This window comes from Lacrimispora xylanisolvens, assembly GCF_002934545.1.
GTDB classification, from domain to species: Bacteria; Bacillota; Clostridia; order Lachnospirales; family Lachnospiraceae; genus Lacrimispora; species Lacrimispora xylanisolvens.
The window spans coordinates 57672-173014 of record NZ_PTJA01000011.1 but is presented as its reverse complement, the minus strand read 5'-3'; the positions used below and the strand labels follow the sequence as shown (position 1 = coordinate 173014).

Here is a 115343-nt window from a genome sequence, read left to right as displayed (position 1 = left end):
GGTAATCGTCCTTTGGGGGGTAAACATTTCCCAGCTCTCTTCCTACCATCTGTTTTACAATCTCTTCGTCAGAGATATCTGCCACTTCCCATGAACCAACGTAAGTTCCATCCCGCATGATGGTGATGTCATCCGCAATCTGCCTGATCTCTGCCATTTTATGGCTGATATATATCATAGAAACTCCGCGGGACTTTAAGTCCCTGATAATACGGAACAGTGCTTCTACCTCATTATCAGTCAGTGATGAAGTAGGTTCATCCAGAATCACCAGTTTTGCATTCTGGCTGACTGCCTTTGCAATTTCTACTGACTGCATTTGTCCGATTGATAAGGTCCCAAGTTTTGCTTTGGGATTGAATGTCATTTTAACATCTTTTAACCACTTTTCTGCTTCTGCATTCATGGTTTTATGATCGATTACTTTAAGCGGTCCTATTTTATATATTGGAAACCGTCCGAGATACATATTCTCTGCTATAGAGCGAGCCGGTACCGGCTGAAGTTCCTGGTGTACCATGGCAAGGCCTTTGTGAAGTGCATCATCCGGATTGGCAATACTCACCTTCGCACCATCAATCAGAACCTCACCTTCATCCATCTTGTATATGCCAAACAGGCATTTCATCAGTGTTGACTTACCTGCTCCGTTCTCTCCCATCAGAGCGTGAACGGTACCGGGACGTACTTTTAAATTGATTTTATCGAGCGCTTTGACGCCAGGGAAGGATTTGCTGATTCCAACCATTTCCAGTCTGTAATTCTCTGCCATCCCGCTTCTCCTTTCATTGATTCGTCCGTTTTTCCGGACATAAAGGGATACCTGTTAAGGTATTTCATTAATCTGTCCGCTTTTCCGGACATAAAGGGATACCTGTTAAGGTATTTCATTGATTCGTCCGCTTTTCCGGACATAAAGGGATACCTGTTAAGGTATTTCATTGATTCGTCCGCTTTTCCGGACATAAAGGGATACCTGTTAAGGTATTTCATTGATTCGTCCGCTTTTCCGGACATAAAGGGATACCTGTTAAGGTATTTCATCTAACTTTTAAAAATCGGGTGTGCCTTACCGACACACCCGCAATTTCGGCTGCTGGATATTATTTTTTTAATTTGTCAAGAGTATCCTGTGCATTTGCCTTGGTAACCTTGATATAGTCTACCATGTTAACGTTTTCAACAGAATCACCCTTTAAGAACTTAACAGCCATATCGCTTGCTGTCTGAGCCTGAGAGAAATGATCGTTAAATACGGTACCGGTCTGTTTGTCATCAATAACGTTCTGAACTGCTTCTGTTAACGCATCAACACCTACTAAATAGATATCTTTGTTTACAGTACGTCCTGCTGCTTCGATTGCCTGAAGTGCACCAAGTGCCATAGCATCGTTGTTGCAGAAGATAACTTCGATCTGATCGCCATACTGTGTCAGAGCATCCTGTGCAATCTGCTGTGCTTTTGCCTGATCCCAGTCACCACGCTGTTTTAAGAGCTCTTTTACTTTTACGCCCTTGTCAGTCAGTGCTTTTACAGAGAATTCGGTTCTGTACTGAGCATCTACGTTCTCCGGGTCACCCTGGATCATGATGTAGTTAACTACGCCATCGCCGTTGATATCGCCCTTGTTGGAAGTTTCAAGAATTTCTTCACCCTGATAGGTTCCGGACTGTCTTGCATCGCATCCTACATAAGTTGCATTGATTTTTTCATCTTTCCATCTCTGCTCTTCTTCTGGATCTGGCTCACGGTTAATGTAAACAACAGGGATTCCTGCTTCCTTACACATATTTGTGATTTCTGGAGCGGAAGAAGCCTGAACAAGATTTAAAATAAGTACGTCATATTTCTGGGTAATGAAGTTCTGGATCTGGTTGGTCTGTTCTGCCTGATCGCCCTTACCATCCTGAATTACCACATTATCTTTCTTAAAGCCCAGGTCTTCAGTTAAATAACGCTGAAGTTCTGTACGATAAAGTGTCATGAAGTTATCATCGAATTTGTAAATGGAAATACCAACTTTTTTATCAGCTAAATCCCCGCCTACTGCTTCTTTAACAGCTGCTGCAGTAGTTTCTGCTGATTTGGTCTCTTCCTTCTTTGTTTCTGCTGCAGTGGTCGCTGCCTCAGATGCTGCTGTTGTGGCCTTTGAGCTGGAACCGCAGCCTGCCATGGAAAATACCATTGCAGAAGCGAGACCTACTGCTACTACTTTTTTGAGTAATCTCATGATAAATCCTCCCTTATCATTATATAATTGTGTTCGATTGGTACTTTTACCTCATCGACATGCACATTATATCTTTATTTTGTGCACTATTCCATATAATTTTCTTGGTATATGTATCGAATTTTTTAGATTTTTCATGATTTACTCAGTTTTTTTATAATTTTTTATTGATAAATACCAGTTTTCCTATTTTCCTATTTGGCAGTCAGGGTATTTTGTCTGCATTCATAATACTTATCCCGGCTTAAATCCACTGTTTCCTGTACATTATTACCAAGAGCCTCCGCTGCCGCAATTTTAAAAATCACTCCGGCATATTCATCGCTGTCACATTGTACTGTACCAAACAGTTTTCCTTCCCGGACGCCTTCAATTCCCTGGGGCGTGCCGTCTATACCAACTACCTTGATTGGCCTGGAACCTCCCTTGCGCTCAATGGCATCTGCTGCTCCCAGTGCCATATCATCGTTATTGCAGATCACTACCTCAATTTCATCCGGATACTGGGTCAGCCACTGCTCCATCCAGGCAGAAGCCTGGCTTCTGTCCCAGTTTGCTATGGCGCCCGTAATCTTTTCCAGAGGTACCCCTCCATCCTTTAGTGTCTGGATCGACCACTCGGTTCTGATCAGAGAATCCTGATGGCTGCTCTCTCCCTCCAAAAGGACATAGCTCACCTTACCATCTCCGTTTATATCCAGAGAAGTTGGGTCAGACTTATAAGCTTCTACCAGCATATTTCCCTGTAGCGTAGCGGACTCTTTTGCATTTTCCCCTACATAATAAAGCTTTTCCCAGCGCCGCATATCCTCTTCCACCGGCTCCCGGTTAAAAAATACTACCGGCGTATCTGCATCCATTGCCTTTCCAATAATATTTGATGCAGCCGACCGGTCAACCATATTAACACAGATTGCATCATATCCCAGAGAAATAAAACGGTCTACCTGGCTGTTCTGAGTATTCTGGTTTCCCTTTGCATCCACGATTTCCATAACAACCTTAATCCCGGTGTTCTTTTCATATTCCTTGGCCTGATCTTCTAATTTCCCCCTTATGGTATTAATAAATGAATCATCTCCCCGGTATAAAGTCACCCCAATGCGAACTGCTTTGTTCCCTTCTTTTTTCCCGGATTTATAGTTCTGATAAAAAAAGCCCAGTACAACAACAAACAAAAGTATAACCGCTGCCAGCACTCCATATTTTTTTTTCATTTCTATTCCCCCATTTAGTCAATCGGATATAAGATTTTTTCATATTTGCTCTCTCTTAAATCTTCTCTTCGGATATAATAAGAATCCAGTACAATCTGCTCCTTTTGAAATCCTCTGTGGACCGACTCAACTGCTTTTTCAATGCTCCTGTACCCTGCATCAAACTGATCACTTACCACCAGACCTTTTATCACCCCGTTGTCCAGATCAGTCAAAAGCCTGGTGGTACTTCCTACCCCGTAAAGACCATCCACATAACTGCCATAAACCGGACTTCCTGCTATAATTTCTGCCGTTTCGTCAAGACTTTTCGTATCTATCGCCGCTATAATCACTTTTTCACTCCCTGGATAGACCAATCCTTCTATGGCTTTGCGAAAGGTCTCTTCCATGGTCTTATTATAAATTTTCACAGTAAAACCCGCGTTTTTCAGTTCACTTTCAGCACCTGCATAAATATCCCGGTTGTATCCATAGTCTAACCCTTCCATAAAGATCCATACCGGTTTACCAGGAGAATTCTCCCTTGCTATTGCCTGTCCCAGCTTACGCCCTTCCTCTTCAAAATCCGGTGCAATCCCGCTTTTCACCTTCTCATTGGGAATTAAGTTACCAACAATGACTGCAGGACAGTTTAAAACCATGTCATCCATTTTTTTTGCGCATTCTTCCGGCTTTACCGGAACTAACACAACCGCTAACGCTCCGTCATTAATCTCCCGTTTTACCAGTTCCAGCTGCTGATCCTGATCTCCCTTTTCATAAAGGGTAATAAAACTGACGTCAACATTATATTCTTCCGCTGCTTTATCCGCACCTTTTCTGAAATTAGCAAAATAATCATCTGAGGTATCGCTGATAATAATGGAAATCGGATAAATGACCGTCTTTTTTTCCTTAATGATCAAATCCGTAGAAGACAAAAGAAACAGGATCACAAGCACTACCGGCAAAATAACCCACAAAATTTTTTCCTGTTTTGTCATGATTGCTTCTCCTTTTCTAAAACGGAATCATAAGGTACGGCAGGGAGGAGAATGGTAATGGTGGTTCCCTCATCAGGCTCGGAATCAATGGTTAACCCGTAGTTTTCCCCAAAATAAAGCTTGATTCTTTCATTTACATTCTTCACTCCAATACCGGAACCCTTTTTCGAGGTAACATGAACCTCATGGGAAAAGAGGCTTTTCACTTGTTCCTCTGTCATACCCAGACCATTATCAGAAACCTGGATAATCAGATTATCTTCCTTTCGCATCACCGATAATTTTATCTCCCCCTCCCCATCCATGAATTCCATGCCATGATAGATGGCGTTCTCCACCAGCGGCTGCAGAATCAGTTTTAAACTGGTTAATTCCATACATTCTTCCTCTGCCTGAATTTCATAGGAAAATTTATTTTTAAAACGCATATGCTGGATCATTAAATAGCTTCTTACATGCTCCAGTTCATCCCGGACTGTAATAATGCTTTTTCCTTTGCTTAAGCTGATCCGGAAAAACCGGGCAAGTGCTGTCACTGCCTTAACCGCTTCGTTCTTTTGTTCATTTTCAATCATCCAGACGATAATGTCCAGAGTATTGTATAAAAAATGGGGATTAATTTGTGATTGCAGGGTATCAAATTCCTGTTTTCGTTTGGCTTCGTGTTCCGTTACGATGTCATCCATCAAAACCCGGATCTGAATTGCCATGTTTTTAATGGAATTACCCAAATGCTGAATTTCATAAGAGCCTCCGATGGAAACTGCAGTTTCCAAATCCCCTTCTTCCAGGATTCCTACGGATTTTTCCAACTCCTTGATAGGATTTGTTATACGAGATGAGATATAGGAGTTGATCAGTACAAGTATAAATAAGATAAGAGTAATCATGAATACAATAAACAACCTGGTTTTGATGGTATTTAAGGAAACCACGCTATTAGGCGTAACACCAACGATTTTCCAGCCTGTATAGCCCACTGACTTAACCGTTATAATTCGGTTATCCCCTTCAAAAACTTCACGGTGAATTCCATCCTTATAGCCGGATGCCACTTTATTGTTTTCCTTCAGCCGGCCTGAGTCAATCAACTGAATTCTTGGGTGATACAGGATTTCTCCGTCGCTTCCCATCAGATAAACATAACCGCCTTTACCTGTGGTGACTCCTTCAAATAGATGCTCCAGACTGGAATAGCTTAAATCCACCAGCAAAACGCCCTGGGTGGTAGACGTTCCTTCCGTCAGCTCCACCGCTCTGGACAGGGAGAACACCCATCGGTACTGGTTTTCATTGTTTTCAAATATATACTGGACGTGGGGATCGGAAAAATGCTGGTTTTCCGTTTTTTCAAGAGCATTGGAAAACCATTTCTCCCCCGTTATATTAAGATTCTTTTTCAGTCTTGCTGCAGGAACAGACTCCACCATTGCTCCGTCCTGGGTGAAAAGGGCAATGTTATCCACATTGTCCTTATTGTTGTCATACAGAAGGGTGATCTCATTATTAATGGACTGGGAAGAAAGGTCCGCATTCTTCACAGCTCCATAATAAAGAGAATCAGATAGTTTCATAACGGTTCGCAGGTAGGATTCCACAGACCGTGCCACCTGATTAATCAGGCTCTGATTTTCCTCCTGTACCACCTCTGCAACCTGAGAGGAAAGACGCTGGTACAAGGAAAGAGAAATAAGCAGACCTGCTGCAAGCGCCGTTATGGTAAAATATACGAAAATGGTATAACGAATGCTGTTATTCTTCTTTTCCATTACCTCACTCCGCGAAATTTAGTAGGTGAAACTCCAAATTTCTTTTTAAACACATAACTGAAATAGTTTTGCTCCGGATATCCCACCTTTGCCGCAATGACATAGGTTTTATCCTCGGTTTTGTTTAACAGCTCCACTGCCTTGTTTAACCTGAGATCAGTTAAATAGGCGATATAGGCCTGTCCGGTTTCCTTTTTAAACAGTGTAGAAAAATAAGCGGGGCTCATATGCAGATGGCGGCAGATCATTTCAACGGATAAATCCGGATTCTGATAATGATCCATAATATACTGTCTCGCCTCCTGAATCACCTGTCTTGTAGTAAGATCACGTTCCTGATTAATCGCCTGATTGATTTTTTCTGCAGCCTTGTAAAGCCAGGTGCCAAATTCCCCTTTCTGAATCTTGTCAAAGAATGTCATGGACTCCAGATCCCAGCCCATGATTTCTTCCAGATCAAGATCATACTGCTGTACCATCTGTATCACACTGTTTAATACTCCGAACATATAAACCTGCTGCTGTCTGAAATGTACTTTTGCAGATTCCATTTTCCGAATAATCTGTGTCACAGCAGCTTCAATCTTTCCATCAGGACCAAACTTGATCGCTGAAATCAGATCCGCCTCCAGAACACTGTCAAATTCCAGCTTTCCGCTTCCCACTGGTTCCATATCATTGATATAGATGGTACTGCCTTTTCCAACTATGGCTTTATAACCAAGAGCATCAATCGCCGATTGGTAAGCGTATGGGATATTGGATAATTCCTCACAGCTGTGACCGATTCCTATGGTAACGGGAACCTCCAGAATCCTCTTTGTTTCCTTGCAGATATCTCCAAATACATCAATCAGCCCGGTGATGAAATCGTCATCGAGCGCTACCACCACTACCATTTCGGCCTCCAGAACAGACTGAAACAGCGCAAATCTGCAATATCCTTCCAGCTTCTCCCGAATAATCTGCATAACGGATACAGGGATCAGCTCCTCCTCACTGTGAAGACTCAGGGTATCATTCACCTCAGCCCGTTCAACCGAAACGGCTGCTATAATCCATTTCCACGCGCCTGCAATGGGGATATCGTATTCTTTTAGCTTCTGCTCTGCTATTTCATTGGAAAGATTCTTGTGTACCAGATCATTAAAGAACTGCTCCCGAAATACAGGAAGGCTCTTTCTGTAATTTTCCCTGAGCCTGTTAATATTACGTTTTTCCTCAATTTCCCGGTCAAGATTGCTTTTGATTCTTTTTAAAATAGAGGTAAGCTCTTCCACATTGACAGGCTTTAAAATGTATTCGGTCACATTTAGCTTAATTGCTTTCTGGGCGTATTCAAAGTCGTCGTATCCGGAAAAAATAACAACTTTCATAGACGGATAACGCTGTCTTATCTTCTCTGCCAGTGCAAGTCCATCCATATAAGGCATCCGGATATCCGTCAGTACTACATCCGGCTCCAGTACCTCTATTTTTTCAATGGCATCTTCCCCGTTTTCTGCGTCACCCACCACTTTAAAGCCAGCTGACTGCCATTCAATTTTCTTTATAATGCTTTTGCGGACTTCTTCCTCATCATCCACTAAAATGATACTGTATAGATCCATGCTGTTTTACCCCTTTAAGAAACCTTACTGTTATGAAATCTGATAAAGCATTGCGTTGACAATTGCTGCAGCTACATTACTGCCGCCTTTTCTTCCTCTGGCCACAATATAGGGCACATCGGGAAGAGATAAAATCATCTCTTTGGACTGGATTACATTGACAAACCCCACTGGCACGCCGATGATTAGTCTGGGTTTGATGATTCCTTCCTGAATCAGCTCATGAAGATGAACCAGAGCAGTGGGTGCGTTGCCAATGGCAAAAATACATTCCTTTGACAATCTGGCCGCCTTATCCATACTGGCATGAGCTCTCGTCGTCTGCCTGTTTTTCGCATCCTCCGCTACATCCTCATCAGCCATAAAGCAGTGGACGCTGCTGCCTGCCCGCTCCAGCGCTTTTTTATTGATTCCCGCTTTTCCCATGTTGGTATCAGTAATTACCGGAATTCCTTCTTTTAATGCTTCTATTCCAAGTTTCACCGCGTGGGGCGAAAATATCAGCTGATCGGCATAATCAAAATCTGCCGTTGTATGAATCACCCGTTTGATTACCAGTTCCTGCTCCGGGTCCAGTTTCTTATCTCCCAGTTCCTGTGTTATAATTTCAAAGCTTCTCTTTTCTATTTCTTCAGGGCGAACCCGTTCCAGTTCTCTAAATTCCATTCTTTCCTCCGTTGTCACCGGTTAATCCCATCAGGCTGTAAATCCGGTCCATATTAAGACTCTCCCGCAAAAGGTCTGCCAGTCTGTCATACTGTTTTTCTTTGTAATCCTGGTAACTGAAAGCCGTGCCTGGCTGGCTGGGCAGCCCTTTTTTCTTTCTCAGTGCCCCTACCATGGTATCTGCTATCTGCTCACTGTCAAAGAAACCGTGAATATAGGTTCCGTATACGTTCTTTCTCTGGCAGCCATCCATCTTTGCCAGATGAGAACCGGACTGGCTTTCCATCACATAGGATAAAGGCGGCAGCGCACGTTCCGTCTGACCCATATGAATTTCATAACCTTCTATATTCATTCCTGATAAATCTTCAAAGATCCCTTCCACTGCCGTACAGGAACCTGTCACTCTTGTTCTGGTTTTTTCTGCTCCGAATTCAGTCCGTATGGGTAGCAGCCCCATGCCCCGTACAGAGGAAAGACCGGAAGAAGACTCCACTGCCAGCGGATCCTTTAACTGTTCTCCAAGCATCTGAAAGCCGCCGCAGATACCAAACACCGGAACTCCTGATGCACTCAGCTTTAATACTCCGGCCTCCAGACCATTCTGACGCATCCAGAGAAGATCCTCTATGGTATTCTTGCTTCCCGGTAAAACCACAAGATCCGGTTTTCCAAGAGCCGATACAGAATCCACATAGCGAACCGCCACAGACGGTATGGTAGAGAATACAGAAAAATCTGTAAAGTTAGAGATTCTTGGAAAACGGATGACCGCTATCTCTACCTCCGCCCCCTCTGTTTTTCCAGCTATGGAAAGATGATTTCCAAGGCTGTCTTCATCCTCGATATCCACATCCATGTAAGGGACCACCCCTGCCACGGGTATGTGAAGCCGTTCTGTTATCATGTCAAGGCCAGGCTCTAATATGGATTTATCTCCACGGAATTTATTCACTATCAGGCCGCCGATTCTGTCTCTCTCTTCCTCCTCCAAAAGCATAACAGTGCCATAAAGCTGAGCAAACACTCCGCCCCGGTCAATATCTCCCACAAGGAGCACTGGTGCATCCGCCATCTTAGCCATTCCCATATTGACAATGTCTTCCTGCTTTAGATTAATCTCTGCCGGACTTCCTGCGCCTTCAATTACAATAATGTCGTATTCCTCTGACAATGTATCAAACGCTTTTTTTATTTCCGGTATCAGTTTCTTTTTATAGGCAAAATACTCTTTTGCTGGCATATTGCCGATGGACACACCACCTACAATTACCTGGGAACCGGTATCATTGGTGGGTTTCAGCAAAACCGGATTCATGGCTGCTACTGGCTTGACGCCTGCTGCCTCAGCCTGCACTACCTGCGCCCGCCCCATCTCAAGCCCTTCCTCGGTAATAAAGGAATTAAGTGCCATATTCTGGGATTTAAAAGGAGCAACCCGGTATCCATCCTGCTTAAAAATACGGCATAGTCCTGCCGTAATCAGACTTTTGCCTGCATTGGACATGGTCCCCTGAATCATAATCGTCTTTGCCATGTTCTCATTCTCCTTTTGTCAGTATGGATTTTAATACTGCAAGAAATGCATCATTTTCCATTCTCTGTTTGACACAGATCCGGTAATAAGTATGATCAAGCCCTCTGTAATTGGAACAGGATCTTATCAGTACCTGCCTGTCAAGCAATTCATTGTATAAAAGCTTTTCCACATTACAGGCGTTCTTCCTTGTATCTTTAAAAAACAAATAGTTTGCCATGGAATCATATACCAGAAAGCCTAAATCGTTTAAGTTTTCCTTTAAGTATTCCCGTTCTCTGGAAATCAGCTGCCTTGTTTCTTTTACATATTCCGTTTCACCAAGAGCTGCTTCACCGGCTGCCTGAGCAAGAGCAGACACGCTCCATGGCTGGCGGATCCGGTTCATGAGTTCTATGGTTTTTTCTCCTGTGGATATCCCGTACCCAAGGCGGACTCCTGCCATGGCATAAATTTTTGTAAATGCTTTTAAAACAAATACATGGTCATAGCCGCCTTTTGAAATCAGTTCCAGTACGGAATAAGATCCCGGATTATCAAGGAATTCATTAAAGCATTCATCTATTACACAATAGATTCTTTTTTGTGAGCAGACATCCAGGAGTTCTTTCATTTCCTCTTTGGGAAGTGCAAACCCGGTTGGGTTGTTGGGATTACACAGGAATAACATTTCTATTTCCTGATCGTTTTCTTTCAGCCATTTGGTTATTTCTTTTACAGATAAGCGAAATCCATCACTCTCTTTTAAATCATACCATACAACCTCTGCAGAAACTGTCTCTAAAGCCTGCTCATATTCCAGAAAAGAGGGGGCTATTAACAGAGCCCTTCCGGGTTTTATAACCTGTACAATCTGAAAAATCAAATCGGCCGCTCCATTTCCACAGATAAGCTGCTTTTCGGAAAAACCATGGAAAGCTCCAAGTTCTGTGATCAGTTTGCTGCAGCGGCTGTCCGGATAGCAGGAACAGTTTTCAACCGCCTGTAATAATGCCTTCTTAACACCTTTTGCAAGCCCAAGGGGATTGATATTCGCTGAATAATCCATGGTAACCTGATTGGTGTAAATGTCTCCTCCATGCTGATATTCCATATTTATTTCTCCCAATTATGTGTATCTTCTAAAATGTGATGAAAAGCAGGATTCCAACGGGAATCAGCGCCAGTATGTAAGTAACTGTCATCAGGACGTTAGCCCTGACTATATCTTTATACTCCACTGCCCTCACCGGATCTCCGATCACAGGTTTTTCATATAAGGTTCCAAAATACCATGCATTTCCAGCCAGTTCTATCTGAAGAATTCCGGCGCAGGCAGATTCCGTCTGTGCGGAGTTGGGACTTTTGTGATTAAAACGGTCCCGTTTCCAGATCCGCAAGCCATTGTTCCCATTAAATTTACTGCTGAAAAACAGCTGGCATAAATAGCCTGCCGCCAGCATGAAAAAGGCGGATATGCGGGCAGGAATAAAATTAACCAGATCATCCAGTTTTGCAGCACACCGTCCAAACCAGAGATACCGGTCATTTTTATAACCTACCATGGAATCCATGGTGTTCACTGCCTTATATAGGAATACACCGGTTCCTCCAAAGAGGGTCATGAAAATCAAAGGTGCAATCACACCATCAGATGTATTCTCTGCCACAGTTTCCACCGCTGCCTTTGTAATACCGATATCAGTGAGGGTTTTCGTATCCCGGCCCACGATCATGGATACCGCATGTCTTGCCTCTTCCGTATCCTGTTTTAAAAATCCGCGGTATACCTTCATACTCTCTTTTCTTAAGGAATGCCACGCCATCATCTGGTAACACATGATACTTTCCACAGCAAGTCCGGCGATGGGGGAAATTCCATAAGAAACAGCCAGGATCGCAAAGGAACTCCCTCCTGCTGCAAACAGGACCAACAAAACCAGCCATACACCTGCCTGTCTTTCCCCTGCTTCATTTTCCGGAAACCGGGGTCTTAATTTTTTCTCCAGCCAGCTTATCAGGTTTCCAATTCCGCAAACGGGGTGCCACAAGAATAAGGGATCTCCAAAGCACACATCCAGAAAGCAGCCAATCAGAACCGCTATTATATGATATTTAAACATAAGTCAGTCCTTTTTCTCTTCTATTTTATCCGGGCAGGTATCCCACATACCATGCGGTAAACTTCGTCGCTGTGCTTCGCCAGCTTCACTGCCGCTCTGCCGGCGCTTTCCCTCCACCGCCTGTCAAATGGATCTTCGGGTACGATCCCGCAGCCAAGCTCATTTATGGTAATAATCACATCCGGATTATGATCCACAATTTGCCGGATCATTTGGTCAGGGTCTTTTTCTTCTTTTAACAGTCTTCTGACGTATTCATGAAAATCATGAATGATTGCGCATTCAAGGGCCGCCTCACAGGGATCTGTGGCGCCCTCTGCAACCTTTTCACTCTCTTTCGATTCTATATTTGCGATTTGCAGGGCATAGGTAAGCTTCCCCTGCCATGCTCCTCCGATAATTAATTTCATTCCAATTCCTTTCTGATTCCGGTATCATTTCATATGGGACAGAATCGCCAGTCCCATCACAAGAGCCAGCTCCAGAATCTGGAGAAAGTATCCCGCAAGATCTCCTGTGATACCCCCAAATTCCCGTTTTGACATGTGATAATAATATAAAAACACTACGAATGATATGGCAATAACTCCTGATACTGCAAAAGCTCCTGTGAAAAGCCATATTGCAATCAAAGAAATAATAAGATAAAGAACCATAACAGTTCCAACCACTCTTTTATGAGCTCCATCTGAAAAAGCTGCAGCCAGGCCGCTTTTTTTTGCCATGGGGAAGGTAACAACAGAGAGCCCGCTTAGCGCTCTGGTTATAACAAACGTAATACAAAATGCAGGAATCATAACTGGTCTCATTTCTATAAAAAATGCCAGATATAAAAGGAAATAGATTCCGCATCCAATGATCGCAAAGGCTCCTGTATGGGGATCTTTTAGTATCTCCAGCTTTTTCTCTGTTTCACCGTGGGATGATTTTGCATCAATTACATCTAATAATCCATCCATATGGATTCCGCCTGTAACCGCTACAGGGATAACAACAGGCAGTATCTGTGCCAAAAAGGGGAATCCCATAGTACGAAAAAGGAGGATGGCACCGTATTCCATCAAACCGATTACAGCTCCTATGAGGGGGAAAAAACACATGGCATATTTCATCCGTTCTTTTGTCCACTGAACCTGGGGCACAGGAATCCTGGAATACATGGAAAACGCTATCATCATACTGCCGGGTAGATTCATGGCACTGCCCCTTTCTTTCTATTAAACAGCTTAGTATTTAGCATCTTACAGCCATTAAAAAATATAATATCACAAAATCTGGTAAATGTCATTTCCTAATCATGAACCAGTTTAGACTGAAGAGATTCAGAGGGGTACAGCTTAGGTTTTGAATATCTTTATAGGGCATAGGAAGAGAACTGTCTGCTGCTATGCCTCAAATAGTATAGAAAAGGGATATTGGGCATGTGTAGGAAAAAGACTTTGTCTTGCCTCGCAAGCTGCAAGACGGCGGGGCAAGAATAAAGAGTCAATTGCTTCTATGCCAAAATTAGGGATTAGAGAGGTCGGAAAGTCAGGAATACGTGGCAGGGGAGCCGAAAAGAAGTCATCTCTGCCCCTGCTCATAACGACGGGCAAAAATAAACAGCAATGCTTTCAACTTTTTCATCTTTTTCAACTTTCAATCATGGTTCTTTTCCTTTTTCATCTTTTATGATAAACTTGAATCATCAATTATACAGGGGGAAATGTATGTTATTGGAATTCACTTATACAAAAAAGGAGTATGCAGACGGTTGGAGGAGATTTTTCTTCCTGACAAAAGTAATTAAGAAATTTGATTTGGTTGTTATGGCATTTTCTTTACTGATTCCGCTCTATTTGTTCTACCAGTATGGCTTTACCAGGTTTTATATCATGCTGGCCTTGGTAATATATTTTTTTAATCTTGTCATTGTTGCAGTCTTTTTCATTCGTCCTTACATGTTTTATCAGGAGTATGAACAACTTCATCATGCCTATAAGCTATTGTTTGAAGACGATAAAATCACCTTTGACGCACACGCCATCCATTCAACCTTATCCTGGGATATCTACAAACACTATATGGAGAACAAGGACTATTTTTATATTATACAGAAAAAGCGTACCTACACCTTAATACCAAAACGTATTTTTGCATCAGAAAATGAACTCAGCGCATTCCGGCAGCTTTTAACTGATCATTTAACAACTCCTTAAAACACTCAGGCTGCCGCATTCAAAGACATCATGGTCCTTGATGCGGCAGCCCTGTTAATGATTCTGCCTAAATCAGTTTTTCCAGATCCGGAAGCACCTCTAAGCTTCTCTTTAAAATCCCCTTCATGTAAGCAATGGCAGTTCCATAGTTGGTAAAGGGCACTCCTGCATCCGCCGCTGTCTTTCTGCGGTAAACCATCTCCCTTTCATTTAACATACAGCTGCCGCAGTGAATAATCAGCTTATAGTCGGAAAGTTCTTCCGGGAACTCTCTGCCTGAAGACGTTTCAATCACAAGATCCTTACCCGTAAATTCCTTCAGCCACCGGGGAAGCTTCACCGTGCCGATGTCATCACACTGTCTGTGGTGGGTACAGCCCTCTGATATGAGAACTTTATCTCCATCCTTTAGGGTGCTGATTGCCGCCACTCCTTTGATTGCATCCTCTAAAAAGCCTTTGTACCGTGCCATCAGGATAGAAAATGAGGTCAGTAGAATGTCATCTGGCGTATCCTTATTCACCTGTTCAAATGCCTGACTGTCTGTTATAACCAGATAAGGTCTGGTTCCAAGCTTTTCAATGGTCTGCTTAAGCTCCGTATCTCTTACGGATATGGCAACCGCTCCGGCCTCTAATATGTCTCTCATGGTCTGCTGCTGCGGCAGAATAATTCTGCCCTTTGGAGCTGCAGAATCAATGGGGATAACCAGAATTACAAGATCACAGGGCTTTAGCAAATCCCCTACAATCCGCATCTTCATGTCTCCTGTATTGACCAGAACTCCGATCCGTTCTTTCAGTTCATGAATTCGAAACCCTGTCTGGGCACTGACAGAAAGACCATCTTCATAATCTCCCTCTCCCACAAGATCCGACTTGTTATACGCAACTACATAAGGAATATTCTTCTCTTTAAACAATCCGATCAGCTGCTGGTCCACTTCTGTCTTTCCTGCAGTTCCATCCACCACCAGGACTGCACAGTCTACGCGGTTTAAGATCTGTTTTGTCTTACGCACACGCATCTCACCCAAAGCACCTTCATCATCGAAGCCTGGTGTATCGATAATCACTACTGGTCCCATGGGAAGAAGTTCCATGGATTTATGAACGGGATCTGTTGTGGTTCCTTTGATATCTGATACCACAGACAACTCCTGTCCGGTTACTGCATTGACTACACTTGATTTTCCTGCATTACGGCGGCCAAAAAAGCCGATATGAATTCTCTCAGATGACGGCGTCTCATTTAATCCCATGTTTATCTCCTCATTTATGTCGTCTGCGGGGTATCAGAACCGGAAATCCCGGATTCCAGCTTCAATATTTTCCAGATGATCTTCACAGATCGTCCGTACCTTCTCTTTGGGAATATTATTTAATTCAGCAGCAATTAACGCCTCGCCTACTTTCCGTGTATCCTGGGAAGCGTAGTCCATTAAATATTCCTTTAATGTCATCAATGCGTTTGGCTGGCAGCAGTTTTGAATCTGACCGCTTTTACAAAGACTCATAAAACGGTCTCCGGTTCTTCCTTCCCGGTAGCATGCCGTACAGAAGGAAGGGATATAGCCTAAATCCATGAGCCAGTGTACCACTTCATCAAGAGTTCTCTGGTCCGAAACGTCAAACTGTTCTGTATCCGTAGGACGAACCTCTTCCTCGTAACCGCCTACACTGGTTCTGGAACCGCCGCTGATCTGGGAAACTCCAAGGCGAATCACCTTTTCTCTCACGCTCTGGCTTTCCCTGGTGGATACGATCATGCCTGTGTATGGAACGCAGACACGGATCAGTGCGCACAGCTTTGCAAAAATCTCGTCGCTGATTCCGTTAGAAAAAGCATTGGGATCAATATCGTCAGCACTCTTAATACGTGGGACACTGATGGTATGAGGGCCTACTCCATGAACTGCTTCTAAGTGCTCCGCATGCATTAACAGGCCTGCAAATTCATACTTGTACCGTTCCAGTCCAAATAAAACTCCAATTCCTACATCGTCAATACCGCCCTCCATAGCACGGTCCATGGCCTCTGTATGGTAAGCGTAATTATGCTTTGGTCCTGTTGGGTGAAGGCTTTCATAGCTTTCCTTGTGATATGTTTCCTGGAATAAAATATAGGTTCCGATTCCGGCATCTTTTAATTTCCGGTAATTTTCCACGGTGGTAGCTGCTATGTTAACATTTACTCTGCGGATGGCACCATTTTTATGCTTGATGGAATAAATGGTATTGATACATTCCAGGATGTATTCAATGGGGTTATTAACCGGATCTTCTCCAGCTTCAAGGGCAAGCCGTTTATGCCCCATGTCCTGAAGGGCAACTACTTCTCTGGCAAGTTCTTCCTGTGTCAGTTTCTTTCTTGCAATATGTTTGTTCTTTAAATGATAGGGGCAGTAGGTACAGCCATTTACACAGTAATTGGACAGATAGAGAGGCGCAAACATAACAATCCGGGTACCGTAAAACTTCTTTTTAATCTCCTCTGCAAGATCATAAAGTTCTTTGATCTTTTCCGGGATATCGCAGGCTAAAAGAACGGAAGCCTCCCTGTGGGTCAACCCTTTTAATTCTCTGGCCTTTGCAATAATCTGATCAATCAGTTCCACATTGTTTTTGTTTTGTTCCGCATAATCAAGAGTTTCCAGAATTTCTTCATGAGAAATGAATTCTTCCGCTTTCAGCGATTTTGGATCATACATCGTAATTCACCCTTTCTTTTGGGTCAGCATCTGCTTTCCCGTCAGTGTTTTTTTGTACTTCTAAGCATTCACATTCTGATAGGCTGTTTTGGAACTGATTCCGCTTAACTTCCCGATCTTTCCGGTAAGTGCGGATATGGTACTTTGAGGAGCATCTACCGCAATGCTGATGACGCTCACTCCTTTTTTCGGATATGGAATTCCCATACGTCCAATGATGTAATGTCGGTATTCATGCAAAATTTCGTTTAAAATTTCTACAGAATCTTCCTCCTCCACAACAATACCGATCACAGCAATTCTTGTTTCCATGCTTATCCCCTTCTTTCCGTCTTCCTTTTCTCATTTGAACAAGAAAAGCCGCGCCAATCAGGCGCGGCAAACAAACAATTCCTCAATTGCCGAACCTTCTACCTCAAAACTGGTTTTTGGTATCAGGATGCTACTATGTGATAAATATAACATACTTGAGGATTTTTTTCAATTAATTCCTTCTTTGATTTTTATGGGGATCCCTGCCACTACTTCCACCACCATATGAGCCCTGTTTGCTGCAAGCTGATTGATGTTTCCAAGGACCTTGCGGTATTCATTGGTTTCGGGGCTGTATTGATCTCCATCAGAAAAAACTTCATTTGTCACGATAACCAGATGATCGGTCAGTAGCTCTAAATGAGAGATTCCTTCAGCAATCTCTGCTGCAGCCGTTTTTTTATCAAGAACCGGTAAATCTCCTTCTTCCCACAGGCCAAACAGTTCATTGGAAACCAGATTGGACATGCATTCCAGAAGAATAACGGAAGGTCTTGATTTGAAAACCAGATTTTTTAAACTACGGTAACATTCTACTGTCTCAAACTGCTTTTTTTCCCGCATTTTCCGGTGTCTTAAGATTCTGTTTCTGCACTCCTCATCCCACGGTTTCATGGTGGCAATATAGACGTTTCTGTCTCCACCCAGAGATACCGCCAGATTTTCTGCATATTCTGATTTTCCGCTCCCGCTTCCTCCGATAATCAGGGCAGTCATGACGGTTCCTCCATGGGTTTATAAGCCTCGATCTCGATATCTTCAAAAGAGCTCATGGTACTATATACATCTGCCGCCATTTGGAGCAGCGGAACAGCCGCAATCGCTCCTGTCCCTTCTCCCAGACACATACCAGCCTGAATAAGAGGAGACAATTCCAGTTCTTCCAGAAGAATGCGTCCTGCGGGTTCTGCAGATACATGAGAGGCAATCATAAAATCCCGGCACCCCGGATAAATCCGTTCTGCCAAAAGTGCCGCAACTGCTGATATAAAGCCGTCTAAAAGTACAGGAATGCGGTAAATGGCTCCTCCTAAAAAGATTCCCGTCATGCCGGCCAGATCAAAACCGCCCACTGCTGACAGGATATCAATTTCATCCTGACAATTGGGACTGTATCTGGCTACCGCCTCCTGGATTACCTTTCGTTTCTTTATCAGTCCAGCATCATTTAACCCGGCACCCCTTCCAGTCAGCCCCATGGGATCCTGCTTTAGCAGAAGGGCTGCAACCGCACTGCTGGTGGTTGTATTTCCAATTCCCATCTCACCAGTTGCCGCCAGATCATATCCTTTTTCTGAGAGTTCTCCCATTAGTTGGATTCCTGTTATGATTGCCTGTACAGCTTCATTTCTGGTCATTGCATTGGTTTTACTAAAATTTTTGGTTCCATATGCAATTTTTCTGTTTATTAATGGATAGGTGGAACCGGACTCCAGATCTCTTGCAACTCCCATATCAACCGGAAACACATCCACTCCAGCCCGTTTTGCCATAATACACACACTGCTGTTGCCTCGTGTCATATTTTCCGCCACTACTGCAGTCACTTCCATACCGGTCTGGGTAACACCCTCTTCCACAATTCCGTTATCTGCACACAGAATCAGAAGTCCACGTTTTTTTAATGTTACCAGTGAGTTTTCCCTGATCCCCGCTATTTTTACAATATCATCTTCCAACACACCAAGGCTGTTTAAGGGCTTGGCTACATGAGCCCAGCGAAGACGTGCTGTCTCCATTGCTTTCTTATCAGGCTGCTGTATCGCTGATAAATAATCCTTTAGTTCTTCATTCATTCTTTATGCCTCTCTGGTTAAGATCTTTTCATAGAGTTCAAACCATGGGATTCCATACTCTCCGTAACCTAAATCCGCCTTTCCGGCAAAACAGTAACCAAGCTTCCTGTAAAGCTGAATGGCAGGCGTATTCCTTTCATTTACATCAAGGCGGATTACGGTTCTCTTCTGCTCTCTGGCTTTTTCTTCTGCAAATTCCAGTAATATTTTTCCAAACCCTCTTCCAAGGAAGTCCGGATGTACCAAAAAGGTATGGATAACTGCGACATCCTCTGGTTTCGCCTCCTGACTCCAGGATCCAGTTTCATATCCCTTTTCCTGTAACCGGTTAACGATTACGGAACCAGCTATTTTACCCTCTGCCCAAAGCACATAAAGAGTTCCCTCTTTCACTCCTGCCTGTGCATCTTCTTTTGTAGGATAGATTCCTTTTCTCCAGCCCGGATAATTGATATGACTTTCCAGGTAGTCATTTACCGAATCGTAAAGCTCTGCAATCTGCTCTATATCCTCTGAACTTCCCTGTACTATGGTAAATTCCTTCATAATTTCTTCCTCTGCTGTGTCATAACCTGTCTGCAAGCTTCTAAAAACCGTTTGGGAAGCATGGGATTGGAAGGGTAATAAAAATGAGGAAAGCCTGCCATTACATTATCTCTGGTTAGGACACAATCCCAGCCCGCATCCCTGCCAGGCTTTCGTGCCTGCATCTGTTCTCCATTGTTAGTACTGTCCCAGTAATGAAATTCATGTCCCCTGATAGACTCACCCTTTTTTAAAAACGGCATATCTTCTTTCGCCGCTGCTTCTATGTATCCAAACCGTTTTAATTTCCCTACAGGAAATGCTCTGCCGGGAATAATCCCTGCCATCAAAAAGACATCATGCTCCTGTGATTCCAGTTCCTCGTGGAGATAGAGGAAACCACCGCATTCCGCCAGCATGGGAATGTGGCTTTCGCTGGCCTCCCGGATTTCCTTAAGCATATTCTGATTTTCGGACAGCTGTTTTAAATATAGCTCCGGATAACCTCCCCCCAGAATCAGTCCGCAGATTCCATCTGGAAGATGGCTGTCCCGAAGGGGACTGAAGGGGATCAGCTGTGCCCCCATATCCTCTAACATCTTTCTGTTTTCCTGATAATAAAAACAAAAGGCCTCATCAACAGCGATTCCCACCGGTATCTTCTCACCGTATGTGGTTGGTTCATCCCGTTCTTCCTTTCCAGATTCCAGGGATAATTCCGGGGCAGTTCCTGATAACCAAAGAAGTCCGTCTATATCAACTGTTTCCTCCATCTTACACGCCAGTTTTATTAGTTTGTCTTTCAGTCCTTCCACTTCTCCCGGAAGAACCAGCCCCAAATGGCGGCTGGAAAAATCCGCCTCGTCGCATTGAGGAAGATATCCGAACACCCGGATTCCCAGCGCTTCTATCTGAGGAGTCAGCCGTTGTGCCATAACAGGTGAGATCCTGTTTAAGATCACGCCTTCGATGCGGCTGTCATTTCTGTATTCCAAAAAACCTTTTAATACAGCAGCCAGAGACAGACTGGCGCCCCTACAGTCAAGAATCAGTACTACCGGTGTTTTCACAGCGCAGGCTACTTCATAGGAGCTTGCCCATGTACTGTCTCCACCCATTCCGTCGTAATATCCCATGACACCTTCTATTACAGATATTTGAACTTCTTTTGATTCTCTGAGAAAAAGCTCTCTCACCGATTCATGATCCAGGAAAAATGTATCCAGATTTCCTCCGTTTATGCCGAGAACCGCCTTATGAAACATGGGATCAATATAATCTGGTCCGCACTTAAAAGAACGGCAGGCAATGCCTCTTAAAAGTAACGCCTGTAAAAGTCCACAGGTGATCATGGTCTTTCCGCTGCCGCTTTTGGGTGCAGCAAGCATGATTCTTTTATTTTCCTGACTCAAAAGACATTCCTCCCTCCCCTCCGAAGGAAATAATATAAACTGGGTTCTGCCCCATCATCATATGATAGGTGCCTGCTGTTTTTGCTTTTGAAACCTGCATCTGAACGATCTCTGCTTCTATGGAGTGTTTTTTCAGCCACAATAACATTTCAGATAAAGATTCCAAAGCAATGAAATTAGCAACTACCCTGACCCAGGGATTTTTTTTCAAAACAAGATCTAAAACTTCTTCTAAATTTCCTGATGTGCCTCCCAGGAATACGTGAGTAGCAACTTCCAGTCCGGACAGCGCTTCCGGAGCAGTCCCTTTTACGACGGTAACGCAGTCCGCCGCAAATTTCTCTTTATTTGCCTCTATGAGAGCCTGTGCTTCCGGCTTCTTTTCCACAGCATAAACCTTCCCGTTGGTTAAATACCCCGATGCTTCTATGGATACGGAGCCAGTACCAGCTCCGATATCATAAAGAATCGAGTCCGGACACAGTTCCAGTTTGGATACACAGACTGTCCGGACCTCGCTTTTGGTCATAGGGACATCGCCTCGGATAAACAATTCATCTCTCATTTTTACCTCTCAATCAATACTGCCGATAAGATATCAAACGTCTGGTTCTTAAGCGTTACAGGTGTGCCAGTGGTAATCCTCTCATCTTCGTAGGATAACCGCTCGCCTACAGATAAACGTGCATGCTCATATCCATTCTCCTCCAAAAGACTGCACAAAGCATTTACGGAATTACGCTTATCCAGCAGGGCGAATATTCTCTGGTGATGGTTCAGTTCTTCCAGAAGATCCCAGTCTCTTCCATGAAGGCTGATCAGCCGCACGTTCTCCCAGCCGGTTTTAAGTCTGGCGCATAGATAGGATACGGAAGAAATTCCAGGAAGAATCTTAGTCTCATAAAGCTGGGAATAGGGTTCTTCTAAAAGAGCCGCTGCCATTTTCTCCGCACCGCTGTAAAAACCGGCATCACCAGAGAAAAGAACGGCAATCCGCTGATACTCTCCATGTTCATTCAGCCAGGGAAGGATATCCTTGCTTAGATAATAGGGAAGCTTTAATATCTCAGGGTTTAAGTCTCCAATATCATGAAGAATCCGCTTAGCCCCGAATACAACCTGACAGTTTTTAAGAGTATTTAATGCTTTTACCGTCATCTGCTCCGGCCCGCCCATTCCGGTTCCTATTAAATAAATGGACCCTTTACAGATAGAGGTCTCAGAGGACTTTCCCTTTATTAAAATCTCCTTTACTTCATCTAATCCCACGCCCTCTTCGTCAATGGGGCGTCCGATTACAACGGCTGTAATGTTGCATAAAGAAGTTGCCTGCAGCTTTTCTAAAAAACCGCCTGCCTGACCTGCCTCTTTTGTGACGAGATAACGGATATTTAACTGGCGGATCATAGCCTGATTCAGTTCCAGAGAAAATGGTCCCTGCATTCCAATAATCCGGTTTCCCTTAAATCCAAGCTGTTCACAGGCAGCCAGAACGGCGGAAGAAGAAAGCACTCTTGCATAGACCCGTTCCTCCCAGTTCTCAACCTTTGTATACCAGTCAAGTTCCTTACTTCCTGTAGTTGCCAGCACATTGCCTGTATTCTGGTTTAAAAAACGGATGGCCTCCTCCATGGAATCCACCCAGACCACATGATCTCCATCCCCGCTGCCTTTTAATGATTCCCGCAGGATCCTTAAGCGTTTCGTTCCTGTCTTAGTACATGCAAGAAGAATATTCCGGCTTACTTCTGCTGCATAGGGGTGGGTGGCGTCTAATACAAGGGTAATTCCCTGTTCCCTGATAAATGCTCCCATCTCTTCTGCGTCCATGGGAGTATTGTGAATATGGAGAAACCTGCTTTCCAAAAGGAGCATCTTCCCATATCCGGTAGCAACGCTGACCCATGCTTCAAGCTGGTTTTCATGACAGAATTCGGCCAGAAGCCGTCCTTCTGTTGTCCCTCCAAAAATCAGTATTTTACACATTTTTATATCCTCTCGGTGTGACCATTCGTCCATTGATCTCTCTGGTCATGGAATTTCCTATGTAAACGGTTGTAAACATATCCACATTGGTATCTTTTAACTGGGAAAGAGTCAAGACCTCCATCTCTTCTCCGTCTCTGCCAATGTTTCTTACAAGCCCGCAGACCGTCTCCGGTTTCTGGTGCTGCAGTACAATATCGCAGGCATTTTTCAGATAATCCGCCCGTTTTTTGCTTGAAGGATTGTATAAACAGATCACCATATCAGAACGGGCAGAATTCTTCAGTCTGTCTTCAATCAGTTCCATAGGCGTAAGAAGATCGCTTAAACTAATCACTGCAAAGTCATGGCCAAGAGGAGCGCCAAGTACCGCTCCGCCGCTTAAGGCTGCTGTAACACCGGGAATCACTTCAATTTCTAAGTCTGGTGACTCTTTTGCCAGCTGAAGAATAAGGCCGCTCATTCCATAGACACCGGAATCACCGCTGCATACCATGGCAACCCGTTTTCCTTCCAGTGCTTTTAAAATAGCCATCTGGCACCGTTCCTGCTCCTGGCGCATAGGGGTAGTAAGCATTTCTTTTTCCGGAAAATGTTCCCGCAAAAGATCGACATACACCGTATATCCCACAATGATTTCACTGTCATTTAACGCATTCACCGCCCTGATTGTCATATCCTCATAGGATCCGGGGCCGATTCCTATTACATATAATTTACCTGTTGTTTTCATATCATTACCTTCCAATCTAAGACTGCAGCAGCAACTGTCACGCCGGCAGCCGCTTCTTTTTTAACGATCAGTTTTCCGCCCCCCAGTTCCTTTACACAGCAAAGTGCTGCCCGCTCGCATACATTGTCCACACCTGTAATCTGCTTCACAAAGGAAGAAGAGGTAAATTCTCCCTCTATTCCTGCAAGAATCTCTGCGGGATAGGTATAAAAGGGAACGCCTGTATCTCTGGCAAATTCACAGAGTCCTTCTTCCTCTTTCTTTAAGTCAATGCTTGCACACCCCGCTATGGCAAGAGAGGATATATTATGTTCCTTTAACACACGGGTTACCCCGTCTTTTATGGCAGTGACAGAGGTGTTTTTTCTGCATCCGATTCCCAGTATCAGAATCTTTGGAATAAGCCTGAGGAGATGATCTGTTTTTCCCTTCTCTCCAGAATCTGCAATTGTGATATACAGACCGGTATCCCCTTTTGCATCTAAGCTTAATTCCTCCGGCAATCTTCCATCTATGGGAAAATCACTGTGAAACCCAACCGTTTCTCCCCTTAAAACAGCTGCTGATACTTTTTTAACCATGTTAAGTTCTGAAATGGCAAGTCCCAGCCTTTTGGCAAATAAATCAGCTGCAAATTTTCCATGTATATCGGTAGCAGTGGTAATCACCGCCTGACCGCCTGTAATTTTGGCACTACGTTCTGCCAGTTCATTGGCTCCCCCTAAATGCCCGGAAAGCACGGAAATACTAAATCTCCCCTGATCATCTAATACCACCACTGCAGGGTCAACCGATTTCCCTTTTATATAGGGAGCAATGGAACGGACTGCAATCCCCATAGCTCCAATAAACACAATTCCGTCTTTATCAATAAATTGCTCTTTTGTCCACTCTCCCAAAGACGAAGTCAGAGGCTTTAGTCCCGGTCCTTTTCCAAAGCCCTCACAAAGCTCTCCCTCTTTTAGAAGTCCTTCCATCAGCGTAATAGCTGTACTGGCTCCTGCCTCCGTAAAGCAAATGACAGCAATTCTCATTCCGTCTCCCCGGTTCCTTTCCGAAATTCAGTGGTAAACGATGGATCATAAAGAAGAGAACGGCTGTAATTGCTTTGTGACACCGCATCTCCCACCAGGATCAGAGCTGTTTTTCTTATCTGCTCTCTCTGGGCGCATTCATCCAATGTGGAAACGGTACAGACCACAGTCTTTTCCTCCGGCCATGTTGCCTTATAGCAAATGGCTGCCGGTGTTTCTGGTGAGTAACCGCCACGAATCAGTTCCTTTGACAGTTCCTTTAACATTCCTGTACTTAAAAAGATCACCATGGTTGCACCATGGGCTGCAAAAGACGCGATGGATTCCCGTTCCGGCACCGGAGTACGCCCTGCCATTCTGGTAATAATCACACTCTGTGTTACCTCAGGAAGTGTATATTCCATCTTCATTGCAGAAGCCGCGCCGCAAAAGGAGCTGACACCCGGGCAGATTTCATAGGAAATCCCCCTGTGATCAAGCTCATCCATCTGCTCTCTGATGGCACCGTAAATGCATGGATCTCCTGTATGGAGTCGTACCGTCATTTTCCCACTTAACTCTGCCTGTACTACTACTTCAATCACCTCTTCCAGGGTCATCTTTGCACTGTCATAAACAGCACAGTCTGGCTTTTTATAATCCAGAAGAGCGGGATTTACCAGGGAACCTGCATAGATAATGACATCCGCTTTTTCTAAAAGTTCTTTTCCTCTGACTGTTATTAAATCCGGTGCTCCCGGACCTGCTCCAACTATATGTACCATATTTACCTCACTATGATCAATGAATAATAACCTGCCTCGTCGGGTATCTCCCCAAGGGAATGATAGACCCGCTCATCTGACATGCCGCAGTTCTCCACCATAACAGCCTCAAAACCTCCGGCACCGATCTCTTCCTTAACCGCTTTCATCTGTCTTCCTGCTTTCATAAGAACCTTAACACCAGGAAGCTTTAATGCATCTTTTATCTGATAAGAGGCTGGGATGACATGAAGCTCTTGTGCTCCTGTTACCAGAGGAGTACCAAGCCTGGCGGCAACGGCACAAAATGATGTGATACCGCTTTCCAGCCGGGTGGCATAACCTTCCTTCCACAGCCGTTCTAAAAGATAACTGCAGGTGGAATAAATCGTAACATCTCCAAGGGTAATAAATCCCACATTTTCCCCTCTGTCCAGCCGTTCCATCACCGCTTTTGCAGCAGATTCATGGCTGTCTTCCAAAACCTTCTTATCTTTTGTCATGGGCATGGGCAGATAAAGGCATTCCTTTTCCTCAATTTCAGGAACTGCCGCTTTTGCAATCTGGTATGCCGTACAGATATTTTTATCGCTGTGAGGGATGGCAATTACATCCATTTCCCGGATTCTTCGTACCGCTTTTAAAGTCATCAGTTCCGGATCTCCCGGTCCTACTCCAATCCCATACATGATTCCAGCCATTTGTTATCCTCCTGTATCCAATTACTGATCTATTGTTCTATCATCTTAAGAGCATCCGGCGTCATGGAAAGGATACCAAGCGTATTGGAAAATGTGATTACTTCCACTGGAATTCCTCCTGTCCACTCTGTCATATATGCCTTTATTCTGTTTACCACCTCAGACATCACCGGTTTTAGGACTCCCATTTCTTCTAATATCCCGGCTGCCGTCTCCATGGTGTTGGATCGTAGAATTACTTCTTTTTTATCGGTGTCCAAAAACTCTCTGGCACAATCCCAAAGCACCTCCATACGACGGTCGCCGTATCTGGAATGAGTATTTTCCACCCCTCCCGCCACCTTAATCAGCTTACCGATATGCCCCACAAAAAGGATCTGCTCAAACCCTTCTTCCTTCACCATCGTACAGGATTGCCGGATAAAATTACTGATGGTAACACCTTCCCCGACCGGAAGATTTAACTGTTCTTTTATGAAAGACTCTCCATAATTGCCAGGTGTGAGTATCACCCGTTTCACACCAGCCACCGCTTTCATATGAAGTTCCAGGGAAATGGTGGCAGTCAGAGCCTCTTCACTCATAGGTTTTACAATTCCGGTTGTTCCAAGAATAGACAGTCCGCCCATAATTCCAAGTTTGGAATTAAAGGTCTTTTCTGCAAGTTCCCTGCCTTCTGGAATCCAGATACAGATGAGCAGGGCACCTTTATAATCCGCCGCTCTTCTTACTTCATCCACCTCATCAAAAATCATGGTTCTGGGGACTGGATTAATGGCCGGATATCCCACAGGTGAAGAAAGGCCGGGTTTGGTTACCCGGCCCACACCTTCCGACGCTGTTAAAATCAGCTGCCCGAATTCTCCGGTCTTTTCTCTGACAAAAGAACAGCCGGCCGGAGATGCTCCTTCTCCGGTTTCATCGAATAATTCCACAGACGCATAGATCAACGCCCCGTCCGTTACATCAGGGTCGTCACCTGCATCTTTTTTCACCGCACACCACACCTTGTCCGGCTTTATGACAACATGAAAAAGGGGCAGATCAGCTTCCGTCCCTTTTGGCGTCATTAGCTTCATATGTTGTAACTGGTTTCCCATAAGCAGCATTGCTGCCGCAGCTTTGGCAGCAACAGCCGCACAGGTACCAGTGGTAAATCCGCATCGCAATTCTCTTTTATCCATATTTCTCTTCCTCTTCGAAAAATATTATAAAAGATTTTTGCTTCCGGTGCAAGGAATTTCCTGCTTTTTACCTATACTTCCTCTTTTTTCTCCATTGCATCATTCTTCATTTCTCTTTTTCTCTTGGTAATCAGACCGCCGATACGGCCGCTTTCCTTTGCACTTAAACAGCGCCAGCCTCCTTTTATTACTTTCTCATCAAGACCAAGCTCTGTAGCTATTTCAAATTTAAGTACCTCCTCCGGTTTTAAATTGCGGGGGTCGAAGGGTTCTGTTTTCTTTCCTTTTGGCATACTGTCGTTCTCCTTTCATAAATCTAAAAAGAGTATGCCCGTTTCAAATGGAAATAAACTCCATTTTACGAAAACAAAAAAGAAAGAAGCAAAAAAGCTTCTCCCTTCTTCGTTTTCGTTATCTTTTTGGTATAATCACGGCTGCAATAATATAGGCTACAATTCCGGAACCTGTACAGGCAAGAATTGCCCATAAAAGGCGGATAATTGTAGGGTCTACATCAAAATATTCTGCAATTCCACCACATACACCACACAGCATTTTGTCCGTATCAGAACGGTATAATTTTTTCTCCATGTTTTAATCTCCTCTCTTGTTGTCAACAGGCTAATCTATTATTCATAAAATTTTACTTCTATCCCACCTGTGCTGCAATCTAAATTCATGTCCTTACTGGCGGAATAATCCCAGCTATCTTTGCCAGAAATGGCTGCCATCTGCTGACCTGCGATTTTTATCCCTCCAACCCTTGACTGAATCTTATAATTGTAATCTTCCTTTTTGCCTGAAAGAAGCAAAAGGATTGCACCTACTTTGCAATCTCCGTTAATATCACCGGTGGTTGTACCGGTATATTCCACGGCTCCAACGCTGCAATTAATGTCTAAATCTCCTACATTGCTCTGCTTCACGGAAAGTGCACCCGCCTTTACATTAAGGCTCATGTCATCAGCAGATATGGAACGGCAGGCTATAATCGGATCCAGACCATGCATCCCTCTCTTCTTGGAAACTGCTAAATCCACATCTGTAAAACGATACCCCTGGGGCACGCTGATCGTCATAACAAGATCCGTTTCATCTGACAAAAAACCGGTCCCGGTAGACAGATCCAACTCATCATTCTCATCTTTCAGATTCCAGTTACCATCCTTTTTGTTGCAATAGATGGTTAACTCACTTACTGACGGATCCTCTACTATAAAAACCCTTCCTGCTCTGATATCTACACTCAGGCTTTTTGCAGTACCGGTGGTATAAATTTGCTGGCCTTTTTCTTCTGGAACTTCTAGATCCGAATCAAAATCATAATAATCTTCTGTACCTTTAGACTGGTTTTCATAATCCAGATCCTCAAATGAGAAATCAGAAAATGAATCTTTCCAGAACCCGCTTCCCCTTGGAATAATATCACGAAGATCAGCTCCATAGGTTACCGCTGTAGCAGCCATAATACCGCCCGCAACTACAAGGATTATTCCTGCAATCACACATTTTTTCATAAATTTGCTCATGTCCGCGCCCTCCTTCCGTGTAACAATCGGTTAAACAGATCGATACAGCTTCGAAACAGAAACGGTAAAAACTTACCATAAAATACGCCGCAAACGGCCAACGAAACAAGACCAAGGCCAAGAATCAGTATCCCCAGACCCAGCAGCAATATTCCGTTCAGAGGGTGAATGATCATGGTAGTAAACCCAGCTACCGCCAGGGCAAATCCTGCTGCCAGGAAGGCGAACGTGACCGCTCCGATTGCAACCACCGCTGCAAACAGCACTCCTATCAGACCTGCCAATAAGCCCAGTATTCCGCCTCCAATGCCAAAAAGCATGGGAGAAGCCGCAATGATCAGAACAATCCATAAAATAATTTTTATCGTACGTCTGTCATCCTTGCGTCTTTTTCGGACGGGTTCACTTTCCTGTTCATAAAACCCGCTGTCTTTTTCCGGCTGCGCCGTAACCTCCGGGAGATCGTAACGCTTTGCCATCTGGTAATTGGGATCCCGAAAGCGCTCATCCTGATAACCACTTTCCGTGAATTCACCGCCTTCTTTTAAATGACCGTTCATATCCGCCCGGATCATGGCAGCAATTCGTTCCGGGCTTCCAAACTCCCGTATTACAGAATCCTCATTCTCCGGTCCTGCTTCTTCCAGATAATCTCTGTAATATTCAATTGCATCTTCTTTTTCTTCATCAGGAATATCCGCCAGCAGATATTCCAGCTCTCTCATAAACTCATCCCTGTTCATATATGTGCCTCCTCAAAAATTCGGGATATCTTCTGCGAATAACCCGCCCATTCGCTTTTATAGAGATTTAACTGTATCCGCCCTTTCTCCGTAATCTTATAATACCTGCGGTTCCTTCCATCGTATGCAAGATCATATACTTCCAGACATTCTTCCTTCTGAAGTCTTCGAAGCACAGGATAAAGGGTTGATTCTGAGATCTCAATAACATTTCTTACATCCTGGGTGATCTTGTAGCCGTAAGTTCCCTCCTGGTCTTTTGATACGACTGCCAGGACAATGGCGTCCAATAATGCTGCTCCTGTGTTAAAAACCATACGTCCACTCCTATCTTTTCTGCCTGGGTATTCCTTTACTCTCTGCCTTCTCCCGGATCCTTTGGTATGATCACTGCTGCAAGTATATAAATGGCAATACTTCCGCCGATTAAGGATGCCCCGGTTATCAGGTGAAACAAATGCCTCCATGTCTGAAACAGCATAAGCAGAATCCATATCAGCCTTATCATAACCGGATCCACAGCCAGATACTCACCAATTCCTCCACAAACTCCACATAAAACTCTGTTCTTTACTGAACGGTACAAACGCTTTGCTCCCACGATTGACCACCTTTCCTCTGACTTTTAATTTTCATTTATAATATTATTTATGTTTTTATATTATATGTTGTATAATATAGTGTTATTATATGCTATATAATATTAGTTGTCAACACCCATTAGAAAATACTTTTAATATAAAATACACCTTTGACGCAGGATCGCGTGAAAGGTGTATTTTAAAAGCCGGTCAGTGTAATAGGATATCAATGTTTTTTTTCTTCCTGTAATGATACAGGGCTCCAATCAGATTTGAATCATTAAAATAGCGGCAGGCAACAACCTCCGGTCTTGGTAGATAAGGAGACAGTTTCCGCAGAGGATGTTCATTGCAGAATTTATCCACATGTTTTCTGATATACTCAATGAGAAGAGGCTGTTTGCTGATTCCGCCTCCGATTGCCACCAGCTCCGCATCAAACAATACCTGTAAATTATAAATCCGGACTGCAAGTTGTTTCGTATAGCGGTCCAACCCCTTTAACACTTCCGGATTCCCCTGTTCTGCCATCTCAAAGAGACGGATACCATCAAGCTCTTCCTTAGGAATTCCCGTTTCTTCTGATACCGCTTTGATCAGGGCAGTCGCTCCTCCCGCAGTCCCCCAATATCCGCTCATCTGATCCAGATTTTCATCTGATCCTGCCATGTAGCTGAATTCTCCTGCTGAAAAATGGTTTCCCTTATAAATCTTACCGTCGATAATCAGGCCACCTCCTACCGCAGTTCCCAGTACAAGGACAATACCGTTATTAACGTCTTTCAGACTCCCCATCCATTTTTCTGCCAAAGCCGCACATTTCCCGTCATTTTCAATTGTAACAGGCACTTTGCATTTCTCCTGAAGCAGTTCAACCATATTATGACCTGTCACGCAGCTTATTCTCCCGCCTGTATAGCAGTATCCTGTTTCACTGTCTATTATCCCGGGAGCACTCATGGCAATCCCCTCTGCCCTGCCTTCATACTTTTTAAAAATAGAATACAGGGTTTCCAGATAATTCTCCAGATTCTCACTTTCACTAACCGTGGTCTTAACCTTGCCTTTTTCAATAAATTCCCCGTCTGCATTCATAAGAGCATACTTAATAAATGTACCGCCTGCATCAATTACAAGAAATTCCATTGGTCATTTCCTCCTCCATTTTTCGCAGCAAGCAGGCTGGAGTACAGCTCCATGCATCGCTGCATTTAATGTATAGATATAGATTGCCTGATCACTGACCTGTTTGTCAAGTCCTTCTTTCCAGGACTCTCTGTTGGACGCCATACACACAAAGTCAGGAAAGGAGCAGAAAAAAATCTGCCCCTTACTCTTTTTTAACCAATTCACCTATAAACTAAACGCATGAAGAAGTCGTTTTAAATAATCTCCAAACTTCGCTTCCCGCACAGCTCCTGCTGTCAGAACCGGAACTTCGCCGATCTTCTTTCCCCCAAGGCTATATACAAGGTTTCCTGCAGGCTGGCCTTCTTCAATAGGAGCAGACACTGACGGAACAAGCTCCAGTTTCCTTTCTATTGCGGTAAAGTCCTCTCCCTTTAAGCTTAAATAGGAAAAAGAACCGCCGTATTTCAAAGGAACTTTCTCGTCCACACCGTTATCTACAATCATATCCGGAAGGGGCAGCATCTCTTTATCTTCATATAGCTTACAGTTTGCATAACCATAGTTTAAAAGAGTCTGGGCATCTGCAAACCTCACCTTATAATCCGGCGCTGCCATAATGGAAGCAATGAGACGGACACCATCTTTTTCTGCAGTTGCAGAGAGACAGTATTTTGCGATAGACGTAGATCCGGTCTTTAAACCAGTTACATTAAAGTTTGTTGCCATTTTTAAAAGCTTATTGGTATTTGACAGACCAAATTCTTTCGTTCCCTGTTTCGTCACGTGAGTGATGTTTTCCATCCAGATGGTTGAATAGTTATGAATCTGTGGATACTTATTAATCAGTTCCCTTGACATGATTGCAATATCCCTGGCAGTTGTCACATGGGTGGGCGATTCTGTAAGACCACAGCAGTCTTCAAAATGAGTATTTGTCATTCCAAGTGCTGCCGCCCGCTCATTCATCATCTTAACAAATTCATCCTCTGTTCCTGCTATGTACTCCGCCATGGCGACGGATGCATCATTGCCTGACGCAACAACAATACATTTGATCATGGTTTCAACCGTCTGTACTTCTCCTTCTTCCAGAAATACCTGAGATCCTCCCATGGATTTTGCGTGGGCACTGGTTACAACCTCATCGGTCAGCTTGATCTTACCTGATTCCAGAGCATCAAAAATAAGGATGAGTGTCATAATTTTTGTAATGCTGGCAGGACTTCTTTTTTCATCCGCATCTTTTTCGTAAATGACCTGCCCGGTAGATGCTTCCATTAAAATCGCACTTGGAGACTGCAGGGCCGGGCCGCCTTCTGTATTAACCGCCTGGGCCTCTTCTGCTTTTACAATCATGTCCGAGGCAACCGCTATATCCGGCTCCTGCCCTGCCACTGTCTGGCACAAACAGGAAAATAGCAGAAAAAAGCTTAATATAAATGCTGTAACTCTTTTCATGTTATACACGTTCCTCTGATCTATAGCTTTATATCATTGTATGGGACTGCTTCCCATACATATGCCACTTTTCCCAAAAAAAATTACCCCATTTTCATTTCATCTTTCTACAAAGTATGCTATACTTGGACAGGGAATGTTATTTTAGTAATAGATTCAACCAAAAATATAACAGAATTATGAGGTTTCGTTATGAATCAAAATGATTATCGTAAATGGAATGTTGGAAAAGGGCCAAAACACTCAAAAAACATGTTTGCAATTATCCTGACTGGTCTGCTGATTGTAATGGTTATGGTACTCTGTGGAATTGTTATCAATAAGAAGCTGCATCATAAGCTGATACCTGCCGGCTCATCGGCTGCTGTTTCTTCTGAAAGCGAGGCACAGCCTTCTACTGAGGAAACGACCCCAGCTGATACATCAGAAGCAGATTTAAAGGCAATTTTATCAAATGCGGAACAGCTTGCTTCCCAATACGATTATGACGGAGCCATTAATCTTTTAAAATCAGACACCAGATTTGTGGAAAAGGAAGAGGTAACGAAAGCAGTTTCCGATTATGAGACAGCCAAAGCTGCTCTTGTCCGTATTAATCCACAGGAAGTCACCCATATATTTTTCCATTCACTGATTATGGATACTGCAAAAGCGTTTGACGGTGATTCCAAGCAGGATGGCTATAACCAGATGATGACGACCAAAGATGAATTTATTAAGATGATGCAATCTATGTATGATAAAGGTTATGTACTTGTAAAAATTCATGATCTTGCATATGAAAAGAAGGATGAGAACGGTAATCCAAAATTTGTATACGGAGACATTATGCTGCCTCCTGGAAAGAAGGCATTTGTACTGTCACAGGATGATGTATGTTATTATGAATATATGAAAGGCGATGGCTTTGCCACCCGGATTATCATCGGAGAGGACGGTTATCCTACCTGTGAGATGCAGATGGATGACGGAAGTGTTTCTGTAGGCGATTATGATTTAGTACCAATCCTTGAGAATTTTATAAAAACCCATCCAGGTTTTTCTTATAAGGGAGCAAGAGGAATTCTTGCCTTTACCGGATACAACGGAATTTTAGGCTATCGGACTGACGAAGCTTATAAAGATACCAACCCAAACTATGAAGCTGACCGTCAGGAGGCTGCAAAGGTTGCACAGGCATTAAAGGATCACGGTTGGGAATTATCCTCTCACAGTTGGGGACACCGGAACATGGGTGAGATTTCTATGAATCACTTTAAGACAGATACGGATAAATGGGAGCGCAATGTGGAATCCATTATCGGTCCTACTGATATCATCCTGTTTCCTTTCGGAAGTGATATCGGAAGCTGGACTCCTTACACAGACAGCAACGAACGTTTTACATATTTAAAATCCAAGGGCTTTCGTTACTTCTGTAATGTAGACGCAAGCAAGCCTGTGTGGATGCAGCTTGGACCTGATTACTTCAGACAGGCCAGAAGAAATCTGGATGGTTATCGGATGTTTTACTATCCTGACAGCCTGAATGATTTATTTAATGTACCTGATGTATTTGATCCGGCAAGACCTACACCGGTTCCGCCGATGAAATAATCGTCGATATTCAAAGACTGACAAACGCTGTTCTTTAACTTAACAGCGTATGCCAGTCTTTTTTTGTATTTCTACGGCTTCATTTCCTTCTAATGTTTTTCATAATAAACCCACTTTCAGGCAATGTGGGAATTCTTGAAAGGCTGTATCTTAAATCTTGTTCCGGAACTTCAAAATCAACTTTGTTAACAAGAAAATTTAGACTCGCTTTCATAATTTCAATCGTAATCCCTTCACCAGGACAGCGATGCCCCTTTCCAGGATCACCACCGCCTTGAGGAATAAAACTATATGTCCTGTTTTTTTGCTCCTCAAAGCGCTTTGGCTGAAATTCATCAGGATTATTCCATATTTTAGAATCATGATTCATACCATAAACATCAAGTAATACCAGTACTCCTTTTTTAAACTCATACTGATTCCAGTTAAAGTCTTTGTGTACTTCCGCTCCTAAAAATGGAGTAAATGGATAGTATCGGCGAACTTCCTGCACAAACATTTCAAAATATTTGTTATCGCCACTCATCAGCTCTTCCTGACATTCAGGATGTTCGTACATTGCTAAAGCTGTAAATGTGATATATGTTGAAATAGCCACAATTGGCCTTATTACGTTTATGAGCTCTTTTGCAGCCATCTGCAACTCCATCAGATTTCCATCAGGCTCCTTGTGAAAAGCCATTTGATTAAGTGGCGAATCATCTTTTACGGTCAGCTTCCCTTGTCTCACATCCTCAATTATTGCTTCTATCCATGCCTCGGTTCTATTTCGTGCAGCCTTTCCTTTACAGTATCTGGGTCCGACTCCCCCAAATCCATCAATCATTGCGCAAAAATCATCTGCCCTGCTTTCTACATCAGATTCCAGCAATGGAACTCCGGTCCAATAACATGCTGCCCTGCATAGGTTATTTTTAGCTTCATGAAAAAGTACAACCTCTTTCATATTTACCCATTTATCAGCAGAAGCTTCCATCTCTTTCTCAAAAAGCTCCCCCAGTTTCTTTTGATGATCCACAGTCATTAAGGACATAAAAAAATGTTTTCTCATACTATGTGCATTATTATCCATCCCCTGAATCGCATTAACTCCAAACAGGGTTTTTTGTATTCTCTTAGGCATTACCCCTTTTCGTTGAAATAACTCTTCGTTGTAAAAAATTTTGCATGCCTCTTCGCCACTGATACAGATCGCTTTTTTTCCCATTATATGGGTTTCAAATATATTACATTTATAAAGATCCATTCTACTTTTGATAAAAGGATATCCTTCTTCCAATAAATTAAGAGTGTGATCGAAACCTTTCTCTTGCACAATTCGCTCTTTAACTTCCATTCCTTCTCCTCTTTCTGTTTACAAATTACTTTTCGGATTATTATCGCCCTGTTATCAATTATTATTCAAAAAAAAGCAGTTGGAAAAAGAAAACCTTTCTTCCAACTGCAATCTATTACAATAACCATATAGCTCTTTAAAATTGTACAAACCCTTTTACTGGCTTTGCAGGTTCCACAGACTCGGCATATAAAACCGGTCCTTCCCCTTCATAATCTTTCCAGTATTCATAGGCTATCCTGGCCTTTACACGAACCCACTGCTTTGTCTCAAGATCTTTGGCCTCTCTGGACTTGGTGATAAAGCCCAGAAATGTCATATCATCCTCACAGCAGGTCATGGCCATGCGCCCCGGAACGAAGTAATTCTTTGGAAAGTCAGGAGTTTTTAAAACCATTGCGGTAAATTCCACCGTCTTTCCTTCATAGCGATCCCGCCGCTCCATGCAATCCAGGTACCAGATCCCATAAGCTTCCGGTGATATCTCCACTAAATCAGCGCTGATGTCATAAGGTAAGTCCTCGTCTGCAATTTCATTCACTTCCCCTTCTGAATCCTCAAATACGATTTCTCCTCGTGGACACATGGACTTTAAGGTACGGCGATAGCCAGACAGATCTTCGATTCCGTCACAGCGGTTGCAGATGATCATCTCGGAATTGCGTACCATGGCATATAAAAGAGACTTCATATTGGCGGCATACAGATCAAAGGTAGACATATCAATCAGCGTTATCTGCTGGTAAACGTTCCAGTCAGCCGGAAGTTTTAAATCATCTAAATTCCACATGCCATTCCATTCAATTAAAACTCTCTCCGGATTATACAAAAGTTCCAGTTCCAAAAGTCTCTCCTGGCTTAATTCCTCCAGATTGTCAATGTATACAGCTGCTGTCTTTGTTCGTTTCAGCAGCTCGTCACTGTACTCTGTTTCTCCTTCTTCGCAGACAATGAGAAGTGTCTTCCCTTCCGCCTTAAAATAATCCTGTTCCATAGTGAATTGAAGGAATTGGGTCTTTCCTGACTCCAAAAATCCATCGATCAGGAAAACCGGCATAAAATCATCTTCCATTTCGTCGATATTACTCATGATTTCCTCCAGTCCAATTATTTGCCAAAGGCAAGTTTTAATTCTTCTTCTTTTAAATTAGCACCGATTACACAGACTTTACCAGTGTACTCCGGAATACCATCTCTGATCTCATATTGCTCCGGAACCAGATCAAAATAAAGCCATGTTCCCTTATCTATGCCAGGAATCATTCCTTTGGCACGAAGTACATCTCCAAAGCCATCGCCGTAAGCAAGTTCGTCAAGAATCCGGTCAAGTGTCTCCTTGCTCATAGCAGACACATTCTCAAGTCCCCAGCTGGTGAACACTTCGTCAGCATGATGGTGGTCGTGGTCATGGCCGCAGCTGCAACCTTCTCCGTGATCATGATCATGGTCGTGATCATGGTGATGGCCCCCGCAGCCACAACTTCCCTCTTCATGATCATGGTCATGATCGTGGTCATGGTGATGGCCTCCGCAGCCACAGCTTCCTTCTTCATGGTCGTGATCGTGGTCGTGGTCATGACCTCCGCAGCCGCAGCTTCCCTCTTCATGGTCGTGATCGTGGTCATGGTGATGGCCTCCGCAGCCACAGCCTCCCTCTTCATGATCATGGTCATGATCGTGGTCGTGGTGATGGCCTCCGCAGCCGCAGCTTCCCTCTTCATGATCATGGCCGTGATCGTGGTCATGATGCTCTTTCAGTTCCTTTAACAGGTCTTCTTCCATCGTGTCAGGCTTTTCAATAATCTCAAGGAGCTGTTTTCCAGTTAACTCATCACAGGGAGTTGTAACAACTGCTGCTTTTGGATTCAGTTCTCTGATTATTTCAACTGCAAGATCCACTTTGTCAGCGGGTGCAATATCGGTACGGCTAAGTACCACTGTTCCGGCATTTTCAATCTGATTGTTAAAAAACTCACCAAAATTTTTCCGGTACATCTTACACTTCTGGGCATCTACAATGGTAACTGCACTGTTAAGCGTTACCTCAATCTCAGCTGCCACATCCTTAACCGCTTTCATTACATCGGATAATTTACCAACGCCGGAAGGTTCGATGATAATACGGTCCGGATGATAGGTTGTAAGTACCTCTTTTAAGGATTGTCCAAAATCACCAACCAGGGAACAGCAGATGCAGCCGGAGTTCATTTCCCTGATTTCCACGCCGGAATCCTTTAAAAATCCACCATCAATTCCGATCTCTCCAAATTCATTTTCAATCAGGATCACCTGCTCACCAGATACAGCCTCCTGCAGAAGTTTCTTAATAAAAGTCGTTTTTCCGGCTCCAAGAAAACCGGATATAATATCAATCTTTGTCATACGAATCAATACCTCTTTTCTTTCCAGAGTTTAACAGGAACTACAACTACTTATTGTGTCACAAACAAAGGACAAAGTCAAGCAGAGGCCCCATGGTTTTTCTCTGCATATTGTTAACGTTTTATCAATTTCATATATAATTATAAAAAAAACTTGAATTTTGGTTATACTATGGTAAAATACATGCAACTGCTTTGGCTTAAGGTCAAATGTGTGCACCAAACAAGAAGGAGATTTTTAACCATGGAAAAACGCGGCGTAAAAGAATTCCTGAAAAGGAAGAACGTCACTATCACAGTCCAGACCTATCTCATTGACGCATTGGGTGCTATGGCATTTGGCCTTTTTGCGTCTCTGCTGATCGGAACCATCTTCGGGACCCTGGGCAAACAGTTCCACCTAGAACTGTTTAACGTGATTTCAGAATTTGCAAAAAGTGCCACAGGTGCAGCTTTGGGCGTGGCTATCGCCTATGCTCTTCACGCCCCGGCTCTGGTACTGTTCTCAGCAGCTACTGTAGGGATCGCGGGCAATGCGCTCGGTGGACCGGTTGGAGCGCTGGCAGCAACAGTGATTGCAACGGAACTGGGGAAAATAGTTTCAAAGGAAACACGGCTGGATATCCTTGTAACACCGGGCGTCACAATTATTTCCGGTGTTTTAGTGGCTCAGTTTGTAGGACCCGGTGTAGCTGGATTTATGAGCTGGTTCGGCAGCCTTGTAAAGACTGCCACTGAACTGCAGCCATTCTACATGGGTATACTGGTATCCGCTCTCATCGGAATCGCTCTTACCCTTCCCATCAGCAGTGCGGCTATCTGTATTGCCCTCTCCCTGGATGGATTGGCAGGCGGAGCTGCAACAGCCGGATGCTGTGCCCAGATGGTGGGATTCGCCGTTCTCTCCTTCCGGGAAAACGGAGTGGGCGGTCTTATGGCTCAGGGTCTTGGTACCAGCATGCTGCAGATGGGAAATATCGTGAAAAATCCAAAAATCTGGATTCCCCCGACTGTGGCATCCATGATTACCGGTCCGGTTGCAACCATGGTGTTCCAATTAAAAAACATACCTGCCGGCTCAGGAATGGGAACCTGCGGACTGGTGGGTCCCATTGGTGTTTATACAGCCATGGGCGGCGGAAAAAGCATGTGGCTGGGTATTTTATTTGTCTGCTTTCTTCTGCCGGCACTTATCACACTGCCTCTAGGAGAACTCCTTAGAAAAGCAGGCTGGATTAAATTTGGAGACTTAAAACTGGACTTAAAATAATAAATACCAAAAAGGAAACGGCAGATCATAATCATTCTTCCCGTTTCCTTCTTTGTTTTCAGCCTTATTTCCTGTTCTTTTTACCCTTATTTCTGACCCCGTTGCAACCCATACAGTTTTCACAGCCGCCGGATCCGCAGCCGCCTCTGTTGTTTCGTAAGCTGCGGACAGCAAAAAATACCAGTACCAGAATGATGATCAATATTATAATAGTTACCCAGTTCTCAGACAGCCAAACAGACATCATACCTCCGAATATCCTATTTCATCTCTTTTAATATACTGTCAATATGTTCTCTCCTGCCAATTACCATCAAATGCTCCTGCGCCTGAATTATATAGTCAGCCGGCGGCATAAGCTGTGCCCTTCCTTCCCGCTTAATTCCAAGAACACTGATATGATACAGGTTTCTGATGTCCACTTCCCGTATGGATTTATGCACCCATTCCGGAAGAGGCGGGATCTCATAAATGGAATACTCCGGAGTCAGTTCAATGTAATCAAAAACATGATCTGTGCTGTAACGAACCGCCGTCTTCTCAGCGATATCCCGGTCAGGATAGATTACTTCATCAGCACCGTTTCTTAAAAGGAACTTAGCATGAATATCCCTGTTTGCCTTACTGATTACCCGTCTGCCTCCCAGTTCTTTCACCAGACTGGTGATCTCAAGACTGCTTTGGAAGTTGGTGCCGATACACACAAAGCAGATATCAAAGTTGGAAATACCAAGACTTCTTAACACGGCTTCGTTGGTACAGTCACCAATCTTTGCACTTGTCACATAGGGAAGTAAATCCTCTAAGCACTCTTCCTTCTGATCTACGATCATAACATCATTGCCAAGACTTGCCATATTGATGCATAGATGATGCCCAAACCTGCCAAGGCCAATAATTAAAATTGATTTCATGAATATACTCCTTTTCTTTATCCTACGTTAATCGCTTCTGCGGGTTGTTCCACATGAGCTATTTTATGATTTTGTACAAATGCAAGGGCAAACGAAAGGCTGCCGATTCTTCCGCAGTACATCAGTAAAATGATAACCACTCTGGAAAATGTACTGAGATCTCTGGTAATTCCGGTGGTCATGCCCACAGTACCAATGGCCGAAAACGTCTCAAACAGGATATCAGAAAAGCCAAGAGACTGATTTGCCATAATCGCCAGAGATGCGGCAAGTGCAAGAAACAGATTGATTGTTAAAATTGTTCCTGCCCTCTTAATGGCCTCCTCCTGCAGACGTCTCCCAAATACGTTGACTCCATAAGACTGTTTGATATTGGAATGAACACACATAAGAAGCACAAACAAGGTTGTGGTCTTAATACCTCCGGCAGTGGAACCCGGGCTTCCTCCAATAAACATAAGAATGATGGTAAGAAGCTTACTGCCATCGGTCAAAGCATGGGTATCTGTAGTATTAAAACCTGCTGTTCTTGCTGTTACAGAGCTAAACAGAGAAGTCAGTATCTGACCACTTACGTTCATCCCCACTAAAAGATTATTTTTCTCAAGCAAATAGAACAGAAGTCCTCCTCCAAATACAAGAGTGAACGTAGTAACCAGTACAATTTTGGTATGAAGCATATATTTATTGAAATGCAGCCGGTTCTTATAAATGTCGTCCCATACGATAAAACCAATACCGCCGATAATAATCAGGGACATAATAACCAGGTTCACCAGCCAGTCATCGTAGTAAGAAACAAACGAATTATAAGGCTCTATATGTCCCATTACGTCAAATCCCGCATTGCAGAACGCAGATACGGAATGAAAAATACCATAAAATACGCCTCTGAAAAATCCATACTGAGGAATAAACCGGATTGCTAATAAAATTGCTCCGGCACCCTCAAATAAAAAAGTTCCTTTTATAATCCTTTTTGCCAGCCTTACCACTCCACCGATCTGAAGTGTATTCACACTTTCCTGCAAAAGTCCACGTTCCCTCAGACCGATTTTACGTCTCAGTACTATGGAGATAAACACTCCCACAGTCACAAAACCAAGTCCTCCAATCTGTATCATGGTCATGATCACAATCTGTCCAAATAGAGACCACTGGGTCCATGTATCTCTGACGATCAGTCCCGTCACGCAGGAAGCGCTGGTAGCCGTAAACAGACAATTAATAAAATTCTCCGACTGCCCGTCCTTACTGGAAAAAGGGAGCATTAGAAGTAGTGCTCCTGCCAATATAATTACTAAGAAGCCATAAGCCAGATACTGTGTCTGGCTAATGTTCCACTTAAAACGTTTCTTTTGTTTTTTATCCATGATTGTGTTGCTGCCTTTCCCTTTCTTGTGGCTAATTCCATCTGCCTAGTATAGCACATTTCCCACGGAAGGAAAAGATGAAAGTCATTTCTTATTTTTAACATTTGCCTGAATCTGCTGACTGGTCCTTTTTACAAGCTCCGAAGGCTCATACTGGTCTTCATCGAACAAAAACTGATGAAGAAGTTTCACGTTCTCCTCCAGTGTAACCGGTATGACACAATCCCTTTTATTAATTTTAGCATCAATCATTTTAGTGGGAAATCCCTGGTTTTCCGTCAGATGAAATCTCTTAATATTTTTCATAATCGGAATAATATCTTTCATTCCAATACTAGTGGAAATCTGGGGCAGTACGGCGTTGGCCAGCCTGTTTAAAGTCGGTAAATCAGCCTCCCTGGCTTTTTTCAGTGCCAGATTGGCGACCTCTCTCTGCCTCTCTGTCCGTTTAAAATCCGTATCCATTTTTCTAAGTCTGGCATAAGCAACTGCCTGAACTCCGTCTAAATGGTTGGGACCTTCTTTCTTTAAATGATGAGATCCCACACCTGTTGATTCCACAGTCTCAGTGATAAACCCATTGATTAACCGGAACTCATCGTGGCTGATATCCACATCGATCCCACCCAGAATATTAATGGCATCAGCAACCGCTTTCCAGGTAAATGATGCATAATCATCAATATTAATATCCAGATTATCTGTCAGTGCTTCCAGAGCCTGTGCGGGCCCTCCGCTAAAGTAGGCTTCATTTATCTTATCAAACCGACCCTTATCATTAACTTTTAAATAAGTATCCCGATAAACGGATACCGCTCTTATCTCCCCTGTTCCCAGGTTTATATTAAACAGCATCTGCATGTCAGATCTGGTTCCTTTTCCCAATGTTCCGTCTCTGGAATCCACTCCAAATACGGCAACAGTCCAATATCCTTCCATCTTCTCCTGGGTCTCAATGCTGATATTGGTATTCTGAATTTTAGGCATTTCCACTTCCGGCAGTTTTTGAGGCATATGAGTGATGTTCCATGCATATCCAATCATTGTTCCGATTAAAGAAGCCCAGACCGAAGCTATGATAACCAATCCCCACTTTAAATATTTTGAATTTGCCATGTTTCCTCCATCCTCTTCACAAAAAAAGAAGAGATCCATTTACGTATCTCCCCTTAATTTTCCATCATTTCGGATTTTTATTCAAAAACATGTTGAATCTCTCTGGGATGGCTGATGATATATTTGGGCTCAAATGCTTCCAGCTCCTGCCTGTCCCGAAATCCCCAAGTCACTCCTACCGTATCCATTCCCGCATTTCTGCCTGTCTTCATATCCGTATTGGTATCACCAAAATACAGACAGGACGATGGCTGCAGCGAAAAACGTTCTGCCATTAAAAGTGCTCCCGCCGGATCTGGTTTTACCTTTATTCCATTTCCTTCTCCAATAATCTGGTCAAAAAAGTTTTTCCCATAAACGCTCTCCACACATTCAACTGCCCGGTCGTGTCCTTTATTGGTCAGCACGCCTAATTTAATCCCCTTTGCTTTTAAATCCTTTAATAACTCTGGCATACCGTCATATGCCTTCACCTGATAAAGGCAGTTTTCCTGAAAGGTCTTCTCATAAATCACCAGTGCCTCCTCATAATGAATCAGTTCGTTATCCCCTGAATACAAAAGCGCCCGTTCCACCAGTTTGCGGTATCCATCTCCCACAAATTTTTTGGTATGGGCTTCGTCAATGGGGGCATAGCCAAATTCTCCCATAGTCAGGCTGATGCTGTGAGTCATGGACTGGATTGTGTTTATGATGGTTCCGTCTAAATCAAATATACAGCTTTTATACATGTTATACCTCCTGGCTGCAGTACTTCGTCTGTCTTTTCCATTCTTCTATATAAAAATTGTACTTCCTGTGCGGCTTTTAATCAACACTTTTCGTACTTTTTCGTATATCGGGCCTTTATCCGTCCATACTTTCAATATCCAATACAAATAAAACAGGAGTCTATTATGAATAAACATTACAGATACTGGGCAATCGGGTTGATCCTGGCATTTGCATTTCTGATGATAGCCGTCTTTACAACCGTAAACTGGTACAAGATCAGAAAAGCAGCTCCGGAAAGCCTTCCTGCTGTTGAAGTTAACCGGAATTTAGATAACGTTATGGCAGAAACTCAAATGCCCCCGTCGTGACTGACAGGGGCATTTGAGTTCTATTATAATTCAGACTGAAGATTTTTCTTTAATGCTGCAAGAACCAGGCAGCCTGCAAAAGAGCCGACAATAATTGCAATCAGATAACCAAATGGATTGCCGATTGTAGGAAGAACAAAGATTCCGCCGTGAGGTGCTCTTAAGGTACATCCAAGTGCCATGGAAAGTCCGCCTGCTATTGCAGAACCAATCATACAGGAGGGAATCACACGAAGAGGATCCGCTGCTGCGAAAGGAATGGCTCCCTCAGAGATAAAGGACAGTCCCATGATATAGTTTACAAGACCGGACTGACGCTCTTTGTCTGTAAATTTCTTTTTAAAGAATGTGGTGCACAGTGCGATTGCGATAGGAGGAACCATACCGCCTGCCATAACTGCCGCCATAATATCGAAGTTTCCTTCAGCCAGCTGTGCCGTACCAAAGACGTAAGCTGCCTTATTAACCGGACCGCCCATATCCACTGACATCATGCCGCCAACAACTGCTCCCAGTATAATTTTACTTGTTCCGCCCATACCGTTTAACAGACTGGTCAGTCCGTCATTAATCGCTCCCACAAACGGATTGATAAATGTGGTCACAATGGAAACAAGGAGGATACCGATCAGCGGGTAAAGAAGAACCGGTTTAATTCCCTCTAAGGATTTTGGAAGTTTTTTAAATGCACCCTTTAAAAACAGAACAATATAACCACCGATGAAACCAGCAAGCAATGCTCCCAAAAATCCGGAGTTTACACTTCCGCCGCCAGGATTTGCAAAAGTGGCTCCCATTTTAGCAATCAGACCGCCCACAAAACCAACCGCCAGACCAGGACGGTCAGCAATACTCATGGCAATATATCCTGCCAGAACCGGGAGCATCATTCCAAATGCCTGTTCTCCGATTGTTTTTAAATAAGCCGCAAGCGGTGTATTTTTACCGAAATTGGAAGGGTCAATGGAATAATCATCAAACAGGAATGCAAGTGCGATTAAGATACCGCCGCCTATTACAAAAGGAAGCATATGGGAAACGCCGTTCATTAAATGCTTGTAGATAGAACGGCCCACACCCTCTTGTCTGGTATCTTCTCCGGAAGATGCAGAACCGCTAAAGTGGTAAACCGGAGTTTCACTGCTCACTGCACGTTTGATCAGTTCCTCTCCTTTTTGAATTCCTTCAGAAACGGTGGCTACAACAACACGTTTCCCATCAAAACGGGACATATCCACATTCTTATCAGCTGCAATAATAATACCGTCTGCTGCAGCGATTTCGTCCTTTGTCAGTGGATTTCCAATTCCCTCTGCGCCGTTTGTTTCTGCTTTAAGAGGAATCCCTAACTTTTTTCCCTTCTGTTCCAGGTTTTCAGCTGCCATAAAGGTATGAGCAATTCCAGTGGGGCAGGCTGTTACTGCCAGAACGCGGTAGCCGCTCTTAACTTCTTTTGGTTTTGCTGTTCTGCCAGCTTCTTTCTCATCAATCAGACGCAGAAATTCTTCCTTGGAACCTGCATGAATCAAAGATTCCTTAAAATCAGGATCCATTAACAGAGTCGATAATTTAGAAAGTGCCTCCAGATGAACATCTGCTTCACCATCTGGTGCTGCAATCATAAAAATGATCGTGGACAGGGAGCCGTCATAGGCGTCATAATCCACCCCATCCGGTACTACAATTGCTGCGAGACCCGGCTCTTTTACTGCAGCTACCTTTGCGTGAGGAATGGCAATTCCATCTCCCACTGCAGTACTGCCAAGTGCCTCTCTTGCCAGAATGCCTTCCTTGTAGGCTGCCTTGTCTCCCAGTCGTCCGGCAGCATCCATCAGATCCACCAAACGATCGATGGCCCCTTCCTTACTGGAAACGCGAACCCCAAGCTCCACACTTTCTTTTTTCAGTAAGTCTGTAATCTTCATCAAAACCCCTCCTTTAATAATTCATTGTAAAGCCTCATAATATCTTCCTTCCCTGCAAGACCATCGGAAAATGCGGTGGCACTTCCTGCGGCGCTTCCAAGACGCAGAGCATGTTCATAACTGCCGTTTTCTAAGTATCCTGCAACAAAGCCTGCTACCATAGAATCTCCGGCTCCAACAGAGTTTTTCACAGTACCGGAGGGAACTCCCATGGTAAAAACCTCTCCCTTTTCCGTAATCAGAACTGCACCGTCTCCTGCCATGGAAACCAATACATTCTCAGCACCCTTTTCCTGAAGGAGTTTTCCATATTGGATAATTTCATCCACACTTTTAAGGGTTACACCGAACATCTCCCCCAGTTCGTGATTGTTGGGTTTTATCAGAAACGGATGATAATAAAGCACGTTTGAAAGTAAATCCCGGGTCGCATCAACCACAATGCGGATCCCCCTTTTATCCAGATACTCCATGATCCGTTCATAAATATCATCATTCAGTGATGCAGGAATACTTCCAGATAAAATCAGGATGTCCCCTTTTGTAAGACAGTCAAGCTTTTCATAAAGCTTTTCCACATCTTTTTTCGTGATCTTTGGTCCGCTTCCGTTAATTTCTGTCTCTTCACCGGATTTAAGCTTTACATTAATTCTGGACATTCCTTGTTCAACATGAATAAAATCACTTCGAAATCCCAGATTTTTTACTCTGCGTTCAATCTCGTCTCCGGTAAAACCGGCGACAAAGCCTAAGGCAGTATTCCCGTATCCCAGAGTAGCCAGAACGGTTGATACGTTCAGCCCCTTCCCTCCGCAGTAAATGTCTTCCTGCTCAGTTCTGTTAACGGTTCCCAGTGTGAAGTGATCTACTTTTACGACATAATCGAGAGCCGGATTAAATGTTACTGTGTAAATCATATATCACTGCTCCTTCTTTATATAAAATTTTATTTCATCCCCTCGTCTATACTATAATACGATTGTTTTATTTCGTCAATAAGTTTATTCAAGAAATATTATTTCTCAAATCATTTCGTCGCTTTGCACAATTAGTGATAAAACAACCCTTGTTGTACTCCTGTTTTTTGTGCTATTTCCCCATATACCATTGTTCCCCAAAGAAACTGTTAAGATTCTCTTTGAATCAAAAAAAGAGAACCTTACGGCTCTCCTTATTTTTTATCATCGGATATTGCAATTTCGTGACGTCTGATATGATCATGGGAATTCTTTTTACTAACCGATAAAAAGAGATATAAGATCTCCATTACGGTTGTGGCAGATACCCTGGAAAAACAAAATTCACCCAAAAGAAGCTTTTCCCTGGTTGCCGTAGTGATGTGAAGATCGCAGGCCTGTCCCAGAGGCGAAGACGGATTATTGGTGATTGCAATGGTAGGAACGTGGTTTTCCTTTGCTACTGCCACCAGAGTCATAAGCCGTTTGGAAAAACCGGAATTGGATATGATAATGACCGCATCCTCGGGCCCCATATTGCAGGTATATGCCATCTGGGTCTCCCAAATGGTTCCAGATACAGTGGCAATCCCCAGTTGATTAAATTTAAAAGCGCCGTCAAGTGCTACGGGGATGGTATTGCCTACTGCCACCAGCTGGACTGTTCTGGCTTTCTCTATCATGGTTAGGATTTGATCAAGCTCTGCCGGTTCCATCATGGAAATGGTCTGGGTCAGTTCCGCCACTTTATTGGCAAGGATATTCTGAAGAGACTGACCGATATTATCACGGCTGATGTCATTGGAAACTTCAATGGAATTGCCCCGTTCCTCCGCCACCTCTTTTGCCAGATTAATCTTCAGATGATGAAAGCCATTAAATCCGCATCTTCTGCAGAATCTGGATACTGTGGCATCGCTTGTTCCGCTTGCCAGAGCCAGTTCTGCGACCGTCATGTCTATGATATCACTTTTATTTGAGAGAATGAAATCCGCAATCTTCTTCTCTGCTTCAAAAAAAGAATCGTAGGATGAGCAGAGAACTCCGGACACACTTATACTTTCCTGCATATATGGTTTACCTCTAATTCATGTAATTTTATTTCATCATTATATATGATATGAAATAAATTGTAAAGCATGGACTATTCTTTCCCCGACGTCAGAAGAAATACGGTGGAGAGAATGCACACAAATCCCACAAAGTCCATAAGACCAAAGTTAACTCCCATAAAAAGCACAGAAAAAACAGTGGCTGACACTGGCTCTACCGATGCCAGAAGACTTCCTTTCTTAGGTCCCACACAGTTGACGCCTTCCATATAGCAGGCAAATGCAATGATTGTGCCAAACACAATAATTAGTGCCATTGCCGTAACAGCCGCCCCATCAAGGAGTACTGCCTTCTCCCAGGGTCTGAAAATCAGGCCAAGTAAAATTCCGCCAATGAGCATTCCCCATGCCGTTATTACCATTGAGCCATACTTACTTAAAAGCCTTCCCGGCTGAGTGGTGTAAACTGCAAGGGCTCCCGCAGAGCACAGTCCCCAAAACAGTGCACGGTCTGAAATCGCAAGACTTCCCGGTTTTCCATGGGTTGCCAGTAAAAAAGTTCCTGCCATGGCAAGGGCTGCCGCAAGCAGTTCGTGTTTCTCAGGAATCTTACCCGCACGTGCGGAAACATAAAGCATAATCAGAACAGGTCCTATGTACTGAAGCACCGTTGCGGTACCTGCATTGGAATAACCAATGGCGGTGAAATAAGTATACTGGCACATGGACATGCCAACCATACCAAAGATGAATAAATCCCTCATATCCTTTGCATTTTTAAAGGGTGCAAAGATCTGCTTTCCCTGTTTCATAAAGCAGATAATCAGCAGCAGAATTCCTGCACAAAGTAATCGCACCGGAACCAGCCAGTCGGAAGCCATTCCTTTCACCTGCAATAGATACTGCCCGCAGGTTCCTGATATTCCCCATAATATTCCGCCAGTTATGGTCAGAACACTTCCCCGCTTAAGGCGTTTGTTCTCTGTCATCTTCATCGCTGTCTTCCTCTTTCGTTTCTTCTGTCCTGCCTTCCCATGTGTTATGGTCTGAAGCCGTATCTCTTAATATCTGATCAATCTGGGCAAATAGCCGGCTGTCCGGCAGATTCCTCTGCCATAAGCGAAATGCTGTGGTGGATTTAATCTCTCTGGCATCGATGGGTTTTCCGGCACAATAATCACTGTTTAAATCCCCATACAGCTTTGCCATCTCCTCAATCTGTTCTTTGGGAAGATTCTTAATCTGGCTGCTCACCTGCTCATACACCACATCTTTTAAGCTTTTTTCCGCATATCCGCTAAAGCTTAAAAGGTTTTCATCCGTTGTTCCGGTTTTCTTCCCCCAGTCCTCCACATCGGTTCGTTCTGTGGTATAAACCAGCCGGTTGTCGCCGGTCCAGGTCAGGACACCATACTGATTGGGACTGATGGCAAAGGAATTTGCAACCACTTCACTGATGTGGTAATCTGCTCCCTTTTCTCCTGGTTCCTGTTTGTAAGTCTTGGTTTTCTGCAAATGCAGATGACCGCTTATGTAAAGAGGTACCCGGTAGCTCTCCAATAGACGAACCACATCCTGGCTGTTTTCCAGGGTACAGTCCTCCGGATATAAAATACTCTCTTTTAAAAGGTTATGGTGAGCAATTACCACAACCGATACACCCAGCTTTTTCGCTTCTTCCAGCTGTGTTTTCATCCAGTCAAGGGTTTCTTCTTTAATTCTTCCCCCCACTTTGTTATAAGGTTCATACTGGGCAGAATCCACCATAAGAAGCCAGTTTTTTTCGTCCAGTTCATAGACATAACTAAGAGAGTTCTGATCCAGACTTCTGGCCTGATCGTATCCGAATCTGCGGTAAATATCATAGAAATCCTTTTCGTTTGCTTCCTGTATGGGTTCCTTTTCCTTACCAAAATAAGATGCTGCCGCATGATTATTAATATCGTGGTTTCCAGGTATCACAAGAACCTTTACTCCCTTTTCTTCCAGAACCGCTAATTTTTCAGCCAGCGCCTCATGTCCCTTTTTCTCTCCATTTAAAGTTAAATCACCGCTTAAAATCACCGCGGCAGGCTTCTTTTTTTCCATCTGGTCTGTAAATGCATCCATAATCTGTGGTATATAGCGGACTACCTTACCATCGTCCAGCTTTTCCAGCTCATGGAAAGCTTCCCCGTAATCCGTCAGCTCCGGTGAAAAATAATGGACGTCTGATGCAATTACAATGACTGGAGGCTGGTACGGTTTTTCCTCTTCCTTCGATTCTTCCACGGCCAGTTCAGTACGGCGGGGAAGAGAAGGGCGTATGGCCTCTTTCGTACATTGTTCCGTCTCAACAGCAGAAAATGTTTCCCTGTTGTCTTTCGTCTCCGGTTCTTCCTCTGTTTCAGGTACTGCGGTGCTTTCCGTCGCCTTGTTATCGTCTCCGTCCTTTGTATAAGGAGAATGAACTTTCTGTAACAACAGGACAATGAGAAAGCACAGCAGAAGCATAACTGCATAGATACAAACCAGAAGTATGTTCTTCTTTCGCTTATTCATCTGATTCCATAAAGATCCTTTCTGGTTCTTCCCATGGAATCATACCATGTTTTTTATGCAGGGGCAACCCTGGTATTTCACCTTAGTACCACCTGGTAAGGGGCAGCTCATTATTAATTCCCTTTGATATAAGAATCTGGTGCAGATCAATGATTCCGTTATGAAATGTTGCAGCGCAGGCATTTAAATATAAATCCCACATTCTCACAAATTCAGTTCCCATCTTTTTTTCGATCTGATCCCTGTTTTCGTTAAAATTCTGATCCCAGTGGCGCAGTGTTTTATAATAATGGCGCCTGAGACTCTCTACATCCAAAACATAAAATTTATGATCACTTAAGAGTTTGATCATTTCTCTGAGACTGGGTACCATGCCTCCCGGGAAAATATATTTTTTCATCCAGGGATCTCCGGGATACTCCCTCAATGCGCTGATGAAATGTAACAGGAACAGTCCTCCCGGCTTTAAAACAGACTCCGTGCTTTTAATAAAGAGATCATAATTCTCTCTCCCAACGTGCTCCACCATTCCCACACTGACTACCCGGTCAAAGGTCCTTCCGCTTTTAGGCAGATCCCTGTAATCCATTAATTCTACAGTAATTCGATCAGACAGACCCAGAACCTCAATCCGCCTTTCAAATTCCTTTTTCTGCTCTGCGCTTAGTGTAATCCCTACTCCTTTTACACCGTATTCCTCTGCCGCTCTTATTAACAGATAACCCCAGCCACAGCCAATGTCCAAAAGGGTCATGTCCTTCTTTAAACAAAGCTTCTTTAATATACGTTCCACTTTATTGCACTGAGCCTCATAAAGGGTATCATTTTCTGTCTTAAAATAACCACAGGAATAGCTCATGGTATCATCGAGCCACAGACTGTAGAAATCATTTCCAATGTCATAATGGGAAGCAACTTCCCTTTCCTGATTTTTCTTGGAAAGAGATGTAAAAAAAAGTGTCTTTAGTTTTTTCTGATCTGCCGTAAAAGCAGCCATTTGTCCCATAAAATGATCCAGTGCCTGGAATAAATCTCCTTCGATATCCAGATTTCCCTTCATATAGGCTTCTCCCAGTGCAAGGGATGTGCTGGAGAGCAGCTTACTGCTGTCAATTTCCTCTTTCATACTGACTGTAAATACAGGATTCCCTTCACCGATTAAATGGGTTTTTCCGTGAAGTTTTACTTCAAAGGGATATTGGTCAAATCTTTGAAGATACGTAATTAAATATTGATCCGATATAAGTTTCATGGGCCTTCCTCCATTTCAGTGATAACCACTTACATAGATTCTTGCCCATTTATTTCCATCTTATAATATTTCGTCAAAACAGATCTCCGATTTTTCTATCGTACACAAAGATAATATATATCTTTCTTTCAGGCAATACTGGACCAACTGCACTCCGGGAACAGAACATGTAATACCATCCGGTCTCAGTTCAAAGGAAAACTCCGTGAGAGGAATGGTGATCCCCCACCCTCCTGCCTTTACATAACTCTCTTTCAGGGTCCATATCTTAAAAAAGAAGGCAGTCCGTTCCTCTTCCTTAAGTTTATAAAACTGCTCCTTTTCCTGTTCTGACATCACCTTGCGGATGATCTTCTCTGAAAAAGGGCGGATTTCTTCCACATCAATCCCCATGGGTACATCTCCGATTGCGCACGCAGCCAGTCCTGCTGTATGACTGATGTTATGAAAGATATGGGGATATTCCTTTAATTGAGGCTTGCCATGTACTCCCTTTATAACCGGAACAGAATCGCTCTCACCATAATCGATCCCATAATCCTTCTTTAATCCCTTTCGAAGGAGCAGCTCCCCCTTACGATGTTCTGTTTCCCGTTTACTCTCACCCGCTGCTAAATAAAATTCTTCCGTGTAAATTTTTATCATACTAAAATTTCCTTTGTTTATTTTTCTATCTGGCTCCATGTCCTGTTCTCTGCCGGATTTCCGTGACAGAAATATATTTTTCTTGCCCCAAGAGCACTGATTTTTTCCGCACTTCGGATCATGGCTTCCCGGTCACAGTAAATCATGGGAAGTCCGGGATAAAATAAATTCATCAGGGCATCTCCCACAAAGACCGCCCGTTTCTCCAGTTCCAGCCCGATGGAGCCTCTGGTATGACCAGGCAGTTCCAGAATTGTCCCGTCAATACCGTATTCATCCAACCTGTCTCCCTCTTTCAAATAAATATCAGGTGTAAAATCAAAAATAACAGATTCTTCAAAGTTTTTTACAGCAACATCGGCCACTACCATCCCTAAAAGGCCCTGATATGAGACAGGTTCCTTAAAATTATCCTTAAGAATCCCCAGATCATCTCTGTGGATTGCCAGAGGAGCTTTTAACTCTTTGGATAAATGGGCCGCATTCTGTACCTGTTCTATATGACCATGAGTCAGAATAATGAGTTCTACCCTGCTCTTTTTACAATGATTAAGAATCTTTTCTTCAAAGCCTTTTCTACCGGTGTCAATCAGAATGGCTCTCTCTTTTTTTTCTATCAGATAACAGTTTTCGCTTCCGCACCTGATCCTCTTTATTTCCGCCATCTATCCTTCTCCCACTTTCTCATACATTCCCACTTACTGCTCTTTTATAACGGGTATCACTGTTTATTTTATTGAGAAAGTATCTCGGATATTCCACCAATTTCTTAAGCATATCATTTATTTCTCCCTACATCAAATCCTTTTCACAAAATACAAAAAAAGACCTGCAAGTCTTATCTTCGGCCTGCAGGTCTTACTCATTCTCAATTAGGAACGGCGGATATGAAATGCATCCATTCCTGGATATACGGCACTCTCACCCAGTTCCTCTTCAATACGAAGCAGCTGGTTGTATTTAGCCACACGCTCGCTTCTGCTTGGAGCTCCGGTCTTAATCTGACAGGTATTTAAAGCCACTGCCAGATCTGCAATGGTGGTATCTTCTGTCTCTCCGGAACGATGGGAAGCAATGGCAGTATACCCTGCCCTGTGAGCCATCTTAATGGCTTCCAGTGTCTCTGATACGGAACCGATCTGATTGAGCTTAATGAGGATGGAATTACCGCATCCTTCTGTAATACCTTTCTTCAGACGTTCTGTATTCGTAACAAATAAATCATCACCTACCAGCTGGATCTTGTTTCCAAGTTCCCTGGTTAAAAGCTTCCAGCCTTCCCAGTCCTCCTCATCAAGTGCATCCTCAATGGAGTAGATGGGATATTTATCACAAAGCTGTTTCCAGTGTTCAATTAACTCTGCTGAAGTGTAATCCTTGCCGGATTTAGGCAGATGATACTGTCCCTTACCTTCACCTTTCCACTCACTGGAGGCTGCATCCATGGCAAGTACAAAGTCACGTCCAGGTTCATATCCTGCTTTTCTCACCGCTTCCAGAATCAGTTCAATCGCTGCGTCGTCGCTTTCTAAGTCAGGAGCAAAGCCGCCTTCGTCGCCTACTGAGGTTGCCAGTCCTTTTGCCTTTAAAATAGATGCCAGACAATGGAACACTTCGGTACACCAGCGAAGGCCTTCCTTAAAGCTTGGTGCCCCTGCAGGCATGATCATAAATTCCTGAACATCTACGGTATTGGCGGCATGAGCTCCACCATTTAAAATATTCATCATAGGAACCGGAAGACGGTTGCCTGTAATACCTCCCAGGAACCGGTACAGAGGAATTCCCATGCTCACTGCTGCTGCCCTTGCACAGGCAATGGATACTGCAAGAATGGCGTTGGCGCCAAGTCTTGATTTGTCCGGTGTTCCATCTGCTGTAATCATCGCCTGATCGATTCCATAGATATCTGATGCATCCATTCCTACCAAAGCATAATGAATCACCGTATTAATATTGTGAACTGCGTTTAAAACACCTTTTCCGCCATAACGCGCCTTATCTCCATCTCTTAACTCCAGCGCTTCAAATTCACCTGTAGACGCTCCGCTTGGTGCGGCTCCTGTGGCAATGGTGCCATCCGCCAGATGAACCTCCGCCTCAACAGTAGGATTGCCTCTTGAGTCAATAATTTCTCTTCCAATGACCTTTTCAATTTCCAGATAATTCATCATGATTTCTCCTTTTCTATTCTATACTTTCCAAAACGGTCAGAAGCTCCTCTACGGATTTCTTTCCGAATTCAACAACCTTATCATTGATAATCATACAGGGCACGCTCATAATCTGATAACGCTTCTTTAATTCCGGATAATAAGCAAGATCATAAGTCCATGCCTTTACTTTGCCGTTTTCCGCCGCAACTCTGCCTGCTGACATAACGGTGGTGGGACACATGGTACAGGATAATGAAACCGCAATCTTAATGGTCAGTTCTTTGTCTAACCTGCGTATTCTGTTTTCTTCTTCATCAGAAACAGTCTGTCCCGGCCCTGCCGCATTATATAATCCGATAACAAAGGAATTAAACTCATGGCCTCCTGGTATTCCATGGAAACGGATTCCGGTTTCCGTGCCATCTTCCCGTAAAACCAACAGAGCGGGAATTGTCTCATCCGGTTCTGACTTATCAGATATCTTCTCTGTAAGGCATTCCACTTTATCTGAGATACCAGAGAGTTCCTGTAAAAAGGAATTCATCTCAGCAGAAAGCTGACTTTGATCCAAAAGTGCCTTTACAATAACTTTTTTCTGGAATTTTTCAAACAGCACTTCTAACTGCTGTCTCATTTCAGAAGTAATAAAATTCTCTTCTCCTGATTCATCCTGCTGCTCTCTATTCTCAATTTTGTTATCCGCTTGCGCCAGAGGCTCCCGCGGAGACAAATGTAACTTCTCATAAACATCTGCTACATATTTTTCTAAGGACGTGGCGGCAACTGCACCGTCGGAAACAGCGGTTACCACCTGTCTTAAATTCTTGACACACACATCACCGGCTCCATACACTCCGGGTATTCCCGTCATCTGATTGTGATCTGTAATGAGATAGCCGTGGCTGTCAAGCTCCAGCTTCCCTTTCACTATCTCTGTGTCCGGTACATAGCCTGCAAATACGAATATACCAAAGGATTCTCCCTCTGGCGCTTCATAATTCCATTCTCTTCCAGTCTGATTATCCCGAAATCTGGCAGATTGTAAAAGCCTGTCACCAGCAACTTCCACGATCTCAGTCTGATAATGAACTTCAATCTTTTCATGATTCTTCGCTTTATCCGCTACGGAGGCTGCACAGGTAAAATCTTCTTCTCTGACAATGATGGTGACCTTTCTTGCATATTTGGTAAGAAATACAGCTTCTTCTGCTGCTGCAAATCCACCTCCAATTACAAATACATCCATTCCGGTGAAAAATTCACCGTCGCAGGTTGCACAGTAAGCCACTCCTCTGCCTTTGTATTCTCTCTCTCCTGCAAACCCCAGCATTCTGGGGTTTGCACCGAGAGCAAGAACAATTCCAAGGGTCTTAAAATCACCTTTATCGGTTTTTACAATTCGCATATCTCCTGATAAATCAAAGTCTGTCACTTTTGCTATTTGAAATTCAGCGCCAAAGCTTTGTGCCTGGGCCCGCATCTTTTCTGTCAGCTCTGTTCCGTCTATTTTCTCGATTCCTGGATAATTTACAATTTCCGATGTAATGGTAATCTGACCACCGATTTTTTCCTTTTCCAGTACCAGAACCTTAAATCTGGCTCTGGCTGCATAAATGGCTGCGGAGAGACCTGCAGGACCTGCGCCTACAATAATTACGTCATAAAATTCAGCCATAGGATCCCACCTTTACAGAAGCCCTACTAAATCCAGACTGGGCTTTAATGTCTTTTCACCTGGTTTCCATTTTGCAGGACAAACTTCATCTCCGTGTTTGGCAACAAACTGGGAAGCCTCCACTCTTCGAAACAGTTCTTCTGCATTTCTTCCCACGTTGCCGGCAATCACTTCATAAGCGACAATAACTCCTTCCGGATTCACAACAAAGGTTGCCCGCTCTGCCATGCCGGATTCCTCAATCAGAACATCAAAGCTTCTTGCCAGTGCGCCTGTAGGATCCGCAAGCATGGGATACTGAATCTTTTTTATTGTCTTTGAGGCATCATGCCAGGCCTTGTGTACAAAATGGGTATCACAGGATACACTGTAAATTTCACAGCCCGCCTTTTTAAAATCCTCATATTTATCTGCAAGATCTTCCAGTTCCGTGGGGCAGACAAAAGTAAAATCCGCCGGATAAAAAAAGAATACGGACCACTTACCCAGAACATCCTTTTTCACAACTTCCTTAAATTCTCCATTTATAAAACTCTGTACTTTAAAATCACTGATCTCTTTTCCAATGAATGACATACAATTTATCTCCTTTCCTGATGGCTATACTCAATTAATATGGCTTGTTTCGATTAAATTTATGAGTTAGTTGTTCCTAATTCATGGTATAATCATAGCATAGATTACCAGAAAATTCAATAAATAATATTGATAATAATTATTATTTTATTATTAAATTAAAAAAACCGGAGAAGCCCAAAAGTTTTTCTCCTTTGCAGCCACTCCGGCATTCCAGTTTCCGGAGTTAAATCATCCAGAAGTTTGTCTTATCTTCATTATACTCCAGCTGAAAACGCAGTTTCTTAAAGTACGTTTCCAGTGTCTCATAAAGCGCCTGATACTCTGCTGTTCCATTGCTGACACTCAGGGATTCCACAGAGCAGGATTGTTTCCCGCAGGCATCTTTTAAATGAATCTTAAATTCCAATCCGCTGTCTTTTAAAAGCTGATTGCATTCCAGTATCTCATGAATAGAAACGATCTTCATGACAGCCCCTATTCCTGGCCTTTAAACCGCTTTGCCTGTTCTCCGATCAGTTCCACATCGTCAAAATAGTTGATCTTCATCGCTTCCTTCACCTCTTTTAAGGTAGCGGCAGCTGCTGCTTCTGCTTTCTGACTTCCCTCTTTTAAGATCTGATATACGTAAGGGATATCCGCTTCGTATTCTTTTCTTCTTTTTCTGATGGGTTCTAACTCTGCCTGCAGCACACTGTTTAAAAATCTCTTTACTTTAACGTCTCCAAGTCCGCCTCTCTGATAGTGCTCTTTTAACTCATCAAGGTTCTTGTAATCCGGTAAATATTCTTTAAAATCCTCTTCTTTGCAAAATGCATCCAGATAGGTAAATACCGTATTGCCTTCCACCTGTCCGGGATCGGAAACCATCAGGTGATTGGGATCGGTGTACATGCTCATTACCTTTTTCTTAACCTCATCTTCTGAATCGGATAAGTAGATGCAGTTGCCAAGGGATTTGCTCATCTTTGCCTTGCCGTCTGTTCCCGGAAGACGTAAGCACGCCTGGTTATCGGGAAGCAGGATTTCCGGCTCTACTAAAGCCTCTCCGTAAACGGAATTGAACTTCCGTACGATCTCCCTGGTCTGTTCAATCATCGGCTCCTGATCTTCTCCCACAGGGACAGTGTTGGCCTTAAATGCCGTAATATCAGCTGCCTGGCTGATTGGATAGGTAAAGAAGCCCACGGGTATGCTGGTTTCGAAGTTTCTCATGGCAATCTCAGATTTTACGGTAGGATTGCGCTGCAGCCTGGAAACGGTAACCAGATTCATATAATAGAAGCTAAGCTCTGTAAGCTGTGGTATCTGAGACTGGATGAACAACGTACTCTTACTGGGATCCAGTCCGCATGCGAGATAATCCAGCGCTACCTCAATAATGTTCTGACGAACCTTTTCCGGATTGTCCGCATTATCCGTTAATGCCTGGGCATCCGCTATCATAATAAAAATCTCGTCAAATTCGCCGGAATTCTGCAATTCCACCCTGCGCCTCAGCGAACCCACGTAATGTCCGATGTGAAGCTTTCCGGTGGGTCTGTCCCCCGTTAAAATTATCTTTCCCATTTTGTACCTCCAGATATATTATCAAGTTTTATTGTACCATTCATTCGTTATTTGTCAATGAGGCACCTTATTTTACTTCAAATATATCCTCGGCATAATTGACAGATGCCATGGCGTCCCGGCAATACTGGTCTGCACCGATTGTCATTGCATACTCTTTTGTGAGAACTGCCCCGCCCACCATAACCTTTGCAAAAGGCGCCTGGGTCTGAAGCTGGCGTATGGTCTCTTCCATGCTAGGAACCGTGGTTGTCATGAGAGCGCTTAACCCCACCAGCTTCACATTCCGCTCTATTGCTGTCTTTACAATGGTTTCAGGGGGTACATCTTTTCCAAGATCCAGTACTTCATAGCTGTAATTTTCCAAAAGCACCTTTACAATATTTTTTCCGATGTCGTGAATGTCTCCCTTTACGGTTGCAAGTATTATGGTTCCCTTTTTCTTTTCCTCTGCACCGCTTTGTGCCAGTTTTTCCTTAATAACCTCAAAAGCTGCCTTTGCCGCCTCTGCGCTCATCAGGAGCTGGGGGAGAAATACCGTTCCCTTCTCAAATCCTTTTCCGACCTCATTAAGGGCAGGAATCATCTCCTCATTAATAATGCTAAGGGGTTCCCTGTTTTCCAGAAGTTCAGAAACAGCAGCATACGCTCTGTCCTTTAATCCTTTTTTTATGCTCTCCCCTAAGGATAAATCCGTTCCGCTTATCCCGGCAGCTTTCTGATCTCCTGCCTGTCTTTTCACCTCACCAAGAACAGTCACATTGCCGCTGTAGATATTGATATAATTGCTGCACTGGGGATCTAAGTCTGCAAGCACACGGAAGCTGTAGTATGAGCGCATCATGGCCTCTGAGTTTGGATTTATAATGGCGGCGCTTAACCCGTTTTGCAGAGCCATGGTAAAGAATGCTGCATTGACAATTTCTCTCTGGGGAAGACCAAAGGAAATATTGGAGACTCCAAGTATGGTTTTTCCCTGTAATTCATCCCTTACCCGCCTTACGGTCTCAAGGGTTGTAATGGCACCTTTGTTGTCAGAGCTCACTGTCATACACAAAGCGTCAATGATGATATCTTCTTTGCCGATCCCATATCCGGCTGCGGTATCATAGATCTTTTTCGATACTGCAATTCTTCCATCAGCCGTTTCCGGAATGCCATCTTCGTCAAGAGCAAGTGCTACCACCACTCCTCCGTACCGTTTTACAAGAGGGAAAATGGCTTCCATCACTTCTTTCTTTCCATTAACGGAATTGATAAGCGGCTTACCATTATAGATTCTCATGGCACGTTCCATGGCGGTCATATTAGAGGTGTCTATCTGTAAAGGCAGGTCAATGATACTTTGCAGTTCTTTCACTACTTCTACCATCATGGCTGGTTCATCAATCTCAGGAAGTCCCACATTCACGTCAAGCACATGAGCCCCGTTATCCTGCTGGAGAACACCCTCTTTTAAGATATACTCCAGATTATGATCCTTTAACGCCTGCTTAAATTTAGCTTTTCCCGTTGGATTAATCCGTTCTCCTATAATAACCGGATCCCGATCTATGACAACAGCCTGGGCATAGGAGGAAATCACCGTCCGGTATTTTCTTTCCGGGAGTCTGACCGGCAGATCCTTACACAGGGCTGCCATTTTTTCAATATGCTCCGGCGTGGTTCCGCAGCAGCCGCCGATGATACAGGCTCCCGCCTCCACAATCTCCTTCATGACTCTGGCAAATTCATCGGCATCAATGTCATAAACCGTCTTACCGCCTTCACTTCTTGGAAGTCCGGCATTGGGGTTTACAATGACAGGAATAGAAGCCACCTTCATGATATCTTCCAGAATGCCTTTCATCTGAATAGGACCAAGGCCGCAGTTAATCCCCAGGGCATCCACTCCCAGCCCTTCTAAAAGAGCAACCGCAGACTCCACATTTCCCCCGGTTAAAAGTTTTCCTTTGTCATCAAAAATCATTGTCACAAAAACGGGCAGGCTGCTGTTTTCTTTTGCTGCCAGAACAGCCGCCTTTGCTTCATAGCTGTCGCTCATGGTTTCAATAAGAATCAGGTCTGCCCCTTCCCGTTCCCCGATTCTAACCACCTGAGAAAACAGCTCATAGGCATCTTCAAAATCAAGATCTCCCAGAGGCTTTAAAAGTTTGCCAGTAGGACCGATATCAAGGGCAATTGCACCTTTTGACCTACCAGGGGTATATGCAGCAGTATCCACCGCCTCTCTGGCGTTCTTCATGGCAGCAGTCACAATCTGCTCTAAATCAAATTCCTTGTCCTTATTATATTTTAAACCATTCGCACCAAAGGTATTGGTTTTAATCATATCTGCACCGGCTTCCAGATATTCTCTGTGAAGCTTTACGATTAAATCAGAATGGGTTACATTCCAGGTTTCCGGCAGTTCACCAGGTTTTAAGCCATTGGCCTGTAAAAGGCTGCCCATGCCGCCGTCAAAAAAAAGGATTCTTTCTTTCAATTTCTCTAAAATCGCTGACATACTTTCCTCCATCTCCACTCAGTTTCTATTTTATCTCCGGTATGCACAGTCCTTTTTCCCACAGGATTCACACCCTTTTATCTCACACCGGTAAGGCTTCTTACTGACTCCCATCACTGCTGTCACGGATTTGGAAGGAGTCATAAGCAGGCTTTCCGTAAGCATAATACCAATTCGCTTGGGTGTTTCCAAAACTGTTGTTATATCTTTTTGACATTCCAGCGAAAAATCACCATATCCGGGACTGAATCTGGGTCTTAAATAAAAGCCCCTGGCCTCATATTCCTGTTTCAGCCTGCGGTTTTCCTGGTCGCAGTATTCTTCAATCACTGCGGCCGCAGCTGCCTGCATAATGACAGCCCTGCTCATCTGCAGTCTGGTGTATTTGTGAAGCAGCACATCCACTCCGGTTCCCAGCGTGGCTGCAAATAACAGAACTTCCTCGCAATCCGCCAGATTTTTACTCAGATTCCGGCTTTTTGTACGAAAGACAGTAAAATCAATCTCATCCTCAGGAAGCAGTGTTAACGGAAATGCCCTGTATATACATTTGGGTGAGGCTGCAGCCAGAAGTTCTTCCAATACTTCCTCGACCAAAGCACTGATCTGTTCATCGCTTTCCTTATTTCCATATCCTAAATATCTAAGAATCTCCTTCCGGCTGATCTCCATCCTTATCCCTCCGATTTTACCTGATAAAACAGGTCCGCTCTTTTACAGAAACGGACCTGCTGCTTTACGGATTACAGTATCTGAGAAAGATTTTCCTTGATCTTTAAGGCCACATCAGGCTTATTCATAGAATAAACATGAATGGCATTGACACCGTTCGCAATTAAATCAATGATCTGCTCCGTTGCATAAGCGATTCCTGCCTGCTTCATGGCTGCCGGGTCTTCCCCAAACCGGTCAACGATCGCCTTAAACCGGGTGGGCAGATAAGTTCCGGACAGCTGGCAGCTGCGTATGATCTGCCTTACATTGGTTACAGGCATAATTCCTGCAACAACCGGGACTGTAATTCCCTTTTCCCGTATCCGGTATAAGTAATTATATAAGATGTTATTATCGAAAAACATCTGGGTGGTTACGAAATCGCATCCTGCTTCCACCTTCTGCTTTAAGTAATCCATATCAATGGTTTTGTTTGCTGATTCCACATGACCTTCGGGATAACAGGCCGCTCCGATGCAAAAATCACCGGTTTCCTTAATCTCCCGGATGAGCTCCGATGCATAGTTATATTCCCGCTTATCAGGAGCATCAGCCGGAATATCACCTCTTAATGCCAGCACATTCTCTATTCCTGCTTCCTTCAGTTCCCCTAACACCTGATGCACCTTTTCTTTCGTTGAAGATACACAGGTCAGATGGGCCAAAGCCGTAACATGATATTCATGATGGAGGGCAGAAGCGATGTCTACGGTATACTTACTGGTTCCTCCGCCGGCACCGTATGTGACGCTCATAAAGGCAGGTTTCAGTTTTGCTATCTCAGCAGCCGCCTTCTCAACAGAATCATACTTATCCTCTGTCTTAGGCGGAAACACTTCAAAAGATAAGGTCGGCTTTCCCTGGCTCAATATATCTGTAATCTTCATTCTGTCAATCTCCTATCCTCTGCTTCTTTTTATTTTAACACTTTACCATAAAAAACTTTTTCCCGCAACATTTAGTAGTCCAAATTTTACTGACCGGTAAAAATCCTGGCAAGGGGAGAGCCTCCCGGAAGGATTAAGGTATTCCCATTTCCTGCAAGTGATGTCTTGGCTGCTTCCAGCGACCGCACAAAGGAATAGAAATCTGATCTTTGAGGATCATGATAGGCTTCCGCCATGATTCTCATATATTCTCCTTCTCCCTCTGATGTGATTGATGCCGCCTTTGCCTGAGCATCAGAAATACTGATTGCTATTTCACGGTCTGTTGTATTTTGTATCTTTTTCGCCTCTGCCTGGCCTTCTGCTGTAAATGTGGCAGCTATTTTGGCACGCTCTGAAATCATTCTCTCATACACGGCTGTTTTATTATCTGCCGGAAGATCCAGGCGCTTTGTTTCCACTGCCAGAAGACGGATTCCATACTGGCCCATGTTTTCTCCCACATTATCCATAATCGCCTGAGAAAGCTCCCCATCACGGCTGCTTATGACCTCATTCTGGGCCATACTGCTGATCACATTCTTCACTGAGTTATAAACCACCGTATCAATTCTGCTCTCTGCACCAGAAAGGGAGGAATTCAGTGACTGGGCAAATTTCAGAGGATCCTCAATCCGCCAGAGCACGTAGCTGTCACTGAGCATGGTTTTTTTATCCATTGTAATCACGTCAGAAGCCGCAAGATCGTAAATTAAGATCTGCTTTGGCAGAGTATCTGCTGTCTGGATGAATGGTATCTTGTAAGTTATGCCTGGGGAATCAATGACCCTTTCCACTCTTCCAAACTGTCTGATCAGCTTAAATTCATTTTCCTTTGTTACCACTACTCCTCCGGAAAGCGCGGTAACGGCAACTGCTGCTATCACAATTCCTATGGCTGTTTTTATCTTCCTCATTCCTGATTCTCCTTCTTTTCACTGGCTGCTCCTCCTGTAAAGCTGTCAAGCGGGAGGATGGTACTGGTCTTATCCGTACCGTCAATAATTACTTTCATGTTAGGAAGCACATTTTCCATTGTTTCATAAAACATTCTTTTTTTGGTCACTTCCGGGTTTTTCACATATTCCGCGTACATGGCATTGAATTTGGCTACCTCTGCACTGGCCTCATTAATCCTTTTTGCCTTGGCAGACTCGGCTTCCTGAAGAATCTGATCTGTCTGGGCAGTTGCCTCCGGAAGCTTTTCATTGCGGTACTTATTTGCATTGTTGATCGCTGTCTCTTTTCCCTGTTTGGCTGTTTCCACTGCCTTAAAGGCTTCCATTACCTCCTTTGTGGGCGGTTCTGAATCCTGTATGGTGACATTGATCACTGTAAGCCCTACATTGTGTTCTGCCAGCTTTGACGTGATCATTTCCTTTACCTTGGACTGAATCTCATTTTTTCCATTGGTCAGCACAGAATCCACATCGTAACTGCCGATGACTGTTCTAATGCTGCTTCTTGATACATTCTGAAGAATGATAAGGGGATCCCTGGAAGCATAGATTGCCTTTACCGGATCTGTGACTTTATACTCCACAAAAAAATCCACGTTTACAAAATTATAATCCTTTGTAATCATCAGGGAATCTTCTTCCTTGCTTTCATTGTCACTGGGATCGTAGCCTACGGCAAATCCCTGTATGGTGGTATTCACCTTATGCACATTCTGAACAAAGGGAATCTTAAAATGCAGTCCCGGGTCTGCAACCGTTCTTGGTATCCCTAATGTGGTCACTACCGCCTGTTCCTGCTCCTGCACATTATAGACAGAGCCAAATGCAATCACAGGAACCGCAACAGCCAGTAAAACCGCCATTCCGGATTTCTTTATCATTTTCCGGATTTTTCTTAATTGCTCCGTTCCTTTTGGGTTAACTGTTTCCATCCTTTATTTCCTCTCTTTCTTTTGGGGGGTCTCTCGCAAAAAAGGATATAAAAAAAGACTTCTGCCGGTACCTGACGGTATCAGTAAAAGTCTTGACATTTCATAAGAATGCGGATAAATCTCTTTATCGTTCTGACGCACGCTTATCCAGCCTTTCGGTGGAAGCTACTCCCTTTTGCGATTGGGACTATTATATCAGAACCATTATTTTCTGTCAATAGCAGGTTTTAGCGGTTAAGTTTCCTGATTTATTACAGTCTCAGGATTGTTATAGGATACATAAACCTGGATCCGGTCTTCATAGATATAGATGTTTACATCAAAGATACCTTCCAGGATGTAGGCTCCCTCCCGCTGGTTAATCCTTGCCTGTGCCTGTTCTATAATCGAGTCAACGCTGCTCTGATCTGCCTCAACCTTACACCCTGCTTCTGTATCCGTTAAAAACTGTTTCAGATATGCCAGAGTCGCTTCCTGATCCTCCAGATAGGAAACATACCGGTGGAGTTCTCCTGTAGCCGTATCATAGTTAATATCCACGTACTCATACGAATCCACATCAGAGCCGGCTTCTTTCGCTGCTTTAGGATTCAGATAAACGCTATCCACAGTCTCATAAAAAGTCAGGGGATCACCGTCCTGTTTAAACTCATAATTATCCCCATAGGTCTCCTGGGAAATGATGGTGTAGCCATACTCCTCTTTTTCCATAAACTGGATCATAGAACTGGAAATTTCTCTTCCGTCCGTATCAAAGTGATCGAAACCGCTGCAATGCTCTCCTGCCGCTAGTACCTCCGATTCAGTTAAATCCCGATATCCATAGTCATCATATCCCACTGCTGTGTCAAACTTGCTTTCCAAAGAGGTGGCATTCACAGCACAGCTGATAATCACACTGGCCAGAGTCGTGATCACAATAAACAGAATCACTACAAACAGCAATACATTGGATCTTCCCTTCCCAGGCAATGGAGTATGGACAGTCGGCTGATTGACCGGCGTTGTGGCGGCAGGCGGCTGACCTGCAGGCATAGCTGCCTGACTTCTCTTCTCATTTAATAAATAGTCTGCATCCCAGTAAACAGGATTCTTAACAATACGCCTGCATCTGGGACAGTAATTGATCTCATTCACCGGCAGATCACAAACCGGGCAAATCTTTCTCATCATCTTTTGTTTCCCCCTAATTTAACCCAGAACCAAATGAGCCACTGCGATCTCATCATCCTCCCTGAAGCCCTGTGCGCAAACCTGGATGTCATAAACGTATTTTTCATCCAAACCTGTTAATTCAGCGATTTTATCAATGCTCATTCCATCTTTTGCAAGTGCCAGAACCTGATGCACATCTTCAATGGTCTTTTTAAGTAGTTCGTCAGACTGAGGGGAAATATTAAGTGAATTCCCCTCTAAATCCTGCTCCGTAATGAAATCCTCCAAAGAAAGCTTTTTCTCACTGCCCTGTTCCGTATAATAATCTTCTGATAATTCCCAGTCTTTTTCATCTTTTAACATAAGGCGCTCCTTTCAAAAAGAGGCAGGTTCATGAGAACCTGCCTGCTATGTATCTATTATCTTTTATTTCTTAAAAAGTCAGGAATATTGATCTGTACTTCTTTGTTCACAGTCGGACGGTAAGGCTGTCCATTCCCCTGGGGTGCATTCTGGGGTGTTCCCTGTCCGTAATTAGGCTGTTTATTATAATTTGGATTGTTATAATTGGGATTGCTGTAATTTCCGGCATTCTGGTTATTGGGGTAAGGCTGTCCGGAATAGTTATTGGCATTGTTATAATTCTGGTTAAAGTTCTGATTGTATGCAGGATTTGCTGCAGTTGTCGCTGCTGCTTCCTGACTCGCTGCCTGTGGTGCTGCTTTGGGCTGCTTATAGTTTGGATTGGAGAAGTTGGTCATAACCTTGGCTACCGGTGTTTCATGCTGCATATCAAGTCCGGTTGCAATGACAGTAATGCTTGCTTCATCCTGTGCATTCTCATCATACATGGCACCGAAAATAATATTGGCATCATCTCCTGCCATCTCCTGAACATAGCTTGCTGCCTCATTGGCTTCAATCAGGCTGATATCTCCGGAAATATTAATGATTACATGAGTTGCTCCTTCAATGGTTGTCTCAAGAAGCGGGCTGGAAACTGCCTGTTTCACTGCTTCTAAAGCCTTCTCATCGCCCTTTGCGTGGCCGATACCGATATGAGCTATGCCTTTGTCAGTCATAACGGTCTGAACATCAGCAAAATCCAGGTTAATCAGTCCTGGTACATTAATTAAATCAGTAATACCCTGAACTGCCTGCTGAAGTACTTCATCTGCTTTCTTTAACGCATCAGGCATGGTGGTACGCCTGTCCACAATTTCAAGAAGACGGTCGTTAGGGATTACAATCAGCGTATCAACACTTTCTTTTAAACGTTCAATACCGTTCACTGCATTGGACATACGTGTTTTGGCTTCAAAACGGAATGGCTTTGTAACGACACCAACAGTTAAGATTCCCATATCTTTCGCAATCTTAGCCACAACAGGAGCTGCACCAGTTCCTGTTCCGCCTCCCATACCGCATGTAACGAATACCATATCGGCACCCTTCATGACCTGAGCCAGCTCGTCCGCATTCTCTTCCGCTGCCTTTTCGCCAATTTCAGGTTTCGCACCTGCACCAAGTCCCTTGGTCAGTTTCTCACCGATCTGCATAGCTGTAGGGGCCTTGCAAAACTGCAATGCCTGCTTGTCCGTATTGATTCCAAAAAATTCCACACCAGCTATATTCTCATCAATCATGCGGTTCACTGCATTGTTTCCGGCACCGCCTACACCGATTACCAGAATTCTAGCAGCGTTATCCGCCTCATTTATTTTAATCTCTAACAAGATTATATCCTCCTTTAACCATATACAGCTTACTGTATAAACCTATTTAATATAATATTTTATTTTGTAAAAAATATCAACCATTTTTTTAACAAAATTCCAGACAAATTATGTAAATTCACTTATCCTTCACAAACCGATAAGAAGTGACAGTTTCCGCCTCGTCATATGTATCCAGATACAGAGTGCCAGCCAGACCGCCCAAAACCGGAAGCTGATCATTGAGCTCTGAGATCTTTCCGTTCATCTGGTCATTGCTTCCAAGGTACACTCTGATGGTCCCCATAACAAGAGTTGCATTGCCGCCGGAATCATAACGGATCTCATCCACTGGGATTTTATGGGTTGATAAAAGCTGGGTTAATGTTAAGATCTGGCCAAATACTTTGGAATCCTCCACGGGGAGGGGCTGGTGCAGAGCGATATGCCCATACTTAAGCCCCGTAATCCAAGGAATTCCTGGCAGTTTTCCGCTGGAACTTTCCACAATAATCCCGTCTTTATCAAAGTACATATAGCTGCCCATATAGGAAACATAACCAACCACGGATTTTTCATATACAATCACTTCTATACTGACTGGGCTTAAGAATACGATTTTGTAGTCTTCCACAAAAGGGATCTGTTCGTGTTCCCGAAAACGATCCTTATAAAAACAGGTAATCGCATTCCTATCCCAGCCATCTTTAAATAATAAGTCTATGATCTGATCTGAAGTATATTTCTTGTTGCCGGTTACAGTAATGTTTCTGATCTGCAGTGACAAAAAAGCTGCCGACCCGGCCAGAAGGAATACTGCTATGATTGCAACGATCACTTTTCTTCTGCTTTTTTTGAAGTTTCTCATTCCTTACCTCTGATTGCAGCTCCAAGACTGCTTAAATCCCGGCAAATGTCCTCATACCCCCGTTCGATATGGTGGCATTCAGAAATCTCCGTCACGCCTTCGCCTGCAAGCCCGGCTACCACAAGGGCAGCTCCGCCTCTTAGATCAGGAGCAGTTACACAGTTTCCTTTCAGAGGATACAGCCCGTGTACAATAGCCCGTTTGCCCTCTATGACGATATCTGCCCCCAGTTTCTTAAGCTCATTTGCTGCTCCGAACCTGCCTTCAAAAATCGTTTCCTCCACTCTTCCCCAGCCGGATCCCGATGCCATCACTGCCATCACCTGGGATTGAAGATCGGTTGGAAAACCCGGGTAAGGTTCGGTTACAACATTCACACAGTCAGGACGGCCTCTCATGGAAACCTCCAGCTGATTTTTATATAGCTTTAATTCAGCTCCCATCCGTTCTGCCAGAGAAAGAGCTGCGGTCAGATGACCCGGACGAATTCCATCCAGCAGTACATTTCCTTCCGCTGCCATCACTGCTGTTAAATAAGTACCTGCCACAATCCGGTCTCCTGCGACGATAAATTCAGAATCATGTAAACCTGTCACTCCGGTCACAGCAAGCCTGGAGGTTCCAGCCCCGTGAATAATTGCTCCCATGTTGTTTAGGAATTCACAGAGAGAAGTGATCTCCGGTTCTTTTGCTGCTCCATGTATGACAGTGATTCCTTTCGCATAAACAGCTGCCATCAGGGCATTCTCCGTAGCTCCCACACTGGGAAACGGAAAGTAAATATCGGCGCCCACAAGTGTCTTTGCAGATGCACACAGCTTCTCATCCTTTTCCTCTATCACTGCGCCAAGGGTGCGGAATGCAGCCAGATGCAGGTCAATGGGTCTCTGCCCGATGGAGCAGCCTCCGGGAAAGCTGGTAACTGCATCACCCAGCCTCCCTAACAGGGGACCTGATAATATAATAGAAGAACGCATGCTCTTTATATACTCTTCCGGAATCTCTGCACATTTGATGTCAGAAGCATCAATGGTCAGCGTATGTCCGTCAAGACTGTAAATACACCCAATACGCTCAAGTATCCCCAGCATACAGAACACATCCTGTATCCTGGGGACATTATGAATCACTGTAGTACCTTTATGGAGAACCGCCGCTGCCATAATCGGCAGAACAGCATTTTTGGAACCCTGAATTTTTATCTCACCTTTTAAGGATCGTAACCCCTGGACCTGTATGACTGACAAACCGGTACCTCCCATGGTTTCTTATATACTATCCTATGTTATAAGTGAGAGAATGGTTTCATATCCAGCTATTTTTCCAGTTTAATCTGATTGGAAACACTTAGAACCATGCCCATTTCAGCCATAAGAAACAGGACCGAGGTTCCCCCGTAACTGATAAAGGGCAGTGTGATTCCGGTATTAGGAATGGTATTGGTTACAACAGCGATGTTTAGGATAACCTGTATGGCTATGTGTCCCATAACGCCTACCACTAAAAGTGCGCCGAACAGATCCGGTGCATTATCTGCAATCAGCATGAAACGGTATATCATGAAAAGAAAAATAAGAATCACAGATACCGCCCCAAAAAGTCCAAGTTCCTCACAGATTATGGAAAAAATCATATCATTTTGTGCCTCAGGCACAAATCCCATCTTCTGTATGCTCTCTCCCAGGCCTCTTCCTACCAGGCCCCCGGAGCCAATGGCATAAAGTCCCTGCAACACCTGATACCCTCCCGTGGAAGGATAAGCCTCCGGCTCCAGCCAGACAAGGATTCTTCCCAGCTGATAATCATGAAGAATGTTTAACTTCTCAAGAACCGTGGCAATGGGCCCGGCAAACGCCAAAAGCCCTACTCCTGCAAATCCGCAGGCAAAAAACGGCCATTTCTTTTTACACGCCACAAATAGCATGACAAACGCAATTCCTACAATGATGATACCGGAGCTTAAGTTGTTTGCTGCAACAATTCCCGCAATAGGCAGGGTTGTTACAATGATCAGCGCCACACCATTTTTCGTGTTGATGTTTTTGCCCATCTGTACAATCATGACAGCCAGCATAACAATAAGAGCTATTTTTACAAACTCCGTAGGCTGAAATGTCAGGCTTCCTACTCCCAGCCATCTTCGTTTTCCGTTAAACTTTTTACCAAACAGAGAAACGGCGATCATCAAAATATAAGAAAGCACGTAGGCAAACGCCGCAAATTTCCCATACCAGTGGTAATCCATCTTCGAAATAATGATCATCAGGATAAATCCGCCCAAAGCGATCTTTGCCTGCTTCATCATGAAAAATGAGGCATTGCCAAACTTTAACTGAGCGGCATAAGAGCTGGAACTATATATCATAATCAAACCGAAAACAGACAGAAATATAACCGTGAACAGCAGACTGTAATCATAAAAACGGCGCGGCCTGTTTTTTTTCACTACTGGCCTTTTTTCCGCCATACCATTCCTCCTCGCCATTCAAATTACAATGCCCGTTCCGCTTAAAGACTGCGGACACATTCCTTAAAAATCTCTCCCCGCTCTTCGTAACACCGAAACATTCCCCAGCTTGCGCATGCAGGTGAGAGCAATACGTAATCTCCTTTGTTTGCATAGGAGGCACAGACTTTTACTGCTTCCTGCATATCCTCCGCATACATCACATTGGTAAAGCCATGTTTTGCCGCGCATTCCGCGATTTTCTCCCTGGTCTGGCCAAGAAGCACCATATGTTTCACTTTACCGTCAAAGGATTCTATCCACTCATCGTATTCGGAATTTTTGTCATATCCGCCTGCAATTAAAATGGTGGGTCCGGGCATGGCTTTCACTGCCTGGATTGCCGCATCGGGATTGGTCCCCTTGGAATCATTGTAATACTTCACTCCCGCTTTCTCAGCAACAAACTCAATTCTGTGTTCCACTGCCTGAAACTCACAGACAGCCTTCTTAATTACATCTATGGGAACATTCAGTTCGGAAGCTATGGCAATGGCAGCCATCACATTCTCATGGTTATGGCGCCCCAGAAGATTTAATTCGTTTATGTTTACAATTTCTTCCCGATTTCCGCCATGATTGCGTATAATCACATCACCGTCAATACAATAACCCTCATCAAGAGAATTCCTGCTGCTGAAATACACTGCGCGGGGTTTCATCGACTCCCCAAACTCCCGTAACACAAGGTCATCATAGTTTAAAACACAGCAATCCTTTTCTGTCTGGTTTACAGTGATGCTTTCTTTCACTTTTATGTAGCATTCCATGGTTTTATGACGGTTTAAATGATCCGGCGTAATGTTTAAAATCGCGCTGACATCCGGATGGAAATCAGTGATGGTTTCTAACTGAAAGCTGCTGACCTCCGCTACTGTAACGGAATCTTCCGTGGTTTTCAGTGCCTCCTGGGTGTAAGGAATTCCAATATTTCCCACCACATAGACATGCTCATAATATGCTTTCATGATCTCGCCTGTCAGCGCTGTAGTAGTGGTCTTTCCGTTGGTTCCCGTAATGGCAGCCAGCTTCCCTTTTGCATGATGATATGCCAGCTGTATCTCACTCCAGATAGGAATATTCTCTTCCTTTAAAACTGATACAAATGGTGCATCCAGTCCGATGCCCGGACTGATTACACAAATCGAAATATCGTTTAAATCTTCTTTTTTCAGTTCTCCAAGAATCACGGAGATTTTATCTGTTTCACCAAACTGGCTTAACAGCTCATCCTTTTTTAAAGCATCATTGCTGTCATATAAAACAGCTTCATCGCCGGTTTTTAAAATCATCCTGGAGGCGGCGATCCCACTTTTTCCACTTCCTGCAACTAAAATTTTCTGACTCATATGGTTTCTCTCCTATAATCCAAGATATGCCAGCAGGCAAAGAACAGCTGTAATTATGGCAAATACAGCAACCACCCTTGTTTCAGACCATCCGCAAAGCTCAAAATGATGGTGGATGGGAGCCATTTTGAAAAATCGTTTCCCGCCTGTTCTTTTAAAATATGTCACCTGAATAATGACCGATAATACCTCAAGCAGATAGATAAATCCGATGATCGCGATAAAAATCGGCATCTGCATCATAAACGCGCTGGAGGCCACAAAGCCTCCCAGCCCCAGCGAACCAGTATCCCCCATAAATACCCGGGCAGGGTAAACATTAAAAAGGAGAAATCCTAAAAGGCTTCCCACTACCGCTCCGGTAATGGGACTGATTCCGGTTCTTTCCCCGATTGCTACTACTGTTAAAAATGTTGCAACCAGTATGGTGACACTGGTACACAAACCGTCAAGACCATCTGTAAAATTAACACCATTGTCTGTTCCAATTACAATGAAAAAGACTGCCGGTACAAATAAGATACCAAAATTTAAATAGATGCCGTTCTTAAAACCACCTGTAAATGGAACCAGCATTTCAGTTCCCACATCTTTGGAATGAAGCAGATAGAAAGCAAAAATTCCTGTGATGACCAGCTGACCTGCCATCTTCTGTACAGGGGTTAATCCTTCTGATCGTTTCATTACGATTTTAATGTAATCATCAAGAAAGCCTACGATACCAAATCCCACCGTCACAAACAGTACCGGGATAATCTTCGGATAATCTTTGACGTAAAACAGAGACGTAATGATAATACTGGTTAGAATAATCAGTCCGCCCATGGTGGGAGTTCCCTGTTTTTTCAAATGGCTTTCCGGCCCTTCCTTGCGGACCTCCTGACCAAATTTTAATTTGTGCAGAAACGGAATTACTATGGGACACAGCATTGCGCTGATGGCGAAAGCTATGATGATTGCCAAAATCGTTTCGTTAATCATGTCACACCTCAATCATTTATGTATTTGTATATCAAAAGTACACAGTTAGTAGTATACGTCTTTTTGCCTGAATAATCAACCACTGATTCGAAACGTAGAAACAGTTTTTTCCTCTTCTGGCTCTATTCCCAGATAAGGAAAAATGTTCTTAAAAATATCAGCAATCACTGGTGCGGCAATGGTTCCGCCATAGTAAATGCCCTGGGGTTCATCAATGGTAATAAGGGCAATTACTTTTGGATTATCGGCGGGAGCAAATCCGATAAAGGATGAAATATACTTTTTTAAACTTCTTGGAAGTTTTTCAGAGGTTGCAGTTTTTCCTCCGATCCGGTATCCTTCAATCTTTGCTTTTTTCCCGCTTCCCTCGGAAACAACCTGCTCTAAAATATAACGCATGGTTTCACTGGTTTCTTTTGATACAATCCCCTCCTTTACCGGGTAGGTAAACGAATGCACGGATTTTCCGTCCGAACTTACTGTACTCACGCCAAAATGAGGAGTAATGCGGTTTCCTCCGTTTACAAGAGAAGAAGCCGTCGTAATTAACTGCATGGGGGTGATCTGAAATGACTGTCCAAAGGATACGGTTGCCAGTTCTACCAGTCCCATATCTTCTTTTTTATGCATGATGGTAGAAGCCTCGCCAGGCAGATCGATTCCCGTTTTTCCTTTCAGACCAAACTGTTCAAAATATTTGTAGTAATTATCCACTCCAAGCCTCTGCCCCACATCGATGAGTACAGGGTTGCAGGAATTCATCATGCCCTGAAGGAAGGTTTCTGATCCATGGCCGCCCACTTTATGGCATCTGATTTTTCTGTCCTCTACCACCCGGAATCCGGGACAGGAAAACTGATCCGTTAGCTTTACAACTCCAGCCTCCAGTCCGGCTGCAGCTGTTACAATCTTAAAAGTAGATCCCGGCTCGTAAGTGTCGTTGATACAGGGATTTCTCCACATCTTATTTAACAGATCCTGCTTTTCTTTCTCATTTGCAGGAACTTCCGTTGTGGTATTTAGTGTAAACGGATCATTTAAATTAAATTCAGGTGCATTTACCATTGCCATGATTTCCCCGTTTTGAGGATTCATGATAATTATGGACACTCTCTTTGCACCTTTTTTCTCCATTACCTGATAGGCTGCCTGCTCACAGTAGCGCTGGATATTCACATCCAGACTGATGTGCAGATCCTGTCCTGCAATTGGTTCTATCCGGTCTTCTGCCTCATTTTCAATTTCAATTCCTGCTGCGTCTGACATAGTCAAAATCTTACCATTCAGTCCTTTTAAGTACTGCTCGTATTTTACCTCCAGGCCAATGATTCCCTGGTTGTCTCCTCCTGTAAATCCGAGTACTGTGGAAGCAAGGGTGTCGTAAGGGTAATACCGTTTGTAATCTTCATCAACCTTGACTCCTGCCAGATGATAGGACCTGATCTGGTCTCCCATAGCCTTGTCTACATTCGTTTTAATAATTTCCCTGGAACTGTACTTTTCCACTTTCTTACGGATCTCTGCCTCATTCAGCCCTAACTCCTTAGACAGAACCGCAACCACCTCATCCGGCTTTTTTACCTGATTGTGGATGACCGATATGGTGCAGACGGTGCGGTTTGTAGCAATGACAGTCCCACTGGCGTCAATAATATTGCCTCTTGCAGCTTTAATGGTCCTCTCTCTCTCATGAAGATCAGAGGCCATGGCGCTGTAGTGCTCAGAGCGAAAGATCATTAGAAAAATAAGCCGTCCCATTAATCCTGTCATGGCAAGAAACAACAGGAAAAACAGGAGGGCTATTTTCTCTCTGTGATGTGTTTTATTCGAATTCATAAGCTGCTCCATCGTCATCATTGTTACAGTATATGAAATTCGGCTTTTTTTATGAGTCAGTTTACCTTAAAGTTTATTCTGAAGCCTGGGTTTCATCCCCTTGGGTTGTATCCTGAGAGGCTTCACCGGTATCTCCCGGAAGGGCTGCCGGTAAATCCGCGCCCTCACCTTCCTGCCGGTTTACGTATTCTTCAGTGGGATTCAGTAAATCATCCGGAACCTTTTCTCCATTTTCCATGGTTGGTGCTTCTTTTGAAGGCTCTTGTTCCGTCGTCTCTGCTCCGGCCTCACCACTTTCAGAAGATGGCTGGGTCTCAGTGGTAATGCCCTCCTGCTGTGGAAGGGTCGCTGCATCTTCGGAAGAAAGTGATCCTTGAGTCTCTGTATCTGGGAATACATTTAAATAAGGAAGAATCTCCGTCATAATTTTTTGAAAAATCTGGCTGGCGAATGTGCTGTGAGGCTGATCCTCAACATGAGGTTCATCCACAACCACATAAACCAGTACCTGCGGGTTATCGGATGGTGCATATCCGCAGAAGGATACCACATAGTTTGTTTTATCTCTGGGAATCTTCTCTGCTGTACCAGTTTTTCCGGCAACCTTATATCCGGTAATTCTGGCAGCGCCGCCTGTTCCGCCCTCAGCATTGACTGTCTTAAATAATGCCTCATTGATATACTTGGTGGTAGACTCAGAAACAGTCTCACGCACCAGTACGGGGTCAACTTTTTTCATGACAGATCCCTGTTCATTTAAGATCTGTTTTACCACATGGGGTTCGTAATAGGATCCCCCGTTTATAACGGAACAGTAAGCTGCTGCCATCTGAATCATGGTACAGTTAAAGTTCTGTCCGAAGGAGTTGGTTGCAAGATCCGTAGGACCTGCGGTATCTGCCGTATACATAACGGTTTTATTATCCGCTTCTCCTGGCAGATCGATACCGGTCTTTGAACCGAATCCGAAGATCTGCTGGTATTTATAGAATTTCTCTTTTCCCATCTGCTGGGCAATCCGCATCATAACTACGTTACAGGACTTCATAAGACCTTCTTCTACCGTAATGAGTCCGTGTCCGTATTTGCTGACACAATTGATCTTATGTCCGCCTACTTCCAGAAACTTATTGCATTCATAGGTTTCTTTTCCTGTTATGGCGCCTTCCTCTAATGCTGCAGATACTGTAAATATTTTTTCTGTAGACCCTGGTTCATAGCCGTCACTGATGCAGAAATTACGCCAGGTCTGATTCCACGCTACCTGAGTGCCAAGAGATATGATCTGTTCATCGGAATAGTGCTGGGATACTGTCTCCGGTGTCAGAGGCTGGGCATCCTTATTCTTCCTTTTATAATCATCCATGGCTTCTTTTATCCCCAGCTGCCTGAGTACATCTGTGGTAAATTCAGGCCGCAGATCACGGGGGTTGTTTAAATCAAAGGTCTTGTCATCTGCCATGGCCAGAACTTCCCCGTTATTGGGATCCATGACAACCACGCCTACCCGTTTGCTTCCGGTCTGTGCTTCCCACTCAGCTATGTATTTTTCCACTATCTTTTGTATATTGACATCCACAGTGGATACAACCGTATTACCGTTCGAAGCCGGTTTTATTACCCTCTCTAAATTGGAATCATCATTTAAATAGCCGTATTCTCTTCCATTGACTCCCATGAGAGTGGTATTGTAAAACTGTTCTATTCCTCCGGTTCCATCCATACCGTCCCCGTTGGCGAAACCGACCAGCTTGCTTGCAAGGGAATTATAAGGGTATACTCGCTTATACTCATCTTCAAACCAGATTCCCTTTATGGCAGTTTTAGCTTTTTTAGCTTTTTTAAATTCTTCCGTTTTTTCTATTTTGTATTTTTCGTATTTATCCTTATCATCATAAGTCAGCTGCTTTGCATAACGGACATACTGCTTGTCCTTTTTTTCCTGAATGAGATTCATGATTTCAGTCCGGTCATATCCAAAGCATTCCGTTAAGGCATTGACCGTTGGTTCCAGATAGGAATCCGGGTCACTCATGATCTGCTTGGGATCAAGGATTAAATTATATACTTTCTCACTGGTCGCCAGGTACGTGCCATTTCGGTCCAGAACATCTCCCCTCTTAAAAGGGATTACTCTGCTGTCATATTGCTGCTGAGACAGCACAATCTGGTTATAATCTTCTTTTTTCTTCGTCATCATGTTATAAAGGACCATGACCAATGCAAACAAAGCCAGCGTTATCACCAAAACCGTAATCGCCAGCTTTTCCTGCATATAACGAGGAAATACTTTATTTCTTTTGCTCCTGTTTTTATTATTGTTTCGGAATGTCCTCATTCTGCCTTACATACTCACTTTCCGTTTTATCATAGTGAAGGATCTGGTCTTTGTTCGCATAGACCATACCCAGTTCCTCAGTGGCAACTTTATACACATGATCAAGATCAACGGAAGTATTAATGCTCATCTGCAATGCATCGTTTTCTGTTTTCAGTTTTTCCAGCTGTACTTCCCTGTCAGAAATTTCATGAATGCTGGCAGTTATCGAGGACTGTAAATGCAAATAATTCACACACAAACAAAGGGTTATGACTGCAGCAATCGTCAGCATAATTACATAAGGCAGATCCATCTGTAATGCCTTCTCGCGGTTCCGTCTTACATGATGGGGCACGGGACGGCGAATTTCATCCGGTGTAGAAACCGGTCTGCTGACCGGCATGGTTTTACGAACCGTATTCCCCTGCACATAGGCAGAGTTCCGATAGGAATGCACATTTCTTCTTGCAGCCACTCTTTTTTTCCTCCCTTTTTAGATTCGTTCAAACACGCGAAGCTTTGAACTCTTTGAGCGTTTGTTTTCTGATAATTCTTCTTCTGATGGTAAAATGGGCTTTCTTGTGATGACTTTACCCATACTTTTTCTTCCGCATACGCAGACCGGAAAGTTAGGCGGGCAGATACATGGATCTTCATTATCCTTGAATCTGGTCTTTACAATTCGGTCTTCCAGTGAGTGGAAGGTAATGATGGAAAGCCTTCCGCCAGGATTTAAAAGCCCGATCATGGTATCAAGAGAGTTTTTCAACACATCCAGCTCATGATTGAGTTCAATTCTGATTGCCTGAAAGGTTCGCTTAGAAGGGTGGCCTCCTACCGCTCTTATCTTTGCAGGAATTGCATTTTTAATAATCTCTGACAATTCTCCCGTAGTTTCAATTGGCTTCACAGCCCTGGCTCTTACAATGTGTTTTGCAATATTCTTTGCAAATTTATCTTCTCCGTAATCCCGTATAATCCGATATAAATCAAATTCGCTGTACTGATTGATAATATCGGCGGCTGTCTGTGGATTTCTCTGATCCATTCTCATATCAAGAGGGGCGTCTTCTTCCCGGTAGGTAAATCCTCTCTCCGGCATGTCCAGCTGATAGGAGGAAACTCCAAGATCCAGATAAATTCCATCCACTTTTTCAATTCCAAGTTCTGTTAAAACCCCATGTATATTTTCGTAATTGCTTCTGACCACGGTTACCTTGTCTTTATATTCATTCAGCCGCTCAGTTGCTGCGGCAATGGCATCCGCGTCCTGGTCAATTCCGATTAATCTTCCGTGTTCCCCCAGGCGTCTGCATACTTCTAAAGCATGTCCTCCGCCTCCTAAGGTTCCATCAACATAAATGCCATCTGGTTTTATATTCAGGCTGTCGATGGTTTCATAAAGCAGCACCGATTTGTGTTCAAACATCATATACCTAGTCCTTCCATAGCTTCCGCGATTTCTTCCATATCATCATAGGTATTGGCTGCCGTCCATGCATCCTTGCTCCAGATCTCGATCCTGCTTCCAACTCCTACTAATACTGCGTCTTTATCGATTCCGGCGTGTTCTCTTAATACCGCCGGAAGCAGAATTCTTCCCTGCTTGTCCACTTCACAGGAACTGGCTCCTGCCAGAAAAAATCTGGAAAACTTTCTGGCATTGGTGTTAGTCAGCGGCAGGCTTTTTAATTTTTCTTCTAGGGCTCTCCACTCATCATTGTCATACACAAATAAACAGCCGTCCAAGCCCTTCGTCACGACGAATTCTTCTCCTAGCTGCTCTCTGAATTTGGATGGGACAATAAGACGTCCCTTCGCATCGACCGTATGATTGTATTCACCCATGAACATACTAATCACCTGCATGTACTGGCAGCATGGGGAAATCAGACCACTTTCCCACCATTTTCTACCACTTCGTACCACTTTCCTCCACTTGTACTCTAATTCTAGTACATTTGATTCAAAAACGCAAGGATATTTTAGAATTAATTTCAATTTAATTTGGCTTATTTACTGGGGTTTACGGACATTTTCCATAATATTCCATAAAACGACAAAAAAGGCAACCACACCAGACGCTGCAATTTTGCAGGGTTTGGGTGATTACCATTTTTAATTACAAACTGTTTTTATACCGTTTTTACTACATTTTGCCGTAACCTTTTTAATTACTCCCAATTGGGATTCCACTGTTTGATGGTGACTGTATGATCCATAAAATGAAACAAAAAACGAACTACAGTATTATCATTTAATACTGCAAAAACCCCTTTATTAGATGACCCACTTCTGGGATAAGTGTCGTGGCTGTATGTTGCCGACAATGTCCCATAGGTTGAAACCGCATAATCATATTCTCCTGCAAAGGGAATCACGACGCTGAGTGCATAGGTGTTATTTCCTATATAATACATGCGGGAGACTTCGCTGTTGGAGTCATTTTTCACCGCCCCCACATACGGCTGAAAACTTCCGTAAACAACCACTCTCTCCGGAAGTTTCATTCCGGTTTCTTCATCGTAAACATCTTTTGCCCCATAGTCAGAGGAATTTTCCGGGTTCGCTTCCACCTCGTTCAAGGCTTCCTCCGATTCCCATATCCTTTTTATTGTCTCCTCCTGACTAAATCCCATGGGGCAGTCCGGACTTTTCTCATTGATCTGATAATAATCCTGCACGTCCGTCTCGCCGTTGTCGCCCCGTTTCATGGAGACGGCTGCCGCATCTAAGGTACGGCGGAAGGGTATTTCGAAAAAAGCGTGATTAACTGCAGACCACAAAGCGGTATATTCCAGAAATTTACTCTGGGCTTCTGGAGATTGGTTTGCAAACCAGCCAATCTGATCATACCCCCACCAGTCACTCCATGCCCGTTCTTCTTTCGTCACACTGGCAAAGTCATTTATCACCTTTCCTCCCCAGTTATCATACTCCATGAGATATGGCATGGATTTTAATTGAAATCCATTTGGATTTAATCCGCCTTCACTAAACCCTTCCTTCACCAGTACCAGTCTGTCCCCCTCCCGGTCTGTCACCGGATATCTGGTGTAGGGCATGGCGTGATAATCCAGCAGCAGTTTCCCTCTTATGCTGATGCCATGGCTGTGGGCATCCAGTAACACCAGGTGCCTCCTGGCATTTTTTCTCGCATAGGCCCGGATCATTTCCACTAATTCACCCATTTTCTCCATTCCCCGGTCATCAGCTGTGTATAAATGAATCTGCCCCATATGAAGTGCCTCATAGCCCGCATCAATATACCGGACTGCACGGTAATAAAACCATAGTCTCGTCTCCAGCTGGGTAATATCCGGAAGCGCACCATCTTCTCCCCACCAGAACCCCTCCGGAGCCTTAGGAAAACGCATCTGTTCGAAAGAAAAGCATCTGTTTTCAGGTTTCATTCCAAAAGCTTCAAAAACACAGGCTGGAATGGGAATTGTTTCTAAAGGTCTGTAAACTGCCTCAAAAATGCAGGCCTGCAGAATGATCTCCGGATCAATTTCATGAACCTTTTCCGCCAGCTCCTCTGACTTTCTGAAATGTTCTTCTTCATCTGAATCCGGATACCAGTAACCAGAAGCCCTTCCAAGAAACTTGATACCCAGATTTTTAATGGCTCTTAAATCATCATTCAGCGTATTAGTATGAATAAAAAAGGCTGCCGATGCCGCTCTGGAAAGATAGTTTTTAAGTACATCCAGTTCAATTACCGTATCAAAGGTGTAGTTCTTCATAATTCCACCCCGTAGTTCTTCATCACGAACAGTGCAAAAAGTGAATCGGCCCATGCAAACCAGTCTCTGGTATATTGGGATGGATCATCACAAAAGAAGCTTTCATGCATGACTCTGGTTCCGCCGCGGGTATTTAAAATATCGGACAGGAGTGCTTCTCTTTTTACGGGATCCTTTTCCGTCAGACCTTCCATAATTAATGCGATATGCCAGATATAGCGGTCCGGCGTATGAGGACTTCCTACTCCCTGTCCATAAATTCCTTTAAAATAGTACGGATTCCTGCTGCTTAACAGAAATCTTCTTGTATTCTTATAGATCTCGCTCTCTTCAGTTTCATACTTCAGCCACGGGATGGAGAGAAGACTGGGAACATTAGCATCATCCATCAGGTTGTAGTTTCCATACCCGTCTGTCTCATATGCATAAATATCCCCGTATTCAGGGTCTTTAACAATTCCAAACTTGCGGATTCCCTCTTCTATTTCATTTCTCAGTCCGCGTGCAGCATCTGCAAGGTCTAAATCCCGATAAATGTTTATGGAATACTCCTCTATATGTTTTAGTACCACTGAAGCAAACATATTAGAAGGAATTAAATAACCGTATCTGCATGCATCATCACTGGGACGAAAGCCAGACCAGGTCATACCTGTATATGCCGCAGGCGTACCTTTTCCGCCTTCCGGGAGTGTATCCGAGGGCGGGCAGTTTCTTCGTTCAAAGCGGTATGCAGAGTCTTTGTCGTGATTTTGCTCTCTTTTCCACAAGGAAACAATCTGCAAAAGTCCCTGCTTTACCTCATTTGAAAATATTTCCTGATCTCCCGTCATTTCAAAATACTCATGAAGCAGCCATACCGGATAACAGAGGGAATCCACTTCGTATTTTCTTTCCCAGTTCCAGGGTGTAGAGTCGGTAATATCCTCATCCCAGCAGTTTCCGTTTGCTTCCTCATTAAACGCATTGGCATACGGATCGATGAGAATATAACGGAACTGCCTTTTTATCAGCCCCCGTACCAGTTCTGCCAGTATGGGGTATTTCTTCAAAAACGGCAGATAATGTATCACCTGAGCGGAGGAATCACGAAGCCACATTGCATGGATGTCTCCGGTAATTACAAACACCTCTTCATTCTCCAGAAACCGGACTGTTGTTTTGGCTGTAGTCTGAAAACATTTCTCGAAAGTCTGAAGTAATTCCTCATTCACAGGCAGCTTGTTTTTAATAGTTTCGGCAATCTCTTCCACCGCCTGATTTAATAATCTCTGTTTTTCTTCCAGCTTCATACTGCCTCCTGTCCTGTGTTTGTTACTTAAATCTGACTAAAATAGTTTTTATCTCGTAAGGCGTAAATTCCAGGCTGACCGGTCCGCTTTTAAAATCTTCCGTGGGCCGTTCCATTAAATCACACTGGCACCAGGAAGAGATCTTAAGTGCGCTTGTCAGTACTGCGCTTACTCTTGCCCCTGCAAATTCATGGAACCGTAAGACGATATCCTGAGAATACTCTGCCTGTTTGATACAATCTGATGCAATATAGTCATTATCAAGATGAAACAGACTTCCTGACGTGATCTTTGGTGCACCTGAGACTGCTGTAATGGGATTATTTAAATCAAAGGACTCCTGTTCCAGTCCGGAATCGTACCATTCCTCCCTATGAGGATAGAGAGAATAGGTAAATTCATGCAGCCCTAAATCTGCGGCGTAATCAGGATCTGTTGCCGATTTAATTAAAGTTAAGCGCATGGTGTCCTCATAGATATCGTGACCATACTTGCAGTCATTTAAGAGCGCCACTCCGTATCCCGTTTCGCTGAAATCCATCCACTTATGGGCAACTACTTCAAATCTGGCGGCTTCCCAGCTGTCATTTCTTGTTATTCTGCGCCTGATATTTCCATATTGAATATCAAATCTGGCGTCAATGCTTCTGATGCCTACAGGAAATGCCGTCTTTAACAGTTTCTGGCGCTCTTCCCATATGATCCTGGTTTTAAAGTCAATCCTTTTCTTTTCATGGTAGAGACACATGGTTTGAGAGATCGTGGATTTGTGATAGTCCCAGGAGAATGTAATCCAGATTCCAAGCGGATTTACTTCTATACAAACCTCCTTTAAATCCCTGATTTCTTCCATCTTATTTCCATACGTCGCTTCCAGTTCCCATGCGTCAAAGCATCTTGGCTTGTCTTCAAACACCTGCAAGACATTGCCCCTCTTCCCTTTTGAAAGAATATCCCTGCCTGCTTCCTTATCATAAATTTCAGTCAGCTGCCCCCACTCATTCCAGGCAACCCGGTAATAACTGGTTTCTGCCTGGCGGGAACTATCTTGTGTGCTGATATGACTGGAATCCTGACCGGTATGATCCACTTCCAAAGAAGCCGTATCCCGGTACAGAGTCACAAAAGAAAACGGAGCCATGTCCTTAACCAAAACCTGTGACACCCCATCCTTTGTATAACTGTAAAGAAGCTGTCCATTTTCATCCCGGAAACGGTCACCGTCCGAGGTTTCAGAAATCCTGACAATGGTGGTTCTCTTCCAGTTTGAATTATTCCATACCGTATAAACCCCTGATTTTTTCACATATAAAGCCTGACTGATCTCATCTTCTACCTGTGCAAGAAGCTGACAGGCCTTTTCATATTCCACATGGCTGTCCTCATACACTTCCCTGATAGAGGAACCGGGCAGAATATCATGAAATTGCTGGCAGAGAACGATTTTCCAGGCTTTTTGCAGCCTGTCTCTGTCATAGGCAATACCGCCCCACTCTTTTGCCAGAACAGAACGTATCTCTGTGTCCCGAAGGTAAAATTCCATTTTCCGGTTCATTTTCTTATTGTATGCCTGGGAGGTGTAGGTTCCTCTGTGAAACTCCAGATAAAGTTCCCCATCCCAGACCGGGAGGTTTCCTTCCATCTCATTTCGTTCTACTGTTTCTCTCAGCCTTCTAAAATACTCCGTTGCACTCTCAAACTGTACTTTTGGAAGACCGGGAATTTTATTTAAATGTTTCAGTGTCTCTATCATATCACGGTTTGGTCCGCCGCCGCCATCTCCATATCCATATGAAATAAGAAGATCCCGGTTTAAATCTTTATTTTTATAGTTATCCCATACTCCTTTGACAGCGTAGGGTCTGGTATCCCCGTTGTACGTATAGGAATCGGAATCCTGATCGGTCGTAGTTACAAAATGAGCCGTAATCTCCGTACCGTCAATTCCCTTCCAAAGGAAGGTGTCAAAGGGCAGACGGTTGGTATCATTCCAACTGATCTTGGTGGTCATGAATGCCTCCACTCCTGCCTTTTTCAGAATCTGGGGAAGTGCCCAGGAGTACCCGAAAACATCCGGAAGCCAAAGGAATTCACTCTCATATTCAAATTCTTCCTGAAAGAAATTTTTACCCACAAGGATCTGTCTTACAATGGACTCGCCGCTTGCCAGGTTACAGTCGCACTCTACCCACATGGCTCCGGCAGGTTCCCATTTTCCCTCTTTTACCCGTCTTTTAATGGAATCATAAATATCCGGATAATCCTCTTTGATAAATTCATAAAGCTGGGCCTGGGACTGGAGAAAATGATAATGGTCATAGTGATCCATCATACGATTTACCGTGGAAAAGGAGCGGGCTGCTTTTTCTCTTGTATGGCGAAGCCTCCACAGCCACGCCACATCGATATGGGTATGTCCCAGCATACTGACCTGTATATCCGGTTTTCCCTGCCCTTTCATCTTCCCGTTTAAGTATTCATATGCCTTCCTGATGCTATCATAAAAGCGTTCCGTAGCCGGTTCTGTATAATCAACAAAACCAAAGGCTTTTACAAGCATATTCAGCATCCATTCTCTATACTCGTTACCCGAATCTAAAATATCATAAGTTTCCACCACATTTCTCGCCAGAAAGTAGAAATTATCGGTATCATGGTCAAGCACTCCGTATTGGGCACGTACCAGTTCCATAGCCATATCCTTAGGAACTCCCCCTCCATTTAAGCCTGACCAAAGGCGGAATTTTAAATCCAGTAATGCTCCGTTTTCTTTTACCTGAAAAAAGACCTCTTTGTGGTTTCCGTCCACTCCCTGATAAGGTTTGCCATTTAAATAAAGAAGACTTTCAAAATGGCTGTTATTGCCGGTTCCTTCTGGAACGCCAAAATCAAAAATGCCGACAACCTCTTCCTCCATAAGTTCTGCCGGAACAGTAAGTCTGGTGCAAAGCCAGTTATACTGATCCCAGCCTTTATAGCGAAAGCCCTGTTCAATTTCCACTGGTTCACCCACAGGCGTTCTGTTTCCTGTTGTTCCATTGTCCTCATACCAGAAAATATGGTCAAAACTCTTCAAATTTTTATATCGTAATTCCGCCATTTCTTCAATGAGATGGCAGATCCGGTCTCTGTTGTGCAGATCAAATGGCATGGCAGCCTCCTAAAATCCCTCCGTATGCTAAGTCGTATTGCTCCACCAGAATCTTTGCCAGTGAATAGGAATTAACCAGCGGATGTAATGTGAGCGCCCTGACTGCAGTTTCCTTTGAATGGTTTTTAATTGCTTCTACTGTCAGTTTTTCATACATCTTAATCAGTCTGATCAGCAAATAGCAATGCTCCGGTACCTTACCGACAGGCACAGGAATGATCCCGTTTTTTGATACATGACAAGTTACCTCAATGACGTCCTGATCCTCCAGCCCTTCAATACAGCCATTATTCTGGACAGATAGTACCAGTTCCCGCCCCTCTTCGCTTTGAAGACCTTCAATACAGTCCAGCATAACTCCGGCATACCCCATACCATCCGGCACTTCCAGTTCCCCCTTTTTAATGGGTTCCTTTTTATCGTGTCCGGTTTCAATGCTCATATAGGATTCTTCCCTCAGTGCCATGTAATACAAAAATACCTGAAGCGCTGTCTCCGGGGACTTTTCTATATCCATTTGTTTCAATTCTTCCATCATCCGGCAATTTACCGATTCAATGGACTTTCCTCTGGTTTCACCAGACTTTTTGATATTATTAAGAGCCTTTTCCCTGTGATAATAATAGTAGAGATACTCATTGGGCAGATACCCCATTGATCTTAAAAGCTCCGGATCAAAGATAGAGAATTCCTGCACACTCTTTAAAAAGGATTCATCAGACAGAAGTTCCTGCAATATCTCCCTTCCCTCCACCTTCACACTCTGTATCCATGATAAATGATTCAACCCGAAAAATTCCACAGAGAGCTGATCCTGAGTCACACCCAGCTGCTTAGCCATCCGGAATTTGGTGCTGCTGGGAGCATCACAGATTCCTATAATCCGCTCATACCCTGCATTTTTTAAAGCCTGTGTCACCAGCCCGGAAGGATTGGTAAAATTAAAGATCCAGGCATGGGGAGCATGGATTTTAATTAATTCGCAGTATTCCATTAAAACAGGAATGGTGCGCACAGCCATGGAAAAGCCTCCCGCTCCTGTTGTTTCCTGACCGATGACTCCGGCATTTAAGGCAATTTCCTCATCAACAACTCTGGAATGATCTCCGCCTGCCCGGATTGTGGTTACAATATAATCCGCTCCAGAAATTGCTTCTACCGCATTGAAAGAAGTGCTGACCTTTAACCCCTGTCCCCGTCTGACCACAACATGGCGGCACAGACGGCTTATGATCTCCAGTTTTTCCCTGTCAGTATCATATAACACCACTTCATCTATATTTAATTTCTTATAACGGTCAAGAAGACCGTTAATAAAAATGACTGTTCTTACTCCCGCTCCACCAATTACTGTAATCTTCATTTAGTCATCCCGCCTTTCATCCTGTTGTTTTAAAAATTGATACAGTTCCTCTTTTGTTGGAAAGGCTGTATTACCACCATATGCAGTGACTGACATGGCACCGCAGGCATTGGCAATCCTTAAACATTCTTCCATGGTCTTGCCCTTTAAAAATCCATAAACAAAGCCTGCATTAAAGGAATCCCCGGCTCCGGTAGTATCAACTGCACTCACCGTATAGGGAGGGGATTTCGTAAGTGCACCATTTTTTCCACCAATGGACCCGCTCTTTCCCAGTTTGATTACTGCCATGTCGCATTGCTTTGAAAACTCCAAAGCGGCTTCCTCCGCATTCAGTCCTCTTGTATAATGAAGTGCTTCCGTTTCATTCATAAACAAGATATCTATGAAAGGAAGCAGTTCAAAAATGCCCTCATACCACTCCCCTGTTTCATCCCAGCCCACATCAAAGCTGACTGTGGCAGAACTGATTTCCCTAATCTTTTTAAGAAGCATTTGAAACTGATGGTGATTGCGGCTGCCGGCATAAGAAGTCAGGTGAATATGTCCCGCATTCCGAACTCCTTCAAAATCAATCTCCTCTAAATTCCACTCCTCATTGGTTCCCCGGTATGTAAGGAAGGAACGGTCTTTTTCATTGGTAAAACTTAAGGATATTCCTGTTTTATTTTTTTGTGAGGTACGCAGAAAAGTGCAGTCTACGTGACTGCGCGTAAGCTCCTCACGAAGCCATGCACCATGACAGTCCGCTCCCACACTTCCCTGAAAAGCCGGGGTTAACCCCAGCTTTCCAAGTCCCAGTGAAAAAAGCGCTGCTCCGCCGCCCGGATAAACACTCATGTCTTCTACCACATGCTCCTGACCGGCACCGGGAAACTGTTCTACTCCCGGTATTACAACATCCACATTTATATCTCCGTAAATAAATACATCCCACTTTTTTCCTGTCATTGAAACCTCCGTCTGTCAGCCCGATTTACTCTTTTACTGCTCCAATCATGGCCCCTTTTGTAAAATATTTCTGCACAAAGGGATACACACATAAGATAGGAACTGTTGTTATTACAACCGCCGCCATCTTAAGAGAATCCGAGGTGACAGAATTGGTATTCTGGGCAATTGCCTGGGCAACCGAAGTTATCTCTTTGTTTGCCATCGCCCTGGTCAGCATCTGCTGTAAAACAGTCTGTACCGGCCATAACCGGCTACTTCTCATGTAGAACGCACCGGAAAACCAGTCATTCCAGTGATTCACTGCTGTATATAAACCTACCACAGCAATAACCGGTTTGCTTAAAGGCAGAACAATTCTGGTGAAAATCCCGAAATACCCACAGCCGTCAAGCTTTGCAGACTCCTCCAGACTTTCCGGTATGCTTTCAAAAAAGGTTCTCATCATCAGCAGGTAAGTCACACTCACCAGACCTGGAACCACGTAAACACCAAAGTGATCCACCAGTCCCAGTTTATTGTACTGAATATAAGTCGGAATCATCCCTCCGCTGAACAGCATGGTAAAGGTAATCAGTATCGTAAGAAGTTTTCTGCCTGGCAGTCCCTTTTCTTTTAAAGCATAAGCGGCAAAGGAGGTAACCATTAAGCTGGCTGCTGTGCCGATCACAGTCCTGGCTATGGTAATCAGATAGGCCTTGGTTATGGCTCCATCCTGGAATACCTGTTTGTAATTATCCAGAGTGAATATTCTGGGCCAGAAATAAATACCTCCTTTTGCCGCATCCTTTCCGTCATTAAAAGACAGAGCTGCAATGTTTAAACAGGGCAGAATGATGACAAGACATAGTCCTATGACCACACAATAGATTAAAACCTGAATTATCTGATCCGATCTGCCTGATTTTATTTTACTGCGTCCGTTCACAGTTCTTTTTGCTTTCATGTCTGAGCACCCTGCCCTTTCTTTCTTATCGCATTTTATTTTTTGTCAAAGCAGATAGCGGAAGGATCCTCTTTATAAAGTTGTGTTAAATACTCTATAAATTTATCATTTCCCGCTGCTTTTAACTGCTGGCGGAAGGATTCCACAATTTTTTTTGCGTCCTCATCCGTTCCTGCATAAACAGCCTGAACGATCATTTCCTTATAGTTGAGCAGAGACATCTGAGCTTTAACATCCGTCATGGATTCTGCTGATAAATATCCGGTTGCATTCAGTCCTGGAACCAGTCTGTAAGTGATTGGATAATCCTTTGCCACCTCAACAGCCCGTTTAAAGGTGTTACTGGAATTGGCTCCCGGACGGTTTTCTCCAAAGTTATTCATATTGTCTATGTTAGTCAGTACAAAGCTGAAGAATACGCAGCCTGTATATCCAAAGCCGGCGCCAATGTTATTTACCAGATAATCCTTGTCACCTTCGTTTAATTTCTTTAATGCCTCATCAGTCAGTACTGGCTTCCCGTCCTTCATCTCATAACTTTTTCCTTCTACACCATACTGGCAGAGAAGCTGGCCTTCCGGTGTGGATAAATAATCAAAGAATTTCAGGATTTCTTCCGGTTTCTTTGCATCTGCAGAAATAGCCCATACGCCGTTCTGTTTCTTACCATGTTCTACCTTCGCATTATTTCCCGTAACGTCATCTAACGGTCCAAGGGGAATCCAGTCTTCGGAGGCATAAATAATATCCTGATAGTTGTGTACATCTGCCATAATGGCGGAATTATGGGATCTGGAAACTTCTTCTGCACGGGTTCCATCCATAGTAAAGAACTCCGGATTCATCAGGCCTTCTGCCAGCAGTTTTCTCAAGTAATTGATTTTTTCAAACACGTAATCCGTATCTGCCTCGTGCTTAATCACGCCGTTACTGTCTAAGTTGTAGCCATCACTGACCCCCCAGGTATAGCCTGGCACAATGTATTGCAGTGTATCCGGAGATCCTCCCCAGTATTTCGGTCCCAGAGGAAAAACAGGATTCCCGTTGTCATCTTTAAAGTTTCCGTTTTTTATCTGAACTAACAGGTCGTAGAACTGATCCTGTGTTCTGATTTTAGAAGGATCGATTCCAAGCTTATCTGCAATGGATTTCTGAATGTACAACCCGCCTCTGTATGCAGTCTCTGGATCATAAATTAAGGAACGGTCTTCCGAATCAATGGATAAAGGAAGAATATAAGCAGCTCCATTAAAATCCTTGCGGAACATGATGTTTTTTCTTGAATCGTCAGGTAGATATTTATCTTCCAGGTAATGGCTATAAACTTTTGTATCCTTTAACAATCCGGATACATCGGCAAACATTCCTTCCTTTGCTGCCTTTAAAAGAATCGGGAATTCTTTTCTTGTGGAATCATCCATATAAGAGAAAATCACATCCGGAATGGTTCCTGATGCCAGCTGAGCTGCCATAACATTGGAATCCTTGTCTCCGGGAGTATACTGGATGTCAAGTTTAATACCAGTACGCTTTGTCAGTTCTTTCATCACCTCTGTGTTGGCCAGATCCTTTGGCAGACTGTTTCCGATATCATTCACATAAGCCTGTACCGTAATAGTCCGGTCCGCAATCCAGGTATCCGGTTTTCCCGTATTATCTGAAGATGATGCGCTTTCCCCACCTTTTGCCCCCTCATTTGCCTTTGAACTGCAGCCCGTCACTCCCGCTGCTCCCACTGCGACTACTAAAGCTCCTGCAAGCAGCCGCTTTCTGATACTTTTTCTCATAAAAATACCTCCTCTTTCATCTTTTATTTACCAGAGACTGACTCCTGTAAATCGTTTTGATAACCGGTTGCATACTATTACCAGAATAAGTCCTACAATACCCTGAATGAGTCCCACTGCTGTTGCATAGCCGAACTGGCCATTCATAAGCCCCATCTGCAGAACAAAGGTATCAAGCGTATCTGCAACCGACATGTTTCCGGGAGTCCGCAGTAAGTATATCTGTTCAAAACCTTTGGATAAAAGTCCTCCCACTCCCATTATGAAAAGTAAACCAATAGTACCCCTGATTCCCGGCAATGTAATATGCCAGATTTTTTTTAACTTGGAACAGCCATCAATGCTTGCAGCCTCATAAAGAGCCGCATCTACGCCGCTGATTGCTGCCAGATATATGATGGAATCCCAGCCAATATTTCTCCATAAATCCATAGAAAATAACAGCTGAAAGAAATATTTTGGTTCCATTAAGAAAAATGTGCCTGGGTCCCCTCCCAGCTTTCCGATGAACTGATTTAATACCCCGATGTTAGGTGCCAGAATCCTCTGAAGCATGGTCACAATAATAACTGTGGATAAAAAGTGGGGCAGATACGTAATGGTCTGGCTGATCTTTTTGAATTTCTCATTCTTAAACTCATTAAGCAGAAGCGCAAGAATAATTGCAAAAGGAAATTCCAGAATACATTTAATAAATCCCACAATCAGTGTGTTTCTTAATAATCTTGGAAAATCATAGCTGGTAAAAAACATGCGGAAATAGCGAAATCCAACCCAGGGGCTTCCCCATATCCCCTTCCGGAAGGAATAATCCTTAAATGCAAGTATGACTCCTCCCATTGGAACATAACAGATGAGAACATAATAAATGATGCAGGGCACCAGCATGAGATACAAAGGCCAGAACCGGATCAACTTCTTTGTTATGGACATATTAACTCTCTCCTTTTTCTTCTGCCGCAAATTTAAGTCTTACGCAAACCGGGTAATGATCGGAAAGATAAACGCCCTTCCAGGATTCATCCCAGATTGTTACCTCCTGGCAGATAATTTCTCTGTCCCCAAAAATATAGTCTATTTTCTCTAATTCCTGTCTTCCGTAATCATGAAAGGTTCCGTCAATCTGAGCCGTTAAATCTGTAAATTCCCTGGCAGCTTTCATGACCTCCATTTCCGGAGAATCCGGACAGGCGTTAAAATCTCCTGTAATGACAGTAGGAGCATCGTGGCCATATCTGTCATCCTGAATTTTTTTCAGTATCTGAGTTAACGCTGCCTCTCTCGCCTCTTTGCCTTCATGATCCAGATGGGTATTATAAATGCGAATCAGCTTTCGTTCCTCAAGACTCCAAAGTAAAACCTTTGTACAGGTTCTTGGACACATGCTTTGATTTTCATATCGGGAGCCAAAAACCTCAGGAGTATTGGAGAGCCAGAAAACTTCCAGTCCCAGAAGATCAAATTTCATTTTCCGATAGGCAACTGCAGTCTGCTCATCCTCTAGATCTTTTCCTCTCCCGCAGCCTACGATGTTATAATCCGTTAAATTTTCTTTCAGCCATAGCGCCACATGAGGCAGAACTTCCTGAAAGCAAATTACGTCAGGGGATTCTTTTTTAATTTTTTCTAATATATACGGTTTGCGGAAACAGAAGCTGTTTTCCCTGTCCTGACCATAATCGCACCGGATATTAAATGTAACCAGTTTCACTTATAAACCCCTCCCTTCCTGGTTTCTGATATAAGGATATCGGAAAATTCATTTCTCCACAATGGACATTTCTCCGCTTATCAGTGGATAATTGTTAAACTTTAACTACCTGTATTGCTTCCTGATTGCAGCAGTAGTATAGTGTGCTTAACACAGAAGAGAATGGAGGTTTTTTATGAAATTAATCTATGAAACAGGGGGAATTTTAAACGAAGGTTTCGTAGGACAGATCTCATATACTGTCTGCCTGGACAAAGTTTACGATGCTATGGACATTGAATTTACCTTTGACAAACAGCATTATCAGACTATCACAGAAGAAATGGAAAAAAAAATCAGAGAGTCCTGCCGTGGCACTGAATACGAACATGCTTCGGATGAGGAACTTAAGGATGCCATGAGAGGAATGAAGACTGAAATACATACCATTGTAACCATGAATGATACCTTTATCGGAGGAGTACACAAACAGCTCACTACAAGACACATGGTTTATTCAAAGGAATTCACCAGCGACGGCTGCATCCCCCAGGAACAGATTTCCGGAGTAATTAAGGTGACTCTGGCAGTCTTTAATGTGCTTCTTGACGGAACAAACTACCGCCTGAAGTTAACCGCAGGAAATCAGGAAAAGCAGATTTCATCAGATGGAGGTGCCTATGTATAAGCGACTGGAGCTTCACAATCACACCACAGAATCAGACGGTACACTGACCCCCTCCCAGCTGATCCAGTTTATGGAGGAAAATCTTGTAGATGGATTTGCAATCACAGACCACAATACCATTTCCGGTCACAATAAAATCAAAGGACTGCTGGAACAGAAAAAAAGCAGTATCTCTTCCATTTACGGAATGGAGTATACCACCTATTACGGACACATCCTGTGCCTGAATTTAAAAGAATACCTTTCCTGGGAATCCATTGATTACCATCGACCGGAGCGATTGTTTCACAGTCTGAAAGAAAAAGGAGCCCTGGTTGGAGTGGCCCATCCATTTTCCTATGGACACCCATTTGCCAGAGGCTGTCGGTTTGATATGACTATTACAGATTTTAATTCCTTTGATTTCATTGAAATATTTAATAATCCGGAACCCCTTCACCAGGTAAATGAACCCGCACTTTTGTGGTGGGAAGATCTTGTTTTAAAAGGGTTTCCACTGTCCGCCACCTGCGGTATGGATTTACACGGCAGGTGGGACATGAACAATCAGTATGCCACCTTCATAGAAGGAGTGGACGGCGGCAATATTGAAACAGAACTGGAAGATGCCATCAGGCATCAAAAAACCTGGGTTTCCAGAGGACCGATTTTAGAATCTCAATATAACCCCCAGAAGCAGACAATCTTATTCACCATCTGCGAGACAAAAAAACCGGGATTTCTTCACTCAGACAGCGACCGTTATCTCCTCTCCCTGCGAAGTATAACAGGAACTGTTATAAAAGAATTCCCGGACTGCCGGTCTTTGGAAATCCCGGTCAATGAGCTGTATGGGGATTCCAATACCCGGTCTGCCCTCATTCCAAAGCTGTATCAAAACCATACAGCCATTGAAAATCTGGTGGCGGTGGCACCTGTCATTGTACCAGACTGATCATTCATAATTATCTGCGGTGGGCTTTGCGGTACTCCAAAGGTGTCAGGCCAGTGGTCTTTTTAAAGACACGAAAGAAATACTGGCTGTCCTCATAGCCCACCTCTTTGGATATATCAGCGATACTTTTTCCCGAATTCACCAGATAATCACAGGCTTTATTTAAACGCAGTTCCTTAATGTAATTAACGGTGGTCTGCCCGGTCTCCCGCTTAAATATGGTAGAATAGTAATTGGGACTTAAGGAATACTTTTCAGCCAGTTCATTGACGGAAATATCCCTGTTGTAATTATCCCTGATGTATTTAATGCTTAATTTCACCTTGTTTTTTGCATTGCCATCCGGATCGGCATCTGCATTCATACAGTCCATGATCAGCAGGTAAAGATGTCTTCGTAAATCCTCTAATGATCGAAAGGAATCAAAAAGTTCCGGCTTCATTACCAGCTTCTCTATCTTATCCGGATCCATGACCGCCGAATTAGAAAGACTTAATATCATGTTTGTAATTCTGGTCCATAGAATCCGCACATAAGAAGTATTGTATTTCTTTATGTTCTCATCTGAAAATATATCCTGTATCATCACTTCAATATGCTCTGCATCATGACGTTCAATATACCGGCGCAGCATGTTCAGTTCCGATACAGGAAACTGGTCTGCAGACAAAACCCTGATATCATCATAAAAATACAGATTGGAATTTCCGTGAATGACTCTTTGGGTCAGGCTTTCTCTCGCCTCTTCCACCCCGTTTTTCACTGTTTCCATAAGAGCTGCGCTGACACCAACCGTAAGAGAAATCCGAAGCTTTTTACGCATGACATTAGAAAATATAGTAAGGAGCCGTTCTGTTTCCAGGCGAAGCTGATTTTTATTTTCATGACTGGTCAACGCGTAAAGCTGGTTGCTATTGCCCAGATTGCTTACGATCAGCTTCCCGCAGGGGGAAGAAAGCTCCATGAATACATTTTTAATGGAAAACTGGATTAAATCAATGTCTTTACATTCAAAATAATTTTGTTCATAGCTGTCTCCGTCAATATGAATTATCATCACCATCACATAACGGTTAAGAAGAGGAAACTTCTGTAACACTGCTGTTTCCAGGGTAGTGCCTGCGCCAATGGCTTCCTGGTTTAAAAGCAGATCATTCACTGTCTTTTCAAACAGGTAAGTCCGGTTCTCTTCCATAGAACGGATGCCCTTTTGTATCATCTGCCTTTCCTTCTTCTTTTCATCAATCCGCTCTGCCACTTCTTCTACCGCTTTTTTTAATGCCTCATTGGATATCGGCTTTAACAGATAAGCTGTTACCCCCAGCCGGATCGCCTGTTCCGCATATTCGAATTCCGCGTAGCCGCTTATAATAATAAAATGGATATCAGGTAAAAATGATTTCACCCTTCGAATCAGGGTCAAACCATCCATATCCGCCATACGGATATCTGTAATAACAATATCCACTGGTTGATTTTTAAGTATTTCAATTGCCGCAAGTCCGCTTTCCGCCTCATACAATTGCACAGGCTTCAGATTCAAATACTGAAGTCTGGCAACCATCCCCTGTCTGATTAAGTCTTCATCGTCTACAATTAAAACCCTTTTATCCATTTATGCCCCTCCTATTGCATGAAAGGCAGACATATGGTGAAAATGCTGCCCTTATTCTCCCCGCTTTCAATGGTAATTCCATATTCCTCACCATAAGTAAGCTTAATTCTTTGATTTACATTCTGTATCCCGATACTCTGCTTTTTCTTCTCCTCATCGCCCCTGATTTCAATATGATCCCTGATCTCCTCCACCATCTCTTCTGACATACCGATTCCATCATCTGCAATCTTAATCATCAGATAGTCATCTTCCTGGTAAATGGAGATTTCCAAAGTTCCTGTCTGTTCCATCACACTCAGTCCATGAACGATGGCATTTTCCACAATGGGTTGCAAAATAAACCTTAAAACCAGATTTTTCTCCAGTCCCGGTTCCACATTGTAATACGCTTCAAATTTATTCCCAAAACGGGTTTTTTGTATATAAATATAATTTTGCGTATGGGAAAGCTCCTGTTCCACAGTAACAAATTCCCCGTAATTTCTGCCCAGACTATAACGAAAATTCTCGCCCAGCTTTTCGCAAAGATCACAGATAAGAAAAACTCCATTTACAGCAGCGATGGAGCTGATGGTTTCCAGCGTATTGTATAAAAAATGGGGATTAATCTGCAGCTGAAGATTGCGCACCTGACTTTCCTTGTTTTCCAGCTGCTGAACGTAATTTTTCTTAATCAGACGGTCCAGTTTTAAAAGCATCTGATTAAACTGTTTATCAAGAATTGCAATCTCGTCACTGCCCCTGATCTCCTCATTAATGGTAAGATCACCGGTTTCCGCAATTTTTATCTTATCAATTAATCTGGATACCCTTTTTGCAAAGCTTCTGGTAAACAGAAATGCTGTCAGTGCAATAATCACCATAACCAGAACCAGTACCGGCAATATGGAGTTTTGTATTTCCTGCCGTTTTTGATCCAGCTGGCTGTTGTTAAAGAGAAAAATCAGTTTCAGCCCGTAATACTCCTCTGTACTGGTACCGATCATGGTATTCTTGCCATAATTCCCCTTCTGTTTCAGTTCTTCGAAGGATTGTTCCTGTATGATGTCATTGTACGATGGATTAGAAGAATATACAATCTGATTTTTCCGGTCCAGCACAATCACATCATAAGCATAAGAATAATCTTCTCCGATTGCCGGTTCAAACAGCTTTTTCGTATACAAGTCCAGTTTTACAAATCCCACGTATTTGCTCTCATAACTGTTGACATCTACATCCACAATATTTTTGATCAGAGACAGGACCTTGCTTTTCTTTCCGTCTCCAGTGGCATAAATAAAATAATACTGATTGGCTGCTTCCTTGCTGATATACCAGATCTCCCTGCTGGCCTCTGTAATCATCGCAACTCTGGTCCCATAAATTTTATTATCCAGATTATTTGAATAAATCATACAATTCCGGACTTCATATCCATCCAAATGAAAGGATTTATTCACCTCAATACTCACATCATTCCCCATAACGTAGGGATTTTTCTCCCCGGTTCTCCCCTGGAGGGTATTTAAAACAATGGTATTATTGGACAGCTGCTTCAGACTGTACTGATACTGATTTAATTTACTCTCAAGAGACGTTGTGTACTGGGCAACCAGCTGGTTATGGGATGCAATCAGCTCCTCTGTTATCATATGGCTGATCTTTCGAAGCATCAGAGAACTGATAAAAAGGATGGGGACGATACTTACAACAGCTGTAAAGGTAACAAGCTGGGTAAATATGGTGCCTGAATGAAATAAATGTCGAATCACGCTTTTAAGCCTGTTTTTCATAATCCACCTCATTAAATTGATGAAAAGTAATACGCCAAAAAAGAACAGGATATGTATCTCTACACATTCTGTTCTCCGAAAAAACTTGATTTAAAACAATTGCTTTCTATTCGTTCTTCAATATCCTGCTTCGATATATTGTTCAATTAATTTATCCAACTCCACGCTTCTAAGATAAATCACTTCGCCATCCTCGTGATCAATACTTTTATTTAATCTTTCCCTTGCAACTTCAATATTCTGTATTAACTCTTCTTTTGACATTATCATTTCATGATTCTCCTTTGCTCTTTATTCGTATCTGTCTGTGTTTGCAGAAGAGCACAAGAGTAGATATCACTACCAAAATCAATGACAGCGCCTGAGACACCGGTATGCCAGTACTAAAGAAGATCAGCTGATCCGTACGGAGTCCTTCTATCCATACTCGTCCTAATCCATAGCCCAGCAGGTAGATAAGAAGCATTTCACCATCGAACTTTTTGCGTTTCCGATACCAAAGCATAAAAATCAAAACGCATAAATTCCACATTGATTCATAAAGAAATGTGGGATGAACCTGAATAAATTCCACACCATCTTTTACAATTAAGTGGTTTAAAAGCTCCTTAGATATCATATTCTCATTAACAAGCGCCCTTCTGATTCTCATAGCAAACAGGCCGTCTGTATATCCGCCGAACGCCTCGCAATTAAAGAAGTTTCCCCATCTTCCTATAATTTGCCCGGTAATTAATCCCAAGCAACCAGTGTCCGCCAAAGAAAAGAAGGAAAGTTTCTTCACTCTGGTGTAAACCGTGAGGGTAATGACAGCTCCTATGACGCCACCGTAGATTGCCAGCCCTCCTGCTCTGGTATTGAATATCTGAAGCAGATCATCTTTATAGGTGTCCCAGTCAAAAATCACATAATAGATACGGGCTCCCATAATAGAAATAATGATTGCATACAGTGCATAATCCAGATAAATATCCGGGTCCTGCCCTCTGCGTTTTGCATCGCCTGCCGCAACCCAAAGACCTGCCAAGATTCCAATTCCTATGATAATACCGTAAAATGCAATGCGGAATCCAAATATCGAGATACTGTTTTGCAAGTGGTCAATGGTAATTCCCAAATGCACAAAACTAATATCTGCCGTATTTGCCATTCGTCTTCTCCTTTCGATGTTTTCTTTATTTTACCCCGCTAAAACACAAAAATCAAACATTATCGCCCGACATATTCAACTATATTTCGACAAACCCTTTGTTCTTTTTGTTTTTCTCTTTTAATTTCGTGGATAATATGATATTCTATATTAGTTGTAGATAAAAATCAACCATGAATATAAACAATATTAGGAAGGTATTTGATATGAAATTAGGTATTGTCGGCTTGCCGAACGTAGGGAAAAGTACTTTGTTTAATTCACTCACAAAGGCTGGGGCAGAATCTGCCAACTATCCTTTCTGTACCATTGATCCAAACGTAGGAGTTGTTCCTGTTCCGGATGTACGTTTAGGACAGCTGGCCGCATTGTATGATTCCGCTAAAATCACACCTGCAGTCATCGAATTCGTAGACATCGCAGGTCTTGTAAAAGGCGCATCCAAAGGAGAAGGACTTGGTAACCAGTTTCTCTCCAACATCCGTGAAGTTGATGCCATTGTCCATGTAGTACGCTGCTTTGAAGACCCCAATGTCATTCACGTAGACGGAAGCGTAGATCCGCTGCGGGATATTGAGACCATTGATTTAGAGCTGATTTTCTCTGATCTGGACATCCTTGACCGGAGAATTGCCAAATCCACAAAGGGCGCAATGAATGATAAATCCCTGGCAAAGGAATTAACCATCTTAAAGAAAATCAAAGCCCATCTGGAAGACGGAAATCTTGCCAGAAGCTTAGAAACAGAGGATGAGGATGAAGCTGTATTTATCTCCAGTCTTAATCTTCTTACTTATAAGCCGGTAATTTTCGCTGCTAACGTATGTGAAGATGACCTTGCCGATGACGGCGCTTCCAACGCATATGTGGAAAAAGTCCGTTCCTTTGCAAAAGAAAACAACAGTGAAGTTTTTGTCATCTGTGCTCAGATTGAACAGGAAATTGCAGAGCTGGAAGAGGACGAAAAAAAGATGTTCTTAGAAGATCTTGGACTGACCGAATCTGGTCTTGAGAAACTGATTGCAGCCAGCTACCACTTACTGGGCTTAATCAGCTACTTAACAGCCGGTCCTACCGAAACCAGAGCCTGGACCATAAAAGAAGGGACTAAGGCACCTGGAGCAGCAGGAAAGATTCACTCCGATTTCGAACGTGGATTTATCCGTGCAGAGGTTGTCAATTACCAGGATCTGCTGGATTGCAAGACCTATCCCGCCGCAAAAGAAAAAGGTCTGGTACGATTGGAAGGAAAAGAATACGTGGTAAAAGACGGAGATGTAATTTTATTCCGTTTCAATGTATAAATATGTTACTGCCGCCGGCATGAAACCGGCGGTTTTTTTATGCAAATTCTGATAAATTTTGTCAAAATGTTATTTGCTCTTGTAAACTCTTTCTCTTATGTTATAATATGACATGGCTCTGAAATGACAGACAAAAACCGAAACACAACAGAATAAAAAAGGGAGTTACCGCACAGATGAAAACATTAATAAAAGCAGTAATTGCAGGGATCGCTATCAGCACGGGGGGCATCATTTATTTAACCCTGGAGAACCATATTGCAGGTTCTTTCTTATTTACCATTGGGTTATTTACCATATACACCTTTGGCTTCCATCTATTCACAGGCAAGGTATGCTATATTGTGGATGAAAAACCTTCCTATCTCCTGACCGTTCTCCTGGTATACATAGGTAATTTTGTGGGAACCACAGGGATGGGGACCATATTCAGACATACAAAACTCTCCAAATTAACAGCCCACGCTGCTGATATTGTCAGCATGAAGCTGTCAGACACCTTATTCAGCACCTTTATCATGGCGATTTTTTGCGGTGTGATGATGTGTATTGCAGTCATCGGTTTTCAGACCATTAAGGATGGGGTTGGAAAATATTTTGCTCTGGTTCTTCCAGTTATGGTATTCATCCTCTCCGGTTATGAGCACAGTATTGCAGATATGTTTTATTTCACCATGGCAGGTGCCTGGAGTGCCAAGGCATTCTTATATATTCTGGTGATATCTGCCGGAAACTTAACAGGCGGCTGTCTGATTCCCATAGCAAAGAAGTATTTAAAGGAAGAGGGATCACCTGCACATTCCTGACAGGTATGATCCCCATAGAAATAAGGGCAGAAATCCCCATTGTATGGATTTCTGCCCTTGTTTTATTATATAAAGCTGCTGATCAGATCCTTTAGAACCTGATCTTGTGTTTCTCGTTTTATCAGGGGTGTACCGTCATTTAAAATTCCGTTTTTTCTGTGAAAATCCAGCTTATCTTCCCGATAGAGAATGCCGGTAGGGATTTTTTCACTTACTTCCATTGACATTCTGATGGCTTCCAGCCGATTGGTGGGATCATAGTCATCTTCAAGGGGCGCTGCCATATTTTTGTAGTAAGCAAAGGTATTCACTTTATTGAAGGTGATACATGGCTGAAGAATATCCACGAAAGCATATCCGGGATAAAGGATTGCCTCCTTCATAATATTTACCAGTTGCTTTGAATCACCACTAAAGCCCCTGGCTACAAATCCCGCACCTGAAGCAATTGCCAGAAGCACTGGATTTAAAGGCGTATTTAAGTTGCCATCGGTCTGAACTCCTGTAACAAAACCTTCCCCGCTGGTGGGTGATGCCTGCCCTTTGGTCAGACCATAAATCTGATTGTCATGAACAAAATGAGCAATGTTCACATTTCTTCTTATGTTGTGAATAAAGTGGTTGCCACCTTCACCATAAGAGTCACCGTCTCCGGAATTCACTATAACAGTAAGCTCCTCATTGGCAATTTTAGCGGCAATTGCAGCCGGAAGCGCCCTTCCATGAAGCCCGCAGAAGCTGTTGGTGTTTAAATACTGGGGCGTTTTCGCCGCCTGGCCGATTCCTCCCACCATTAATACTTTATTTGGTTCAATGCCCAGTTCCTCCAGCGCTGTTTTCAGGCTGTTTAAAATGGAAAAGTTTCCACACCCCGGACACCATGCTGTTTCATAAGTTTTGAATTTATCCATCTACCTGTAACCTCCTTCCAGCACTTTTTTTGTAATTTCTTCACCTGATATCTGCCTGCCGTCATATTTTAAAATACTTTTATGACACTCAATTCCTGTCTGCTCTCTGATCAGGGAAGCCAGCTGGCCTGTTGCATTTTGTTCTACGTTGATTAACGTCCTGCCTTTCGCATAAAATTTTAATTTCTCCTGAGGAAGGGGATAAATATCTCCAAACACCAGGGCGCCATAGCTTCCTTTCCCATTTTTATTTAGAAGAGAGACCGCCTCTTTGATGGGGCCGTAAGCAGAACCCCAGCCAAGTAACAGTGTTTCGCAGTTCTCCTCTCCTATAAACTCTGGTTCTGACAGTTCTTCCATCAGACCCTCTAATTTTCTCATCCGCTTATCCACCATCTGGATTCTGACCTCTGCAGATTCCGTGATCCATCCTCTTTCATCATGTTCATCACTGTCAGCAGCAACAATATGGTCTGTAAGTCCGGGAATAAGCCTGGGGGAAATTCCATCTTCCGTTATCCTGTAACGCAAATACTCTCCTTCTGCCTCCGTTGCATGACTGACTTGTTTCAGTCCCGATATGTCAAAGGGCTTCACACAGGCTGTTGAATCTCCAAGATACTGGTCGCTGAGCAGTATGACAGGGATCTGGTATTTTTCTGCCAGATTAAGAGCCCGGAATGTCTGGTAAAAAGCATCCTCCTGACTTCTTAACGCTATCACAAGTCTGGGGAACTCTCCCTGGGATGCGGAAATAACAAATTTTAAGTCACTTTGCTCTGTGCGGGTGGGCAGACCGGTTGCCGGACCAGGTCTTTGCACATCTACAGCTACAAGAGGAATCTCTGCAATACCGGAGAATCCCAGCGCCTCCACCTTTAAGCAGAAGCCGCCTCCGCTGGTTCCTGTCATGGCTCTTGCGCCGGCAAAGGAAGCACCCAGTGCCATGTTAACGGCAGCAATCTCATCTTCTGCCTGCTCCACCACGATTCCTGCCTTATGTCCTACAGAGGCCAGATATTCTAAAACTGCCGTAGATGGAGACATTGGATAGGCAGAATAGAATTTAAGTCCTCCCGCCACTGCTCCAAGCCCCAAAGCCTCACTGCCTGAAATAAGCATATAATCTTTATAACCGCCTTCCAGATGGTTAAATTTTGCTTCTACGGCTGCGTATCCAGCTTTGGCTGCATTTAAATTAACCTCAAGGATTTCCTTCTTCATGACATCAGCCATGATTTCCTCAACATAGGTAAATGGCTCACCGAAGAGTTTTAATATCGCTCCTACTGCCACACTTGCAGAAGCTTTCCCGTTCCCAAGTTCTTTTGCAATTTTGTTCATGGGAAGTTTCATGACTCTTACGTCTGTATCAGGATAATCAAAACTGCTGTCACATAAGACAAAACCTTCTTCCTTTAATTCGTGCTTATGTAAGTCAATGGTCTCCTCATTCAAAGCAATGATTCCATCTAAACGGTAACTGTGGGAGGTAATGACCTCCGTCCCAAATCGCAGAAGGGAAAAGTTATGACCTCCCCGCACCCGTGACATGAAATCTCTGGTTGTATAGATATAATAGCCGGAATGCTTCAGCAGTTTTTCTAAAATAGAGACTGTGGTATCGATGCCTTGGCCGGCAGCGCCACCAATCAGAATATTATACATAGGTTTTCCTCCTTTTAAATTTTGACTAATTATAACTTATAATCACATTATTATCAATATATATCGAACTATTTTTATACTTTTTATAATTTATTGTTATTTTTTTAATTATTGCAGTTAATTGTTTCAAAATTAACATATTAATAAATATTCAATCCATATAGCTTTAAGACTCTTGAAGATAAAAAGGAAGAGAAACAAAATGTCTCTCTTCCTTCTCATTATACCAGATTGGTATAGCCCATTAGGCTGATATCTACTTCTTTCGCTACTTCACGGCCCTCTCTGATAGCCCATACCACAAGGGACTGGCCTCTGTGCATATCTCCTGCCACAAAAACCTTATCCACGTTGGTTTTATATCTGCCCGCTTCGGTTTCAACATTACTTCTGCCGTTTAACTTCACACCGAACGCATCTGCAACATAATTCTGAGCGCCTAAGAAACCGGCTGCTATCAGAACTAAATCAGCAGGAACTTCTTTTTCACTGCCTGCTACCGGCTCCATGCTCATCCGTCCGGTTTTCTCATCCTTTTTCGGCTCAAGGCTCATTAAAACTGCTTTTACCAGCTTGCCGGATTTATCTTTTATAAATTCCTTCACAGTCGTCTGATATACTCTTGGGTCTTTGCCAAATACAGAGATTGCCTCTTCCTGACCGTAATCAGTTTTCAGCACTTTTGGCCATTCCGGCCAGGAGTTATCCTCTGTCCTTGTTTCAGGAAGCTTTGGCATCATCTCAAGCTGAGTCACAGAGGCACAGCCATGGCGGAGCGACGTACCAACACAGTCGTTCCCTGTATCTCCGCCCCCGATTACAATCACATGTTTTCCCTTTGCAGATATATACTGATTATCCTGCAGGTCAGAATTTAACAGGCTTTTTGTTGTGGATTTTAAGAAATCCACTGCAAAATAGATTCCCTGTGCATCTCTTCCGGGAACATTTAAATCTCTGGGATTTGATGCTCCACAGGCAAGGATAATACGGTCATAGTCCTTTAAAAGGTCTTTCGCCTTCTGGTTTTTTCCAACATCAGCATTGGTAAGAAACTCGATTCCCTCTTCTTTCATGATTTCAACCTTCCGGTCAATCACATGCTTTTCCAGCTTCATATTGGGGATTCCATACATGAGAAGTCCGCCTGCACGGTCTTCCCGTTCCAGGACAGTTACGCTGTGTCCCCGTTTATTTAACTGGTCCGCAGCTGCCAGACCGGCAGGACCGGATCCAATGACTGCAACCTTTTTTCCAGTACGGATTTTAGGAGGTCTTGGTCCTGCAATTCCGGAAGCATAGGCACGTTCAACAATGGCATACTCATTTTCCTTAATCGCAACCGGATCACCGTTTAATCCGCAGGTACATGCCGCTTCACAGGGTGCCGGGCAGACCCGTGCAGTAAATTCCGGAAAGCTGTTGGTTTTTTTCAAACGGTTATATGCCTGCTGCCAGGTACCGGAATAGACAAGATCATTCCATTCCGGTATTAGATTGTTTAAGGGACAGCCCGAAACCATTCCATTTAAAATAACTCCTGACTGGCAAAATGGTACACCGCAGTCCATACACCGCGCACCCTGGCATTTTTGTTCTTTTTCAGAAAGGGGCAGATGGAACTCGTTATAATTTTTCAAACGGGTCTTGGGATCTACCGTTCTTCCTGTTTCTCTTTTATATTCTAAAAATCCTGTTGGCTTACCCATTTTCGCTCCTCCTTACTTCTTTGTATTGGCATAAAATGCTTCAATCTGTGCCTGCTCGCTGCTTAAACCCTTTTCTTCCATCTGAACAATGGTATTCATCATGCGTCTGTAGTCATGAGGCATGATTTTCTTGAATTTAGGCAGATATTCTCCAAAGTTGTCGAGGATTTCCTTGCCCTTTGCGGAGTTGGTATAAGCCACATGTTCCTTGATCATATCCTTTAATTCCAAAACATCGTATTTGTTGGTAACTTCTTCAAAAGAAACCATTTCTTTATTGAGGCGTTTGTATAAATCCCTCTTTTCATCTAATACGTAAGCGATTCCGCCGCTCATACCTGCCGCAAAGTTCTTGCCTGTTGATCCAAGTACCACCACGCGGCCGCCTGTCATGTACTCACATCCGTGGTCACCAACACCTTCCACCACTGCAGTTGCGCCGGAATTTCGAACACAGAACCGTTCTCCCGCCACACCGCAGATAAAGGCTTTTCCGCTGGTTGCGCCGTACAGAGCCACATTACCGATGACAATATTTTCTTCCGGTTTAAACTTAATTCCCTGAGGAGGATAAACCACCAGTTTTCCGCCGGAAAGTCCCTTGCCAAAGTAATCGTTGCTGTCGCCGATCAGCTCCAGAGTCAGACCTCTTGGAATAAATGCGCCGAAACTCTGACCGCCGCTTCCTGTACAGTTAATGGTAAAGGTATCCTCTGCCAGTCCTTCCGGATACAGTCTGGTTATCTCTGATCCGAATATGGTTCCCAGTGCACGGTCGGTATTGGAAACATCAATCTGAAGTCCCTTCTTCTGACCGGCAGCGAGTGCCTGCCTTAATTTTTTCAAAATAATCTTCTCGTCAATGGTTTTATCCAGCTCGAAGTCATAAACCAGCTTTTTGTCGTAGCCTGCTACTTTGCCGCCCACATATGGGTTGCCTAAAATTGCAGAGAAATCTACTTTCTTTGCCCTTTCATTGGAAATCTGATCTTTTTTCTTTAAGAGATCGGTTCTTCCAACCAGCTCATCTACTGTACGGATTCCAAGCTTCGCCATATATTCCCGGAGCTCTCTTGCAATAAAGTACATGAAATTCACAACATATTCCGGTTTTCCTTTAAAGCGCTTGCGAAGTTCCGGATTTTGAGTGGCAACTCCAACCGGACAGGTATCTAAGTTGCAGACTCTCATCATAACGCAGCCCAAAGTTACAAGCGGTGCTGTTGCAAAGCCGAATTCCTCAGCTCCAAGCATACAGGCAATGGCCACATCCCGTCCAGTCATCAGTTTTCCGTCAGTTTCCAGAATTACCTTGTCACGAAGCCCGTTCATAATCAGGGTCTGATGTGCCTCTGCCACGCCAAGTTCCCATGGAAGTCCTGCATTATAGATGGAGTTTCTTGGTGCTGCACCGGTTCCGCCGTCAAATGAGGAGATTAAAATAACCTGGGCACCTGCTTTGGCAACACCGGCAGCTACTGTTCCCACTCCTGCTTCGGAAACCAGCTTAACGGAAATTCTGGCACTGGTATTGGAATTTTTTAAATCATAAATCAGCTGGGCAAGATCCTCAATGGAATAAATATCATGATGAGGCGGCGGTGAAATTAATCCCACACCAGTTGTGGAATGTCTTGTTTTAGCCACCCATGGATATACTTTCTGTCCTGGGAGCTGGCCGCCCTCTCCTGGCTTTGCACCCTGTGCCATTTTAATCTGAATCTCTTTTGCACTGACTAAATATCTGGAAGTCACACCAAAACGTCCGGAAGCAACCTGTTTAATAGCAGAACAACGGTTAACTCCATCTGGTCCTGTTGTCAGACGCTCCAGGCTTTCACCGCCCTCACCGCTGTTTGATTTTCCGTGAATCCGGTTCATTGCGATGGCAAGAGCCTCGTGAGCTTCCTGTGAAATGGAGCCATAGGACATGGCACCTGTCTTAAAACGTTTTACAATGGATTCCACACTTTCCACTTCTTCAACCGGAATTTCTTTGGTCTTAGCATAATCGAAGTCAAGAAGACTTCTTAAATTGACCATCTGGCCTTCCTGGGTTAACGCGTGTGTGTACTCCTTAAATGTCTCATAACTGCCTGTTCTGGTGGCCTGCTGCAGCAGATGAATGGTACGCGGATTGTAAAGGTGCTCTTCCTGTCCTGCTCTTTCTTTATGACTTCCCACGCTGTCTAAAGTTAAGTCCACATCAAGACCAAGAGGATCAAATGCTGCGGAGTGAAGGGTGTCCACGTCATTGGCAATATCCTCTAAATTGATACCTTCCACCCGGCTTACTGTATCGGTAAAATACGTATCTACCACTTTCTTTGAAATACCAATGGCTTCAAATATCTGCGCTCCCTGATAGGACTGCACGGTGGAGATACCCATTTTAGAAGCAATCTTTACAATGCCATGTAAAACGGCAGAGTTGTAATCCTCCACAGCAGCGTAATAGTCCTTATCAAGCATGCCATTTTCAATTAAATTATGAATGGATTCCTGAGCCAGATACGGGTTAATTGCACAGGCTCCATATCCTAATAATGTTGCAAAGTGGTGAACTTCTCTGGGCTCTCCACTCTCTAATATAAGGGCAACTGAGGTTCTTTTCTTGGTCTTTACCAGATGCTGCTGAAGTGCAGAAACTGCCAGCAAAGAAGGAATCGGCACGTGGTTTTCATCAATATCACGGTCTGATAAAATAATGATATTAGCACCATCCCGATGAGCTCTGTCTGCCTCTAAAAACAGCCTGTCAATGGCTTTTTCCAGTGAAGTGTTCTTATAATAGGTAATGGGAATCACTTCTACCTTAAATCCCGGTCTCTTCATATGTTTGATCTTCAGTAGATCCGTACAGGTAAGAATGGGATTATTCACTTTTAAGATCTTGCAGTTTTCTGCTTCTTCTTTTAAAATATTGCCCTCTTCTCCCACGTAAACCGTAGTGGAAGTTACAATTTCCTCACGAATAGAGTCAATGGGGGGATTGGTTACCTGGGCAAACAGCTGCTTAAAGTAGTTAAAAAGCGGCTGATGCTTCTTGCTCAATACTGCAAGAGGACTGTCCGCACCCATGGCTGAAACTGCTTCCGCTCCGTTTAAGGCCATAGGCAGAATCATGGTTTTATATTCTTCGTACGTATAACCATAGGTTTTCTGCATTTTTGCGCGGTCCGCTCTGGTCATGGCAGGAACGCCTTTATTGGGGATGGGGAGATCCTTTAATTCAATTAAGTTGGAATCCAGCCATTCACCGTAAGGCTTTCTCTGGGCATAAGTTTCTTTTAATTCTTCATCAGTAATCAGGCATCCCTTTACCGTATCGATTAAAAGCATCTTTCCTGGGCGAAGGCGTTCTTTTTTCACCACATGGCTCTGCTCGATGTCAATTGCACCTACCTCAGATGCCAGAATCATATGATCATCATCGGTTATATAATATCTGGAAGGTCTGAGACCATTACGGTCTAACACAGCTCCTACCAAATCACCGTCACTGAATACGATGGAAGCCGGGCCATCCCACGGTTCCATCATCGTTGCATAGTAACGATAGAAGTCACGGATCTCCTGAGGCATGGATTTATCATGCTCCCATGGTGCAGGAATGGTTACCATCACTGCCAGAGGTAAATCCATGCCGCTCATCATCATAAACTCCAGGGCATTGTCAAGCATGGCAGAGTCAGAGCCTTCCTGATTAATAATAGGAAGAACCTTATGCATATCACTGCTGAAATACTCAGATTCCATGTTTTCTTCCCTGGCCATCATCTTATCCACATTACCGCGAATGGTGTTGATCTCGCCGTTATGTACGATGAGACGATTTGGATGAGCTCTCATCCAGCTTGGATTGGTATTGGTACTGAAACGGGAATGAACCACTGCAATGGCTGATTCATAATCTTTATCCTGAAGATCTGTAAAGAACTGTCTTAATTCCTTTACAAGAAACATTCCTTTATATACAATTGTCCTGCTGCTTAAAGAAACCACATAGGTATTATCATTGCTCTGTTCAAAAATTCGTCTGGATACATAAAGTTTCCGGTCAAAATCCAGGCCTTTCTTCACGTCAGCAGGCTTCTTAATAAAAGCCTGAGCGATATAAGGCATACGCTCCACTGCTTTGGCACCAATCAGTTCCGGATGAATGGGTACATCTCTCCAGCCCAGAAATTCAAGACCTTCCTTCTGTACAATAATTTCAAACATCTTTTTTGCCTGGTTTCTGGCAAGCTCATCCTGGGGGAAGAAAAACATGCCCACACCGTATTCTCTCTCTTCACCAATCCCGATGTTTAATGGTTTGGTCACTTTCTTAAAGAATTTGTGAGAGATCTGAAGCATAATACCAACACCGTCTCCAGTCTTGCCATCTGCATCTTTTCCTGCCCTGTGTTCTAAATTTTCCACGATATGAAGAGCTTGCTCCACTGTCTTATGGGTCTTTATCCCCTTCATATTTGCCACTGCACCGATACCGCAGTTATCATGCTCGAAGCGGGGATCATATAGTCCCGGAGTACCTGTTTTATTAGGGGATTGTAAACTCTTATCCATAATCTCTTCCTTTCCTGACTGCTCCTCTGCTTTGAGGTGCTAAAGTGTAACAGTAATTTTAGTTGATAATACTACATTTTTCGCACTTTGTAAATGTGTTTTATTTTGTTATTGTCAGATAATTCGAATATATAACATTTATAAATATATTGTCTGTATTTTAAACTTATATACCAAAATATTTTATCGTTGCAATACAATTCTCGTTGATTTTCCCTTTAGTGGCATAAATTTCTAATTTATTTAAGTCTTAGCTTATTATTATTAAGTGCATATTTTTTTCATTAAGCATCCAACTGGAAATAACCATTGTTTCCTTTATTTTTATAACAGTTACAGAGATCAAAGAAGCAATATATAAATTACTGCAAATAAAAAAAGACCCGGAATCAGCATCGATTCCGGGCCTTCCACTGTTGAATTTTATACGATAAACAGATACGGATTACATCTCGCCAAGACCGCTCTCAATTGCTTCGGTCATGGTTTTCATTGCCGCTTCTTCGTCCTCGCCGTCGCAGATCACATTGATCATAGCGCCGCATTTGATTCCGGCTGCCATTACGTTTAATACGCTCTTGGCAACAATCCTCTTCTCTCCGTATTCAATAATTATATCAGATTTAAATTTCATAGCTGTCTGAGACAGAACGCCTGCCGGTCTTAAATGAAGTCCGGATGGATTTACAACAGTCAGTGATTTTGATAACATATAATTCACTCCTTTATCCTCAAATTTTTATACTCCACGCTGTTAATTTTATTACAATATCCATTTTGTGTCAAGCCAAACACAACATGTCTTTGAGATATTTCCAAAGTAAGGTCACAGTCAGCAGGAAGATTCTTGTGTCTGTCTCTCTCTTTGTGAAAATACGCAGCCACAGTAGTCCTGCCTGTAAAGGTCATGCTCCTTCGACAGTTCTACAGAGCGTTTATACCCGTTTTTCTTCTTAAAATCAGATGGCAGATAAGCAACCCGGTATTCTTTCCCCAGCTTTTCACCTATTTCATTCAGCTTATCTGCATTTTTAAGGGGACTGATGGACAAGGTGGTTGTAAAGTAATCAAATCTGCCCGCCTGGGCGATTTTGGCGGCCTCCTGAAGACGGAGCTCATAACAGCGAAAGCATCGTAAACCGCCTTCAGGCTCTTTCTCAAGACCTTCCACAATCCGGTAAAACTCCTGAGGTTCATACGCGCCGGTCTGTAAGGTAACCGGATGAACAAAATTCATCTCCTGAATCAGCCGGTCCTGTTCCTCCACACGTCTTATATATTCCAGAGGAGGATATATATTGGGATTGTAAAAATAAACAGTAATTTCAAAATATTGGGACAAATACTCCAGTACATAACTGCTGCATGGAGCGCAGCAGCTATGTATCAGAAGTCTGGGAACTTTATTCTGTACTTTTATTTCTTCAATAATCTGATCCAATTCCTTCTGATAATTTCTTGGGTTCATGATGTCTTCCTCCCTGCCGTCTTCAGAAATGACAAAAAGGCGCAGAAAAATGCCAGCCGCGCCTTTTATTTGTCTTATAAGAAATCTCTGATTCGCTTGCTGCGAACCGGGTTTCTCAGCTTTCTAAGTGCTTTCGCCTCAATCTGCCTGATGCGTTCGCGGGTAACATTAAATTCTTTTCCCACTTCTTCCAATGTGCGCGGATGTCCGTCTTCCAAACCGAACCTCAAAACAATTACCTGACGTTCTCTTTCCTTCAAATCACCTAAAAGCGCGTCGATATGTTCTCTTAACATGACTGACTCAACGTTGCCTTCCGGTGTTACCACATTATTATCAGCCACAAAATCGCCTAAATTAGAATCATCTTCCTCACCAATGGGAGTCTCTAAGGATGCCGGCTCTCTGGCAATCTGCATGATCTCCATAACCTTGTCCTCAGACATGTCAAGCGCTTCTGCAAGTTCTGCAACAGAAGGCTCATATCCCAGTTCCAGGGTCAATTTTCTCTGCATCTTGGACATCTTATTAATCGTCTCTACCATATGCACAGGAACACGGATTGTTCTTGCCTGGTCTGCCAACGCACGGGTTACAGACTGACGAATCCACCAAGTAGCATATGTACTTAACTTATAGCCTTTGGTATAATCAAATTTTTCAACGCCTTTAATCAGACCTAAATTTCCTTCCTGAACCAGGTCAAGGAAACTCATACCACGGCCTGTATAACGTTTTGCAATGCTGACAACAAGGCGCAGATTGGCCTCAATCAGACGCTCCTTGGCATCATCGTCACCATCCGCTTTTCTCTTGGCAAGGCGCAGTTCTTCCTCTGCGTTTAAGAGCGGTACAGTGCCGATTTCTTTTAAATACATGCGGACAGGGTCTTCTGTGCCGATGCCTTCCAATAAATCAATGGCGTCTAAATCAATATCTTCTTCATCTACATCTTTAATAAAACCGTCATCAAGATCATCATCAAGGAGGAGATCTTCTGACATGAGCACATCATCAGTTAAAGTGGAATCATCCATGACCGGGATCACGTCAACGCCGCGATTCTCCAGGTACGTATAAATCTGATCCATCTGCTCTGTAGTCAGTTCTTCTCCTATAAAGAAGTTATTAATCTCTGTAACGTCCAAAGCATTATGCTTTGTTTTTGCAAGTTCGACTAGTTTACCCAGCTTATCTAAAAAATTATCTTTTTCCACTTAATAACGTCCTTTCGCTAAGAAGTATACATAAAGCCCACACAACTTTTCATTATATACTACCAGACCCCATATTTCAACATATTTCTTCTGAAACAGGCAGTTTTGTTGTTATTTCGGCTGTTTTCTCATAATATGGATTTTCTTCTCTAAGTTTGTGATCGAGACTTCTCTTTTCGCTCCCCCGAATTCTCCGTCAAGCACCCAGTCTATCGGTTCATCGGCGATGAGTTTCAAGGACCGTGTCCGAAATTTATGGACGTATTCGTTGGGTTCTTCTTTTAAAAACATATAATTAATGATATTGGTAAAATCAAGAGCAGTCTTGGGTGACCGTATTAAAAGGACTTCAAATTCACCATCATCCAGAGCCACATCCTGAGTGACAAGGCCTTTAAAGCCTCCCACACTGATGGTGTTGGTAATCATACCAAAAATGAATTCTCCTTCCAGCGTAAGCTCATCACATTCAACCCGCATGGAGTAGGATTTAATGGATGTCAGGCTCTTCATTCCTTCCAGCATATAGGCCTGATGACCCAGAACATTTTTCTTATCCTGGGGAGTCAGGTAGGAAACCTCTGTAAAGGCTCCGAAGGCAGCGATGTAAATAAAATACTGATCTTCACAAAAGCCGCCGATATCAATGGGACAGGATTGACCGGATACAGCAGCATCCGCTGCTTTTAGCATATCCTTGGAGATCTTTAAACTGGAGGCAAAATCATTGGTGGAGCCTGCAGGAATATAGCCAAGTTCCGGATATTGGGGAAGCTTCATAAGGCCGCTGATCGTCTCGTTTAAAGTTCCGTCTCCACCGCTGCATACCACCAGATCTTTGTTTTTCCCGTAGCGGTAAGCTGCTTCCCTGGCATCTCCCTGACGCTGTGTTACATGAACGGTCAGTTCATAACCGGCTTTCGTAAAAATATCCAGAATATCCACCAGCTTATTTCTGATCTGACCTTTTCCGGAACGCGGATTAAATATAAAAAGCATCTTCTTCATTATTATCACCTAATTAACTTTGTATACGCCTTGAATGCCCCAGGCAGGGAATAAGTTTTTTTTATTTCTTCGGGAGTGACCCACAGATAGTCTCCTTTTGGTAGTTCAGTCAGTTCCACCCGATAACCAGTCATATGCCATTCCACATGGCTGAAAATATGCTTTGCCTCCGGAAGAGGCGTAATCTTTGCCTCTTTCACGCCAAGTGTTTCCTTTATCTCTTCCTGAGGAATCCACCCATCAAGTCCTGGCAGTTCGTATAAGGATGCCAGAAGTCCTGTGTCATCTCTTTTGCGGATCGCCACGCGTTCATCCTTCGTCAGAATAAGAATGGTTCTATGCTCTGTTCTTCGTTCCTTTTTAGGAGCTTTCACAGGTATGATTCCTGTAAGATCCTTTTGCCTGGCTACGCATAAGGAAAAAAGAGGACAACTGCCGCAAAGCGGAGCGCCATTGGGCACACACACAATGGCTCCAACCTCAATAAGCGCCTGATTATAGGATCCCGGGTCTTCTCTTGGCATAACGCCTTTTATCAGCTCTTCCATATCCTTTTTTACAGACTGCTTTGTAATATCCTCCATACTCCCGGTCAGCCTTGATATGACACGAAGTACATTGCCGTCTACGGCTGGAACCGGGATTTCAAAAGCGATGGAGGCTATGGCTCCGGCTGTATAGGAACCAATCCCTGGAAGTGCTTTAAGCTCCTCATAGGATGACGGAAGCTTTCCTCCGTACTTCTCTACAAGAAGCTCAGCCGCTTTTTTTAAATTCCTTGCCCTGCTGTAATAGCCCAATCCTTCCCAAAGCTTTAAAAGACGATCTTCCGACACTTCTCCAAGCGCTTTAACTCCGGGTAACGCTTCCATAAAACGGTCGAAATACGGTTTCACCGCTTCCACTCTCGTCTGCTGAAGCATGATCTCCGATATCCAGACGCGATATGGTTCTGGATTTTCCCGCCATGGAAGAATCCTTCTGTTTTGGTGATACCAGCTTAACAGGGGACGGCCGGCTGCACTCAGACGTTCTTCTCTGTCCATAGCCTGACCAGCCGGCTCTAAAACCTGTAATTTATCATAGAGGGAATGATTCATTATACATATCCATAAATTCCCCGGACAGACACTTCACCTGAAATCACATGTCTGACCTCTCCATCCGGCATCTCAACAAGGAGTTCTCCTTTTTCATTAATTCCCAAAGCTCTCCCTTTGTATTCACCGGTTGGTTCCAGAATTCTTACTTCCTTTCCTGCATTGACCATATTCTTATTATAGACACTTATCAGCCGGGATAAATCACCCTGGCTGATAAATTCTTCATAATAATGCTCAAATGCTTCTAAAACTGCTGCAATCAACTGACTTCTGACCACTTTCCCTCCCGTTTCAAGAAACAGAGAGGTTGCCGTATCACGGACTTCCTGGGGAAACTCTTCCAGGTTCACATTGATTCCGATTCCAACTACCACGTAATGGATGCCTTCCAGCTCCGCACTCATCTCAGTTAAGATACCACAGAGTTTTTTCCCACTTGAAACGATGTCGTTGGGCCACTTAATTACTGGAGAAAGTCCGGTTACAGACTCAATACCATCACGAACAGCCAATGCAGCCACAAGAGTCAGCATGGAAGCTTTTGCAGGAAGAATATCGGGTCTTAATATCAGACTCATAAATATATTCTTTCCCGGAGGAGATATCCAGCTTCTGCCTCTTCTGCCTCTCCCTGCTTCCTGGGTATCTGCAGCCACAAGAGTCCCGCTGCCTGCACCTTCCTCTGCCAGACGCCTGGCTCTCAGATTGGTAGAGTCAATGGATTCATGAAAATCCACAACCCTGCCAAATTGACCTCTGATGCAGCTTTCTATCTCCGTTTTCGTCATTATATCACAGGATTCGAGTAAATGGTATCCTTTATTTCGCACTGCTTCGATTTGATATCCTTCTTCCTGAAGCTGACGGATTACCTTCCATACAGCCGTCCTGGAAACATGAAAGCGCTGGCATAATTCCTGACCTGAGATAGATTCATCACTTTCCTTTAGAAGTTTTAAAATCTCGGTTTTCAAGTGATCACCCCCACCAGATACTTACTGCACTGATCACCGCAAGGGCAAACAGCAGACAGCCTGCAATGACCGAGGCGATGCCAGCCGCTTTTTTCCTTTTTTCCCTGCCGCTGAGCCTGATTCTGTAAATCCCGTTTATAAAGTTCAAAGCTCCTGCCAGAAAAAATATCACCGGGAACATCAGCATATTGTCTTCCGGATTCAAAAATGAAATAACCGCCAGTACCACAATTAAGATTCCTACCACAATGTGTACAAGATCTACCATCATGGAAGCATTTCTCAAATTTTTTCCTCGTTCCTGTAAATACATCTCTATTCTCCTAACGTCGCCACCATCACTGCCTTAATGGTATGCATTCTGTTTTCCGCTTCATCAAATACTACCGATACGCCGGATTCAAAGACATCTTCTGTCACTTCGTTGCCTTTTACC

106 protein-coding genes (2 of these 106 cut by a window edge) are annotated in these 115343 nt (G+C 43.5%); 8 read left to right on the top strand and 98 right to left on the bottom strand.

What is annotated here, in order from left to right; genetic code table 11:
• The 12 genes from BXY41_RS19345 to BXY41_RS19285 all read right to left on the bottom strand — a co-directional run.
• Positions 1 to 772, bottom strand: partial view of a sugar ABC transporter ATP-binding protein gene (locus BXY41_RS19345; RefSeq protein ID WP_104438514.1) — the 5' portion only. The gene continues 782 nt to the left of window position 1, outside the view; only the first 772 of its 1554 coding nucleotides appear in the window; it begins with the start codon at positions 770 to 772; its stop codon lies beyond the left edge, outside the window.
• 331 nt (positions 773 to 1103) lie between these two features.
• The gene (locus BXY41_RS19335) at positions 1104 to 2231 is read right to left on the bottom strand and encodes a galactose ABC transporter substrate-binding protein (protein ID WP_104438512.1); all 1128 of its coding nucleotides are present in this window, start codon (positions 2229 to 2231) and stop codon (positions 1104 to 1106) included.
• A 194-nt stretch (positions 2232 to 2425) separates the two neighbouring features.
• On the bottom strand, positions 2426 to 3448 hold the full coding sequence (locus tag BXY41_RS19330; RefSeq protein WP_104438511.1) for a galactose ABC transporter substrate-binding protein: 1023 nt from the start codon (positions 3446 to 3448) through the stop codon (positions 2426 to 2428).
• A 14-nt stretch (positions 3449 to 3462) separates the two neighbouring features.
• On the bottom strand, positions 3463 to 4434 hold the full coding sequence (locus BXY41_RS19325; protein WP_185140376.1) for a substrate-binding domain-containing protein: 972 nt from the start codon (positions 4432 to 4434) through the stop codon (positions 3463 to 3465).
• On the bottom strand, positions 4431 to 6203 hold the full coding sequence (locus tag BXY41_RS19320; protein ID WP_104438509.1) for a sensor histidine kinase: 1773 nt from the start codon (positions 6201 to 6203) through the stop codon (positions 4431 to 4433). Before BXY41_RS19320 ends, BXY41_RS19325 begins: the two co-directional genes overlap by 4 nt.
• Positions 6203 to 7813 (bottom strand): response regulator transcription factor, encoded by a 1611-nt coding sequence (locus BXY41_RS19315; protein WP_104438508.1) that lies wholly within the window; start codon positions 7811 to 7813, stop codon positions 6203 to 6205. The genes BXY41_RS19320 and BXY41_RS19315 overlap by 1 nt, the downstream gene beginning before the upstream one ends.
• Before the next feature lie 30 nt (positions 7814 to 7843).
• Complete coding sequence (locus BXY41_RS19310) at positions 7844 to 8479, bottom strand: precorrin-8X methylmutase (protein WP_104438507.1); 636 nt, start codon at positions 8477 to 8479, stop codon at positions 7844 to 7846.
• On the bottom strand, positions 8469 to 10016 hold the full coding sequence (locus tag BXY41_RS19305) for a cobyric acid synthase (RefSeq protein ID WP_104438506.1): 1548 nt from the start codon (positions 10014 to 10016) through the stop codon (positions 8469 to 8471). Before BXY41_RS19305 ends, BXY41_RS19310 begins: the two co-directional genes overlap by 11 nt.
• 4 nt (positions 10017 to 10020) lie before the next feature.
• Positions 10021 to 11109, bottom strand: coding sequence for a pyridoxal phosphate-dependent aminotransferase (locus tag BXY41_RS19300; protein ID WP_104438505.1), 1089 nt, complete (start codon positions 11107 to 11109; stop codon positions 10021 to 10023).
• A 28-nt stretch (positions 11110 to 11137) separates the two neighbouring features.
• Complete coding sequence (gene cbiB, locus BXY41_RS19295) at positions 11138 to 12118, bottom strand: adenosylcobinamide-phosphate synthase CbiB (RefSeq protein WP_104438504.1); 981 nt, start codon at positions 12116 to 12118, stop codon at positions 11138 to 11140.
• 20 nt (positions 12119 to 12138) lie between these two features.
• On the bottom strand, positions 12139 to 12528 hold the full coding sequence (locus BXY41_RS19290) for a bifunctional adenosylcobinamide kinase/adenosylcobinamide-phosphate guanylyltransferase (RefSeq protein ID WP_104438503.1): 390 nt from the start codon (positions 12526 to 12528) through the stop codon (positions 12139 to 12141).
• A 24-nt stretch (positions 12529 to 12552) separates the two neighbouring features.
• Positions 12553 to 13314 carry an adenosylcobinamide-GDP ribazoletransferase gene (locus tag BXY41_RS19285; RefSeq protein ID WP_104438502.1) on the bottom strand — a complete coding sequence of 254 codons (762 nt, stop codon included), beginning with the start codon at positions 13312 to 13314 and terminating at the stop codon, positions 12553 to 12555.
• A gap of 513 nt (positions 13315 to 13827) precedes the next feature.
• On the opposite strand from BXY41_RS19285, the gene BXY41_RS19280 reads away from it, so the two are divergent.
• Entirely contained in the window at positions 13828 to 14316 is a 489-nt protein-coding gene (locus BXY41_RS19280) for a YcxB family protein (protein WP_170072467.1), read from the top strand.
• Positions 14317 to 14383: 67 nt separating this feature from the next.
• On the opposite strand, the gene hydF is transcribed toward BXY41_RS19280, so the two are convergent.
• From hydF to BXY41_RS19165, 22 genes are all read right to left on the bottom strand, one after another.
• On the bottom strand, positions 14384 to 15577 hold the full coding sequence (gene hydF / locus BXY41_RS19275; protein ID WP_104438500.1) for a [FeFe] hydrogenase H-cluster maturation GTPase HydF: 1194 nt from the start codon (positions 15575 to 15577) through the stop codon (positions 14384 to 14386).
• Positions 15578 to 15610: 33 nt separating this feature from the next.
• Entirely contained in the window at positions 15611 to 17026 is a 1416-nt protein-coding gene (hydG, locus tag BXY41_RS19270) for a [FeFe] hydrogenase H-cluster radical SAM maturase HydG (protein WP_104438499.1), read from the bottom strand.
• Positions 17027 to 17086: 60 nt separating this feature from the next.
• On the bottom strand, positions 17087 to 17338 hold the full coding sequence (locus tag BXY41_RS19265; protein ID WP_104438498.1) for a TM1266 family iron-only hydrogenase system putative regulator: 252 nt from the start codon (positions 17336 to 17338) through the stop codon (positions 17087 to 17089).
• 168 nt (positions 17339 to 17506) lie between these two features.
• Complete coding sequence (locus tag BXY41_RS19260) at positions 17507 to 18055, bottom strand: bifunctional adenosylcobinamide kinase/adenosylcobinamide-phosphate guanylyltransferase (protein ID WP_104438497.1); 549 nt, start codon at positions 18053 to 18055, stop codon at positions 17507 to 17509.
• A complete protein-coding gene (gene cobT / locus BXY41_RS19255) occupies positions 18052 to 19134 on the bottom strand; it encodes a nicotinate-nucleotide--dimethylbenzimidazole phosphoribosyltransferase (RefSeq protein ID WP_104438496.1) in 1083 nt (360 codons plus the stop codon). The genes BXY41_RS19260 and cobT overlap by 4 nt, the downstream gene beginning before the upstream one ends.
• Positions 19135 to 19137: 3 nt before the next feature.
• Positions 19138 to 19680: a GNAT family N-acetyltransferase gene (locus BXY41_RS19250; protein ID WP_104438495.1), complete on the bottom strand. Its 543-nt coding sequence runs from the start codon at positions 19678 to 19680 to the stop codon at positions 19138 to 19140.
• A complete protein-coding gene (locus tag BXY41_RS19245) occupies positions 19677 to 21071 on the bottom strand; it encodes a cobyrinic acid a,c-diamide synthase CobB (protein WP_242980247.1) in 1395 nt (464 codons plus the stop codon). Before BXY41_RS19245 ends, BXY41_RS19250 begins: the two co-directional genes overlap by 4 nt.
• Positions 21055 to 21636, bottom strand: a complete 582-nt coding sequence (cbiT, locus tag BXY41_RS27245) for a precorrin-6Y C5,15-methyltransferase (decarboxylating) subunit CbiT (protein ID WP_104438494.1) — start codon at positions 21634 to 21636, stop codon at positions 21055 to 21057. Before cbiT ends, BXY41_RS19245 begins: the two co-directional genes overlap by 17 nt.
• A gap of 2 nt (positions 21637 to 21638) precedes the next feature.
• On the bottom strand, positions 21639 to 23057 hold the full coding sequence (gene cobK / locus BXY41_RS19235; protein ID WP_104438493.1) for a precorrin-6A reductase: 1419 nt from the start codon (positions 23055 to 23057) through the stop codon (positions 21639 to 21641).
• Positions 23050 to 23790 carry a precorrin-3B C(17)-methyltransferase gene (cobJ, locus tag BXY41_RS19230; protein ID WP_104438492.1) on the bottom strand — a complete coding sequence of 247 codons (741 nt, stop codon included), beginning with the start codon at positions 23788 to 23790 and terminating at the stop codon, positions 23050 to 23052. The genes cobK and cobJ overlap by 8 nt, the downstream gene beginning before the upstream one ends.
• A complete protein-coding gene (locus BXY41_RS19225; RefSeq protein ID WP_104438491.1) occupies positions 23787 to 24824 on the bottom strand; it encodes a cobalt-precorrin 5A hydrolase in 1038 nt (345 codons plus the stop codon). The genes cobJ and BXY41_RS19225 overlap by 4 nt, the downstream gene beginning before the upstream one ends.
• The gene (gene cobM / locus BXY41_RS19220; RefSeq protein WP_104438490.1) at positions 24821 to 25588 is read right to left on the bottom strand and encodes a precorrin-4 C(11)-methyltransferase; all 768 of its coding nucleotides are present in this window, start codon (positions 25586 to 25588) and stop codon (positions 24821 to 24823) included. The genes BXY41_RS19225 and cobM overlap by 4 nt, the downstream gene beginning before the upstream one ends.
• A 2-nt stretch (positions 25589 to 25590) precedes the next feature.
• Positions 25591 to 26268 (bottom strand): precorrin-2 C(20)-methyltransferase, encoded by a 678-nt coding sequence (cobI, locus tag BXY41_RS19215; RefSeq protein ID WP_104438489.1) that lies wholly within the window; start codon positions 26266 to 26268, stop codon positions 25591 to 25593.
• Positions 26269 to 26297: 29 nt separating this feature from the next.
• Positions 26298 to 27452 (bottom strand): cobalt-precorrin-5B (C(1))-methyltransferase CbiD, encoded by a 1155-nt coding sequence (gene cbiD, locus BXY41_RS19210; protein WP_104438488.1) that lies wholly within the window; start codon positions 27450 to 27452, stop codon positions 26298 to 26300.
• A gap of 71 nt (positions 27453 to 27523) precedes the next feature.
• Positions 27524 to 27745: an alpha/beta-type small acid-soluble spore protein gene (locus tag BXY41_RS19205; protein WP_104438487.1), complete on the bottom strand. Its 222-nt coding sequence runs from the start codon at positions 27743 to 27745 to the stop codon at positions 27524 to 27526.
• Between the two features lie 118 nt (positions 27746 to 27863).
• The gene (locus BXY41_RS19200) at positions 27864 to 28043 is read right to left on the bottom strand and encodes a PspC domain-containing protein (RefSeq protein ID WP_104438486.1); all 180 of its coding nucleotides are present in this window, start codon (positions 28041 to 28043) and stop codon (positions 27864 to 27866) included.
• Positions 28044 to 28081: 38 nt separating this feature from the next.
• On the bottom strand, positions 28082 to 28981 hold the full coding sequence (locus BXY41_RS19195) for a hypothetical protein (protein WP_104438485.1): 900 nt from the start codon (positions 28979 to 28981) through the stop codon (positions 28082 to 28084).
• Complete coding sequence (locus BXY41_RS19190; protein ID WP_104438484.1) at positions 28978 to 29724, bottom strand: DUF1700 domain-containing protein; 747 nt, start codon at positions 29722 to 29724, stop codon at positions 28978 to 28980. Before BXY41_RS19190 ends, BXY41_RS19195 begins: the two co-directional genes overlap by 4 nt.
• Positions 29721 to 30041 carry a PadR family transcriptional regulator gene (locus tag BXY41_RS19185; RefSeq protein WP_104438483.1) on the bottom strand — a complete coding sequence of 107 codons (321 nt, stop codon included), beginning with the start codon at positions 30039 to 30041 and terminating at the stop codon, positions 29721 to 29723. The genes BXY41_RS19190 and BXY41_RS19185 overlap by 4 nt, the downstream gene beginning before the upstream one ends.
• Positions 30042 to 30076: 35 nt before the next feature.
• Positions 30077 to 30325 (bottom strand): PspC domain-containing protein, encoded by a 249-nt coding sequence (locus tag BXY41_RS19180; protein WP_104438482.1) that lies wholly within the window; start codon positions 30323 to 30325, stop codon positions 30077 to 30079.
• Between the two features lie 190 nt (positions 30326 to 30515).
• Complete coding sequence (locus BXY41_RS19175; RefSeq protein ID WP_104438481.1) at positions 30516 to 31451, bottom strand: ROK family protein; 936 nt, start codon at positions 31449 to 31451, stop codon at positions 30516 to 30518.
• A 207-nt stretch (positions 31452 to 31658) separates the two neighbouring features.
• A complete protein-coding gene (locus BXY41_RS19165) occupies positions 31659 to 32894 on the bottom strand; it encodes a D-alanyl-D-alanine carboxypeptidase family protein (RefSeq protein WP_104438479.1) in 1236 nt (411 codons plus the stop codon).
• Between the two features lie 294 nt (positions 32895 to 33188).
• Between BXY41_RS19165 and BXY41_RS19160 the strand changes: the two genes are divergently transcribed.
• Entirely contained in the window at positions 33189 to 34490 is a 1302-nt protein-coding gene (locus BXY41_RS19160; protein WP_432765525.1) for a polysaccharide deacetylase family protein, read from the top strand.
• A 79-nt stretch (positions 34491 to 34569) separates the two neighbouring features.
• Here the strand turns inward: BXY41_RS19160 and cypC are convergent, their stop codons facing one another.
• The 3 genes from cypC to BXY41_RS19145 all read right to left on the bottom strand — a co-directional run bounded on the left by cypC (position 34570) and on the right by BXY41_RS19145 (position 38208).
• Positions 34570 to 35826: a CYP152 family fatty-acid peroxygenase CypC gene (gene cypC, locus BXY41_RS19155; RefSeq protein ID WP_104438477.1), complete on the bottom strand. Its 1257-nt coding sequence runs from the start codon at positions 35824 to 35826 to the stop codon at positions 34570 to 34572.
• 136 nt (positions 35827 to 35962) lie between these two features.
• Complete coding sequence (locus tag BXY41_RS19150; protein WP_341457865.1) at positions 35963 to 36916, bottom strand: TIGR03943 family putative permease subunit; 954 nt, start codon at positions 36914 to 36916, stop codon at positions 35963 to 35965.
• Between the two features lie 17 nt (positions 36917 to 36933).
• Positions 36934 to 38208, bottom strand: a complete 1275-nt coding sequence (locus tag BXY41_RS19145; protein WP_104438476.1) for a CobW family GTP-binding protein — start codon at positions 38206 to 38208, stop codon at positions 36934 to 36936.
• Between the two features lie 243 nt (positions 38209 to 38451).
• On the opposite strand from BXY41_RS19145, the gene BXY41_RS19140 reads away from it, so the two are divergent.
• Positions 38452 to 39477, top strand: coding sequence for a PTS sugar transporter subunit IIC (locus BXY41_RS19140; RefSeq protein ID WP_104438475.1), 1026 nt, complete (start codon positions 38452 to 38454; stop codon positions 39475 to 39477).
• Positions 39478 to 39541: 64 nt separating this feature from the next.
• On the opposite strand, the gene BXY41_RS19135 is transcribed toward BXY41_RS19140, so the two are convergent.
• The 5 genes from BXY41_RS19135 to BXY41_RS19115 form a co-directional block, all read right to left on the bottom strand.
• Positions 39542 to 39724 carry a FeoB-associated Cys-rich membrane protein gene (locus BXY41_RS19135; RefSeq protein WP_242980246.1) on the bottom strand — a complete coding sequence of 61 codons (183 nt, stop codon included), beginning with the start codon at positions 39722 to 39724 and terminating at the stop codon, positions 39542 to 39544.
• 13 nt (positions 39725 to 39737) lie between these two features.
• Positions 39738 to 40391: a potassium channel family protein gene (locus tag BXY41_RS19130; protein ID WP_104438473.1), complete on the bottom strand. Its 654-nt coding sequence runs from the start codon at positions 40389 to 40391 to the stop codon at positions 39738 to 39740.
• A 17-nt stretch (positions 40392 to 40408) separates the two neighbouring features.
• A complete protein-coding gene (locus BXY41_RS19125; RefSeq protein WP_104438472.1) occupies positions 40409 to 41764 on the bottom strand; it encodes a TrkH family potassium uptake protein in 1356 nt (451 codons plus the stop codon).
• 84 nt (positions 41765 to 41848) lie between these two features.
• Positions 41849 to 42880, bottom strand: a complete 1032-nt coding sequence (locus BXY41_RS19120; protein WP_104438546.1) for an LCP family protein — start codon at positions 42878 to 42880, stop codon at positions 41849 to 41851.
• Positions 42881 to 42957: 77 nt separating this feature from the next.
• Positions 42958 to 43611 (bottom strand): HAD family hydrolase, encoded by a 654-nt coding sequence (locus BXY41_RS19115; RefSeq protein ID WP_104438471.1) that lies wholly within the window; start codon positions 43609 to 43611, stop codon positions 42958 to 42960.
• A gap of 165 nt (positions 43612 to 43776) precedes the next feature.
• On the opposite strand from BXY41_RS19115, the gene BXY41_RS19110 reads away from it, so the two are divergent.
• Positions 43777 to 43962: a hypothetical protein gene (locus tag BXY41_RS19110; RefSeq protein ID WP_104438470.1), complete on the top strand. Its 186-nt coding sequence runs from the start codon at positions 43777 to 43779 to the stop codon at positions 43960 to 43962.
• 23 nt (positions 43963 to 43985) lie between these two features.
• Here BXY41_RS19110 and BXY41_RS19105 read toward each other — a convergent pair whose 3' ends face one another.
• From BXY41_RS19105 to BXY41_RS18910, 40 genes are all read right to left on the bottom strand, one after another.
• Positions 43986 to 45887, bottom strand: a complete 1902-nt coding sequence (locus BXY41_RS19105; RefSeq protein WP_104438469.1) for a PTS fructose transporter subunit IIABC — start codon at positions 45885 to 45887, stop codon at positions 43986 to 43988.
• A complete protein-coding gene (gene pfkB, locus BXY41_RS19100) occupies positions 45887 to 46804 on the bottom strand; it encodes a 1-phosphofructokinase (protein WP_104438468.1) in 918 nt (305 codons plus the stop codon). Before pfkB ends, BXY41_RS19105 begins: the two co-directional genes overlap by 1 nt.
• A 254-nt stretch (positions 46805 to 47058) precedes the next feature.
• A complete protein-coding gene (locus BXY41_RS19095; RefSeq protein ID WP_104438467.1) occupies positions 47059 to 47913 on the bottom strand; it encodes a MurR/RpiR family transcriptional regulator in 855 nt (284 codons plus the stop codon).
• 74 nt (positions 47914 to 47987) lie between these two features.
• Positions 47988 to 48890: a DMT family transporter gene (locus BXY41_RS19090; RefSeq protein ID WP_104438466.1), complete on the bottom strand. Its 903-nt coding sequence runs from the start codon at positions 48888 to 48890 to the stop codon at positions 47988 to 47990.
• Positions 48862 to 50436, bottom strand: coding sequence for a metallophosphoesterase (locus tag BXY41_RS19085; protein ID WP_104438465.1), 1575 nt, complete (start codon positions 50434 to 50436; stop codon positions 48862 to 48864). Before BXY41_RS19085 ends, BXY41_RS19090 begins: the two co-directional genes overlap by 29 nt.
• 82 nt (positions 50437 to 50518) lie before the next feature.
• Positions 50519 to 51688, bottom strand: coding sequence for an SAM-dependent methyltransferase (locus BXY41_RS19080; protein WP_104438464.1), 1170 nt, complete (start codon positions 51686 to 51688; stop codon positions 50519 to 50521).
• Positions 51689 to 51748: 60 nt separating this feature from the next.
• Entirely contained in the window at positions 51749 to 52333 is a 585-nt protein-coding gene (locus tag BXY41_RS19075; RefSeq protein ID WP_170072465.1) for a 4'-phosphopantetheinyl transferase family protein, read from the bottom strand.
• A gap of 17 nt (positions 52334 to 52350) precedes the next feature.
• A complete protein-coding gene (locus tag BXY41_RS19070; protein ID WP_104438463.1) occupies positions 52351 to 52998 on the bottom strand; it encodes an MBL fold metallo-hydrolase in 648 nt (215 codons plus the stop codon).
• A 207-nt stretch (positions 52999 to 53205) separates the two neighbouring features.
• Positions 53206 to 54504 carry a phosphopyruvate hydratase gene (gene eno, locus BXY41_RS19065; protein ID WP_104438462.1) on the bottom strand — a complete coding sequence of 433 codons (1299 nt, stop codon included), beginning with the start codon at positions 54502 to 54504 and terminating at the stop codon, positions 53206 to 53208.
• A gap of 16 nt (positions 54505 to 54520) precedes the next feature.
• Positions 54521 to 56164, bottom strand: coding sequence for an FAD-dependent oxidoreductase (locus tag BXY41_RS19060; protein WP_104438461.1), 1644 nt, complete (start codon positions 56162 to 56164; stop codon positions 54521 to 54523).
• A 12-nt stretch (positions 56165 to 56176) separates the two neighbouring features.
• The gene (gene ahpC, locus BXY41_RS19055; RefSeq protein ID WP_104438460.1) at positions 56177 to 56740 is read right to left on the bottom strand and encodes an alkyl hydroperoxide reductase subunit C; all 564 of its coding nucleotides are present in this window, start codon (positions 56738 to 56740) and stop codon (positions 56177 to 56179) included.
• 226 nt (positions 56741 to 56966) lie between these two features.
• Entirely contained in the window at positions 56967 to 57209 is a 243-nt protein-coding gene (locus BXY41_RS19050) for an RDAC family protein (protein ID WP_104438459.1), read from the bottom strand.
• An 8-nt stretch (positions 57210 to 57217) separates the two neighbouring features.
• On the bottom strand, positions 57218 to 58309 hold the full coding sequence (gene trpS / locus BXY41_RS19045; RefSeq protein ID WP_104438458.1) for a tryptophan--tRNA ligase: 1092 nt from the start codon (positions 58307 to 58309) through the stop codon (positions 57218 to 57220).
• Positions 58310 to 58376: 67 nt separating this feature from the next.
• Positions 58377 to 60815 carry a homocysteine S-methyltransferase family protein gene (locus BXY41_RS19040; RefSeq protein ID WP_104438457.1) on the bottom strand — a complete coding sequence of 813 codons (2439 nt, stop codon included), beginning with the start codon at positions 60813 to 60815 and terminating at the stop codon, positions 58377 to 58379.
• A 30-nt stretch (positions 60816 to 60845) separates the two neighbouring features.
• Entirely contained in the window at positions 60846 to 61487 is a 642-nt protein-coding gene (locus BXY41_RS19035) for a vitamin B12 dependent-methionine synthase activation domain-containing protein (protein WP_104438456.1), read from the bottom strand.
• Positions 61488 to 61558: 71 nt separating this feature from the next.
• The gene (gene metF, locus BXY41_RS19030; protein ID WP_104438455.1) at positions 61559 to 62416 is read right to left on the bottom strand and encodes a methylenetetrahydrofolate reductase [NAD(P)H]; all 858 of its coding nucleotides are present in this window, start codon (positions 62414 to 62416) and stop codon (positions 61559 to 61561) included.
• An 86-nt stretch (positions 62417 to 62502) separates the two neighbouring features.
• On the bottom strand, positions 62503 to 63372 hold the full coding sequence (gene hflC / locus BXY41_RS19025; RefSeq protein ID WP_104438454.1) for a protease modulator HflC: 870 nt from the start codon (positions 63370 to 63372) through the stop codon (positions 62503 to 62505).
• On the bottom strand, positions 63369 to 64346 hold the full coding sequence (gene hflK, locus BXY41_RS19020) for an FtsH protease activity modulator HflK (protein WP_104438453.1): 978 nt from the start codon (positions 64344 to 64346) through the stop codon (positions 63369 to 63371). Before hflK ends, hflC begins: the two co-directional genes overlap by 4 nt.
• A 234-nt stretch (positions 64347 to 64580) precedes the next feature.
• Positions 64581 to 65519, bottom strand: a complete 939-nt coding sequence (locus BXY41_RS19015) for a hypothetical protein (RefSeq protein ID WP_104438452.1) — start codon at positions 65517 to 65519, stop codon at positions 64581 to 64583.
• A gap of 18 nt (positions 65520 to 65537) precedes the next feature.
• Entirely contained in the window at positions 65538 to 65864 is a 327-nt protein-coding gene (locus BXY41_RS19010) for a helix-turn-helix domain-containing protein (RefSeq protein ID WP_104438451.1), read from the bottom strand.
• Between the two features lie 56 nt (positions 65865 to 65920).
• On the bottom strand, positions 65921 to 67237 hold the full coding sequence (ftsZ, locus tag BXY41_RS19005; protein WP_104438450.1) for a cell division protein FtsZ: 1317 nt from the start codon (positions 67235 to 67237) through the stop codon (positions 65921 to 65923).
• Positions 67238 to 67355: 118 nt separating this feature from the next.
• The gene (locus BXY41_RS19000) at positions 67356 to 68084 is read right to left on the bottom strand and encodes a cell division protein FtsQ/DivIB (RefSeq protein ID WP_104438449.1); all 729 of its coding nucleotides are present in this window, start codon (positions 68082 to 68084) and stop codon (positions 67356 to 67358) included.
• Positions 68081 to 69331, bottom strand: a complete 1251-nt coding sequence (gene murA, locus BXY41_RS18995; protein ID WP_104438448.1) for a UDP-N-acetylglucosamine 1-carboxyvinyltransferase — start codon at positions 69329 to 69331, stop codon at positions 68081 to 68083. Before murA ends, BXY41_RS19000 begins: the two co-directional genes overlap by 4 nt.
• A gap of 68 nt (positions 69332 to 69399) precedes the next feature.
• Entirely contained in the window at positions 69400 to 70551 is a 1152-nt protein-coding gene (locus BXY41_RS18990) for an FtsW/RodA/SpoVE family cell cycle protein (protein ID WP_104438447.1), read from the bottom strand.
• Between the two features lie 41 nt (positions 70552 to 70592).
• Positions 70593 to 71939, bottom strand: a complete 1347-nt coding sequence (murD, locus tag BXY41_RS18985; RefSeq protein ID WP_104438446.1) for a UDP-N-acetylmuramoyl-L-alanine--D-glutamate ligase — start codon at positions 71937 to 71939, stop codon at positions 70593 to 70595.
• A 12-nt stretch (positions 71940 to 71951) separates the two neighbouring features.
• The gene (gene mraY, locus BXY41_RS18980) at positions 71952 to 72920 is read right to left on the bottom strand and encodes a phospho-N-acetylmuramoyl-pentapeptide-transferase (protein WP_104438445.1); all 969 of its coding nucleotides are present in this window, start codon (positions 72918 to 72920) and stop codon (positions 71952 to 71954) included.
• A 75-nt stretch (positions 72921 to 72995) separates the two neighbouring features.
• Positions 72996 to 74756, bottom strand: coding sequence for a peptidoglycan D,D-transpeptidase FtsI family protein (locus BXY41_RS18975; protein WP_104438444.1), 1761 nt, complete (start codon positions 74754 to 74756; stop codon positions 72996 to 72998).
• Positions 74757 to 74829: 73 nt separating this feature from the next.
• Positions 74830 to 77094 carry a peptidoglycan D,D-transpeptidase FtsI family protein gene (locus tag BXY41_RS18970; RefSeq protein WP_104438443.1) on the bottom strand — a complete coding sequence of 755 codons (2265 nt, stop codon included), beginning with the start codon at positions 77092 to 77094 and terminating at the stop codon, positions 74830 to 74832.
• Entirely contained in the window at positions 77072 to 77551 is a 480-nt protein-coding gene (locus tag BXY41_RS18965; RefSeq protein ID WP_104438442.1) for an FtsB/FtsL family cell division protein, read from the bottom strand. Before BXY41_RS18965 ends, BXY41_RS18970 begins: the two co-directional genes overlap by 23 nt.
• Positions 77552 to 77569: 18 nt before the next feature.
• On the bottom strand, positions 77570 to 78508 hold the full coding sequence (gene rsmH / locus BXY41_RS18960) for a 16S rRNA (cytosine(1402)-N(4))-methyltransferase RsmH (RefSeq protein ID WP_104438441.1): 939 nt from the start codon (positions 78506 to 78508) through the stop codon (positions 77570 to 77572).
• Positions 78505 to 78930, bottom strand: coding sequence for a division/cell wall cluster transcriptional repressor MraZ (gene mraZ / locus BXY41_RS18955; RefSeq protein WP_104438440.1), 426 nt, complete (start codon positions 78928 to 78930; stop codon positions 78505 to 78507). The genes rsmH and mraZ overlap by 4 nt, the downstream gene beginning before the upstream one ends.
• A 320-nt stretch (positions 78931 to 79250) precedes the next feature.
• The gene (locus BXY41_RS18950; protein WP_104438439.1) at positions 79251 to 80822 is read right to left on the bottom strand and encodes a hypothetical protein; all 1572 of its coding nucleotides are present in this window, start codon (positions 80820 to 80822) and stop codon (positions 79251 to 79253) included.
• Positions 80819 to 82114 carry a glycoside hydrolase family 125 protein gene (locus BXY41_RS18945; RefSeq protein WP_104438438.1) on the bottom strand — a complete coding sequence of 432 codons (1296 nt, stop codon included), beginning with the start codon at positions 82112 to 82114 and terminating at the stop codon, positions 80819 to 80821. The genes BXY41_RS18950 and BXY41_RS18945 overlap by 4 nt, the downstream gene beginning before the upstream one ends.
• 22 nt (positions 82115 to 82136) lie before the next feature.
• Positions 82137 to 85265, bottom strand: coding sequence for an alpha-mannosidase (locus BXY41_RS18940; RefSeq protein ID WP_104438437.1), 3129 nt, complete (start codon positions 85263 to 85265; stop codon positions 82137 to 82139).
• Positions 85255 to 86628, bottom strand: coding sequence for a family 4 glycosyl hydrolase (locus tag BXY41_RS18935; RefSeq protein ID WP_104438436.1), 1374 nt, complete (start codon positions 86626 to 86628; stop codon positions 85255 to 85257). Before BXY41_RS18935 ends, BXY41_RS18940 begins: the two co-directional genes overlap by 11 nt.
• Complete coding sequence (locus BXY41_RS18930) at positions 86629 to 87579, bottom strand: carbohydrate kinase family protein (RefSeq protein WP_104438435.1); 951 nt, start codon at positions 87577 to 87579, stop codon at positions 86629 to 86631.
• A 25-nt stretch (positions 87580 to 87604) separates the two neighbouring features.
• Entirely contained in the window at positions 87605 to 88525 is a 921-nt protein-coding gene (locus BXY41_RS18925) for a carbohydrate ABC transporter permease (RefSeq protein WP_104438434.1), read from the bottom strand.
• A gap of 35 nt (positions 88526 to 88560) precedes the next feature.
• Positions 88561 to 90312: an extracellular solute-binding protein gene (locus tag BXY41_RS18920; RefSeq protein ID WP_104438433.1), complete on the bottom strand. Its 1752-nt coding sequence runs from the start codon at positions 90310 to 90312 to the stop codon at positions 88561 to 88563.
• 27 nt (positions 90313 to 90339) lie between these two features.
• Entirely contained in the window at positions 90340 to 91245 is a 906-nt protein-coding gene (locus BXY41_RS18915) for an ABC transporter permease (RefSeq protein ID WP_104438432.1), read from the bottom strand.
• A gap of 1 nt (position 91246) precedes the next feature.
• Positions 91247 to 92023, bottom strand: a complete 777-nt coding sequence (locus tag BXY41_RS18910; RefSeq protein ID WP_104438431.1) for an endonuclease/exonuclease/phosphatase family protein — start codon at positions 92021 to 92023, stop codon at positions 91247 to 91249.
• A 175-nt stretch (positions 92024 to 92198) separates the two neighbouring features.
• Between BXY41_RS18910 and BXY41_RS18905 the strand changes: the two genes are divergently transcribed.
• Together BXY41_RS18905 and BXY41_RS18900 are read left to right on the top strand one after the other, a co-directional pair.
• The gene (locus tag BXY41_RS18905; RefSeq protein WP_104438430.1) at positions 92199 to 92690 is read left to right on the top strand and encodes a DUF6669 family protein; all 492 of its coding nucleotides are present in this window, start codon (positions 92199 to 92201) and stop codon (positions 92688 to 92690) included.
• Positions 92683 to 93624, top strand: a complete 942-nt coding sequence (locus BXY41_RS18900) for a CehA/McbA family metallohydrolase (protein WP_170072463.1) — start codon at positions 92683 to 92685, stop codon at positions 93622 to 93624. Before BXY41_RS18905 ends, BXY41_RS18900 begins: the two co-directional genes overlap by 8 nt.
• A 10-nt stretch (positions 93625 to 93634) precedes the next feature.
• Here BXY41_RS18900 and BXY41_RS18895 read toward each other — a convergent pair whose 3' ends face one another.
• The 4 genes from BXY41_RS18895 to lgt form a co-directional block, all read right to left on the bottom strand.
• Positions 93635 to 95239, bottom strand: coding sequence for a response regulator transcription factor (locus BXY41_RS18895; protein WP_104438428.1), 1605 nt, complete (start codon positions 95237 to 95239; stop codon positions 93635 to 93637).
• Between the two features lie 11 nt (positions 95240 to 95250).
• Positions 95251 to 97017: a sensor histidine kinase gene (locus BXY41_RS18890; protein ID WP_170072461.1), complete on the bottom strand. Its 1767-nt coding sequence runs from the start codon at positions 97015 to 97017 to the stop codon at positions 95251 to 95253.
• Between the two features lie 117 nt (positions 97018 to 97134).
• Positions 97135 to 97287, bottom strand: coding sequence for a Spo0E family sporulation regulatory protein-aspartic acid phosphatase (locus BXY41_RS18885; protein ID WP_185140375.1), 153 nt, complete (start codon positions 97285 to 97287; stop codon positions 97135 to 97137).
• A 1-nt stretch (position 97288) separates the two neighbouring features.
• Positions 97289 to 98167, bottom strand: coding sequence for a prolipoprotein diacylglyceryl transferase (gene lgt / locus BXY41_RS18880; protein ID WP_104438426.1), 879 nt, complete (start codon positions 98165 to 98167; stop codon positions 97289 to 97291).
• A 206-nt stretch (positions 98168 to 98373) separates the two neighbouring features.
• Between lgt and ychF the strand changes: the two genes are divergently transcribed.
• Together ychF and BXY41_RS18870 are read left to right on the top strand one after the other, a co-directional pair.
• Positions 98374 to 99471 carry a redox-regulated ATPase YchF gene (gene ychF, locus BXY41_RS18875; protein ID WP_104438425.1) on the top strand — a complete coding sequence of 366 codons (1098 nt, stop codon included), beginning with the start codon at positions 98374 to 98376 and terminating at the stop codon, positions 99469 to 99471.
• Positions 99472 to 99623: 152 nt separating this feature from the next.
• Positions 99624 to 100277, top strand: coding sequence for a formate/nitrite transporter family protein (locus BXY41_RS18870; protein WP_278321429.1), 654 nt, complete (start codon positions 99624 to 99626; stop codon positions 100275 to 100277).
• Positions 100278 to 100342: 65 nt separating this feature from the next.
• Here BXY41_RS18870 and BXY41_RS18865 read toward each other — a convergent pair whose 3' ends face one another.
• From BXY41_RS18865 to argF, 12 genes are all read right to left on the bottom strand, one after another.
• Positions 100343 to 101188, bottom strand: a complete 846-nt coding sequence (locus BXY41_RS18865) for a 2-oxoacid:ferredoxin oxidoreductase subunit beta (protein ID WP_104438423.1) — start codon at positions 101186 to 101188, stop codon at positions 100343 to 100345.
• The gene (locus BXY41_RS18860; RefSeq protein ID WP_104438422.1) at positions 101189 to 102856 is read right to left on the bottom strand and encodes a 2-oxoacid:acceptor oxidoreductase subunit alpha; all 1668 of its coding nucleotides are present in this window, start codon (positions 102854 to 102856) and stop codon (positions 101189 to 101191) included. It abuts the gene before it with no gap.
• A 221-nt stretch (positions 102857 to 103077) separates the two neighbouring features.
• Positions 103078 to 104565: a glutamate synthase subunit beta gene (locus BXY41_RS18855; protein ID WP_104438421.1), complete on the bottom strand. Its 1488-nt coding sequence runs from the start codon at positions 104563 to 104565 to the stop codon at positions 103078 to 103080.
• Between the two features lie 12 nt (positions 104566 to 104577).
• Entirely contained in the window at positions 104578 to 109137 is a 4560-nt protein-coding gene (gene gltB, locus BXY41_RS18850; RefSeq protein ID WP_104438420.1) for a glutamate synthase large subunit, read from the bottom strand.
• Positions 109138 to 109582: 445 nt separating this feature from the next.
• A complete protein-coding gene (locus tag BXY41_RS18845) occupies positions 109583 to 109849 on the bottom strand; it encodes an HPr family phosphocarrier protein (RefSeq protein WP_104438419.1) in 267 nt (88 codons plus the stop codon).
• Between the two features lie 120 nt (positions 109850 to 109969).
• Positions 109970 to 110605, bottom strand: coding sequence for an epoxyqueuosine reductase QueH (locus tag BXY41_RS18840; protein ID WP_104438418.1), 636 nt, complete (start codon positions 110603 to 110605; stop codon positions 109970 to 109972).
• Between the two features lie 74 nt (positions 110606 to 110679).
• The gene (gene rpoD, locus BXY41_RS18835; protein WP_104438417.1) at positions 110680 to 111822 is read right to left on the bottom strand and encodes an RNA polymerase sigma factor RpoD; all 1143 of its coding nucleotides are present in this window, start codon (positions 111820 to 111822) and stop codon (positions 110680 to 110682) included.
• A gap of 111 nt (positions 111823 to 111933) precedes the next feature.
• Positions 111934 to 112830 (bottom strand): diacylglycerol/lipid kinase family protein, encoded by an 897-nt coding sequence (locus BXY41_RS18830; protein ID WP_104438416.1) that lies wholly within the window; start codon positions 112828 to 112830, stop codon positions 111934 to 111936.
• Between the two features lie 5 nt (positions 112831 to 112835).
• Positions 112836 to 113930, bottom strand: coding sequence for an A/G-specific adenine glycosylase (gene mutY, locus BXY41_RS18825; protein ID WP_104438415.1), 1095 nt, complete (start codon positions 113928 to 113930; stop codon positions 112836 to 112838).
• A complete protein-coding gene (locus BXY41_RS18820) occupies positions 113930 to 114907 on the bottom strand; it encodes a biotin--[acetyl-CoA-carboxylase] ligase (RefSeq protein ID WP_104438414.1) in 978 nt (325 codons plus the stop codon). The genes mutY and BXY41_RS18820 overlap by 1 nt, the downstream gene beginning before the upstream one ends.
• 4 nt (positions 114908 to 114911) lie before the next feature.
• Entirely contained in the window at positions 114912 to 115220 is a 309-nt protein-coding gene (locus tag BXY41_RS18815; protein ID WP_104438413.1) for a DUF6637 family protein, read from the bottom strand.
• Between the two features lie 2 nt (positions 115221 to 115222).
• Positions 115223 to 115343, bottom strand: the 3' end of a protein-coding gene (argF, locus tag BXY41_RS18810) for an ornithine carbamoyltransferase (RefSeq protein ID WP_104438412.1). The gene runs 815 nt beyond the window's last position; the window shows 121 of its 936 coding nt (coding positions 816-936); the start codon falls outside the window, past its right edge — the gene reads right to left on this strand; the stop codon is at positions 115223 to 115225.

Coding starts and splice junctions, on each gene's coding strand:
- BXY41_RS19335 (WP_104438512.1), bottom strand. CDS start 2,231: ATGAGATTACTCAAAAAAGTAGTAGCAGTAGGTCTCGCTTCTGCAATG.
- BXY41_RS19330 (WP_104438511.1), bottom strand. CDS start 3,448: ATGAAAAAAAAATATGGAGTGCTGGCAGCGGTTATACTTTTGTTTGTT.
- BXY41_RS19325 (WP_185140376.1), bottom strand. CDS start 4,434: ATGACAAAACAGGAAAAAATTTTGTGGGTTATTTTGCCGGTAGTGCTT.
- BXY41_RS19320 (WP_104438509.1), bottom strand. CDS start 6,203: ATGGAAAAGAAGAATAACAGCATTCGTTATACCATTTTCGTATATTTT.
- BXY41_RS19315 (WP_104438508.1), bottom strand. CDS start 7,813: ATGGATCTATACAGTATCATTTTAGTGGATGATGAGGAAGAAGTCCGC.
- BXY41_RS19310 (WP_104438507.1), bottom strand. CDS start 8,479: ATGGAATTTAGAGAACTGGAACGGGTTCGCCCTGAAGAAATAGAAAAG.
- BXY41_RS19305 (WP_104438506.1), bottom strand. CDS start 10,016: ATGGCAAAGACGATTATGATTCAGGGGACCATGTCCAATGCAGGCAAA.
- BXY41_RS19300 (WP_104438505.1), bottom strand. CDS start 11,109: ATGGAATATCAGCATGGAGGAGACATTTACACCAATCAGGTTACCATG.
- cbiB (WP_104438504.1), bottom strand. CDS start 12,118: ATGTTTAAATATCATATAATAGCGGTTCTGATTGGCTGCTTTCTGGAT.
- BXY41_RS19290 (WP_104438503.1), bottom strand. CDS start 12,528: ATGAAATTAATTATCGGAGGAGCATGGCAGGGGAAGCTTACCTATGCC.
- BXY41_RS19285 (WP_104438502.1), bottom strand. CDS start 13,314: ATGAATCTACCCGGCAGTATGATGATAGCGTTTTCCATGTATTCCAGG.
- BXY41_RS19280 (WP_170072467.1), top strand. CDS start 13,828: ATGTTATTGGAATTCACTTATACAAAAAAGGAGTATGCAGACGGTTGG.
- hydF (WP_104438500.1), bottom strand. CDS start 15,577: ATGGGATTAAATGAGACGCCGTCATCTGAGAGAATTCATATCGGCTTT.
- hydG (WP_104438499.1), bottom strand. CDS start 17,026: ATGTATGATCCAAAATCGCTGAAAGCGGAAGAATTCATTTCTCATGAA.
- BXY41_RS19265 (WP_104438498.1), bottom strand. CDS start 17,338: ATGGAAACAAGAATTGCTGTGATCGGTATTGTTGTGGAGGAGGAAGAT.
- BXY41_RS19260 (WP_104438497.1), bottom strand. CDS start 18,055: ATGACTGCCCTGATTATCGGAGGAAGCGGGAGCGGAAAATCAGAATAT.
- cobT (WP_104438496.1), bottom strand. CDS start 19,134: ATGAATGAAGAACTAAAGGATTATTTATCAGCGATACAGCAGCCTGAT.
- BXY41_RS19250 (WP_104438495.1), bottom strand. CDS start 19,680: ATGAAGGAATTTACCATAGTACAGGGAAGTTCAGAGGATATAGAGCAG.
- cbiT (WP_104438494.1), bottom strand. CDS start 21,636: ATGAGAGATGAATTGTTTATCCGAGGCGATGTCCCTATGACCAAAAGC.
- cobK (WP_104438493.1), bottom strand. CDS start 23,057: ATGTGTAAAATACTGATTTTTGGAGGGACAACAGAAGGACGGCTTCTG.
- cobJ (WP_104438492.1), bottom strand. CDS start 23,790: ATGAAAACAACAGGTAAATTATATGTAATAGGAATCGGCCCCGGATCC.
- BXY41_RS19225 (WP_104438491.1), bottom strand. CDS start 24,824: ATGAGAATTGCTGTCATTTGCTTTACGGAGGCAGGAGCCAGTACAGCT.
- cobM (WP_104438490.1), bottom strand. CDS start 25,588: ATGGTACATATAGTTGGAGCAGGTCCGGGAGCACCGGATTTAATAACA.
- cobI (WP_104438489.1), bottom strand. CDS start 26,268: ATGGCTGGAATCATGTATGGGATTGGAGTAGGACCGGGAGATCCGGAA.
- cbiD (WP_104438488.1), bottom strand. CDS start 27,452: ATGGATAAAAGAGAATTGCGATGCGGATTTACCACTGGTACCTGTGCG.
- BXY41_RS19205 (WP_104438487.1), bottom strand. CDS start 27,745: ATGCCAAAAGGAAAGAAAACAGAACCCTTCGACCCCCGCAATTTAAAA.
- BXY41_RS19200 (WP_104438486.1), bottom strand. CDS start 28,043: ATGGAGAAAAAATTATACCGTTCTGATACGGACAAAATGCTGTGTGGT.
- BXY41_RS19195 (WP_104438485.1), bottom strand. CDS start 28,981: ATGAGCAAATTTATGAAAAAATGTGTGATTGCAGGAATAATCCTTGTA.
- BXY41_RS19190 (WP_104438484.1), bottom strand. CDS start 29,724: ATGAACAGGGATGAGTTTATGAGAGAGCTGGAATATCTGCTGGCGGAT.
- BXY41_RS19185 (WP_104438483.1), bottom strand. CDS start 30,041: ATGGTTTTTAACACAGGAGCAGCATTATTGGACGCCATTGTCCTGGCA.
- BXY41_RS19175 (WP_104438481.1), bottom strand. CDS start 31,451: ATGGAATTTCTTGTAATTGATGCAGGCGGTACATTTATTAAGTATGCT.
- BXY41_RS19165 (WP_104438479.1), bottom strand. CDS start 32,894: ATGAAAAGAGTTACAGCATTTATATTAAGCTTTTTTCTGCTATTTTCC.
- BXY41_RS19160 (WP_432765525.1), top strand. CDS start 33,189: ATGGTACTCTGTGGAATTGTTATCAATAAGAAGCTGCATCATAAGCTG.
- cypC (WP_104438477.1), bottom strand. CDS start 35,826: ATGGAAGTTAAAGAGCGAATTGTGCAAGAGAAAGGTTTCGATCACACT.
- BXY41_RS19150 (WP_341457865.1), bottom strand. CDS start 36,916: ATGAGTAATATCGACGAAATGGAAGATGATTTTATGCCGGTTTTCCTG.
- BXY41_RS19145 (WP_104438476.1), bottom strand. CDS start 38,208: ATGACAAAGATTGATATTATATCCGGTTTTCTTGGAGCCGGAAAAACG.
- BXY41_RS19140 (WP_104438475.1), top strand. CDS start 38,452: ATGGAAAAACGCGGCGTAAAAGAATTCCTGAAAAGGAAGAACGTCACT.
- BXY41_RS19135 (WP_242980246.1), bottom strand. CDS start 39,724: ATGATGTCTGTTTGGCTGTCTGAGAACTGGGTAACTATTATAATATTG.
- BXY41_RS19130 (WP_104438473.1), bottom strand. CDS start 40,391: ATGAAATCAATTTTAATTATTGGCCTTGGCAGGTTTGGGCATCATCTA.
- BXY41_RS19125 (WP_104438472.1), bottom strand. CDS start 41,764: ATGGATAAAAAACAAAAGAAACGTTTTAAGTGGAACATTAGCCAGACA.
- BXY41_RS19120 (WP_104438546.1), bottom strand. CDS start 42,880: ATGGCAAATTCAAAATATTTAAAGTGGGGATTGGTTATCATAGCTTCG.
- BXY41_RS19115 (WP_104438471.1), bottom strand. CDS start 43,611: ATGTATAAAAGCTGTATATTTGATTTAGACGGAACCATCATAAACACA.
- BXY41_RS19110 (WP_104438470.1), top strand. CDS start 43,777: ATGAATAAACATTACAGATACTGGGCAATCGGGTTGATCCTGGCATTT.
- BXY41_RS19105 (WP_104438469.1), bottom strand. CDS start 45,887: ATGAAGATTACAGACTTACTGAAAAAAGAAAGTGTGGAGCTTGGGGTT.
- pfkB (WP_104438468.1), bottom strand. CDS start 46,804: ATGATTTACACAGTAACATTTAATCCGGCTCTCGATTATGTCGTAAAA.
- BXY41_RS19095 (WP_104438467.1), bottom strand. CDS start 47,913: ATGCAGGAAAGTATAAGTGTGTCCGGAGTTCTCTGCTCATCCTACGAT.
- BXY41_RS19090 (WP_104438466.1), bottom strand. CDS start 48,890: ATGAAGATGACAGAGAACAAACGCCTTAAGCGGGGAAGTGTTCTGACC.
- BXY41_RS19085 (WP_104438465.1), bottom strand. CDS start 50,436: ATGAATAAGCGAAAGAAGAACATACTTCTGGTTTGTATCTATGCAGTT.
- BXY41_RS19080 (WP_104438464.1), bottom strand. CDS start 51,688: ATGAAACTTATATCGGATCAATATTTAATTACGTATCTTCAAAGATTT.
- BXY41_RS19075 (WP_170072465.1), bottom strand. CDS start 52,333: ATGATAAAAATTTACACGGAAGAATTTTATTTAGCAGCGGGTGAGAGT.
- BXY41_RS19070 (WP_104438463.1), bottom strand. CDS start 52,998: ATGGCGGAAATAAAGAGGATCAGGTGCGGAAGCGAAAACTGTTATCTG.
- eno (WP_104438462.1), bottom strand. CDS start 54,504: ATGAATTATCTGGAAATTGAAAAGGTCATTGGAAGAGAAATTATTGAC.
- BXY41_RS19060 (WP_104438461.1), bottom strand. CDS start 56,164: ATGGCTGAATTTTATGACGTAATTATTGTAGGCGCAGGTCCTGCAGGT.
- ahpC (WP_104438460.1), bottom strand. CDS start 56,740: ATGTCATTCATTGGAAAAGAGATCAGTGATTTTAAAGTACAGAGTTTT.
- BXY41_RS19050 (WP_104438459.1), bottom strand. CDS start 57,209: ATGAAGATCGTTTCTATTCATGAGATACTGGAATGCAATCAGCTTTTA.
- trpS (WP_104438458.1), bottom strand. CDS start 58,309: ATGGGAAAGATAATTTTAACGGGGGACAGACCCACCGGAAAGCTTCAC.
- BXY41_RS19040 (WP_104438457.1), bottom strand. CDS start 60,815: ATGTCAGCGATTTTAGAGAAATTGAAAGAAAGAATCCTTTTTTTTGAC.
- BXY41_RS19035 (WP_104438456.1), bottom strand. CDS start 61,487: ATGGAGATCAGCCGGAAGGAGATTCTTAGATATTTAGGATATGGAAAT.
- metF (WP_104438455.1), bottom strand. CDS start 62,416: ATGAAGATTACAGATATATTGAGCCAGGGAAAGCCGACCTTATCTTTT.
- hflC (WP_104438454.1), bottom strand. CDS start 63,372: ATGAGGAAGATAAAAACAGCCATAGGAATTGTGATAGCAGCAGTTGCC.
- hflK (WP_104438453.1), bottom strand. CDS start 64,346: ATGGAAACAGTTAACCCAAAAGGAACGGAGCAATTAAGAAAAATCCGG.
- BXY41_RS19015 (WP_104438452.1), bottom strand. CDS start 65,519: ATGATGAGAAAGATTTGCCCGGTTTGTGATCTGCCGGTGAATGAGATC.
- BXY41_RS19010 (WP_104438451.1), bottom strand. CDS start 65,864: ATGTTAAAAGATGAAAAAGACTGGGAATTATCAGAAGATTATTATACG.
- BXY41_RS19000 (WP_104438449.1), bottom strand. CDS start 68,084: ATGAGAAACTTCAAAAAAAGCAGAAGAAAAGTGATCGTTGCAATCATA.
- BXY41_RS18990 (WP_104438447.1), bottom strand. CDS start 70,551: ATGGCGGAAAAAAGGCCAGTAGTGAAAAAAAACAGGCCGCGCCGTTTT.
- murD (WP_104438446.1), bottom strand. CDS start 71,939: ATGAGTCAGAAAATTTTAGTTGCAGGAAGTGGAAAAAGTGGGATCGCC.
- mraY (WP_104438445.1), bottom strand. CDS start 72,920: ATGATTAACGAAACGATTTTGGCAATCATCATAGCTTTCGCCATCAGC.
- BXY41_RS18975 (WP_104438444.1), bottom strand. CDS start 74,756: ATGAATTCGAATAAAACACATCACAGAGAGAAAATAGCCCTCCTGTTT.
- BXY41_RS18970 (WP_104438443.1), bottom strand. CDS start 77,094: ATGAGGACATTCCGAAACAATAATAAAAACAGGAGCAAAAGAAATAAA.
- rsmH (WP_104438441.1), bottom strand. CDS start 78,508: ATGATGTTTGAACACAAATCGGTGCTGCTTTATGAAACCATCGACAGC.
- mraZ (WP_104438440.1), bottom strand. CDS start 78,930: ATGTTCATGGGTGAATACAATCATACGGTCGATGCGAAGGGACGTCTT.
- BXY41_RS18950 (WP_104438439.1), bottom strand. CDS start 80,822: ATGAAGAACTACACCTTTGATACGGTAATTGAACTGGATGTACTTAAA.
- BXY41_RS18945 (WP_104438438.1), bottom strand. CDS start 82,114: ATGAAGCTGGAAGAAAAACAGAGATTATTAAATCAGGCGGTGGAAGAG.
- BXY41_RS18940 (WP_104438437.1), bottom strand. CDS start 85,265: ATGCCATTTGATCTGCACAACAGAGACCGGATCTGCCATCTCATTGAA.
- BXY41_RS18935 (WP_104438436.1), bottom strand. CDS start 86,628: ATGAAGATTACAGTAATTGGTGGAGCGGGAGTAAGAACAGTCATTTTT.
- BXY41_RS18930 (WP_104438435.1), bottom strand. CDS start 87,579: ATGACAGGAAAAAAGTGGGATGTATTTATTTACGGAGATATAAATGTG.
- BXY41_RS18925 (WP_104438434.1), bottom strand. CDS start 88,525: ATGAAAGCAAAAAGAACTGTGAACGGACGCAGTAAAATAAAATCAGGC.
- BXY41_RS18920 (WP_104438433.1), bottom strand. CDS start 90,312: ATGAGAAAAAGTATCAGAAAGCGGCTGCTTGCAGGAGCTTTAGTAGTC.
- BXY41_RS18915 (WP_104438432.1), bottom strand. CDS start 91,245: ATGTCCATAACAAAGAAGTTGATCCGGTTCTGGCCTTTGTATCTCATG.
- BXY41_RS18905 (WP_104438430.1), top strand. CDS start 92,199: ATGAAATTAATCTATGAAACAGGGGGAATTTTAAACGAAGGTTTCGTA.
- BXY41_RS18900 (WP_170072463.1), top strand. CDS start 92,683: ATGTATAAGCGACTGGAGCTTCACAATCACACCACAGAATCAGACGGT.
- BXY41_RS18895 (WP_104438428.1), bottom strand. CDS start 95,239: ATGGATAAAAGGGTTTTAATTGTAGACGATGAAGACTTAATCAGACAG.
- BXY41_RS18890 (WP_170072461.1), bottom strand. CDS start 97,017: ATGAAAAACAGGCTTAAAAGCGTGATTCGACATTTATTTCATTCAGGC.
- BXY41_RS18885 (WP_185140375.1), bottom strand. CDS start 97,287: ATGATAATGTCAAAAGAAGAGTTAATACAGAATATTGAAGTTGCAAGG.
- lgt (WP_104438426.1), bottom strand. CDS start 98,167: ATGGCAAATACGGCAGATATTAGTTTTGTGCATTTGGGAATTACCATT.
- ychF (WP_104438425.1), top strand. CDS start 98,374: ATGAAATTAGGTATTGTCGGCTTGCCGAACGTAGGGAAAAGTACTTTG.
- BXY41_RS18865 (WP_104438423.1), bottom strand. CDS start 101,188: ATGGATAAATTCAAAACTTATGAAACAGCATGGTGTCCGGGGTGTGGA.
- BXY41_RS18860 (WP_104438422.1), bottom strand. CDS start 102,856: ATGTATAATATTCTGATTGGTGGCGCTGCCGGCCAAGGCATCGATACC.
- BXY41_RS18855 (WP_104438421.1), bottom strand. CDS start 104,565: ATGGGTAAGCCAACAGGATTTTTAGAATATAAAAGAGAAACAGGAAGA.
- gltB (WP_104438420.1), bottom strand. CDS start 109,137: ATGGATAAGAGTTTACAATCCCCTAATAAAACAGGTACTCCGGGACTA.
- BXY41_RS18845 (WP_104438419.1), bottom strand. CDS start 109,849: ATGTTATCAAAATCACTGACTGTTGTAAATCCATCCGGACTTCATTTA.
- BXY41_RS18840 (WP_104438418.1), bottom strand. CDS start 110,605: ATGAACCCAAGAAATTATCAGAAGGAATTGGATCAGATTATTGAAGAA.
- BXY41_RS18830 (WP_104438416.1), bottom strand. CDS start 112,830: ATGAAGAAGATGCTTTTTATATTTAATCCGCGTTCCGGAAAAGGTCAG.
- mutY (WP_104438415.1), bottom strand. CDS start 113,930: ATGAATCATTCCCTCTATGATAAATTACAGGTTTTAGAGCCGGCTGGT.
- BXY41_RS18815 (WP_104438413.1), bottom strand. CDS start 115,220: ATGTATTTACAGGAACGAGGAAAAAATTTGAGAAATGCTTCCATGATG.